This is a genomic window from Streptomyces olivochromogenes, assembly GCF_021538895.1.
Taxonomy (GTDB): Bacteria; Actinomycetota; Actinomycetes; order Streptomycetales; family Streptomycetaceae; genus Streptomyces; species Streptomyces olivochromogenes_A.
In genome coordinates this window covers 1-102,467 of sequence record NZ_JADDRL010000024.1, presented here as the reverse complement: position 1 = coordinate 102,467, position 102,467 = coordinate 1, and the positions used below count along the sequence as shown (strand labels likewise).

Genomic DNA, 102,467 nt, shown 5'->3' with positions numbered 1-102,467 from the left:
GCCCGCGCCCGCACGACACCGCGCGACACCTTCGGCGCGTACGGCCGCTTCGGCGCCCGCCGACCGGTCCGGGCCACCGTCCCGGGCCCGGCGGACGGCACCACACCGCCCCCGGACCGCGCGGGCGCCTCCCCGGCACGGAGCACGGACCTCCTCGACGCCCCGCAGGCACCGGCCCGTGAGCGGCTCGCCGACCCCTTCGCAGCGGCCCGCGAACGCCTCGGCGACCCTCACGCACAGATCCCGGACGACCTCGGCGCCCCCCACGCACAGATCCCGGACGACCTCGCCGAGCCCCACGGCCCGAGCACGGACGACCTCGCCGAGCTCCACGGCCCGGCCCCCGAGGCCGACTGGGCCCGTGCCTTCGACGCGCCCGACCCCCGTACGCCTCCGAACGGCCTCCCCTGGGGCATCGCCGTGCTGGCCGCCGGTCTCGCCGTGGAGGCGTACGCGAGCCGCTCCGCGACCGGTCCGGTCTCCGCGCTCCCGGGCGCCGAGGGTGCCGTCGGCCCCACCGGAGTGCTCGTCGGCTGGCTGCTGACCGCCTTCGGCCTGATCCTGGCCGCCCCCGGCCTCACCCATCTGACCGGCCGCCTCCTCCAGGCCGTACGCCCGGCGGCCCTGCGGCTGCTCGCCGGCCGTGTGCTCATGGCGGAGGCACCGCGCCTCGGCCGCCCGCTCGGTGTGCTCTGCGCGGTCGCGTCCGCCGCGTACGCGATGACCGACCCGTACGCCGACACCACCCCGTCCTACGGCCCGCTCGCCACCCTCGGCGCGGTGCTGGTCGTCGGCTGCGTCCTCGGCACGCTCCTCACGGTGGCCGTGGAGACCCGGCAGTCCCGCGCCGACACCACCGCCGCCCTGCTCCGCCTCGGCGCCCCCGCCACGATGCTGCGCGCCGCCGCGGCCCTGCGCGCGGCCGCCCTGCTCGCCGTGTTCGGCCCGCTCACGCTGGTCATCGCGGACCTTGCCGCACTCCCGCTGTCCGGCTGAACATCTTCCCGAGAAAAAATCTCCGGCCGCCGATGAGTTCTCCGACGGGCTGGGGTCTACCCCACCGAACAGCACGAACCCGAGGGAGAGGCCCGCATGTACCAGCAGATGATCTTCGTGAACCTGGCCACCAACGACGTCGAGGCGTCGAAGAAGTTCTTCACCGAGCTCGGCTACACGATCAACCCCCAGTTCAGCACCGACGAAAACGCCTGCGTCGTGATCAGCGACACCATCGTCGCGATGCTGCTCAGCAAGTCGCGCTACGCCGACTTCACGAAGAAGGAGATCGCCGACTCCACCAGGACGAGCGAGGTCCTGATCTGTCTGAGCGCCGAAAGCCGCGAGAAGGTCGACGAGCTGGTCGACAAGGCGATCGCGGCGGGCGGCACGGCCACCGGCGAGACCCAGGACCAGGGCTTCATGTACGGCCGTGCCTTCGACGACCTCGACGGGCACACCTGGGAGGTCGTGTGGATGGACCCGGCGGCGGTCCAGGGCTGACCCCGAACGGGCTTGCGGCGCTGCCTAGCATGGGCGGGTGCATCCGACACCCGCCCAGCCCAACCGAGCCGCCCACGACCGCGAGATAGAGTCGCTCGCCGAGTTCGACGAGGTCGTCGCCGAGCACGGCTCACTCGCCCGATTCCGTGTCCAGGCCGTCGATCTGACGGACCGTACGCACGTGCTCCTCGACATCGACTCCACCGGTGCCGTCTTCCTCGGCTGCCCCATGGACCCCGAGGCCGCCGCCAAGGTGCGCGCGGCCGGCGCCCTGGTCTTCCCGCCCGTCCCGGGCCTGCCCTTCGACCCCTACCGCGGTTTCGTCTACGGCCCCGACGAGTTGTTCGCCTCGCTCGACGAGGGGTACGAGGCCACCCCGGACGCCCGCGCGTACGCCTGGTTCCAGCAGACCAAGGCCGACGGGGACGTCTTCTCCTCCATGCTCCGCGCGGTCCACGACGACGCCGTCTCCGACGCCCTCGACGAACTCCTCGTCGGCGCACGGGTGGTGGGCGTCATGGGCGGGCACGCCATGGCGCGCGGGACGCAGGAGTACGCCGGTGCCGCGCGCCTCGGCCGCGAACTGGCCCGCGCCGGGCTGACGGTGGCCACCGGCGGCGGTCCGGGGGCCATGGAGGCCGCCAACCTCGGCGCGTACGCGGCCCCGTTCGACGACGGGATGCTGACCGAGGCGCTGCGGCTCCTCGCCAAGGCACCCGGCTTCCGGCCGTCCGTCACCGACTGGGCGCACGCCGCCTTCAAGGTGCGCGAGCGCTGGCCGGACGGCGGCGCGTCGGTGGGCATCCCCACCTGGTTCTACGGCCACGAGCCGCCGAACGCCTTCGCCGCGCACATCGCCAAGTACTTCGCCAACGCCCTGCGCGAGGACGGCCTGTTGGCCCGCTCCACCGCGGGCGTGGTGTTCCTGCCGGGCGCCGCCGGGACCGTACAGGAGATCTTCGACAACGCGACTCCCAACTACTACGAGTCGCGGGGCGAGCCCACGCCGATGGTCCTCGTGGACCGCGAGCACTGGACCCGGCGGCTGCCGGCCTGGCCCCTGCTCCAGTCCCTGGCGCGCGAGCGTTCGATGGAGAACCGAATCGCCCTGGTTGACCGGATCGAGGAGGCTCCCGACGCGTTGAAACGTCTCGGCAGTTAATAAGCGGGCAAAGCCAACGCCCGTGGACCGCATATGCATTGACACTTCTTACGAAGCGCTTATAGACCTGTGAGTCTCCTGGGGGTGGTGAGGCCTCACCTCACCGTTGTCTCATCCGCTCCCCTACCCCCCGCAGTTTGCACTCTGTAAAGGACAAACGTGTCCATAACTCGCCGCAACGCACGCCGTTCCGTGCGCATCCTGGGTGTCGCCTCCGCCTCCGTGGCGCTCGTGCTGGGTGTCACCAACACCGCGCTCGCGTGCAACATCCGTGAGTTCTCCGCCGAAGCCACGTGCGACGGCAGCAAGGGCGCCATCGTCGTCACCGACAAGGACCCCTCCGGTACGCCGGCCACGATCACCGTGTTCCTCGAGAACAACGGCGCCGACGCGAAGCAGGTCGGCGAACCGCAGGAGATCAAGGGCTCCAAGAAGGGCACCACGGTGTCCTTCTCGGAGGACTGGAAGCCGAACGCGACGTACCGGGTCCACGTCAAGGCCGGCAACCAGGTCGACGAGGACATCACCCCGAACGTGACCACGCCGTCCACGGCCTGCAAGACCGAGGACACCCCGACCCCGACCCCGTCGGCCACCCCGTCGCCGTCGAAGCCCGAGTCCACCCCGCCCACGTCCGAGACCCCGACCCCGTCGGGCTCCGAGAGCACCAGCACCGCGCCGGCGGAGACCTCCAGCAACGCGCCGTCCCCGGCGGCCGGTGACTCGAACCTCGCCGAGACCGGTGCGAACTCCAACACCGGTCTGATCGCCGGTGTCGCGGGTGCCCTGGTCGTCGTCGGCGGTGGCGCCGTGTTCTTCGGCATGCGCCGTCGTGGGTCGAAGAGCGGCAGCTGACGCCCCACTTCCGTACACAGTCGTGGCCCGTCCCCGTATCCGGGGGCGGGCCACGGCCGTTCAGCCGAACGACGCCCGCTCCAGCCAGGACTCCAGCACCTTCCGGTCGCCGAGGATCTCCAGCTCCGGGGCGTCCAGCGGAAGGCGGCGGTAGAAGGCGAGCAGGACCGGGGTGAGCGGGCCGCGCAGAGCGACCGTCGCCTTCTCGTGTCCGCGGCGCCAGCCGACGCCGCCCTCACCGAACTCGACGATCCATTCGGCGTTCAGCTCGGGGGCGGTGTCGGTGGCGTGGAGGTGGATGCTGCGGGCGGGCCCGGCCAGCAGCTCCGCCGCCTCTCCCTCGCGCCGCGTGGCCCATTCGGCGATCTCCAGCCACTCGTCGAGCGCGTCGACGGCGACCTCGGCCGCCACCTCGTAGGGCAGCCCGGCGGCGAGGGTGGCGTCCGCGCGGTGGATGGTGATCTCGTGCGCCATACGGCGGGCCCAGAAGCCGGAGCTGAGGTCCCCGAGCCAGCCCCATACCTTCGTGTCCGGCCCGGCCTCCCGCAGCGCGCCGACCACCAGGTCCCCGGTCTCGGCGAGCCAGGCGTCCAGCGCGGCGGGGTCGCCCTGTTCCTCGGGGCCACCGGCGAGCGGGATCTCCTCGTACGGGATGTTCTTCTCCGCACGGCTGCTGACGAGGGCGTGCACCCAGCGCAGGGCTCCACCCTCGTGCCGGACGAGCTGCTCCAGCGACCAGTCCGGACAGGTCGGCACGGTCGCGGTGAGGTCGGCGCCGGAGGTCACCACGTCCCGCAGCTGCCTCACCTGGTGGGCGATTTCGTCGCAGTAACGGTCATGTGCGAGTCGCGTCATGGCCCTCACCCTAGGGCCGAGGTGATCAGCCGAGCACGACGATTTCGGTCGAGTCGAACTCCACTCCGGTCTCCTGCCCGACCTCCGGCGCCGCCCGCAGCGCGCACGCCGCCTCCAGCCGCGGCCCGCCGTCCTCGGGCCTGAGGTGGACGGCGACATGGGTGCCCTTGAAGGTGCGGGCGGTCACCGTGCAGCGCAGGCCCTCGGCGGCCGCCACGAGCCGCACCCCGGCGGGCCGTACGAGCAGCGAGCGCGTCCCCTGCGGCGCGTCCTCGGGCACCGGGAGCTTGCCCCACGGGGTGACCGCGGCCGCTCCCGCGACCGTCGCCGGCACCACGTTGTCGAAGCCGAGGAAGCGGGCCACGAACTCGTCCACGGGGCGCTGCCAGACCTCAAGAGGAGTACCGGACTGGGCGATCCGCCCGTCCCGCATCACCACGACCCGGTCGGCGAGCGCGAACGCCTCGCCCTGGTCGTGCGTCACGGCGAGCACGGTGGTGCCCAACCGGCCGAACAGCTCGCGGAGTTCGACGACGAGCCGCTCGCGCAGCGAGCGGTCGAGCTGGCCGAGCGGCTCGTCCAGCATCAGCAGCCGGGGCCGGGGCGCGAGGGCCCGGGCCAGCGCCACCCGCTGCTGCTCGCCGCCGGAGAGCCCGGCGACGGCCCGACGGGCGGCGCCCGGCAGCCCCACGAGCTCCAGCAACTCCCTTACCTCGACGCCCTGTTCCTTCTTGTCCGCGCCGCGCATGCGCAGCCCGAACGCCACGTTGCCGCCCACGTCCCGCTGCGGGAAGAGTTGATGGTCCTGGAACATCAGCCCGACCCCGCGCCGGTGCGCGGGCACGCCCGCCTGGTCCCGCCCGTCGAGCGCGACGCGCCCGGCGTCGAGGGGCTGGAGCCCCGCCACCGCCCGCAGCAGCGTCGACTTGCCGCTGCCGCTGGGCCCGAGCACACACACGATCTCGTGCTCGGCGACGGCGAGGTCGACGGCGTCGAGCACGGCCCGCCCGCCGAACCGTACGGTCGCGCCCTGAAGGCTCAGCAGCATCAGAACTCCCCGGTCCGGTCGGTGCGCAGCCGCTCGAGGACCAGCAGCGCCACGGCGCACACCACCATCAGAATCGTCGACAGGGCCATCGCCTGCCCGTAGTTGAGATCACCGGGCCGCCCGAGGAGGCGCGCCACCGCGACGGGCAGCGTCGGGCTGTCGGGCCGCGCGATGAACACGGTCGCCCCGAACTCCCCCAGCGACACGGCGAAGGCGAACCCGGCCGCGATCAGCAGCGCCCGCCGCACCAGCGGCAGGTCCACCTCCCGCCACACCCGAAACGGCGACGCCCCGAGCACCGCCGCCGCCTCGCGCAGCCGTACGTCCACCGCGCGCAGCACGGGCAGCATGGTCCGCACCACGAAGGGCACGCCGACCAGCGCCTGCGCGAGAGGGACGAGGATCCAGGACTGCCGCAGGTCCAGCGGGGGTTCGTCGAGCGCGATGAGGAAGCCGAAGCCGACGGTCACCGCGGACACGCCCAGGGGCAGCATCAGCAGCGCGTCGAAGCCGCGCACGAGGCGTCCCGCGTCACGCCGGGCGAGCGCGGCGGCCGCGAGAGCGCCGATCAGTACGGCGATGGCGGTGGCGGCGACGGCGTACTGGAGGGAGTTCCCGATCGCGGCGATCGGCGCCACCAGGAACGTACCGCCGTCCTCGCTGGTCAGTGCCCGGTAGTAGCCGAAGCCCGGGGCGTCGAGCGAGCGCTGCACCAGCACGGCGAGCGGCAGCAGCAGAAGGACGGCGATGGTGGCGAGGACACCCGCCAGCAACGCCCACTGCCCCGGCCCGCGCGGCCGGCGCGCCGTCACCGACGCGTCCACCAGCCGCAGCGCGCTCTCACGGCGCCGTACCGTCCAGGCGTGCACGACGAGGATCACGCCCACCGCGGCGAACTGGACGAGGGTGAGGACCGCGGCCGTGGAGAGGTCGAAGATCTCGGAGGTCTGCCGGTAGATCTCCACTTCGAGGGTGGAGAACGTGGGCCCGCCGAGGATCTGGACCACACCGAAGGAGGTGAAGGTGAACAGGAACACCATCAGCGCGGCAGCGGCCACGGCGGGGGCGAGCGCCGGGAGCGTGACCTTGCGCCAGGCCGCCAGGGACGAGGCGCCCAGCATCCGGGCGGCCTCCTCCTGACGCGGATCGAGCTGCGACCACAGCCCGCCCACCGTCCGTACGACGACCGCGTAGTTGAAGAAGACGTGCGCCAGCAGGATCGCCCACACGGTGGTGTCCAGCCGTACGCCCCACAGGTCGTCGAGCAGCCCGCCGCGGCCGACCAGCGCGAGGAACGCCGTACCGACGACCACGGTCGGCAGCACGAACGGGACGGTGACGACGGCCCGCAGCACGTTCTTGCCCGGGAAGTCGAGGCGGGCGAAGACATACGCGGCGGGCAGCGCGATCAGCAGGGTGAGCGCGGTGGAGGCGAGCGCCTGGCAGGTCGTGAACCACAGCACGTGCCGGATGTCGGACTGCGCGAGTACGTCCGTGATCCGCCCGAACCGCCAGACCCCGTCGACCTTCAGCCCGCGGGCGACGATCGCGGCGACGGGATAGGCGAAGAACAGCGCGAAGAACGCGACCGGCCCGGCCAGCAGCGCGAGCCGTGCCGCGTTCCCCATGCGCCCCTTGCCGGGGACTACTTCAGTACGAGCGAGGTCCACGACTTGACCCACTGGTCGCGGTTGGCGGCGATCTTGTCGGGGGCCATGGTCTCGGGGTCCTTGGCGGCAGCCCCGTACTTCGTGAACTCGGCGGGCGCCTTCGCGCCCCGCACCACCGGGTAGACGTACATGTTGAGCGGCATGTCCTCCTGGAACTCCTTGGAGACCAGGAAGTCGATGAGCGCCTTGCCGCCCTCGGTGTTCTTCGCGTTGCTCAGCAGCCCGGCGAACTCGATCTGCCGGAAGCAGGTGCCGTACGACACTCCGGTCGGGGCCGTGTCGGGCTTCGGCTTCGCGTAGATGACCTCGGCGGGCGGGGAGGAGGCGTACGACACGACGAGCGGCCGGTCGCCGTGCGCCTTCCTGCCTCCGGCCGACCCGGAGAACTCGTCGCTGTACGCCTGCTCCCAGCCGTCAACGACCTTGACGCCGTTGGCCTTCAGCTTCTTCCAGTAGTCCTGCCAGCCGTTGTCGCCGTAGTGCGCGGCGCTGCCGAGCAGGAAGCCGAGGCCGGGCGAGGACGTGGACGCGTTCTCGGTGACGAGGAGGTTCTTGTACTCGGGCTTGACCAGGTCGTCGAGGGACTGCGGCGGGGTCAGCTTGTGCTTGCCGAAGTACGCCTTGTCGTAGTTGACGCAGATGTCGCCGTAGTCGATGGGCGTGACCCGGTGCTTGCCCTTGTCGAGCTGGTACTCGGCACCGACCGTGCCGAGCCCCTTGGCCTCGTACGGCTGGAACAGCCCGTTGTCGAGGGCGCGCGAGAGCAGGGTGTTGTCGACGCCGAAGAAGACGTCGCCCTGCGGGTTGTCCTTGGTCAGGATCGCCTTGTTGACGGCCTGGCCGGCGTCGCCGTCGTTGAGAACCCTGACCTGGTAGCCGGACCGCTTCTCGAAGTCCTTGAGCACGCCTTTCGAGACGGCCCACGAGTTGTGGCTGACGAGGGTGATGGTCTTGGAGTCCGTCGAGGCCTTGCCGTCGGACGAGCCGCACGCGGTCAGCGAGGACAGCGTGAGGAGACCGAGCCCGGCGGCGACGGCCACGAGGGTCTTGTGGTGCACTGGATTTCCTCCTGGGGTTGACCAGGAAGAGACGCGGCCCCGCCCGGGAACCGCGCGGAGGATTCCGCCGGTGCCCGGACAGGGCGCAACAGCTTGAGTAATGACCGAACTTCCTACCCAGAATGACCTGGGCGAGGTTCAGAGGGTCTGCGGCCCGGTTGCCGCACTCTCAGCGCTGTGGCGCTCCCCTGTCGGAATATGAAGATGTACTGACCGGGTCAGATTACCGCTCGGTGGCCGCGAGCTGACCACAGGCACCGTCGATCTCCTGACCACGGGTGTCCCGGACGGTGACCGGCACGCCGTGCGCGGCGATCGCCTCGACGAACGCCTTCTCGTCCTCGGGCCGCGACGCGGTCCACTTGGAGCCCGGCGTCGGGTTCAGCGGGATGAGGTTGACGTGTACGGGCTTGCCCCTGAGCAGCCGGCCGAGCCGGTCGCCGCGCCAGGCCTGGTCGTTGATGTCCCGGATCAGCGCGTACTCGATGGACAGCCGGCGCCCGGACTTGGCGGCGTACTCGAATCCGGCGTCCAGCACCTCGCGCACCTTCCACCGCGTGTTCACGGGGACGAGGGTGTCGCGCAGTTCGTCGTCCGGCGCGTGCAGGGAGATCGCGAGGCGGCACTTGAAGCCCTCGTCGGCGAACCGGTGGATGGCCGGCACGAGCCCGACGGTCGACACGGTGATCCCGCGCTGCGACAGCCCGAGCCCGTCCGGCTCGGGGTCGGTGAGCGCACGGATGGCGCCGACGACGCGCTTGTAGTTGGCGAGCGGCTCGCCCATGCCCATGAACACGATGTTGGACAGCCGGGCCTGGCCGCCGGGGACCTCGCCGTCGCGCAGCGCCCGCATCCCGTCCACGATCTGGTGGACGATCTCGGCGGTGGACAGATTCCGGTCCAGCCCCGCCTGGCCGGTGGCACAGAAGGGACAGTTCATCCCGCATCCGGCCTGCGAGCTGATGCACATCGTCACCCGGTCGGGGTACCGCATCAGCACCGACTCGACGAGCGTCCCGTCGAACAGCCGCCACAGCGTCTTGCGGGTGGTTCCCTGGTCGGTCGACAGATGCCGCACGACCGTCATCAGCTCAGGAAGCAGCGCCTCCTGCAGCTTGGCGCGCGAACCGGCCGGGATGTCGGTCCACTGCGCCGGGTCGTGCGCGTACCGCGCGAAGTAGTGCTGGGACAGCTGCTTGGCACGAAACGGCTTCTCACCGATCGCGGCAACGGCGTCCTTACGCTCCGCGGGCGAGAGATCGGCAAGATGCCGCGGCGGCAACTTGGCACCGCGCGGCGCTACGAAAGTGAGTTCTCCGGGCTTAGGCATGGCTGTACCAGTGTCGCAGATCCAAATGGGTGACCCAGGGCGTCGGCCGTGCGGGGTCGGCTTCACCGAGGGCTGCCGGCGCAGTGCGCGGCCGGGGCCGTGGTGCTCGGTGGCCCACGGATATCTAGAATCGAACATGTGACCGACGAATCGCCGTCCCGGCTGGAGCTGCTGCACTTCGCGCGCCGTGTCGTGATCCAGCAGGCCAAGGCGGCGCTGGCGCAGCTCGACCGGTGGATCGCCGAGGAGCAGAGGCGGGAGGCGGAGCGCCGCCGCGGCGAGGAGATGCGGCCACCTCCGCCGGAGTGGCTGATCGAGCGTGGCCTGGACAAGAAGAACCTGGTCGCGGTGCATGCGGGCGGGTGCTGGCAGGTGACCAGGAGCGGCAGGTGCGTCGGTATCTCACGGACACAGGCGCTCGACGCGCTGCGCCGGCAGGTACCGGCATGCAAACACTGCCGCCCCGACACCGCACTCGGCTTCTTGGAGTAGGCGGCGGCCTTACCAGATCACGGGAAGCGTCTTCGGGCCCCGGATCAGGCCCTGGCGTTGGAATGCGACCTCCGCGGGGGGTACGGCCAGGCGGAGGTCGGGGAAGCGGGTGAGGAGGGCGGAGATCATGACCTCGGCCTCCATGCGGGCCATGATCGCGGCCAGGCAGTGGTGGGGGCCGTGGCCGAAAGCCAGGTGGGCGTTGGTCTCGCGGTCGAAGTCCAGGGCGTCCGGCTCGGCGAAGGCCTCGGGGTCACGGTTGGCGGCGACGTAGGCGTTGTAGACCACGTCACCGGCACGGATCAACCGGCCGCCCACCTCCACGTCCTCGGTGGCGACGCGAGGGATGCCGACGCCGTTGCGGTGGGGGACGTAGCGGAACAGCTCGTCGACGGCCTTCGGCAGGAGTTCCGGTTCGCGCCGCAGGCGGTCCATCTGCTCGGGGTGGGTGAGCAGCGCGTACATCATCGAGCCGCTGTTGTTGCGCACCGCGTGCCCGCCGCTGACCTGGATCGCGGTGGCGAGGGAGATCGCCTCGTCGTCCGTGATCTCGCCGGCCTCCACCGCCTGCGCCAGCACTCCGGCCAGGTCCTCACGGGGCTCTTGGCGGCGGCGCTCCAGGAGCTCGACGATCCGGGCGCGGGTGTTCTGGCTCGCCTCTTTGCCGCGCCCCTGGGCGTCCGAGCCCGCCGACAGCAGCGCCTCACCGGTCTGGGCCCAGCGGTGCCAGTCGCTCTCCTCCACGCCCAGGAAGTCGCGGACCACCGCGATCGGGAAGGGGCCGTGGAGGTGTTCCATGAGGTCCGCCGGTGCCCCGGCCGCCTCCATGACGTCGAGCAGCTCGGCCGCCCGCCCCTCGGCCAGCGGGCGCAGCCGCTGCATGCTCCGGCCCGTGAAGGCCCGCGCGACGACCCGGCGCAGCCGGTTGTGCCGGGGCGGGTCGATGTACTGGAGCCCGGCCGTCTGCGAGGCCACCGGTTCCGGCCGCATGCTGGTCACGGACCGGCCGAGGAGCTGCTCGCGGGAGAAGCGCGGGTCCGCGGTGACGAAGCGGACGTCCTCGTACCGGGTGACGAGCCAGGCGTCCCCGTCCCCGTACGGCAGCTTGATCCGGGTGATCGGCTCCTCGCGCAGCACCTCGTCCAGGAACGGATCGGGGTCGAGGCCGGGCAGGTCGGCGACGGGCCAGAACCGCACCGGCGGCTCAGGCGTGTCGGAGACCGAGGCGGAGGCCGAGTCGTAGGTCATCGCGCACCACTCCCGAAACTGTCGCCCCCTTCGGGAGTGTGCGGCCGGGCCGTGCCGTCCGGCCATTCGTGGTACGGCATCCGGGTTCCGCCGGGTGCGGCGTGTACGTGTCGCCGCGTGCGTCTCGCCGCGTACGTCTCACTGCTCCCCGGCGGCGCCCGTGTGCTCCAGGTGGTCCTTGAGCAGTTGCTCGTTGCGCGGCAGCTCCTTGCGGGCCTGCGGGCGCACGAGCAGGGGCAGCAGGACCTTGCCGAACCCGTGGCCCTCGAAGTCGAGGTCCATCGACACGCGGGCGCGGCGGCCCCCGTCGATGGGCGTGATCTCACCGCGGACGAGCCCCCGGACGGGGCCGTCGATGCCGCGCATGCCCCAGATGTGGGGTGGTTCGTACTCGGTGACCTCCATGGTCATCGGTACCTCGTGGGTGCCGACGTGCCGGATGACGCGGAGCAGGGAGCCGAGGCCGAGGTCCCCCTCGTCGAGCTTTTCCGCGGACACCGTGCCCAGCTGCCATTCCGGCAGGTGGGAGGGGTCGATGACGTAGGCCCAGACGTCCTCGGGAGTGCAGTCGACGGTGATCTCTTCGTGGAAGGCGGACATCACGCCCTCCTCCATCCGCTCAGGGTTTCCCCGCGTGAGGGCTTACTTCCGATCGTCCCACCGGGTCGTGCGCGTCACCATCGCAGCACGCACCCGTTACCCGGGTACGACAAAGGGCCCCAGCCCTGACGGAGCTGCGGCCCATCGCCGTACGCATAAGAAACACGTCGTACTCGAGAAACACGTCGTACTCACGCGGAGCCGACGAAGACCACCATCAGCAGCCAGACCACCGGAGCCGTCGGCAGCAGCGAGTCCAGCCGGTCCATGATGCCCCCGTGACCGGGGAGCAGCGTGCCCATGTCCTTGATGCCCAGATCCCTCTTGATCATGGACTCGCCCAGGTCGCCGAGCGTGGCGCTGGCCGCGACCGCGAGGCCCAGCAGGAGGCCCTGCCACCAGGTGCCGTCGTCGATCAGGAACTGCATGCACAGGGCACCGGCGGCCATGGCGAACGCCACCGCGCCGAGCAGCCCCTCGCGGGTCTTGCCGGGGCTGATGCGCGGAGCGAGCTTGTGCTTGCCGAAGCGCCAGCCGACGGCGTACGCGCCGGTGTCGCTGACGACCGTGAGGAGCAGGAAGGTCAGCACACGCCACGGACCGTCGTCGGCCGTCAGCATCATCGCGACGAAGGTGGCCAGGAAGGGCACGTAGAACGCCGCGAAGACACCCGCCGTGACGTCCTTGAGGTAGCCCTCGGGTGGCTCCGTCATGCGCCACACCAGGACCGCCAGCGCCGTCAGCGCCATGGCCACCCAGGCACCCTCGGCACCCCGCACGTACCCGGCGACGACCATCGCCGCACCGCCGAGCGCCAGCGGGACCAGGGGCGCCTTGATGCCCTTGCGCTCCTGGAGCCGGCTGGTCAGTTCCCACAGTCCCACGACGACGGCGACGGCCACGACGCCGACGAAGACGGCCTTGACGATGAACAAGGACGCCACGATCACGACGCCGAGCCCGACGCCGACGCCTATGGCCGCGCTGAGGTCCCGGCCCGCAGACTTCTTCTGCGGTGCGGGCGCCGGTTGCGTGGCGTCGGGCATGGGCTCCGGATTCTGCGGCGCCACCTGGTAGGGCTGCGCCTGCGGCGTCTCGTCGCGGAACAAGGGGCCGCTCAGCCGAGCGGCCCCCGGGTGGTCATCCTGGTCCGGGCCGTACGCGGGTACGTCGTCGGGGACGATGGGCATGGGGCGAGTCTGCTGGGCGTCATGCGCATCGTACGCGGGACCCGCCGGGGCAGCCCCCTGGACATGTCCCTGGCCAGGGGCCTGCGTGGTGGGCCCCCAGTAGCCGGCCTGCGCCGGCGCGCCCCAGGAAGAATCGTTCATCAGACCTCGAGAAGCTCCGCTTCCTTGTGCTTCAGGAGCTCGTCCACCTGGGCGACGTACTTCGCGGTGGTGTCGTCGAGTTCCTTCTCCGCACGGCGGCCCTCGTCCTCGCCGACCTCGCCGTCCTTGATCAGCTTGTCGATGGCGTCCTTGGCCTTGCGGCGCACGGAGCGGATGGACACACGCGCGTCCTCGGCCTTGCCCTTGGCGACCTTGATGTAGTCGCGGCGGCGCTCCTCGGTGAGCTCGGGGAACACCACGCGGATGATGTTGCCGTCGTTGCTCGGGTTGACGCCCAGGTCGGAGTCGCGGATCGCCTGCTCGATGTTGCGCAGCGCGGTCTTGTCGAACGGGGTCACGACCGCCATGCGCGGCTCCGGCACGGAGAACGAAGCCAGCTGGTTGATCGGCGTCGGCGCGCCGTAGTAGTCGGCCACGATCTTGTTGAACATCGCCGGGTGCGCACGGCCGGTACGGATCGCGGCGAAGTCCTCCTTGGCGACCACGACGGCCTTCTCCATCTTCTCCTCGGCTTCGAGGAGGGTCTCTTCGATCACCACTTGCTCCTGCGTGTCTTGAGTAGGCCCGGCTGCGGTTCCTTGGCGGTGGCGGCGGCCGGCTGCGTCGCGTCTTCTTCCTGCACGGTTCCCGACCGGCAGGACATTGTCCATCCCCCGGTCGGGCACCGGGGGAGCCATGGTCAGTCCCGGCTGTCCTGGTCACCCACCAGCGTGCCGATCTTCTCACCCTTGACGGCTCGCGCGATATTGCCCTCCGCCAGGAGCTCGAACACGAGGATCGGGAGCTTGTTGTCGCGGCACAGCGTGATGGCGGTGGCGTCGGCGACCTTGAGGTCGCGCGTGATGACCTCGCCGTAGCCCAGGGAGTCGAACTTGACGGCGTCCGGGTTCCGCTTGGGGTCGGAGTCGTAGACCCCGTCCACGCCGTTCTTGCCCATCAGCAGCGCCTCGGCGTCGATCTCCAGGGCGCGCTGGGCGGCGGTGGTGTCGGTGGAGAAGTACGGCATGCCCATACCGGCGCCGAAGATGACCACGCGGCCCTTTTCCAGGTGCCGCACGGCGCGCAGCGGGATGTACGGCTCGGCGACCTGCCCCATGGTGATGGCGGTCTGCACCCGGCTGTCGATGCCCTCCTTCTCCAGGAAGTCCTGGAGGGCGAGGCAGTTCATCACGGTGCCGAGCATGCCCATGTAGTCGGAGCGGGCGCGGTCCATGCCGCGCTGCTGGAGTTCGGCGCCGCGGAAGAAGTTGCCGCCGCCGATGACGACCGCGACCTGCGCGCCGTCCCGGACGACGGCCGCGATCTCGCGGGCGATCTTGTGCACCACGTCGGGGTCCACGCCGAGGCCCCCGCCACCGGAGAACGCCTCTCCGGACAGCTTCAGCAGAAACCGGCCGCGTACTTTGCCGTCGTCGCTCTTCTGGGCCTTGGTGGTCATGGAGATCCCGCCTTTGTTACGTGGTGCACATACGAAGAAGGCCATTGCCGGTTGGGGTCGCGATTCGCTCCCATGCGCGGCAATGGCCTCCTCGTCAGATCTGCTGCCGTCCGCCACGTGCCCTGGTGCGGCGGTGTGCCCGGACGACTGCTGTCGACCCTATCGGGGTCGTGCTTCGATCGCGGTACGGACTCAGATGCCGACCTTGATGCGCGCGAAGCGCTTCAGGGTGACACCGGCCTCGTCCAGAATCTTCTGGACCGACTTCTTGTTGTCCAGCGCGTACGGCTGGCCGAGCAGCGTGGCGTCCTTGAAGAAGCCGTTGAGGCGACCCTCGACGATCTTGGCGATCGCGGCCTCGGGCTTGCCCTCGGCGCGGGTGGTCTCCTCGGCGATGCGACGCTCGGACTCGACGACGTCGGCCGGCACGTCCGCCTGGGACAGGTACTTCGGCGCGAAGGCGGCGATGTGCTGGGCGATGCCCTTGGCGACCTCGGCGTTCGGCTTGTCGAGCTCGACCAGGACACCGATCTGCGGGGGCAGGTCGGGCATCGTGCGGTGCATGTAGGCAAGCACGAAGCCGTCGGCGAACTGCGCGAAGCGGTCCAGGACGATCTTCTCGCCCAGGTTGGCGTTGGCCTCGTCCACGAACGCCTGGACCGTCTTGCCGGGCTCGATCTCGGAGGCGAGCAGGGCCTCGATGTCGGCCGGGGAGGTCTTGGTGACGTGCTGGGCGATGGTGTTGGCCACGGCCTGGAACTTCTCGCCCTTGGCGACGAAGTCCGTCTCGCACTTCAGCTCGACAATGACGCCGGAGGAGTTGTCGTCGGCGATGATGGAGACCACGGCGCCGTTCTCGGCGGAGCGGCCCTCGCGCTTGGCGACGCCCTTCTGGCCCTTGATGCGCAGCGCCTCGACGGCCTTCTCGACGTTGCCCTCGGCCTCGTCCAGCGCCTTCTTGCAGTCCATCATGCCGGCGCCGGTGAGCTCACGGAGCTTCTTGACGTCGGCGGCGGTGTAGTTCGCCATGAGTCTGTGAATCTTTCTCGAAGTCTGGAAGATCGAAGATCTACGGAGTCTGCGTACCCCATGTAACGGGCTCCGCGAACGCTCCGCTGACCGACGGGTGAACGGCGGGAGCGGACTTCATGTCACCGCTCCCGCCGTCAACACCGACGCTGACGGTCAGGCCTGCTCGCCCTCGGCGGCCGGAGCCTCGGCGGCGGGGGCCTCAGCAGCCGGAGCCTCAGCAGCCGGAGCCTCGGCAGCCGGGGCCTCAGCGGCGGGGGCCTCAGCGGCAGGAGCCTCGGCGGCCGGGGCGGCCTCCTGCGGCTCGGCCTTCTTCTCGCCCTCCAGCAGGTCGCGCTCCCACTCGGCGAGCGGCTCGCCCGCGGCCTTCTCGCCCTTGCCCTCGGTGGCGACACCGGAGCGGGCGATGAGACCCTCGGCGACCGCGTCGGCGATCACACGGGTGAGCAGGGTGACCGAGCGGATCGCGTCGTCGTTGCCCGGGATCTTGTAGTCGACCTCGTCGGGGTCACAGTTGGTGTCGAGGATCGCGACGACCGGGATGTTGAGCTTCCGGGCCTCGCCGACCGCGATGTGCTCCTTCTTGGTGTCCACGATCCAGACGGCGCTGGGCACCTTCTGCATCTCGCGGATACCACCGAGGGTCTTCTCCAGCTTGGCCTTCTCGCGCGAGAGCACGAGAAGCTCCTTCTTGGTCAGACCGGACGCGGCGACGTCCTCGAAGTCGATCTGCTCAAGCTCCTTGAGGCGCTGCAGACGCTTGTAGACGGTCGAGAAGTTGGTGAGCATGCCGCCCAGCCAGCGCTGGTTGACGTAGGGCATGCCGACGCGGGTGGCCTGCTCGGCGATGGCCTCCTGCGCCTGCTTCTTCGTGCCGACGAACATGACCGTGCCGCCGTGGGCGACGGTCTCCTTGACGAACTCGTAGGCGCGGTCGATGTACGACAGCGACTGGAGCAGGTCGATGATGTAGATGCCGTTGCGCTCGGTGAAGATGAAGCGCTTCATCTTCGGGTTCCAGCGACGGGTCTGGTGACCGAAGTGGACGCCGCTCTCCAGCAGCTCCCGCATCGTGACGACGGCCATGGCCGTTCTCCTTGAGTTTTCTCGGTTGTGCCGCGGGTGCCGGACGGCACCCGCTCCTGACGCCCGCGGTGCGCCGTGCCGCGAAGGACCGAGGGGCGCTGACACGAACGGACCGTCTCCGGTCGCGCGTCGTGTCGGGGCGTGCGAAGTCGACCCGGTGGCCCGGGTCGCCACCAGAAGTGTACGGGACCGGGGAGGCGCTGGGTGACGCCCCTGTCCACAACCGGTGAGTTGTCCCCAGATCGCGATCGTGATCGATCGGTGTGCGGGACGGTTCTCGCATGTCTGTGACACGAGCGGTGCGGTGGGTGGGGGCGGCGTGGGGGTGGCTGCTGCCGGGCCTGGTGGTGGTGCTGATGGGCCTGGTGATGACGGTCCTGGCCCCGTCGGCGGTGGTGGCCCGGGCGACGGTGGCGGCCTGGGCGGTCGGGACCGGCGGGGCGGATCCGCCGGCGCCCGGCCCCGGCGACTCGGGACCACCGGTACCGGCGATCGGCCGCGCCTGGCCGGTGGGGGTACGCCCGGCGGTCCTGCGCGGCTGGGAGCCGCCGGCCACGGTGTACGGCCGCGGCCACCGGGGCGTGGACCTGGGCGCGGCCCCCGGGACTCCGGTACGGGCGGTGGCGGCCGGCCGGGTGTCCTTCGCGGGCCGGGTGGCGGGCCGGGGCGTGGTGTCCGTGGAGCTCGGGGGAACGGATCTGCGAACGACCTACGAACCGGTGACCCCGTCGGTCCACAAGGGCGACGAGGTGGCTGCGGGCGAGACCCTGGGCACCCTGGACCCGACGGGCTCCCACTGCACGACCATATGCCTCCACTGGGGCCTGCGGAGAGGCAAGACGTACCTGAACCCCCTGTCCCTACTGCCCCCATGGCTCCTGAACGGGGGTCCGTCAAGGCTGCTACCGGTGCTGGGAGTGCCGGTGCCCGCGTAGGGCTGGGCTGGCGCTACGGGTGCCCGGCGCACGGCTACCGACCAGCGACCGGGGCCGCGGCCTGGCGTGGCCCAGGGCTGGTGCCGACCTCGACCTGCCATCACCGGCATGAGGTCACCGCTTGGCCGGCGTTCGCCGCACCACTGCCCCCGCAGGGCTGATGCCGGTGTCAGCGCGCCGCTGCCCGCGCAGGCCCGCCGCAGTGCCGGTAGTCGCCATCCCGCTGCCGGGCCCAGGGTTGGTGCCGACGCCGACCTGCCGTCACCCGCGTGAGGCTGCCGCTTGGCCAACGTTCGCCCCGCCGCTGGGCTGGCGCCGTGTCAGCGCACGCCGCTGCCCACGCAGGCCCACCGCAGTGCCGGCATTCGCCATACCGCTGCCTGGCCCAAGGCTGGCGCCGGCACCGATCTGCCGCCGCCGGTGTGAGGCCACTGCTTGGTCGGTGTTCGCCCCTCCGCTGCCCGCCCAGGGCCGGCGCCGGCGCCGCCGACCTGACGCCCGCCCGCGCGGCGCCGCTGGCGGTATTCGCCGCGCCGTTGCTCTGCCCCCGGGCCTCAGCCGCGTACGCCTCGCAGGGCCATCGCCACCGCCGCGGCCGTGATGTCCGTGGGGGACTCCGCCGCGCCGAGTTCGATGCGGCGGACGGCCGCGTCCACGACGCCCTGGAGGAGCATGGCCGCCAGTCGGGGCTGCTCGTGTCCCAGCTCCGCCAGTGCCTCGACGATCATCGCGACGAGTCCGCCGTGGGCGGCGCGGATCTTCTCGCGGGCCCCCGCGTCCAGTTCGCTCGCCGAGATCGCCACGACGGCCCGGTGGCGCCGGTCGCCGACCAGGGCGAGCTGTTGGCGCACATACGCCTCGACCTTGCCCTCGGCCGATTCCGCCCGCTCCATCGCCGCCGAGACCTCAGCCGCCCACACCGGGAAGTCGACCTCGCACAGCTCCTCGACCACGGCGGCCCGTGACCGGAAGTACTCGTACACGGACGACCGCGCCAGCCCTGTCCGCTCGGCGAGGGCCGGGAAGGTCAGCGCCTCCGTCCCGCCCTCGGACAGCAGGGAGCGAGCCGCGTCCAGCAGGGCGGCTCGCTGCATCGACCGGTGCTCGGCCACGGAGGCCGCTCGAATCCTTGGCACGTCAACCACTGTACGGACGTGCCACCCCGGGCGGGAGGCACTCCACACCACGCACGCCGACTTCCGCCCCCGCCGACCGGCCGGCTCAGCGGCCGAAGCCGGCCAGCTTCGCCCGCAGCTGCAGCACCGACTTGGTGTGGATCTGGCTCACCCGGCTCTCGGTGACCCCCAGCACGTTGCCGATCTCGGCGAGCGTGAGCCCCTCGTAGTAGTAGAGCGTGACGACGGTCTTCTCGCGCTCCGGCAGCGTGTTGATGGCCCTCGCCAGGAACCGTCTCAGCTCCCGGTCCTCGGCCACCTCCACCGGATTGTCGGCGGCGGTGTCCTCCAGCGTGTCCATGAAGCTCAGCCCGTCCCCGTCCTCGCCGCCGACGTGCAGCAGCTCCTCCAGGGCGACCACATTGGCCAGCGACAACTGGCTGAAGACCGCGTGGAGTTCGTCCACCTCGATGCCCAGTTCGGCGGCCACCTCGCACTCCGACGGCGTGCGTCTGAGCCGGGCCTCCAGCGTCGCGTACGCCCGCTCCACGTTCCGCGCCTTCTGCCGCACCGAGCGCGGGATCCAGTCCAGCGCCCGCAGCTCGTCGATCATGGCGCCGCGGATCCGGGTGATGGCGTAGGTCTCGAACTTGATCTCCCGCTCGATGTCGAACTTCTCGATCGCGTCGATCAGCCCGAACACCCCCGAGGACACGAAATCGGCCTGCTCCACGTTCGGCGGCAGACCGACGCTCACCCGTCCCGCCACGTATTTCACCAGTGGCGAGTAGTGCAGGATCAGCTGCTCCCGCAACCGCTCGTCCCCCGTCGCCTTGTACGACCGCCACAGCTCGTCGAGCGTCGAGGGAGCGGGCCGCCGCATGCTGCCACCGTCACGGGCGGCTGGGGGGAGCGCCGCCCGGTCGGACCCGGAGGTGTGCTGGGGCATTCGTCGCCTTGTGCCGTTCTGCAGTGAAGTGCCGCGAAGAGGGGTGAAGGAGTGCGATGGGGGGTGAAGGTGTGGGACTGGGTGAGCTGTCGGTCTGGTGTCGAGTTGGCGCGTTCTGCGTCGGGGTCTTCGTGAGCGTAGCGTGACTGGGGAGTCGCGGTGTGCGAACGGCGAGGCACCACCCCTGCGCGGATGCGCCCCCCGGCGCACCCCGACCTCTCCCGGGCGTCGCTGTACGTGACCACCCGGAGGGCCCAACTCCTCGAAATCCCAAGGGCAATCGGGGATTCCCCCGGACGGCCGAACACGCTCGGTCAACATCGACTGCGACCGTCCGGGACCGAGATCATCGCCTGGCGTGTCAACTTCCAGCCATCGCCGTGTCGTTCGACGTATCCAAGTGATCGGAGTTCGTACAGCTTCGCGAGCGCCTCGTCCCGCGTGGTCTGCGCGCCACGGGCGATCTCCCCGGGCGCCACGGGCCGGCCCGCCGGCAGGGCGTCCAGGACCCGACGGGCGGCGGGTCTCAGCAGGTCACGGGGCAGTACGGGGCCGCGCCTGGCCGGAGCGAGCTCGCCCATGTCGCCGACCAGTTCGACGACCTCCGCGGCGTCGGTGACCAGCACCGCCTCGCCGCGCAGCAGCTCGTGCACGCCCGCGGAGAGTCCGCTGGTGGCGGGTCCCGGGACGCCCATGGTGAACCGGCCCAGGCGCTGGGCCGCCCGCGCCGTGACCAGCGAGCCGCTGCGGTAGGCGGCCTCCACGACCACGGTGCCCCTGGTGAGCGCCGCGATCACCCGGTTGCGCAGGATGAAGCGGCTCGGGGTCGGGTGATCGCCGGGTGGCAACTCCCCCACCACCAGGCCCTGTTCCGCGATCCTGGTGATCAGTTCGGTGTGGCCGCGCGGGTAGGGCCGGTCGACCCCGCAGGCCAGGACCGCGACGGTGGCCCCGCCCGCGCCGAGGGCGCCCCGGTGGGCGGCGCCGTCGACGCCGTAGGCGCCGCCGGACACCACGACCCAGCCGCGCTCGGCGAGCCCCGCGGCCAGCGTGGACGCCATGTGGGCGCCGTACTCCGTACAAGCTCTGGCGCCCACGAGGGCGACCGAGCCAATCGCCCACATCCGCAGGCTGGGCCGGCCGCGCACCCACAGTCCCAGGGGGCGGGTGTCGCCGAGGTCGTCGAGTTGACCGGGCCACTCGGTGTCTCCGGGGCCCACGAAGCGCACTCCCGCGGCCCGCGCAACCTCCAGATCCCGCCCGGGCTCGGCCCGCCGGGCCCGGGCCACCAGCCCGGCCCACCGCGTCCCGCTCACCCCGGGCAGCGGCTCCCCACCGTCCCGCAGCCGCCGCGCCACCTGCGCCACGCCCCACTCCCGCACCCAGCGCCCGCCGGTCTCGTCACCGGGTTCGATGACACGGGTGAGGAAGACGCGGGAGAGCAGGTCGGTGTCCGGATCGTCGCCTCCGTTCACGTCAGGGCCCCGATGGCCATGGGCACGCCGCGTGGAACGCCGGTGCGCAACTGCAGGGCCAGGGCGACGTCCGTGGCGTCGGGCCGATCGTGACCGAGGAGATCGGCCACCGTCCAGGCGACCCGCAGGACGCGGTCGAGTCCCCGGGCGGTGAGCACGCCGCGTTCGAGGTTGCGTTCGGCCTCGTCCATGGCGCCGATCGCCGCCTGCCAGCGGCTGCGCAGTTCCCTGCCGGGCACTTCGCTGTTGGTCCGCCACGGGGTTCCGGCCAGGCGCGCGGCCGCCCGCGCCCGCGCCGCCCGGACCCGGTCGGCGACCGTCGCCGTGGACTCGCCCCGGGCGCCGGGCTCGGTGAGCTGGGCCCGGGTGACGGGGTCGACCTCGACGCGCAGGTCGACGCGGTCGAGCAGGGGTCCGGACAGCCGTGCCTGATAGCGGCGGATCGTCGACGGAGGGCACTCGCACAGCGTGTCCAACTGCGAGAAGCGACCGCAGGGGCACGGGTTGGCCGCGAGCATCATCAGGAACCGCGCCGGGAACCGCACCACTCCCGCACTGCGGGCGATCACGACGTGCCCCGACTCCAGGGGCTGCCGCAGGGCGTCGAGGGTCTGGCTGTGGAACTCCGGCGCCTCGTCGAGGAACAGCACCCCCCGGTGGGCGAGCGACACGGCACCGGGGCGGGCGACGCCGGGGCCGCCGCCGACGAGCGACTGCATCGTCGCCGAGTGGTGCGGGGCGCAGTACGGCGCGACGTCGATGAGGGGCTTGCCCGGGGGCAGCAGCCCGGCCACCGAGTGCACCGCCGTGACCTCCAGCGAGTCCTCGCGGCTGAGCCGGGGCAGCACGGCGGGCAGGCGCTCCGCGAGCATGGTCTTGCCCGCGCCGGGCGGGCCTTCCAGGAAGAGGTGATGCCCGCCGGCCGCGGCCACCTCCACGGCCGTCCGTGCCGAGAGCTGGCCGACGACGTCGGCGAGGTCGTGTTCCTGGTCGTGCTGCGCTGCGCCCAGGCTGTGCATGCCGGTGGCGGCTCCGGTGCCGGGCACCCGCAGGCCGGCCAGGAGCGGGTCCGGGCGGCCCTGTGCGTCCGGATCCTCCTCGGGCACCGGCTCGTCCGTCAGGACGGCGATGAGCTGGCGCAGGCTGCGGATGCCGAGCACCGACACCCCCGGCACCAGCGAGGCCTCGGCAGCGGCGCATTCCGGCACCACCACCTGCTCGTATCCGGCGTCGACCGCGGCGAGCACCGCGGGCAGGATGCCCCGGACCGGACGCACCCGGCCGTCCAGGCCCAGCTCGCCGATCATCACGATGTCGGTGAGCACGCGCGGATCGATCCGCTCGGCCGCGCCGAGCACCGCGCAGGCGATGGCCAGATCGAAGCCGGAGCCCGCCTTGGGCACCGACGCGGGGCTGAGACCGACCGTGAGCTTCTTCTGCGGCCATTCGCCGCCCGAGTTCACGACGGCCGCCCGCACTCGGTCACGGCTCTCGGTCAGACTCTTGTCCGGCAACCCGACCAACGTGAACGCCGCGACCCCGGGCTCCAGGTCCGCCTGGACCTCGACCACCACGCCTTCGACGCCGACCAGCGCCACCGAGCACGTACGGGCGAATCCCATGTCAGGCCACCCCCCGCGCGTGCTCGACGACGGGTGCGCCGCGATCGGGGAGCAGGATGCCGATCAGGTCGATGCGGACGCCGCCGGGCGGGGCGCCTCCATGGGCCTGGATCCAGCGTTCGGCCAGGTCGCGCAGCCGGGCCGCCTTCTCCGGGGTCACCGCGGCCATCGGATGCTCGTAGCCACCGTCGCGTCGGGTCTTCACCTCGCAGACGACCAGCGCGTCGCCGTCCCGGGCCACGATGTCGATCTCCCCGGACCGGCCGCAGCGCCAGTTGCGCTCCAGGACCGTCATGCCGGCCCCGGTCAGCCGGCGTGCGGCCAGCTCCTCGCCGTACCTGCCGAGTGCACTGCGTGCGTTCATGTCGGCACCACCTCCGGCGCCAACCGTCCCGCGCCCCGCCAAGAGAAGTGGATCTTGGTGGGTTACTCAGCGGTTGTGGACAACTCCGTCATCCACCCGAGGGTCCGTCGGGTCCGTCACCCGCCCGGGAGCTCCAGGTCGCTCTTGTTCAGCTCCTCGATGTTCACGTCCTTGAACGTCAGGACACGCACCTGCTTCACGAAGCGAGCCGGCCGGTACATGTCCCAGACCCAGGCGTCAGCCATCGAGACCTCGAAGAACACCTCGCCCTGGACCGAATGCACCTGCATCTCGTAGTCGTTGGTGAGGTAGAAGCGCCGCTCGGTCTCGATCACGTATTTGAACAGACCGACGACATCGCGGTACTCCCGGTAGAGCTTGAGCTCCATCTCGGTCTCGTACTTTTCGAGGTCCTCGGCGCTCATGGCATGTTCCCCTTCAGCCGTGCGATCCCACCATTGTGCGCCAGTCTCGCGCGCCCCTAGACGATTTCCGTGTCAAGGGTGACGGGCTTGGCCGGGGGACCTTCGTCGAGCAGCCTGCGCAGCAGCTCGGCGAGTCTGGTCGGATACACCGTCTCATGCGCCCGCGTCAGTTCCTGACACGTCCACCATCGCGCACCCGCGACACTGCGTCGCTCCAGTTCCGTCAGGCCCGCGGCCGCGGGCACCACACTGGGCGTATCGGCCGTCCGGGCCAGGTAGTACCACTCGTCCTGGTCCCAGCGGCGGCCGGCGAACGGGAAGGAGCACCTGCGCCGCCACAGCACCGGACCGAGTTCGACCTCGGTGATGCCGGTCTCCTCGACGAGTTCCCGCAGCGCCGCCTCCTCCCGGGTCTCCTCACCCTCCACACCGCCGCCGGGCGTGAACCACCAGTCGTCGGCCGGGTCGTCCGGTTCGTGGCCGTTGAGGAGCAGGATGCGGTCCTCGGGGTCGAGCAGCACCACCCGGGCGACCTTGCGCGGGCCGCCCTCGGGCTCGCCCGGGGCGGGGCCCGTGGCGGCCGTACCGCCCGCGTCCGTGGCCTCAGCCTGCACTGACGGGCTCCGTCCGCGAACGGGCGCGGGAGCGGCCCATCCGCTTGGCGATCGGGCCGTACGCGCCGCCGCCGAGGACGAGCACGGCGCCGCCGACGACCATCAGGACGATGATGCGCAGCGGGCCGGGCTGGGAGAGGGAACCGAGGGCCTCGAAGCCGGTGGGCCGCTTCAGCATGCCGTTCATCGGCCAGACGACGGCGTCCACGCGGGCGCTCACGGCACCGCGCGCGACGGTGCCACTGGCCGCGTCGGTGAGGTGGGCGGTGGAGTCCAGGGAGCCCTGGCGCTCGTCACCGAGGAGGAAGAGCCGGCCCTGGGGCACCTTGACCGTCGGGAAGTTCTTGATCTCGGCCAGGCTGCCCTTGGGCAGATACGGTTCCTCGATCTGCTTGCCGTTGACGGTCAGCTTGCCCTCGGTGCAGCAGGAGACCGTGTCACCGCCGACCGCGACGACGCGCTTGACCACGTTCGCGTTGGTGACCCAGGACTTGTCACGGAAGACGACGACGTCACCGCGGCGCACCTCGCCGCCGTCGACGCGCTGGGCCAGGACGCGGTCGCCGATGTCGATCGTCGGTGCCATCGAACTGGTGGGCACGGTGTACGGCCGGTAGACCACCGCCGCCCATCCGAACCCCCCGAGGAACAGCACCAGGCCCAGCGCCACGGCCAGACCGGACAGTATGCCGCCCAGATTGGTGTTCGACTTCCCGTTGTCGTGTCCAGCAGCTGCCACGTCCACTCCCATTCCACGGTCCGCGCCGGGAACCATATCGCGCGACGAAAAAAACCGCCGTGACCTCCCCGAGATCTTGGATCACGGGGAGGGCACGGCGGCCTCGGCGTGTGGCAGTCCTGCGGCGGCGGACGCCTACTTGTTCAGACCCTGCTGGTCGAAGGTGTCCGGCACCGGCAGCGTGCCCCAGCGGTTGATCGGCCAGGCCTTCACGATCGCGCGGCCGACGACGTCGTCGACCGGCACCATGCCGTGGTACTTCTGGTCCTGGTTGTACCGCGAGTCGCGCGAGTTCTGCCGGTGGTCGCCCATCACCCAGATGAAGCCCTTGGGCACCTTGACCTTGAACTGACCACCGGTGGTGTCGTCGGTGCACGGCGTGTTGCCGGGGTACACATACGGCTCGTTCAGCGCCTTGCCGTTGACCTTCAGCGGGCCGGTCCCCTTGCACTCGACCGTGTCGCCCCCCACCCCGATCACGCGCTTGATCAGGTCCTTCTCCTCCGCCGAGGGCATCAGACCGATCCAACTGAGCGCCTTCTGCACGGCATTGGGCTCGGGCGTCGGCTCGCCCCTGAGCCAGTTGCCGGGGTCATGGAAGACGACGACCTCGCCGCGCTCGGGCTCGGAGCCGAACCACGGGGTCAGCTTGTCGACCAGGACACGGTCACCCCGCTGCAGGGTGTTCTGCATCGAGTCGGACGGGATCGAGAACGCCTGCACCAGGAAGGTCTTGATCAGCAGCGCCAGCACCAGGGCGATGACGATCAGGATCGGCAGCTCCTTCCAGAAGGAGCGCGGCTTGTTCGGCTTGGACGCCGAGCCGCCGGGGCCCTCGCCGTCGCCGTTCCCGTTCGTCCGGGACGGGCCACCGGACTCCATGGCGTCCCCATCAGCTCCGGAGGCGTTCCCGGAGGTCATGGCGCCGTCCGCCGCTGGGACCTTGTCTTCCGCGGGGTGCCCGCGATGCTCCTCGCCGTCGTGCCCGGATCGAGCGCCAACCGCCACATCCCCCACGCCAACTCCTTACTCTGTGCCGCCGCCTGCCCCATAGTCGGTGCAGGCCCACCACTCCCATAACGAGCGGGAGTTCCGCAGGGGTCGGGAGTTCGGTCATTGCCTTCGGATCGTCAGGGGCAACCCTATGCGACGGCGGAGGGGCCGCAGTCGTCCCCGACACGGAGTCGGCAACGCTTGCGAAGGTTTTAGGTTCCTCAAGGCTCGTCCAGTGCCCGAGGGGCCAGCCGATCCATCTGGCCCGGCCGACCACCGAATCCACGGAGACGGTGCCCTTGTAGGACGTGTTCTGGTGGAAACGGGAGTCCGCGGAGTCACCCCGGTGGTCGCCCATCACCCACAGGCGCCCCTGGGGCACCGTGACGTCGAAGGGGCTCAGGGAGGGGGCGTTCCCGGGATAGAGATAGTCCCCTTCCGTGAGCGGCACGCCGTTGACGGTGACCCGGCCCTGCGCGTCACAGCACTTGACGTGGTCACCGCCGACGCCGATGACCCGCTTGATGAGGTCCTTCTCGTTGTCGGAGGGCAGCAGGCCGATGAAGGTGAGGCCTTCCTTGAACTGCTTGACGACGACGGGATCGTTCTTCTTGGCCGTCTGTTCGTCGTTGAGCCAGCCGCCCGGGTCGTGGAACACGACGACGTCCCCGCGCTGCGGCTTGGAGCCGAACCACGGGGTGAGCTTGTCGACCAGGACGCGGTCGCCGATCCGGATCGTCTGCTCCATGGAGCCCGACGGGATGACGAACGCCTGGACGAGGAAGGTCTTCAGGACGAGCGCTATCAGGACGGCCACACCGACCAGGAGGGGGATCTCCCGGACGGCCGAGTGCCTGCGCTTGCGCTTGACCTTGCGCTGGAGCTTGCGGCGCTCCGCGCGGGTACGGCCGCCGGACGAGGAGGAGGCGCGCCGGACCCCGGTGGGCAGCAGGTTGTCGGCGGCGTTGCCGACCACCCCGCGCGGCTTGCCACGGTTACCCATGCGCACCCTCCACGACGGCTGCGGGCACGTGCGCGTAGGCGGCGGGACGCCGGATGCGCGTCCAGTGGCCGTAGGGCCAGACGATCCAGTCGGCCCGGCCGATCACGTCGCCGACGGGGACCATGCCGCCGCCGGGCGAGCCCAGGTGGTCGCGGGAGTCGCTGGAGTCGCTGCGGTGGTCGCCGAGGAGGAAGAGCCTGCCTTCGGGCACGACGACGTCGAAGGGCACAGTGGACGCGCGGTCCCCGGGATGCAGGAACGCCGTCTCGTCGACCGGCCGGCCGTTCACTTCGATCCTCGCCTTCTTGTCGCAGCACACCACGTGGTCTCCCCCTACACCCACAACGCGCTTGATGTAGTCGGCGTCCCCGAAATACCCGGTGCCGTCGAACACGACGACATCGCCGCGCCGCGGCTCGGCACCGAAACGGTACGCCAACTTATTTACGAGAACGCGGTCCCCGATCCTCAATCCCTGCTCCATGGATCCGCTGGGAATCTGGAACGGCTGCATCACGAAGGTGTTGAGGAGCAGCAGGAACGCCAGGCAGACGAAGACGGTGAGGGTGATCCGTCCGCCCGGCACCAGATCGGCGAGCCGCGGCACCAACGCGAAACGCGACCGTCCCTCCGGACCTCGCGTGGCGGGGTGGGAGGAGCGGTCGCGCTCCGTCGGCTGTGCTTCGGTGTCCATCGGGGCCAGATGCTATCCGGCCCCGCTTCGAACTCCGAGGACCGCTCAGTTCTCGCGCTTCTCCTTGATCTTCGCGGCCTTGCCGCGCAGGTCGCGCAGGTAGTACAGCTTGGCGCGACGCACGTCACCACGGGTGACGAGCTCGATCTTCTCGACGATCGGGGTGTGCACCGGGAAGGTGCGCTCGACGCCGACGGAGAACGAGACCTTGCGGACCGTGAAGGTCTCACGGACACCGGAGCCCTGGCGGCGGATCACAACGCCCTTGAACTGCTGCACACGGGAGCGGTTGCCCTCGATGACGCGGACGTGGACGTTGACGGTGTCACCCGGACGGAAGGCCGGGATGTCGCTGCGCAGCGACGCGGAGTCGACGGAGTCGAGCAGGTGAGACATTTCGTCTGCTTTCTTCGCTGATGCCACAGGTCATCAACGGCAACTAGGTTTCCATGAGGACTGCCGTGCGGGTCGGGGCGGACGTCGTGTCCCCCTGTGGCAGGGGCGCACGCCGGACGGACGCACAGCAGCGGTCTATTCTTCCACGCCCTGTGGCCTGCGCCAAAATCGACCGTACGGCTCGCCGTCCGGGTCGGGGGCCCAGCCCAGGATGGAGAGCATCTCGCGGTCCTTCTTGTCGAAGGCCTTGGGGTCGCAGCGCTCGATGAGGTCGGGCCGGTGGGCGGTCGTACGCCGCAGGGCCTCGTCCCGGCGCCAGCGGGCGATCTTCCCGTGGTGGCCGCTGAGCAGCACGTCCGGGATGTCACGGCCGCGCCAGACGGGCGGCTTGGTGTAGACGGGGCCCTCCAGGAGGCTCGCCATCGCGCCGGGCGCGAAGGAGTCGTCCCGGTGGGACTCGGCGTTGCCGAGGACGCCGGGCAGCAGCCTGGCCACGGCCTCCGTGATCACCAGGACGGCCGCCTCGCCGCCGGCCAGGACGTAGTCGCCGATGGACACCTCGTACACCGGCATCCGGGTGGCGTACTCGTCCATGACGCGCCGGTCGATGCCCTCGTAGCGGGCCGGCGTGAAGATCAGCCAGGGGCGCTCGGAGAGCTCCACGGCCAGCTCCTGGGTGAAGGGGCGGCCGCTGGGGGTCGGGACGATCAGCGCGGGCGCGTGGGAGCCCGTCTCGTAGCCGTCGGCCAGGACGGAGTCCAGGGCGTCGCCCCAGGGGTCGGTCTTCATGACCATGCCGGGGCCGCCGCCGTACGGCGTGTCGTCGACGGTGTTGTGCCGGTCGTACGTCCACCTGCGCAGGTCGTGCACGTGCACGTCCAGCTGTCCACGCGCGCGTGCCTTGCCGACCAGGGAGACGTTCAGCGGTTCCAGGTACTCGGGGAAGATCGTGACGACGTCGAGGCGCATCAGGCCTCGTCCCGCGAGGACGCGATCTCGGCCCGCTCGTCGATCAGGCCGGGCGGAGGCGTGATGACCGCCTTCTGCTCCTCCAGGTCGATCTCGGTGACGATCTCCTCCACGAAGGGGATCATCACCTCGCTGCCGTCGGGCCGCTCCACGATGAACAGGTCCTGGGAGGGCAGGTGCGAGATCTCCGTGATCCGGCCCACCTCCGTGCCGTCCTCGGTGACCACGTCGAGGTCGATGAGCTGATGGTCGTAGTACTCGTCCTCATCCTCCGGCAGCACCTCCGGATCGATCTCGGCGATCAGGAGGGTGTTGCGCAGGGTCTCGGCGGCGCTGCGGTCGCCGAAGCCCTCGAAGCGCAGGAGGAGGCGGCCGCTGTGGACGCGGCCGGTCTCGATGGTGAGCGGGCCCGCGGATGCGGGATCGGTGGCCAGTACGGCGCCGGGTGCGAGCCTGAGCTCGGGCTCGTCGGTACGTACCTCCACGGTGACCTCGCCCTTGATGCCGTGGGCGCGGCCGATCCGTGCGACTACGAGCTGCACTGTGCTTGATCTCCTGTCATACGACTGCGGGCCGGGGACGGCCCAGTGGCCCTCCCCGGCCCGAGCCGGTGCTGCGAAACGTCAGCGGACGTGGTCCACGTCGACGAGGTCGACGCGGACGCCGCGGCCGCCGATGGCGCCCACGACGGTGCGCAGGGCACGCGCGGTGCGGCCGTTGCGGCCGATCACCTTGCCGAGGTCCTCGGGGTGAACCCGAACCTCCAGCACGCGCCCGCGGCGCAGGTTGCGCGAGGCGACCTGCACATCGTCCGGGTTGTCGACGATGCCCTTCACGAGGTGCTCAAGCGCCTCTTCGAGCATGCTGCTCAGGCCTCGGTCGACTCGGACTCAGCCGCGGCCTCGTCCTTCTTCTCAGCCTTCTTCTTCTGGGTGATCGCCTCACCCTTGCCCTCGTCTTCACCCGCGAGGGCCTCGAACGACGGACGCGCGGCCTTCGGAGCGGCGACGAGCAGCGGCGCCGGGGCGGGCTCGCCCTTGAACTTCTGCCAGTCGCCGGTCTTCTTCAGGATGGCGAGGACGGGCTCGGTCGGCTGCGCGCCGACACCCAGCCAGTACGCCACGCGCTCGGCGTCCACCTCGATGACCGACGGGTTGTAGGTCGGGTGGTACTTGCCGATCTCCTCGATCGCACGGCCGTCACGGCGGGTGCGGGAGTCGGCGACGACGATGCGGTAGTGAGGCGAACGGATCTTGCCCAGACGCTTCAGCTTGATCTTGACTGCCACGGGAGTGGATTCTCCTGGATTTGACGTGGTTGGGCACGGCGAGAATGCCGCGTGGGGATGCGGTACCCGAGTGCCCGATGGACGCGTCAGCCGGAGGAGAGAGGGGTCCTGTGCGGCTGTCGAGTACAGCTAGCCATTGTGCCATACCCGGCGGGTGGCTCTCGGCCGAGGGTCCGCCGAGTGCGTCCGGGCATGCCGGTGAGGCACCCGGCGTGGAGGTGAGGTCACGTCGGGTGCGTTGCCCGGCACCGGCACGTTGCGGGCCAGTGGACCGCGGCTGCCACGAGCAGTCGCGGTCTCAGCTCGCTGCGGCCCCCACGATCTCCGGGATGCGGAACGGCTTGCCGCAGCCGCCGCACACGATCGGGGCCTGGGCCAGGACCGACGGGACCACCCGGACGTTGCGGCCGCAGTCGCAGACCGCCTTGACGCGGACGCCGCCGCCGGAGGAGCCGTGTCGGGCGGCCGGGCCGCGGAAGGAGCGGGTGGTGTCGGCGGACGTGGCCACCACATGGGCCTTCAGGGCGCGCTGCAGCCGTTCCATGGTCGGCCGGTAGCGCCGTTTCGCCTCGGGGTTGAGCGTGACCAGCGAGAAGCCGCTGCTGGGGTGCGGCTCGTCGGGGTGGTCCAGGCCCAGTTCCTCGGCGATCGCGAGGAATCTGCGGTTGTGGTAGCGGCCGGCCCGGGAGGTGTCACGGATCCCCCGGGCGGCGGCGATGCCGTGGACTGCCTCATGGAGCAGTCGTTCGAAGGAGAGTTCGTGACCGCACGCGGACGACGACTCCCCGATCAGGGATTCTGGCGCGGCAAGGTCCGGCAGCTCGGGGTGGTACCGCTGAATGTCGGCCCACGCCTGTGCCAGCTCTGCGGCGAGAACAGGTGGTGTCTGTGTCGTGCTCACGTAATGACAACGAGCGTGAGTGCCCCCGTGTTCCTATTCCGGGGCATCCCAAATAATTTGCACTTACCCGTCAGTTGCCGCTGATGCGTCCTGACGAGGGCGGGTGCGCTGATCTGCGGAGAAGCCTCACAGCTCATACCAAGCCGGTGCGTAGAGTGACGTACGCCCTCCCGTCTCCCGCCACCACCCTCAACGGAGACCCTTCGGGTCACCCCTCTGGCCCGGCGCGTAGCGTTGATCCGCGCGCCGGGACAGCTGTGGTCGGCGAGTGCGCAAGAGGTGTTTCGGTCGCTCTCGTGACGCGGACGCTACTTCAGTAAGCGCGCGCGACGACCGCGACGTTACCCGGGGCGTCCCCGTCGTCCGGAACGGACCCGTCCGCGGCGACCAGACACCGTACGGTCACCGCGTGCTCGGCCAGCTCGGCCTCGCCCCGCTCGCCGAGGACGGCCCACGGGATGCGCGCCCAGCCGCCGGCGGTGACGGCCTCGACGGCCTCCCCGATCGTCGCCACGTCCGTCGTACGGGACTCGCGACGCTCGCGGGACTGCCGCAGCAGCAGCGCCTGGTCCTCTTCCAGGATCGCCGGGAGGAGGTCCGCGAGCGCGTCGAGGGCCACCGGCTCCTTGCCTCCCCCAGAGCTGAACGCCTGGGAGGTACCCCCAGGGATGCGGCGGGCCAGCATCGCCGTGCCGTTCTCCAGGTCGCGCGGGCCGATCTCGATGCGCACCGGGATGCCCTTGAGCTCCCAGTCGACCGAGCGCCGCCCGAACGGCGTGTCGGTGCGGTCGTCGACCCGGACACGGATCCCGGCCGCCTTCAGCCGGTCGCCGATCTCGCGGACCTTGGCCAGAACCGCCTCGTCGTCCTTGATGGCGAGGACGACGGCCTGGATCTGCGCCAGACGCGGCGGCACGCGCAGGCCGTCGTCGTCCCCGTGCGTCATCACCAGGGCGCCGATCATGCGGGTGGTCGAGCCCCAGGAGGTCTGCCAGACGTACTCCTGCGTGCTGTCCTTCGACAGATAGCGGGTGTTGAACGCCTTCGCGAAGTTCTGGCCCAGTTCATGGCTGGTGACCATCTGCAGGGCCTTGCCGTCGCCCATCATGCTTTCGAGCGTGAGGGTGTTGACGGCCCCCGCGAAGCGCTCCTTGACCGTCTTGCGGCCGGAGACGAAGTCCATCGCGAGGACGTTCTCCAGGAAGTCGCCGTAGACCTCGCGCTGGACGAGCGCGGCGAATTCGCGCGCCTCCTCGTACGTGGCGTGCGCGGTGTGCCCCTCCTGCCACAGGAACTCGGAGGTGCGCAGGAAGAGTCGGGGACGCAGCTCCCACCGCACCACGTTCGCCCACTGGTTGATGAGCAGGGGCAGGTCGCGGTAGCTCTGCACCCACTTGGAGAAGTAGTCGTTGATGATGGTCTCGGAGGTCGGGCGGACGACCGCGGGCTCCTCCAGCTCCTTGCCGCCGCCGTGCGTGACCACCGCCAGTTCGGGCGCGAACCCCTCGACGTGGTCGGCCTCCTTGGTGAGGTACGACTGCGGGATCAGCAGCGGGAAGTAGGCGTTCTGCGTCCCCGTCTCCTTGATCCTGGCGTCCATCTCGGCCTGCATCCGCTCCCACAGCCCGTACCCGTACGGTCGGATCACCATGGTGCCGCGCACCGGTCCGTTGTCGGCCAACTCGGCCTTGGCGGTCAGATCCTGGTACCAGCGCGGGAAGTCGTCCGCACGGGGCGTGAGAATGGGTGCCTTCGCCATGGCGTGATGGTACGGGCTCGTATTGCGGGGATGTGAATTCTCGCCACAGGCACCGGCAACCCCGATCCAGGGACCTACGACCCCTGGACGCCGTCGCGAGCCGGGAGTTACCTGGCATACGTGGGGAGTGCGAGCGCACGGCACGGGGGCCACTGAACCGGGCACACCACCAACTCTTGGCGGATTGGGGCGCTTACCTATGACACCTACGCTCGTGCGGGACCACCTGTCTCATGCGGGATCCGCACCCCGCGTGAGCCTGGACTCACGCGCGCGTGACTGGTCGGAGATCCAGGAGCGGATGCTTGTCCCGCTCTATGAGGCCGTCTACGAGCGACTTGACGTCGGCCCCGGCACACGGTTGCTGGGCCTCGGCTGCGGTTCCGGGCTCGCCCTGCTGATGGCGGCCTCCAGAGGGGTCGCGGTCACCGGCGTCGAGTCCGACCATCCCGAGCGGTTGGCCCTCGCGCGGGAGCGGCTGCTGCCCAACGCCTGGCGGACACGCGCGCGTGCGGGCACCCGGATCGTCGAGGGTCCACCCCGGGACGCGGCCGGCGCTGAGACGCCCGCGTACACCCTGGTGACCGCCTTCGAGCCCATCGGGTGCCTGGCCGGCGACTCCGAGGGGCTCGGTGCGCAGCTGGCCGCCGCCACCCCGCTCGCCGAGCGCGGCACGCCGGTGGTGCTGGCCGGCTGGGGGCCGCCGGAGCGCTGCGCGACCTCGGCCGTGCTGCGGGTGGCGTCCCGGCTCGCGGATCCGGAGCGCGCGGCGCACGGCTGGCGCACCGCCCTGCGCGACGACCTGGAGGAGGTCGCCCAGCGGGCCGGGCTGCGGCCGGACGGCTCGGGGCGGGTGGCCTGCCCGTTCGGGTACGCCGACCTCGCCAGCGCCGTACGCGGCCTGTTGTCGACGGGACTGTTCGACGCGGCGATCGCGGCCACGGACCAGGAGCAGGTGGACAAGGAACTGACCGAGGCCCTGCACCCGCACCAGCGGCGGGACGGGACGGTGTGGATGCCGAACGTGTTCCGCTACCTGATCGCCCGGACGCCCTAGGCGTCCGCGTTCTTCGTGAGGCGGGTGATGCCCGCGATCCGGTACGCGTCCGCCTCCTCCAGCGTCTCGTTCTCCAGCAGCGCCTCGGCCAGGGCGTCCAGCTTGCCCCGGTGCTCGCGGAGCTTGTCGCAGGCCTCCTCGTAGCACTCGTCGACGATCCGGCGCATCTCCGAGTCGATCACGTCGAGCGTCTGCGGGGCGGCGGCGAGGCCGTACGCCTGCTGGGCGTCGCTGGGCAGGGCGGAGAGTCGGCCGACGCGTTCGCTCATGCCCCAGCGGGCCACCATCCCGCGCGCGATGTTGGTGACCTGTTCGAGGTCGTTCTCCGCGCCGGTGGTGACGACTCCGTAGACCACCTGCTCCGCCGCCATGCCGCCCAGCGCGCCGATGATGCGGCCGCGCAGGTACCCCTCGGAGTGCGCGTACCGCTCGACCTCGGGGGTCGACATCGTCACGCCGAGCGCCCGGCCGCGCGGCACGATGGTGACCTTACGGACGGGGTCGGCGCCGGGCTCCAGCATGCCGAGCAGGGCATGCCCGCTCTCGTGGTACGCGGTGCGGCGGCGGTCCTCCTCGGGCATGACGAGGGTGCGTTCGGCGCCCAGTTGCACCTTCTCCAGGGCCTCGGACAGGTCCGAGCGGGTCACCTCGTCCTGCTTGCGCTTGACGGCGAGCAGCGCGGCCTCGTTGGCGAGATTGGCCAGATCCGCACCTGTCATGCCGGGGGTCGTACGGGCCAGGTGGGCCAGGTCGACGTCACCGGAGAGCGGGATCTCGCGGGTGTGGATCCGCAGGATCGCCTCGCGGCCGCCGCGGTCCGGTGGGGCGACGTTGACCACGCGGTCGAAGCGGCCGGGCCGGGTCAGCGCGGGGTCGAGGATGTCGGCGCGGTTGGTCGCCGCGATGACGATCACGCCCTCCGAGCCGGAGAAGCCGTCCATCTCCGTGAGGATCTGGTTCAGCGTCTGCTCGCGCTCGTCGTGCCCGCTCACCGAGGGGCCGCCGCCGCGCTGCCGGCCGATCGTGTCGATCTCGTCGATGAAGATGATCGACGGAGCCACCTTGCGGGCCTCGGCGAACAGTTCGCGTACCCGGGACGCGCCGACACCGACGATCATCTCGATGAACTCGGAGGCGGAGGCGGAGAAGAACGGCACACCCGCCTCGCCCGCGACGGCCCGGGCCAGCAGGGTCTTGCCGGTGCCCGGCGGACCCGCGAGCAGCACGCCTCTCGGCATCTTCGCGCCCATCTTGCGATAGGCGTCGGGGTGCTCCAGGAAGTCGACGACGTCGTCCAGTTCGCCCTTGACCTCGTCGATGCCGGCCACGTCCGCGAACGTCGTGCGCTCAGTGCCGGGCCGCAGCTCGACCGGCTTGGGCGGCTCCTTGCGGCCGAACATGCCGCCCGCACCGCCCAGTCCGGCGCCGATCCGCCGGGCGAAGAAGACCCACACGCCGACCAGCAGCACGATCGGCACCAGCGAGAGCAGCAGGTTGGACAGCAGGCTGCGCTCCTGCACGACCGGCTGTGCGGTCACCTGGACGCCGTGGCCGGTCAGGCTCTTCCACAGGTTGTCGGACGCGAAGGCCGGGCGCTGCGTATGGAACTTGGTGTACTCGCCGCCGCCCTCGGGATTGCTCCGGGCGGTCTTGAGCTGGCCCTGGATCGCGTCGCCCTTGGAGTAGATCTTGGCGACGTTGCCGGCGTCGACCTGCCGGCTGAACTCCGTGTACGAGATCGTCGGCTCGTTGCCCTGGCCGAGGTAGTTGAGCCCCACGTAGGCGAGCACGAACACCACGAGCGCGGCGAAGACCAGGCCCCACCACTTGCCGCGCAGCCGTCTGCCCCCGGGCCGCCGGGGCGACTCGTCCGGGGTGCCCTCGGAGCGCCACGGCTGGTCAGGTGCCTTGCGGGGTGGCACGGCATTGCTCATATCTGGACGTTACGGCACATGGCGGACCTCGGCACGCGCTGAGGGCGCCCCTCCCGGAAGAAGGGCGCCCTCAGTGCCGTACGCATGTCAGCCCATGAACTTCTTGAACTCGTCCGGCAGCTCGAACTCCTCAGCGCCCTGCTGCGGCAGCCCGAAGGCGCCGCCCTGGGCGGCCGCCTCGCGGCGCTGGGCCTCCTCCAGCTCCTGCTGCTTGCGCTTCATCGGGTTGCCGGAGCGCTGCTTGCCCTTGGCCTTCTTCGGCTGCTTCTTGGCGCGGCCGGGGCCGCCGCCCATGCCCGGGATCCCCGGCATGCCGGGCATGCCGCCGCCCTGGGCCATGCGGGACATCATCTTGCGGGCCTCGAAGAACCGCTCGACCAGGCCCTTGACCGCACTGACCTCGACGCCGGAACCCTTGGCGATACGGGCGCGGCGCGAACCGTTGATGATCGTCGGGTCCTGGCGCTCGCCCGGGGTCATCGACTTGATGATCGCGCCCACGCGGTCGACTTCGCGCTCGTCCAGGTTGTTGATCTGGTCCTTGATCTGGCCCATGCCCGGGAGCATGCCGAGCAGCTTGCTGATGCTGCCCATCTTCCTGACCTGCTCCATCTGGGACAGGAAGTCGTCCAGGGTGAAGTCCTGGCCCTTCTTGGACGCCAGCTTGGAGGCCATCTTGGCGGCCTCTTCCTGGCTGAACGTCTTCTCCGCCTGCTCGATCAGGGTGAGCAGGTCACCCAGGTCGAGGATGCGGGAGGCCATCCGGTCCGGGTGGAACGCGTCGAAGTCCTCCAGCTTCTCGCCGTTCGACGCGAACATGATCGGCTTGCCGGTGACCTGGCGGATCGACAGGGCGGCACCACCGCGGGCGTCACCGTCGAGCTTGGAGAGCACCACGCCGTCGAAGCCGACGCCGTCGCGGAAGGCCTCGGCGGTGTTGACCGCGTCCTGACCGATCATCGCGTCGACGACGAAGAGGATCTCGTCCGGCGAGACCGCGTCCCGGATGTCCGCGGCCTGCTGCATCATCTCCTGGTCGATGCCCAGGCGGCCGGCGGTGTCCACGATCACGATGTCGTGGACCTTGGTCCTCGCGTGCTCGATGGAGTCCTTGGCGACCTTGACCGGGTCGCCGACGCCGTTGCCCGGCTCGGGGGCGAAGACCGCGACGCCGGCGCGCTCGGCGACGACGCTCAGCTGGTTGACGGCGTTCGGGCGCTGGAGGTCGGCGGCGACGAGCAGCGGCGAGTGGCCCTGCTCCTTCAGCCACCAGCCGAGCTTGCCCGCGAGGGTGGTCTTACCGGCACCCTGCAGACCCGCCAGCATGATCACGGTGGGGGGCTGCTTGGCGAAGCGCAGCCGCCGGGTCTCGCCGCCGAGGATGGTGACCAGCTCGTCATTGACGATCTTGAGCACCTGCTGGGCGGGGTTCAGCGCCTTGGAGACCTCGGCGCCCAGGGCGCGCTCCTTGACGTTCTTGATGAACGTCCGCACGACCGGCAGGGCCACGTCCGCTTCGAGGAGCGCGATGCGAATCTCGCGGGCCGTGGCGTCGATGTCCGCCTCGGACAACCGCCCCTTGCCGCGCAGGCTCTTGAAAGTCGCTGAGAGGCGATCGGAGAGAGTATCGAACACGGCGGCGTCGGTCCTCGGGGTCGGGGTCGGCTTAAGGAATCGCCCTCCAGGGTATCCCGGCCCGGCTGAAGCGGGTCACTGTCATCCCCGGAAGGCCACTTCCGGGGGCGCTGTCACCCCCGCAGGGCCTCCTCCAGCTTCCGCGCCACCGTCGCCGCCTCGTCGCCGGGCAGCGGCGAGCCGTCGGTACCGGTCACGTAGAAGGCGTCCACGGCGTTGGCGCCGAGGGTCGAGACATGGGCGCTCCGCACCCGCACCCGCGCGTCCTCCAGCGCCTGCCCGATCCGGAACAGCAGACCCGGGGCGTCCTGGGCGCGGACCTCGATCACCGTCGCGTGCCGGGAGGCCGCGGAGGCCACCGTGACGCGGGCGGGCGGCGCGATCCAGCCACGGCGGCGGGGGTAGGCGGCGTCGCGTTCGGCGAGGCGGCCCGCGACGTCCAGGGAGCCGTCGAGGGCGCGGACCAGGTCGGCGCGCAGCCGGGCCGCCTGGGGCAGGGAGCCGTACTCCGCCGCCACGCGCCAGTCGAGCAGCAGCACGGAGCCGTCGTCGACGTCGTCCGGCAGGCTCAGGGTACGCAGTTCCGCGGTGCGCACGGTCAGGCGGTGCACGGCCAGCACACCGGCGACCGCGGGCAGCACACCGGGCTGGTCCGGTACGGCGATGAGGAGCTCCACGCCGAGGGGCTCGGGCTCCGCGGACGGCTCCTCCTCGGCCGGCGGCTCGGCCTGGGCGCGCAGCGCGAGGACCGGCCCGCGCGTGCGGAACGCCTCGATGGCGAGCCGCTCCTGCTCGGCGGTGGGCGCGGCGGGCTCGGGCTCCTCGGGGGCGTCCCCCGCGAGCACGGCCGAGACCCGTTTCACCAGGTCGGCGACGAGGGAGCCGCGCCAGGACGACCAGGCGGCGGGCCCCGTGGCCATCGCGTCCGCCTCCGTGAGCGCGTGCAGCAGTTCCAGGGTGCCCTGTGTGCCGACCGCCTGGGCGACCGAGCGGACGGTGGCCGGATCGTCCAGGTCGCGCCGGGTGGCCGTCTCGATGAGGAGGAGGTGGTGGCGTACGAGCGTCGCCAGGACGCCCACGTCCGCGCGGTCGAAGCCGATCCGCGCCGCCACGTCCTTGGCGATGATCTCGCCGGCCACGGAGTGGTCACCGGGCCAGCCCTTGCCGATGTCGTGCAGCAGCGCCGAGACGAGGAGGAGGTCGGGGCGGCTGACGCGACGGGTGAGCTCGGAGGCGCGGACGGCCGTTTCGATGAGGTGCCGGTCGACGGTCCAGATGTGGACGGCGTTGCGCTGGGGGCGGCAGCGGACCCGCTCCCAGTCCGGCAGCAGGCGTGTGATCAGTCCTTCCGCCTCCAGTGCCTCCCAGACCTCGACGGTGGGACGGCCGGAGCCGAGCAGGGTGACGAGCTGCTCGCGGGCCTCGGCGGGCCAGGGCGTGGGCAGGGGGCGGGCGGTGGCCGCCATGCGCCGCACGGCGTGCAGGGAGAGCGGGAGGCCGGCCTGTGCGGCGGCGGCCGCGGCGCGCAGCGGGAGCACGGGGTCGCGTTCGGGGCGTGCGGCGCGGGCGAGGACCGCCTCGCCGTCCTGCTCCACCACGCCCTCGGCCAGTGGCGAGCGCTCGGTGACCGGCTTGGAGCCCCCGAGCATGGCGCGCAGCCGGGGCCGCACGGCACGCGAGCGCAGCACGCGCCCCACCTCACGCCAGGTGACGTCACTGGCGTACGAGATGACCCGCGCCGCCTCGTACACCTGCCGCAGCAGGGTGTCGGCGTCGAGGAGGCCGAGCTCGGCGGCGACCTGGTCCTGTTCCTGCAGGGCCAGCCGGTCGGTGGCGCGCCCGGTGGTCAGATGCAGCGCGTCGCGTACGTCGAGCAGGCTCCGCCGGGCGTCGGCGAGGCCCTCGCGCGGGGCGTCGGCCAGCCAGGAGGCGGCGACGGCGCGCAGGGCGGTGGCGTCGCGCAGGCCGCCCCGGGCCTCCTTGAGGTCCGGTTCCAGCAGGTACTGCAGCTCGCCCTGGCGCTCGGCGCGCTCGGCGCACAGCTCCTGGAGTTCGGGCAGGCGCTTGGGCGCCTGGTTGCGCCAGTCGGCGAGCACCGCCGTGCGCAGTCCGGCCGTGAGGCCGAGGTCGCCGGCGAGGTGCCGGGCGTCGAGCAGGCCGAGCTGGACCTTGAGGTCCTCGGCGGCCGTCCGGCGGGCCTCCGACGGCGTCCGCACGGAGTGGTCGAGGGCCAGGCCGAGGTCCCAGACGGGGTACCAGAGGCGGTCGGCGAGGGCGGCGACCGCCTTGCTGTCGCCGCCGTCGTGCAGCAGGAGGAGGTCGAGGTCGCTGCGCGGGGACAGCTCGCCGCGTCCGTAGCCGCCGACGGCCACCAGCGAGACGCCCTTGAGCCCCTCGGCGGCCGCGGTGAACAGCCGCGTCAGCCAGTCGTCCGTCAGCTCGGCGAGGGCCGCACGGCGCGGCGGCCCGGACTGCGCCCCCTCGGTGAGGAGGCGCAGCCGGGCCGCCGCGTAGCCGCTGGGTCCCGAGTCCTCCGCGTCCTTCGGAACATCCGTACTCGTCACCCAGCGACTCCTGTCCTTCTTCCGTGGTGAGCGGGCCCGCCGTCCGTGGTGGCGGATCCGCTCCGAGCGGGTCGGCTCAGAGCGCGTCCGGGCCGCGCTCGCCGGTCCGGACCCGGACGGCCGTCTCGACCGGCAGGGACCAGACCTTGCCGTCACCGATCTTGCCCGTACGGGCCGCCTTGACGACGACCTCGATCAGCTGCTCGGCGTCGTCGTCCTCGGCCAGCACCTCGATACGGATCTTGGGGACCAGGTCGACCGTGTACTCGGCACCGCGGTAGACCTCGGTGTGTCCCCTCTGACGACCGTAGCCGCTGGCCTCGGTGACCGTCAGTCCGTGGACGCCGAAGGCCTGAAGGGCCTCCTTGATCTCGTCGAGCCGGTGGGGCTTCACGACGGCGGTGATGAGCTTCATGCGTCCACCTTCTTGCTGTGCGTGGCGGCCAGGGCGGGCGCGGCGACGGTCCCGAGGACACCGCCACCCGCTCCGCTGAAGTCGTACGCGGTCTCGGCGTGCTCGGCCTGGTCGATACCGGAGACCTCCTCGTCCTCGGTGACCCGCATACCGATGGTCTTGTCGAGAAGGAAGGCGAGGATCGCCGAGACGACCAGCGAGTAACCGAGGACCGCGAAGACGCCCGCGCACTGCTTCCACAGCTGGTCGAAGGAGTGGTTGCCGTAGAAGACGCCCGTCGCGGCCGACTGGCCCTTGCCGCTGGCGAAGAAGCCGATCAGCAGGGAGCCGATGACACCGCCGACCAGGTGGACGCCGACGACGTCCAGGGAGTCGTCGTAGCCGAACTTGTACTTCAGGCCGACGGCCATGGCGCACAGGACACCGGCGATGGCGCCGACGGCGATCGCGCCGAGCGGGGTGACACAGCCACCGGACGGGGTGATGGCGACCAGACCGGCGACGGCACCGGAGGCGGCGCCCAGCGTGGTGAACGCGCCGTGCCGGATCTTCTCGTAGGCGAGCCAGGCGAGCATGGCGGCGGCGGTGGCGACCTGCGTGTTGACGAACATCAGCGCGCCGACGCCGTCGTCGTTGCCGAGCCAGGAGCCGGCGTTGAAGCCGAACCAGCCGAACCACAGCAGACCGGCGCCGAGCATGACCAGCGGGAGGCTGTGCGGACGCATCGGGTCCTTCTTGAAGCCGACGCGCTTGCCGATGACGAGGATCACGCCGAGCGCCGCGGCACCCGCGTTGATGTGGACCGCCGTACCACCGGCGAAGTCGATCACACCCAGCTCGAAGGCCCAGCCGCCCGCGCCCCAGACCCAGTGGGCCACGGGGAAGTAGACGAGGGTGGCCCACAGGGTGATGAACAGCGCCCAGGCCGAGAACTTCACCCGGTCCGCGAGGGCGCCGCTTATCAGCGCGGGCGTGATGATCGCGAACATCAGCTGGAAGACCATGAAGACGAAGATCGGGATGGTGTAGCCGTCCCACAGATCCGTCAGGCCGATGTTGCTGAGGCCGAGCCAGTCGGAATTCCAGCCGATGACGCTGCCGGAGTCCGTTCCGAAGGCGAGCGAGAAGCCGTACAGAACCCACAGGATGGTGACGATCCCGAGGCTGATGAAGCTCATCATCAGCATGTTCAGGGTGCTCTTGACGCGGACCATGCCTCCGTAGAAGAAGGCCAGGCCCGGGGTCATGAGCATCACCAGGGCGGAACAGATGAGCATGAAGCCTGTGTTCGCGGAGGACAGCTTGGGTGCCTCCGCGGCAAGCGTGATGGCTGGTGCCATCGGCGTCTCCTCGTCAATTGGTACGGCCCCGTGCGGGCGAAGCCTGAGAGCGGTCCGGTCAAGTGAGGGGTGGGCCGGTTATGCGCCATGAGATTGGCGCAGCGCGGTTTCGGTCGAAGCCCCTCGTTGTTTCGCCGGAGTGACGAAGGCGCCCTGCGTGTTACGCCTCGATGAATTGCGGGATGTCCGTCCCGGGCATCGTTATCGTGGCGCAACCTTTTGCGGAGGAAAGAAACCGGCCGCGGTCGGCCTTCCGATGACCTGGCATGGGGGGAGCCGAGTCGGGCAGTTCGGGAGGGCCGGCCGCGGCCGGGGCTCGGGGGTCGGGCGGTGGTCAGACCGCCTCGGCGGTCTCGGGAAGGTCCACGGCGAGCTGGTCGGTGAGGTCGACCACCTCGGTCAGGTCGCCGAAGTCGCGCACGGCCGAGTCGACGGTCTTTCGGATACGGGTGTTCACCCGCTCGGAGCGGACCTTCTTGGCGACCCGCATGGCCTGCGCGGCCAGCACCGTGCTCTGCTCGGGTTCGCGGCGCAGCAGGTGCACCGTGGCCATGCCGATCAGGTTCAGTGCGTACGACCGCTGGTGCTCGGAGTCCTTGGCGAACAGCTCCACGGCCCGCTGCATCAGGGGCTCGGCCAGGGAGGCGTAGGTGGGGCTGCGGCCGGCGACATAGGCGAGGTCGCGGAACGAGTGGGAGTTCTCGCCGTACAGCTCGGCCTCGGAGAAGAAGCGGATCCAGTCGGGGTCCGGCTCGTCCCACTCGTCGGCCTCGGAGAAGGTGTCCTCGGCCATCCGGACCGCCCGCTTGCACTTGCCGGGCTGGCCCATGTTGGCGTAGGCGCGGGCCTCCATCGCATACAGCATCGCCTGGGTGCGCGGGCTCGCGCAGTCCCGGCTGCCGTACTGCGCGAGGTGGATCAGCTCCAGGGCGTCCTCGGGCCGGCCCAGGTGGATCATCTGGCGGCTCATGCTGGACAGGACGTACGATCCGAGCGGCTTGTCGCCGGCCTCCTTGGCGGCGTGCAGGGCGAGGACGAAGTACTTCTGCGCGGTGGGCTGGAGCCCGATGTCGTAGCTCATCCAGCCGGCCAGTTCGGCGAGTTCGGCGGCGACCTTGAACAACTTCCTGGTGGTGGCTTCCGGCTGGGGCTCCTGGAGCAGGTCGGTGACCTCGTGCAGCTGGCCGACGACCGCCTTGCGGCGCAGCCCGCCGCCGCACTGGGCGTCCCACTGACGGAACATCACCGTGGTGGACTCCAGCAGGTCCAGCTCGGGCTTGGAGAGGCGGCCGGGGCGGCGCGACTCGTACGGCTCGGGTTCGGGCGGCGCGATCGGGCCGCCCGGCGAGGGGACGAGCCAGCGCTGCATCGGCTCGATGAGGGACGGGCCCGCGGACAGGGCCAGCGAGGTCCCGAGGAAGCCGCGCCGCGCCAGCATGAGGTCGCTGCGCGAGAACTCGCTGAGCAGAGCCACCGTCTGCGGGCCCGTCCAGGGCAGGTCGACGCCGGACACGGAGGGTGACTGGCGGGCGGCCCGCAGACCGAGGTCCTCGACCGAGACCACGCAGCCGAACCGCTCGGAGAACAGCTCGGACAGGATCCGGGGGATCGGCTCGCGCGGGTTCTCCCCGTCGAGCCAGCGGCGCACCCGCGAGGTGTCCGTGGAGATGTGGTTGGCGCCCAACTGGCGTGCCCGGCGGTTCACTTGCCGGGCCAGCTCGCCCTTGGACCAGCCGCTGCGCACGAACCACGAGCCGAGCAGCTCATTGGGGCGCTTGTCAGCGTTCATCCCGCTACCGCCGTTGCCGCCCACTGGAACGCCCCCATCCCTGAGACCACTTGTCGCCGACTGCGCCAAGCCCTATCAGAATGCCGGTAAATACGGCCGCCCGTCCGGTACTTCTCACCCTTCGAACGGGATGCCGAGTTGCCTCCGGCATACCCACGAGTGCATGTGCCCCCAGGACTCGTGCACTCAAAGTAATCCTACGATCACGCGCCCAGCCATGGCGATCCCGGAAACGCCACCATTCGCCACCCCTTCGAATGAACTCACGGTCGCCCAGGCGCGATTCACTTGACATAGGACGGCCAGGAGTAGGTGGAGCGGTGCACTCAGGGGCGCACACCGCCGGGCGCACCACCACGGGCACTTCAGGGCGCCACCCGACCCCTCGGGGCGGGTCCGCCGCGACGTTGAGTCACTTTCTGCTTCCGTTCCGTTCCATGGCGTAACCACCGGCGCGCTGAACCCGTTGGAGGGGGCATGGGCTTCACGATCGGCGGCATTCGGGAGATCCGCTCCGGCACGCGGCGGCGCGGGCGTTCGTCGGAGTGCACGGCCGTTGCCGAGTTCACCGGACTGTGGGGCTGGGACGTGGTACCGGGCGCCCGGGCCGCGGCGGGCGCCTGTTCCTGCGGCCGGGCGGATTGCCGCGCACCGGGCGCGCATCCGCTGGTGTTCGCGCCCCAGGTCTCCGCCGGGGCCACGCTCGACGACGTCACCAAGGCCTGGGGCGAGTTCCCCGGCGCCGCGGTGATGCTGCCCGTCGGGCGCGCGTTCGACGTCATCGAGGTCGCCGAACCCGCCGGGCGTCGCGCGCTGGTCCGTCTCGAACGCATGGGCCTCCCCCTCGGTCCGGTGATCGCGACCCCGGACCACCGCGCCCACTTCCTGGTCGCCCCCGGCGCCGCCGCGGCACTTCCCGCGCTGCTCTACCGCATGGGCTGGGACGACCCGTCCTCCCTCGACCTGCGCGGCCTCGGCCCCGGCGCCCACATCACGGCGCCGCCGTCCGACCGGGGCGGCCTCGGCCCGGTGCGCTGGCTGCGGCCGCCGGCGCTGGACTCGGTGTCGAGGCCCCCGGCGGCCCGGCTGCTCCTGGGGACGCTGGCGTACGTGGCACACCGGTCGAGGGCGTGACCCTGCGGCCGCGACCGTGCCGTCGTGGCCGAACGCCGCAACCGGACTCCGAAAGCGAACACCCCTACAAGGCGAAGCGCCCGTCCCCCACGGTGTCGTGGGGCGGGCGCCTCATCGTTTCTCCTGATTGCGGGAGAAGATCTCTTTCCGTTTCCGGGGAGTGATCACTCTCCGATGAGGGCGTCGACGAACGCCTCCGGCTCGAACGGCGCGAGGTCGTCGGCGCCCTCGCCGAGACCGACCAGCTTCACCGGCACGCCCAGCTCGCGCTGGACCGCGACGACGATGCCGCCCTTGGCGGTGCCGTCCAGCTTGGTCAGCACGATGCCGGTGATGTCGACGACCTCGGCGAAGACGCGGGCCTGGACGAGGCCGTTCTGCCCGGTGGTGGCGTCGAGCACGAGGAGCACCTCGTCCAGCGGCGCGTGCTTCTCGACGACGCGCTTGACCTTGCCGAGCTCGTCCATGAGGCCGGTCTTGGTGTGCAGCCGCCCGGCGGTGTCGATGAGCACCACGTCGACGCCCATCTCCTTGCCCTCCTTCACCGCGTCGAACGCGACGGAGGCGGGGTCGCCGGCCTCGGGGCCGCGCACGGTGTAGGCGCCGACGCGCTCGCCCCAGGTCTGCAGCTGGTCGGCGGCGGCGGCACGGAAGGTGTCGGCGGCGCCGAGGACGACGGTACGGCCGTCGGCCACGAGCACGCGCGCGAGCTTGCCGGTGGTGGTGGTCTTGCCGGTGCCGTTGACGCCGACGACCATCACGATGCCCGGCTTGCGGTCCTCGGGCTCGGTCTTGACCGTGCGGTCGAAGTCGGTGCCGACGAGGGTGAGCAGCTCCTCGCGCAGGAGCCCGCGCAGCTCCGCGGGCGTGCGGGTGCCGAGCACCTTCACGCGCTCGCGCAGCCGCTCGACGAGCTCCTGGGTGGGCTGCACGCCGACGTCGGCGGTCAGCAGGGTGTCCTCGACCTCCTCCCAGGTCTCCTCGTCGAGGTGCTCGCGGGACAGCAGGGTGAGCAGGCCCTTGCCGAGGGCGTTCTGCGAGCGGGACAGGCGGGCGCGCAGGCGGACCAGCCGGCCTGCGGTGGGCTCCGGGACCTCGATCTCGGGTACCGGCAGCTCTTCGACGGCGGGCGGCTCCTCGACGGCGACCGGGGCGGAGCCCCCGGGGAGGTCCACCTCCTCGATCGTCCGGCGCGGTTCGTCGCGGGGCGTCTCGGCCTCGTCGCCGACGTGCGGCTCGGCCGGTGGGGCGGTGATGTCGGGCGCGGCGGGCGGCGGCGGGGGCAGCGACTTCTTCCGTCGGCTGCCGACGATGAGCCCGCCGAGCGCGCCGAGCACGACCACGGCGATGACTACAGCAAGGATGACGGTTTCCATAACGCGTCCAGTATCAGCTATGGGTCCCGGCGCAACCCAGTTTGTGGGTTCCTCCAAGCGTCAAGGTCCGTTATGGCTGCTTTGTCGGATTAACGTACGATGGTGCGCCATGAGCACCACCGGCCCGCGCGATGGCGCCCTGGAACAGCTCGAAGAGACCCTGGAGTGCCACGGCCTCGAAACGCGGGGGCTGGAACCCGTCCCCCGCGCCGAGCGCACCGCGCGGACCCGCGGACTCCTCTCCACCTGGATCGCCGCCAACATCACCGTCCTGCTGCTGACCATGGGCGCGAGCCTGGGAGTGTCGTACGGGCTGAACTTCTGGCAGGCCCTGGTGGTCGGCGTCGCGGCGCCGGTCGTCTCGTTCGGTCTGGTCGGCCTGACGGGAATCGCCGGGAAGCGCGGCGGCGCGCCCGGCATGGCCCTGTCCCGCGCGGTCTTCGGCCAGCGCGGCAATCTGCTCCCCGGCTCACTGATCTGGATCGCGCGCTGGGGCTGGGAGACGATCAACGCGGTGATCGGCGCGTACGCGCTGCTGACCGTCCTGCACATCCTCTTCGGCATCAGGAGCAACACTCCCCTGATCATCGCCACCCTGTTGCTCTTCGTGATCGCCACGTTCGCGATCTCGGGCATGGGCATCCACGCGGTGCGGCGCTGCAACAGATGGGCGACCTGGCTGTTCGGCGCCTTCTCCGTGCTGGTCCTCGGCCACCTGGTCGCGAGCACGGACTGGGGCGGGGTCTTCCGCGAGCCCGCCGGGCCCACGGCCGCGATGGTCACCGGGATCGGACTGATCGCCGCCGGGGGCATCAGCTGGGCGCCGACCTCGCCGGACTTCACGCGCTACCTGCCGCACCGGGCGTCCTCGACGGCGATCGTGCGCAACACCGTCGGCGGCGCGGTCGTCGTCGTACTCCCGATGATCCTCATGGGCACGGTGATGGCCAGGGCCACCCCGGACCTCGCCTCGACGGCCGATCCTGTCTCCTTCCTCGGCGAGATCCTCCCGCTGTGGCTCGCCGTCCCCTACCTCCTCACGGCCCTGGCCGGCATGCTGCTGATCAACGCGATGTCGATGTACTCGGCCGGCTTCACCGCGCAGACCCTCGGCCTCCGGATCCCGCGCCCCTGGGCGGTCTCCGTCAACGCGGTGATCTCGCTGGTCCTCGGCGGCGTCCTGATGCTGGTGGCGAGGAGCTTCATGGGCTCCTTCATCGCCTTCCTGTCGCTGCTCGCGGTGGCCTTCTCGGCCTGGGTCGGCGTCTTCGGCGCGGACATGCTGCGCCGCACCGCGTACGACGCGCGGGCCCTGCTCGACACCACCCGCAGCAGCGCCTACTGGTACCGGGGCGGCTTCTGCCCCGCCGCCGTCACGGCCTGGGCGGTCGGCCTCGGCACGGGACTGCTGTTCACCAGGTCCGACTGGTTCCGCGGCCCGCTCGCCGCGAACAACCCGGTGGGCCAGTACGGCCTCGGCTGGGTGGCGACGGTCCTCGCCGCGGGCCTGCTGTACGCGCTCCTGCCGAAGCCGGCGGCGACGACCGCGCAGTCGGAGCCGACCGAGGACTGCGGCCGGGTCACGGCCTGAGCGCGACCGGCCCCGCCACACCCATGGCCATCTGACGTACCGTCAGCTAACGTCCTCCGCACCGAACCCCACCGACCCGGTGACAGGGGGACCAGCCATGCCCGTGACGGTCGTCCGTTTCAACCTCGTCGAGCCCGGCGCCGAGCCCGCCTCCCTCGCCGCCCGCTACCGGGCCGCCGTGGACATGGCTGCCTACGCCGACGAGCACGGCATCAGCACCGTGCAGACCGAGGAGCACCACGGAGTCCCGAACAACTGGCTGCCCTCCCCCTTCGCCTTCGCGGGCGCGGTGTTCGGGGCGACCCGGCGGATCACGGTCACCGTCTCCGCGGTCATCGGCCCCCTGCACGACCCACTGCGGCTGGCCGAGGACATCGCCGTACTGGACCTGCTGAGCGGCGGCCGACTGATCACCGTCGCCGGGATCGGGTACCGGCCCGAGGAGTACGCCCTGTTCGACGTGGAGTGGAGGCGGCGCGGCCGGCTGCAGGACGAGCTGCTGGAGACCCTGCTCAAGGCCTGGACCGGCGAGGAGTTCGAGTACCGGGGCCGTACGGTACGGGTCACCCCGCGCCCGTTCACCGATCCGCACCCCCTCCTCCTGGTCGGCGGCTCCTCGAAGGCCGCCGCCCGCCGGGCCGCCCGGCTCGGCCTGCCGTTCTTCCCCAGCGCGCGCCTTCCCGAGCTGAAGACGTACTACAAGGAGCGGCTCGTCGAGTACGGCACGGAGGGCTGGACGATGATGCCCGCCGCCGAGACCCCGCTCCTGCACATCGCCGAGGACCCGGACCGGGCGTGGGCCGAGTACGGAGGGCACTTCCTGCACGAGGCGCGGACGTACGCCTCCTGGCAGTCCGAGGACATCCACTCGGCGGTGCGTTCGGCGGCCACCACGGTGAACGAGCTGCGCGCGGAGGGCGTGTACCGGATCCTGACGCCGCAGGAATGCGTGGCCCAGGGGCTGGACAACCTCGTCCTGCATCCGCTGGCGGGCGGGATGCCGGTGGCCGAGGGCTGGCGGAGCCTCAGGCTGTTCGCGGAGCGGGTGCTCCCGGCGCTGGGCGGCTGACCCGCGGGCCGTCCGGTGTGCCCGGACCTGACACCGCCGCCCCCGCCCGGGCAGTGGCCGGGCGGGGGCGGCGGAGGTACGAGGAGAGGGGCAGCGGGGACTTGGCCCTTCCCCCCGAGTACCGAGGGGGCGGGTCGTCAGCCCATCTCCTCCAGCGACTTGCCCTTCGTCTCCTTGACGAACTTCAGGACGAACGGGATGGAGAGCGCGGCGAAGACCGTGTAGATCACGTACGTCGCGGAGAGGTTCCAGTCGGCCAGCGACGGGAAGCTCGCGGTGATGGCCCAGTTGGCGATCCACTGCGCGGCGGCGGCCACACCCAGGGCGGCGGCGCGGATCCGGTTCGGGAACATCTCGCCGAGCATGACCCAGACGACCACACCCCAGGACAGGGCGAAGAAGAGGACGAAGACATGGGCCGCTACCAGGGCGGTCCAGCCCTGGGCGCTGGGCAGCCTGCCGTCGACCAGGTCGTAGGAGAAGGCCCAGGCCTCCAGGGCGAGGCCGACGGCCATGCCGACCGAGCCGATGATCGCCAGCGGGCGGCGGCCGACGCGGTCCACGAAGATCATCGCGATCACGGTGCCGACGATGTTGATGATCGACGTCGTGAAGGAGTAGAAGAACGAGTCCGCCGGGTCGACGCCGACCGACTGCCACAGCGTCGAGGAGTAGTAGAACGCGACGTTGATGCCGACGAACTGCTGGAAGACCGACAGGCCGATGCCGACCCAGACGATCGGCTTGAAGAAGAAGCCGCCGCCGAGCAGGTCCTTGAAGGAGGACGTGTGCTCGCTCTTCATGGCGTGCTCGATCTCGGCGACGCGGGCGTCCAGGTCGGTGCCGGTGCCCTCGACCTCGGCGAGGATCTCCCTGGCCCGGTCGCGCTTGCCGACCGAGAGCAGGAAGCGGGGGGACTCGGGGATCGCGAAGGAGAGCAGACCGTACAGGGCGGCCGGGACGACCATGACGCCGAGCATGACCTGCCAGGCCTCCAGGCCCATCAGCTTGCCGCGCTGGTCGCCGTCGGCGGCGTTGAGCAGACCCCAGTTGACCAGCTGCGAGATGGCGATGCCGACGACGATCGCGGCCTGCTGGAAGGAGCCGAGGCGGCCGCGGTACGCGGGCGGGGCGACCTCGGCGATGTAGGCGGGGCCGATGACGGAGGCCATGCCGATGGCGAAGCCGCCGACGACGCGCCAGAGGGCGAAGTCCCACAGGGAGAAGGGCAGCGCGGAGCCGACGGCGCTGACGACGAAGAGCGCCGCGGCGATCTGCATGACCCGGATGCGCCCGATGCGGTCGGCTATCCGGCCGGCCGTCGCGGCGCCGATGGCACAGCCGATCAGGGCGACGGCGATGACCTGGGCCAGCGCGGCGGAGCCGATGTCGTACCGGTCCCGGATGGCCTCGACGGCGCCGTTGATCACGGAGCTGTCGTAGCCGAAGAGGAAGCCGCCCATCGCGGCCGCCGCCGCGATGAAGATGACATGCCCGAGATGCTCGGGCTGAGCCGACCTGGCTCCTGACGCGGGTGCCTGCGCTGTGCTGGTCACGTGGAAACTCCTGGGGCCACCGGCAACGTCGCCGGGGTGGGGGTGAGCCCTTCAACCTGAAGGTAAAAGCAACGTTGCAGAGACTATGCCTTCAAGTTTCGAAGTCAATACTTGATGTCATGTGACCTTTAAGCAGCCCACGGGGGTCCTGAGTTCAAGAAGTGAAGAAATCAAGAAGAGGTGAGGATAGGTGTAGCCCGCACGGGTCTAGCGGAGGCGCTGGGAGATGACCTTCGACACACCGTCGCCCTGCATGGAGACGCCGTACAGCGCGTCGGCGACCTCCATGGTCCGCTTCTGGTGCGTGATCACGATCAGCTGCGAGGCCTCCTGCAGCTCCTGCATGATGCGGATCAGCCGCTGCAGGTTGGTGTCGTCGAGCGCGGCCTCGACCTCGTCCATCACATAGAACGGGCTCGGCCGGGCCTTGAAGATGGACACCAGCATCGCGACGGCGGTCAGCGACCGCTCACCGCCGGAGAGCAGCGAGAGCCGCTTCACCTTCTTGCCCGGCGGCCGGGCCTCCACGTCCACGCCCGTGGTGAGCATGTTGTCGGGATCGGTCAGGATCAACCGGCCCTCACCGCCCGGGAACAGCCGGCTGAAGACGCCCTCGAACTCCCGGGCCGTGTCCCGGTAGGCCTCGGTGAAGACCTGCTCGACGCGCTCGTCGACCTCCTTCACCACCTGAAGCAGGTCGGCGCGGGTCTTCTTCAGGTCCTCCAGCTGCTCGCTGAGGAACTTGTGCCGCTCCTCCAGGGCCGCGAACTCCTCCAGCGCGAGCGGGTTCACCTTGCCGAGCTGCTGGTACGCCCGCTCGGCGGCCTTCAGCCGCTTCTCCTGCTCGGCCCGCCCGAACGGCCTCGGCTGGTTGCGCGGGTGCTCCGGGTCCTCCGGCAGCACCTCGCCCTCGGCGGGCGGGGACGGCGGTACGAGCTGGTGGGGGCCGTAGTCGGACACGAGCCCGGCCGGCTCCACGCCCAGCTCCTCCAGCGCCTTGGCCTCCAACTGCTCGATCCGCATCCGCTTCTCGGCGCCGAGCACCTCGCCCCGGTGCACCGAGTCGGTCAGCTTGTCGAGCTCGGACTTCAGATCGCGTCCGGTGCTCCGGGCCGCGGTCAGTTCCTGTTCCCTGCGGGCCTTGGCGGCCTCGGCGGCGGTGCGCTCCTCGGCGGCGCGGCCCAGCGAGACCTCGACGTGTGCGAGCAGCTGCCGGGCGCCCGCGGCGACGGCCTCCGCGACGGCCGCCTCGTGCCGCAGCCGCGCCCGCCGCTGCTCGGCACGCGCGCGTGCCTCGCGCTCCGCGCGGGCGCCCCGGTCGAGCGCGTCCGCCCGTCCGGCGAGCCCCTTGACCCGTTCCTCGTGCGTACGGACCTGGAGGCGGGCCTCCATCTCGGTCTGCCGGGCGTTGGCGCCGTCGGCGGCGAGCCGGTCGCGTACGAAGGTGTCCGGCTCCTCCTCGAACGGCAGTTCCTCGGCGACGGCCAGCCGCTCGGCGAGTTCCTCGACCTCCATGACGGCCTTGTCGAGCGCGTCCTGGGCCCGCGCCGCGGCCGCCGTGGAGCGCTCGGCCTCGCCGGCGGCACCGCGCGCCTGACCCGCGAGGCGCCCGAGCTGCTGGGCCACGGCCGACTTCTCCCGGTCGGCCGCCCGCCGCCGCTCCCCCAGTTCCTCGACCAGCGCGGCACACTCCTTGCGCCGCTCGACGGCCGCCTGCTGCGCCTCGGTGAGCTCCTCGCAGCGCACCGCCAGCTCCTCCAGCTCGGCGGCCGCCTCGTCCACGGAGGCCTGCACCTCCAGCAGACTGGGCGCCCCGGCCGACCCGCCGTGCGCGAAGTGCGCCCCCAGCAGGTCGCCTTCGGCGGTGACGGCGGTGAGATCGGGGCGGGCGTAGACGAGATCCTCGGCGTCTTCGAGCGTGCCCACGACGACGATCCCCCGCAGCAGCCGCCGCACGGCGGGCATCAGCTCGACGGGACCGCGGACCAGGTCGGCGGCGAAGGGGGGAGCGGCGGTGGCCGAAGGCCCGGCCCCGTTCACCTCTTGCGGCGAACCGATTCCGCCCGAGGTGCCGCTCGGGGCGCCCGTGCCGGAGCCGCCGTCCGGGGCCGTGGTCCGGGCGAGGTCCTCCGGTGCGCCCGCCAGCAGCAGGGAGGCCCGGCCGGCGTCCTGCTTGCGGAGCAGTCGGATCGCCTCCGCCGCCGATGCCGGGGTCGTCACCGCGATGGCGTCGGCAGCCGCTCCGAAGGCCGCGGCGAGGGCAACCTCGTGGCCCGGTGTCACGGTCAGCAGTTCCGCCGCCGGTCCGAGCAGCCCGGCGAGCCGGTCCCGTGCGCCGAGCAGCGCCCCGGTGCCGTCCTTGCGGCGCAGGCCCAGCGCCAGCGCCTCGTGGCGGGCCTGGGTCGCGGCGCGCCTGCGCTCCGCCGCGGTGGCCGCCTCGCGGGCGGCACCGAGCGCGGCCTCCGCCTCCGCGAGCCGCTGCTTCGCCGCCTCGTGCCCGTCGGCGAGTTCGACGTCACCGGCGTCGAGGCCGTCGACCTCCGCCTGGAGCGCCTCGTACTCCTCCTGGGCCCGCACCGCTCGCTCCTGGGCCTCGTCCCGCGCGGCGGCCAGGCGGTCGATCTCGGCCTGGGCCGAGGCCGCACGCGAACGGGCCGCGTTGACCTGCCCGTTCAGCCGGGCGAGCCCCTCACGGCGGTCGGCGATGGCGCGGGCGACGTCCTTCAGGCGGCGTTCTTCGAGGGCGAGTTCGCGTTCCAGCTCGGCACGGTGCGCGACGGTGTCGTCGAGCGCCCGCTGCGCCGCCTCCAGGGCCGCCTCCAGCTCGGCCTCCTGCTCGCGGATCCGGGCGGCCTCGCGCTCCATGTCCTCGGGATCGCGGCCGCGCCGCTCCTCGGGGGGCACGGAGGTCGCGCTCTTCACCCGGGCGTCGGCCAGCGAGATCGTGCCGCGGACGCGCTCGGCGAGCTGGGAGAGCTCGTACCAGGTCTGCTGGGCGCGCTGGAGGCGCGGCGTGAGCTGCCGTACCTCGTCCTCCAGGAGCGCCTCGCGCTGGAGCGCCTTCTTCAGCTCCTGCTCGGCGGCCTCCTTGCGCTCCTTGAGCGCGGCCTCGTCGGCGACCTCGGTCCTCAGCGCCTCACGCAGCCGTACGAGATCGTCGGCGAGGAGGCGCAGGCGCGCGTCGCGCAGGTCCGCCTGGATCACGGCCGCGCGCCGGGCGACCGCCGCCTGCCGCCCGAGCGGCTTGAGCTGGCGGCGCAGTTCGTCCGTCAGGTCCTGCACGCGCGCGAGGTTGGCCTGCATCGCGTCCAGTTTTCTGAGCGCCTTCTCCTTGCGCTTGCGGTGCTTGAGGACGCCGGCGGCCTCCTCGATGAAGGCGCGGCGGCCCATGGGGTCGGCGTGCAGGACGGAGTCGAGCTGGCCCTGACCGACGATGACGTGCATCTCGCGGCCGATGCCGGAGTCGGAGAGGAGGTCCTGGATGTCGAGGAGGCGACACGTGTCGCCGTTGATCTGGTACTCGCTGCCGCCGTTGCGGAACATGATCCGCGTGATGGTGACCTCGGAGTACTCGATGGGGAGGGCCCCGTCGGAGTTGTCGATGGTCAGGGACACCTCGGCCCGGCCGAGCGGCGGGCGGCCGGTGGTGCCGGCGAAGATGACGTCCTCCATCTTGCCGCCGCGCAGCGACTTGGCACCCTGCTCGCCCATGACCCAGCTGAGCGCGTCCACGACATTGGACTTGCCCGAGCCGTTCGGTCCGACGACACACGTGATGCCCGGCTCGAACCGGAGTGTGGTCGCCGAGGCGAACGACTTGAACCCGCGAAGGGTCAGGGCCTTGAGGTGCACGCCGCTGGACTCTACCTGCCGCCGCTATCTCACTCCACGAACCCTCGCAACCCCGCGGTTTCACGCATGAACATGCAGGGCACACCAGACGTTAAAGAGAGTGAAAGGATGCACGGGGGAAAGAAAGAAGGGACGCCGAAGCGTCCCTTGCAACTCTGATTGCTTAGCGGTTGATACGGGCAGCCCAACCACTGCGTGTGCTTTTGTGGAGCGATGCAGCGATCAGGTGAGCACAGGCTCCGCCTGGTGTGCGTCGACGCTCTCCATGAGACTGTCGTGAGAAGCGGCAGCCGTCAGCGCGTCGTTCTCCGCCTGGATTCGTACGAGCTCGGATTCCAGGTCCTGTACGCGCTGCTGGAGCCGTCGCATCTCGGCGAGGAGTCGAGGGTCGGAGCCGCCGACGTAACCGAGAAGCGCCTTTGCCATGATGGATGGTCCTCCACACTGAGTGACCGACCGAAGCGGTGTGGGTCGTGAGGGATTCGCACCCGCGGTGCTTGACACTTGAATGTTGCTCTGCCGTTGCTACATGCCAAACAGCTAAGGTGCGCGGGGCTTTCAGCGTCTCACCAAAAAGTTTGACGGTCAACACGATCACGCCCTGTATTGGCGGGCGAACCCGGGCGCGCGCGGCCTGGGGCGGCGGCGCTGCGACTCCTGCGGGGCCCTCAGGGCGTGGCGATGATCTGTAACTGCGGAGCCTGCCACGACAAGCGCTTCTTGGCAACCACCAGGTCGTTCCTGCTCGGGGCACCTGCCGGTGGCATCCCCCTCCGCTTCCGCCTGCGGACTTTGCCGAACGGACTCACCGGATGGCGAAGCCGTCGTAGCCCCCGCGGGGTGTGTCCCAGATCTCGGTGACACCGTCCACATGCCCGGGCGTGTCGTCGCCCTGGAGCCAGTCGAGGAGTCCCTCGCAGCCCTCGCGTCTGCCCTCGGCGACCACCTGTACGCGTCCGTCGCCCAAATTGAGAGCAAAACCACTCAGACCGCCGATCTCCAACGCCTTGGCACGCGTGAACCAGCGAAAACCCACACCTTGGACGCGTCCACGCACCCAGGCGACCAGTCGAACATCCTCGCTCATGGCTGCAACCTAACCGGCCAATGTCACTCGGGACACTTCCTCCCCGGGCGTCATGCGGTACCGTCCCCACCCAATGAATCTCATCTGAAACTCACTCGATCGTGTGAGTTGGGTTGACCAAGGGGACCAACGGTCGACCGCGAGACGAGGAAGAAGGCAAGGACATGGGACGCCACCGACGCTCAGCCGCCGGCCGCGCCGCCACGGGCCGCGCCACGGGGGTCACGGAGACGCACGGCTCGTACACGGGCAGCCACGACCCGCACCACTCGTACCCGGACGACCGACCCACGATGGGGATCGCTCCCTATCTGAACCCCGAGGCGTACACCGACGCCAGCACTCGGGTCGACGAGTACCTGTACGCGACCGACGACGAGTACGCCCGGGTCACGAACACGGTCGTCTTCCCGGCGGACGGATTCACCCCGGCGGGTGAGGCCTCCCGGGCCCGCGGGCACCGGCGCAAGAAGAAGGCCGTGACGCCCGTGCGCACCGGTCTGCTCGGCGTCTCCGCCGCCGTCGCCATCGGCACGGTCGCGGTGGCCACGGGTGTGGTGCCCGGCCTCGACAACTACCGCCTCGGTGGCGGCACCACCACCACCGGCGGCGACACGGTGCAGGCCGCGGGCGCGCCCAGCAACAGCAACAGCGAGCAGGGCGGCACCTCCGGCAGCGCCGACACCGGGCGGGACAACGGTTCCTCGACCAGCCGCAACAGCGGCGGCCGCCCGGTCACACCGGCGCCGTCCGCCTCGGCGCCCTCGGCCTCCACCTTGCCGGGGCACTCGAAGACGCAGCCGAAGAAGCCGGCCCCCAAGACGACGCCTTCGAAGAACGCCAAGACGCCGAAGACGCATCCGGCGAAGAAGACCCCGAAGACCCCGCCGAAGGCCTCCGCGCCGGTGAAGGTCTCGGCGTCGGCCGCCGCCGAGGCCGAGGTGCTGAAGCTGGTCAACGCGGAGCGGGCGAAGGTGGGCTGCAGCCCGGTCTCCGCGAACAGCTCGCTGACCGAGCTCGCCGAGTCCTTCAGCAAGGACATGGCCCTGCGGGACTTCTTCGACCACACCGACCCGGACGGCTCGACCCCGTGGGACCGGGCGGCCAAGGCCGGCATAACCGGCCTCGGGGGCGAGAACATAGCCCGGGGCCAGGCCGACGCCGCGGCGGTCATGGAGGCCTGGATGAACAGCCCGGGCCACCGCGCGAACATACTGAACTGCGACTTCAAGACGCTGGGCGTCGGCGTGCACCTCGACGCCGGCGGCCCGTGGTGGACGCAGGACTTCGGCTACTGAGAAAAACGCAGGTCGCAGGCCCGGGAACCCGTCCCGGGCACAGGGGCCCGAACACCGTGGGTGACGACGAGGCCGTGTCGGCGTACCTGGAGCACACCCGCCGCCTCGCCGGCCGGCTCGTACGCGCGGACGATCCCTATGACATCGCGCTGCACCTCATGGGCGCCACGCTGGACGTCTTCAGTACGTACGAGCACGCGGGCGGGATCTATCGCCTGTGGGATGACCTGACCGACCGGGTCGAGCTCAGGCCGCACGAGGAAACACCCTGGGGCAGATGGTGACGGCCGCGCGGGAATGGCTCCTGCTCGACCCTCATGACGGCGACGCCGTGCGCCGCTACGTCCAGCACTGGCTGTACGACGTCCTCGGCCACGAGCAAGAGTAGCGGCGTCACGCACCCGGCCCAGGGCGACGAGGGCGACGGCGGCCGACGGTCCCGCGCTCGAGCCGGTCTCCCGCCGGAGGTTCAGGCGGCCGTCGCGCGCCCCTGGAGGAACACCCTCGCCGTCTGGGCCACGCGGCGCCCGAGGTGCTCCGCCGTTGCCACGTCGGCCTTGTGGACGGCGTCCGGGCCCTGGTCGACGTTGGTCTGGGCGGCCGCGCCCGCGAAGACGCCGAGGCGGTTGAGGTCGTGCTCGGAGCCCTCGCTGTTGTTCCAGCCCGGGTGCAGTCCGAGGTTGATCCAGTTCATGCCGTGCTGGGCGGCGAGGATCTGGAAGAACTGCAGCGTGTGCAGCTTGTCGCCGCTCTTGGAGCCGGAGTTGGTGAAGCCGGCGGCCAGCTTGTCCTTCCAGTCCTGTCCGAACCAGCGCTTCGAGGACGCCTCGGCGAACACGTGGAAGGCACCGGACGCGGTGCCCATGTAGGTGGGCGAACCGAAGACGATCGCGTCGGAGGCGTCGAGCGCCGCCCACTGCTCGTCGGTGATCTCGTCGACCTTGATCAGGTGCACCTCGGCACCGGCCTCGACGGCACCCGCGCGGACGGCCTCGGCGAGGACGGCGGTGTGGCCGTAGCCGGAGTGGTAGGCGATGGAGACAACAGGCGTGGTCACAGCAAGTACTCCTCAGGGGGACGTGAAAGACGGCCGGGGCGAATGACCAGCTCACCGGCACTGACAGAAGGAAAGCACTAACTATTGGATAGTGCAACCCGCCGGTTAGCGCTGCGTTCGAGTACGCTCTCGGTATGACGACCACCCTGGCGTGCCCCGAGGAGCAGGACCTCCCGTACAACGTGTTCGCCAAGGCCTGCCCCTCCCGCGGCACCCTGGAGCACGTCACCGGCCGCTGGGGCGGTCTCACGCTCGGCGCGCTGTACGAGGGCTCGATGCGCTTCAACGAGCTGCGCCGCCGCGTCGACGGCGTGAGCGAGAAGATGCTGTCCCAGACCCTGCACGCACTGGAGCGCGACGGTCTGGTGCACCGCGAGGCGCAGCCGACCAACCCGCCGCGCGTGGACTACGAACTGACTGCCCTGGGCCGCGAGGTCGCGGCACGCCTGCTGGACCTCATCCACTTCGTGGAAGGCCGCATGGACGACGTACTGGCGTCCCGCGACCGTTACGACGACACGCGCGGCGCCCGCTGACACGTCGGGCAGAAGTAGCTGGACCGGTTCATCCAGGGGCGGCGGCGCATGGGCGTGCCGCACCTCTTGCACGGCAGGCCCTCCCGGCCGTACGCGTCCAGTGAGCGGTCGAAGTAGCCGGACTCGCCGTTGACGTTGACGTACAGGCTGTCGAAGCTGGTGCCGCCGACGGCGAGGGCCGCGTTCATCACGTCCCGCACATGGCCGAGGAGTTCGGCGGTGCGCGGGCGGGTGAAGCCGGCGGTCGGGCGCTCGTAGTGCACGCGGGCGCGCCAAAGGGCCTCGTCCGCGTAGATGTTGCCGACGCCGCTGATCAACGACTGGTCCAGCAGCGCCCGTTTGATGGTGGTCCGCTTGCGGCGCAGCGCCTGGTGGAAGGCCTCGTCGTCGAAGAGCGGGTCGAGGGGGTCGCGGGCGATGTGCGCGATGACGTCGGGCAGTCCGTCGAGGGTGTTGTCGTGCAGCGACAGGCCGCCGAAGGTGCGCTGGTCGACGAAGCGCAGCTCGGTGCCGAGGCCGTCCGCGAAGCGGACCCGGATGCGCAGGTGCTTCTCGTCGGGGGCGGAGGCCGGCTGGACCAGTAGCTGGCCGCTCATCCCGAGGTGGGCCAGGACGGACTGGTTCGTGTCCTCCAGGGGCAGCCACAGGTACTTGCCGCGGCGGCGGGGAACGCCGACCCGATGGCCCTTGAGACGGTGCGTGAAGTCGTCCGCGCCCGCCTCGTGACGGCGTACGGCACGCGGGTGCAGGACCTCGGCGTCGGCGACGGCACGGTGGGCGACCCACCGCTCCAGACCGCGACGTACGACCTCGACCTCGGGCAACTCCGGCATCGGGACCCCCGTGACTACCGTGTACGAGCCGAGCGCCCGCCCCGGGGCCGGGGTGGGCGCTCGGTGCGCTGTTCTTCCGTTTCGCTCAGGCGGAGGCGGAGGAGGGACCGTCGTCCTCGGCGGCCTCCTTGGCCGCCTTGGCGCGCTCGTCCGCCGCGGCCCGGATGGACCGCCATGCGGACTCGGCGGCCTGTTGCTCCGCCTCCTTCTTGCTGCGGCCGGTGCCGGTGCCGTACGAGACGCCTCCGACGCGGGCGGCAGCAGTGAAGGTCTTCTCGTGGTCGGGGCCGGTCTCCGTGACCAGGTACTCGGGCACGCCGAGCCCCTCGGTCGCGGTGAGCTCCTGGAGACTGGTCTTCCAGTCCAGGCCGGCTCCGAGGTTCGAGGACTTCTCGATCAGCGGGTCGAAGAGCCGGTGCACCAGCTCGGACGCCGAGTCGAGGCCCTGATCGAGATAGACCGCGCCGATCACCGCTTCCAGGGTGTCGGCGAGGATGGACGCCTTGTCCCGGCCGCCCGTGCCCTCTTCACCGCGGCCCAGCCGGATGAAGGAGCCCAGGTCGAGCCCGCGGCCGACCTCCGCCAGCGCACGCGAGTTCACCACTGCTGCCCGCAGCTTGGCCAGCTGGCCCTCGGGCAGGTCCGGGTGGGTGCGGTACAGCGTGTCCGTGACGACGAGGCCGAGGACGGAGTCCCCGAGGAACTCCAGCCGCTCGTTCGTCGGCAGACCGCCGTTCTCGTACGCGTAGGAACGGTGGGTCAGTGCTCGCACCAGAAGGGCGGACTCGACCTGGTAGCCGAGCCGCCCTTCCAGAAGCGTGTGGGACGAGGCCGTGTTGTCCGCCTTCTTCTTGGCGGGTGCGTCCGCCATGGCGTCTTCCGCCTTCTTGGGACTGGACACAGTGCCTCTCACCAGCCCGCTCAGACTTCGAGGACCTGGCGCTTGTTGTAGGTGCCGCAAGACGGGCACGCGATGTGCTGCAGCTTGGGCTCGTGGCAGCGCTCGCACGCAACCAGGGTGGGGACCGCAGCCTTCCACTGCGACCGGCGGTGGCGCGTGTTGCTGCGCGACATCTTCCGCTTCGGAACAGCCACGGCTACTTCTCCTGCTTCTCGGCGGCGCGCGCGGATTCAGGCCCGTCGCCGCTCATCTCGTCCTTCTCGCCGTCCGACATGGTGCCGGCGAGTCCCTGCAATGCCGCCCAACGGATGTCGACGGCGTCGTGGTGGTGGTCCGGGTCGTCAGCCAGCCGCGCTCCGCATTCGGAGCACAGGCCCGGGCAGTCTTCCTGGCACACCGGCTGCATCGGCAGTGCGAGCACCACCGCGTCCCGCAGCACGGGTTCGAGGTCGAACAGGCCGTCCTCGAGAAGGAGCCTGTCCTCGTCTTCCTCGGCGTCGTCGACCGGTTCCGCCTTCACGCGGCCCCGGTCGTCGGCGTCAGGGTACGAGAACATCTCCTGGAAGTCCGCTTCGACGTCGAGCTGAAGCGGCTCCAGACACCTTACGCACTCCCCCTCGGCCTGTGCACGGGCGGTGCCTGTGACGAGCACACCTTCCATGACCGACTCAAGGCGGAGGTCGAGCTCCACCGGGGCGCCTTCCGGCACTTCGATGACTCCCTGGAGACCGAAGTCCCTGGGGGCGTCGACCGTGCGGGTCAGCCGCTGCAGCGCACCAGGACGCCTCCCCAGCTCGTGTGTGTCGAACACGAAGGGGTTTCGGTGGTCGAGGCGGGCGTTGGAGGCCATTCCTGCTTTCGATCTTCTGAGCTCTGCGGGACACTGCCCTGCGGTGTCCCGGGGCAGCGCTGATCGCGGACGTACACGCGACCGAAGAGCCAGGATACTGGACCTTTCGCTCTCGGCCCAATCCGGTACGTCGTCGCAGGCCGCACCGGTGTCCTGACTACAGGCCGCGGCCCTGTTCGTAGGCCCGCAGCTGCTCCGCACTGATCATGCTCGTGTCGAAGAGGCTGGTCTCGTCGAGGGCGTAGCCCTGCTGCTGGGCGGCCTGCTGGGGCTGCTGCGGGACCTGGTTCGGGTCGTAGGCGGCCTGCTGGGCGTCGTAGCCCTGGAAGGGGGCACCTCCCGCCGGAGCGTAGCCGGAGGTGGGGGAATAGGGATCGGCGTGCTGGTAGCCGTACGGGTCCTGCTGGGCGTACCCCTGCTGCTGCGGGAAGCCGGCGTACGGGTCCTGCTGCTGGTAGCCGTAGGCGGGCTGCTGGTCGTACTGGGCGGCGGCCGGCTGCGGCTCGGCGGGCTGGGGGTCGACGGGCCGCTCGGCCGGGGTGTCCGCGAGGGCGGCGAGGTCGGCCAGGTAGTCGGCGTCGCTGGAGTGCTGGAAGGTCGACGTGTCGTCGGCGAGGGCGCCGAGGTCGTCCGTGGCGATGCGGCCGTGCAGTTTCTGCCGGCCGCGGCCGACGGCCTCCAGCGTCTTGGCGAGGACCGCCTCGAAGGCGCCCAGCTTGGCGTCCACGTAGGCGTCGGCGTCGCGGCGCAGGGTCTCCGGGTCGTGGCTGCGCTCGGGGGCGTCGTCTTCCTCAGGGTCCACGTAGCCCTGCTCGTCCAGGCCGGGGCCGGTGCCGAGGAGCTTCTCGCGGCCGCGGCCGACGGAGCCGAGGGTCTTGGTGAGGACGACCTCGAAGTTGGCCAGCTTGGAGTCGACGTAGTCGTCGGCCTCGGCGCGGACGTCCTCGGCCTCCTGGCGGGCCTCGGCGAGGATCCGGTCGCCCTCGGCCTGCGAGCGGCGGGCGACCTCGGTGTCGGAGATCAGCGAGCCGCGCTCGGCGTGCGCCTGCCCGATGATCCGCTCGGCCTCCTGGCGGGCCTGCTCGACCATCTGCTCACGGTCGCCGATCAGCTCCTGCGCCTGTGCGAGGGAGCCGGGCAGCGCCTGGCGCACCTCTTCGAGCAGGGCGAGCAGGTCGGCGCGGTTGACCACGCACGACGCCGACATGGGCATGCCCCGGGCACCGGAGACCGCGTCCACGATCTCGTCGAGCTTCTTCTGCACGTCCACCTGTGCTCGCCACTCTCTACAGCTGTGTTGGAGACGGACGGGACGACTGTACGTCCATGGGGTGGCCGTCCGACACCGGGTGACGGGGCGTCAGCCGGTCAGTCCCTGCCGAGGCGCTTGGTGAGCGCTTCGAGCACCACCGGCGGGACCAGGTGGGAGACGTCGCCGCCCCAGGTCGCGACCTCCTTGACCAGCGAGGAGGACAGGAAGCTGTAGGTGGGGTTGGTCGGCACGAAGAGCGTCTCGACACCCGACAGGCCGTTGTTCATCTGGGCCATCTGCAGCTCGTAGTCGAAGTCGCTGACGGCGCGCAGGCCCTTGACGATGGCGGGGATGTCGCGCTGCTTGCAGAAGTCGACGAGGAGGCCGTGGAAGGCCTCGACCCGGACGTTCTCGAACTCGGCGGTGACCTGGCGGATCAGGTCGATCCGCTCGTCGACCTCGAACAGGCCCCGCTTGGCCTTGTTGATCATCACCGCGACGTAGACCTCGTCGTAGAGGCGGGAGGCGCGGGAGATGATGTCGAGGTGTCCGTTGGTGATGGGGTCGAACGACCCGGGACATACGGCGCGGCGCACTTGTGATCCCTCGCTCTCCGGTCCGGTCATCGTGCGTCTTCGCACGTAGAGGCGGCGCGACCGTACCAAAACGTTCCCTCGCCGTAACGGCGGGCCCGGAGCCCTTCGAAGCCGTCGGGCCAGTGGAATTCGCCACCTCTGGTGCTGCGCTCCACGGTGACGAGCGCTTCCTCCGCGAGCCAGCCCTCCGTGTGGAGTGTGAGCAGAATCTCGCGAAGATCGTCGTCGGTGACGGCGTACGGCGGGTCGAGGAAGACGATGTCGTACGGTTCGGCGGGCGCCGGTGTCCGAATGATCTGTTCCGCCTTGCCCGCCCTGACCTCGGCACCGGGAAGGCCGATGCTGCGTACGTTGTCCCGGACCGTGCGGGCGGCACGGGCGTCGGCCTCGACGAGCAGGGTGTGGCCGGCGCCGCGGGACAGGGCCTCCAGGCCGACGGCGCCCGAGCCGGCGTACAGGTCGAGGACGCGTTCACCGTCCAGCGGGCCGCCCAGCAGGGACTGCCAGGTGGAGAAGAGGCCTTCGCGCGCGCGGTCGGAGGTCGGACGCGTACCGGTTCCCGGCGGGACGGCCAGGCGGCGTCCGCCGGCCGTGCCGGCGATCACGCGGGTCATGTGGGGTCCTTGGTCGTGGGGCGGTGACAGGTCCAGTCTGGCAGGCGAAAGTGGGGGGTGCCGCGCGTCGTACGGCCGTCATGGCTCACCCCTTTTCCAGGTACTGCTCCCGCTCCTCGTCCAACAGGGCGTCCAGAGCCGTACGCAGGCCCGGCAGCCGGGTCAGCTCCGGATCGGCCGCCACCACCGCCGCCGCCTCCTCGCGGGCCTCGGCGATGACCTCCTCGTCGTCGATGACGGCGAGCACCCGCAGGCTGGAGCGGGCGCCGGACTGGGCCTGGCCGAGGACGTCGCCCTCGCGGCGCTGTTCGAGGTCGATGCGGGAGAGCTCGAAGCCGTCCAGGGTGGAGGCGACCGCGGTGAGCCGCTGGCGGGCCGCGCTCGCCTCCGGCATCTCGGTGACCAGGAGGCAGAGACCGGCGGCGGAACCACGGCCGACGCGGCCGCGCAGCTGGTGGAGCTGGGAGACGCCGAAGCGGTCGGCGTCCATGATCACCATCGCGGTGGCGTTCGGGACGTTCACGCCGACCTCGATCACGGTCGTGGCGACCAGGACGTCACTCTCCCCGGCCGCGAAGCGGCGCATGACGGCGTCCTTGTCGTCCGGGTGCATACGGCCGTGCAGCACCTCCACCTTCAGGCCGGCGAGCGGGCCCTTGGCCAACTGGTCGGCCACGTCGAGGACGGCGAGCGGGGGACGCTTCTCGGCCTCGTCCTCGGGCGACTTCTTCTTCGGGTCCACCTCCTCGTCCCCGATCCGGGGGCAGACGACGTACCCCTGGTGCCCGTTCTCCACCTCCTCGCGCACCCGCTCCCAGGCGCGGGCCAGGAAGTGGGGCTTGTCGGCGGCCGGGACGACATGGCTGGCGATCGGTGAACGGCCGGCCGGGAGCTGGTCCAGGACGGAGGTCTCCAGGTCGCCGAAGACGGTCATGGCGACCGTGCGCGGGATCGGCGTGGCGGTCATGACGAGCAGGTGCGGCGGCTGCTTGCCCTTGCCGCGCAGGGCGTCGCGCTGCTCCACCCCGAACCGGTGCTGCTCGTCGACCACGACCAGCCCCAGGTCGTGGAACTGCACCTTGTCCTCGATCAGCGCGTGCGTGCCGATCACGATCCCGGCCTCGCCGGTGACGAGATCGAGCAGCGCCTGCCGTCGTGCGGCCGCCCCCATCGACCCGGTGAGCAGCACCACCTTGGTGGCCCGCTCGGCGCCGCCCAGCATCCCTCCCTCGGCGAGCTCGCCCATCATCTCGACGACCGACCGGTGGTGCTGCTGGGCGAGTACCTCGGTGGGCGCGAGCATGGCGGCCTGCCCACCGGCGTCCACAACGGCGAGCATGGCGCGCAGCGCCACCATCGTGTTGTGGGTCACCGTGAAGTGGTCGGTGACGTAGGCATGGCTGGGGTGGGCGACGCTAATGCACTGGACGGGCTTCCGTCCCACATACTCAACCGCGCGAATTCCGCGCCGGAACGTGCTGTATTTCGACCTGGGCCGTACGCGATCGGCCTTGCGGGTCAGCCTGAACGGAGCGTACTCGCCAGGCATGGCCACCGAGACGTCGAAGGCTGCCTTCTTCGGCAGAACGCGCGCTCGACCGCCCAGTGACCGCACAAGCCAAGCGACATCGTCCGCGAGCCTGCGCGAGGCTGAGCAGAACGAGATGCTCATGCCATCCGGCTGGACTGTGCCGTCGGTGTCCATGAGCCCTTGGAGCAGAGCCAGACGGTTCTTGATCGAGGTGTTCTTGAACTCGTCGGGGACGAATTTCTCGTGCGACGTCACACCCCACAGATTCAGATCACGCAGGATTTGAATCACAGGATTGCGCGCGCCTCCGGCACGTTCCACAAGCTGGATCGTGTAGTCACAAGGGGACCCCTTGACCGGGATCAGGCGACACTCGGGTGCCACCGCTGTCGCCACAGCGACACGGATCTCGTCATCGATGGTGGCCAGACGCAGGTTGTGGCGAAATGAACCGTCTCCCAACAGGAGACCGAACAGATACGGATCGAGGGGCAGTCCACAATCGTCTCCCAGGTCGACCGGAGTGGCCACCGGGAGATACCACTTCGAATCTCCGTTCGCCTTGAACGTGTCGAGACGAATCTCCCGGGTCGTCATGATCTTGGGTGCCTGAGAACGGTGCCACCCACAGCTCGTACCCACGATCCAGAGATGCTCGTCGTCGCACTCGACAGAACTTCCGTCGGAAAGAACCAGGCGCCAGACATCGCGCTCTCCTTGCGGAAAGACTCCGTCGATCCGTGCGATCCCGCCGTCCGGCACGACGACTTCGTCCCCCTCCCGCACATCCCCCATACGCCGGAAGCCCACGGGTGTCAGCACGAGCGAGTCGAGAGGCTGAGCCTTTCCGGAACCCACCTCCCCCTGCAGCAGCCGGTGCATCGGATGGGCGGTGGCCAGGTCGTCGAAGATCTCCGTGGAGACCTTTCGCTGGCCGTCGGTGAGGGTGAAGGGGAGGCGGTCGTCGAACGCCGTGAGCAGACCGTCCGGGCTGGGCTTCCGCGGCACCGCCGGGAGCTGGGCGTCGGTGTGGCGTCGGCGGGCGAGGGCGACCTGGAGGACGAAGGCCTCGTCCCACTTGAGGCGGGCACGGGCGTCCTCGATGTCCGCCTTGGTGTGCGGGCGGTGGATCTTGAGGAGGGCCTCGGGCAGGGAGACCAGGCCGCGGCCCTCGCGCAGGGACTCGGGCAGCGGGTCGACGGCCTCCTGGGCGCTGGGCAGGACGGTCTGGACCGCCTTGCCGATCTTCCAGGACTCCAGCTTGGCGGTCGCCGGGTAGAGCGGGATGAGGGCGCCGGCCCAGGTCTCCACCGTCTCGTCGCTGTCGCCGCGCAGCAACTCGTAGGCCGGGTGTGCCAGTTGCAGGCGGCGGTTGAACACGGAGACCTTGCCCGCGAACATCGCACGTGTGCCCGGCAGGAGCTCCTTGTGGGGCTTGTGAACGCCGCTGCCGAAGAAGACCAGTTGGAGGCGGCCGCTGCCGTCCGTGATGGTCACCTCGAGGCGCTGGCCCTTGCCCCGGGGCGCCTTGGAGGAGGCGAACGAGTGCAGGCGGGCGTCGGCGACCTGGGCGACCACCGTGACGTGCTCGTCCATGGGCAGGTCGGCCAGGTGCGTGAGCTGCCCGCGCTCCTCGTACCTGCGCGGGTAGTGGTGCAGGAGGTCGCCGACGGTGTGCAGGCCGAGGTGCTCGGCCATCACCTTCGCGGTGGCGGGGCCGAGCACTGACTTCAGTGGTTGTTTCAGTGGTTCTTCCAGTGCGGGCACGAGATCCATTGCACACCACGCCACTGACATTGCCGTATACATATCGGGAAACCCCTGGTCAGACGGGCTGTTCGGGCTCTAGGATGGCGCGCTCCGGCCATCCCCCGCGGTCACCGCCTCACACGGGACCGCCCGACCCCGCGCCGTCGCGACATCCCCCCACCGGCGCTGCGACGATGGACTCCCAGACCTCACAGTCATCCCAGGCATCCCAGTCACCTCACACGTTCCAGGTCGACCTGCGCGGTCTGGTGGACCTGCTGTCCCATCACCTGTACTCCAGTCCCAAGGTCTATCTGCGCGAGCTGCTGCAGAACGCGGTGGACGCCATCACGGCCCGGCGCGCCGAACAGCCGGACGCCCCGGCGCGGGTGCGGCTCTTCGCCGACGGCGGTGCGCTGCGGGTGGAGGACACCGGCGTCGGACTCACCGAGTCGGACGTGCACAGTCTGCTGGCGACCATCGGCCGCAGCTCCAAGCGTGCCGAGGGGCTGCAGCAGGCCCGCTCCGACTTCCTCGGCCAGTTCGGCATCGGGCTGCTGGCCTGTTTCGTGGTCGCCGAGCGGATCCGGGTCGTCAGCCGCAGCGCCCGTACGCCCGATGCCCCGCCCGTGGAGTGGACGGCCCGCGACGACGGCTCGTACACCGTGCGGACGCTGCCCGCCGAGGCGCGCCCCGAGCCGGGCACCACCGTGCACCTGGAGGCGCGCGCCGGGTCGGCCGAGTGGCTCTCGCCCGAGCGCGTGCTCGCCCTGGCCCGGGACTTCGGCTCGCTGCTGCCCTACGACGTCCGCGTCGGCGACGAGGCGGTCACCGACCTGCCCGCGCCCTGGGACCGCGCGTACCCCTCCCCCGCCACCCGCCGGGTGGCGCTGGCCCGGCACTGTCGCGAGCTGTTCGGGTTCACTCCGCTGGACTCGATCGAGCTGAACGTGCCGCTGGCCGGGATCCGCGGGGTGGCGTACGTGCTGCCCGCGGCGGTCAGCCCGGCCCAGCGGGCGACCCACCGGGTGCACCTGAAGGGCATGCTGCTGACCGAGCGGGCCGAACAGCTGCTGCCGGACTGGGCGTTCTTCGTGCGCTGCGTCCTGGACACGGACAGCCTGCGGCCCACGGCCTCGCGCGAGTCGCTGTACGAGGACGAGACCCTCGCCGCCGTACGGGAGGCGCTCGGCGAAAGGATTCGGTCCTGGCTGACCGCACTGGCGGCCGGCGACCCCGACCGGCTGGCCGCGTTCCTGGCGGTGCACCACCTAGGGGTGAAGTCCCTCGCCCGGCACGATCCGGAGATGCTGCGCACGATGCTGCCGTGGCTGCCCTTCGAGACGACCGACGGACGGCTGTCCCTGGAGGAGTTCGCGCAGCGGCACCCGGTGGTGCACTTCACCCGGACCGTCGAGGAGTACCGGCAGGTCGCGCCGATCGCCTCCGCGCAGGGCGTCGGGGTGATCAACGGCGGTTACACGTACGACAGCGAGCTGGTCGAGGCGCTGCCGTCGGTGCGCCCGGGGACGGTGGTCGCCGAGCTGGACGCGGACACCGTGACCGCGCACCTGGACGCGGTCGACCCGGCCGAGGAGCTGGCGCTGTCCGGTTTCCTGGCGGCCGCGCGGGCCAAGCTCGACCCCCTGGGCTGTGACGTCGTCCTGCGCGCCTTCCACCCGCTGTCCGTGCCCGCGCTGCACCTGGACGACCGGGGCGCCCGGCACGAGCAGGCCCGCGCGGAGGCCGAGGAGCAGGCCGACGACCTGTGGGCGGGCATCCTCGGCTCGCTGCGCGGCAGCGCCCCGCGCGCGCGTCTGGTGCTCAACCACCTCAATCCGCTGATCCGGCGGATCAGCTCCCTGAAGGACCCGGAGCTGATCGGCACCGCCACGGAGTCGCTGTACGGGCAGGCGCTGCTGATGGCCCAGCGGCCGCTGCGGCCCGCCGACTCGGCGCTGCTCAACCGCGCGTTCATCGGCCTCCTGGAATGGGCCACTCACGGGGAGGACGGTCGCCGATGACCGAAGACAGCGGGATCACCGACTTCGACGCGCTGCGCCGGGCGATGGCGGAGAACGGCGAGCAGCCGGAGGGCCCGGCCCGCAACGCGCGCGCGGAGCAACTGCTCGCCGACGCCGAGCGGCTGACCATCCCGCTCGCCGTGATCGAGGCGCTCGGACACCAGCTGAAGGTCTACAACTACAGCTCCGAGAAGGACAAGATGTTCGTCCCGTTCGCGCGGCTGCTGCGCATGTGGGACGAACGCCCGGAGGACTTCGACGAGTACGAGACCCATTCGCTGCACTGGGTCTTCAAGTGGATGTCCTCGGGCATGCTGGACCAGCCGCACATCCCGCTCGCCTCGATCGAGAAGTGGCTCGGCGAGATGGAGCACCGCTACCGGCTGGCCGGGCACTCCGAACGGGCCGTGCGCAGCGCCGAGTTCAACGTGGCCGCGCACATCGGGGACCTGGACCGCGCGGAGCGGGCGTACGGCGCCTGGCTGGCCGCCGACCGGGACCGGATGGCCGACTGCCACGCCTGCGAGCTGCACGGGCAGGGCATCTGGCAGGTGACCCGGGGCCGGGACGCCGAGGCGCTGGAGCTGTGGCGGCCGGTCCTGGAGGGCGAGTACACCTGCGCCCACGAGCCGCACAGCGTGCTCGCCTCCTCCCTGACGCCGCTGCTGCGGCTGGGCCGCACGGACGAGGCGCGCGCGCACCACCTGCGCGGCCTGCGGCTGGTGCGGCCCATGGAGAGCATGCGCGGCGCGTACGCGGACCACGTGGAGTTCTGCGCGCTGACCGGCAACGAGGCGCGCGGTCTGGAGCTGCTCGCGGAGCGGCCGGCCTACTTCACGGACGCGGGACAGCCGCGCAGCCGGCTGGACTTCATGACCGTCGTGACCCTGCTGATGGACCGCCTGACCGCCCTGGGGCTGGGCGGGCAGCAGGTGCCCGGTCCCGCGGGGCGGGCGTGGACCGCGGCGGAACTCGCCGCCCACGCGCGCGCCGAGGCCCTGGACCTGGCCGGGCAGTTCGACCGGCGCAACGGCACCCCGTACATCGGCGAGCGGGCCCGCGCGCGCATGGAGCAGCGTCCGCCGGTGGAGCGGCTGCCGCTGGGCGTGCGGACGGCCACCGTGCGCACCCCCGCGACCACCGCGGCGCCCCCGGCCGCCGCGGTCGCCGTCCCGGAAGAGGAACCGGACCTGCCGGCGCTGATCGCCGAGGCCCGGCGGCTGTCGGACACCCTCCGGCCGAACGCCATCGAGGCGTGGGCGGCGGTCGCCCGGGCCGCCGAGGGGATCGAACTGGACGCGCTCGACCGCGCGGAGATCGCCGACCACGAGGCCATGGACCGCGGACCCGACGGCATCGGCCTGTTCGAGCGGGCGGCCGGGCTCTACGCGGAGGGGGGCGACCCCGGGGAGGCACTGGCGGCACGCACGCGTGCGGCCTACGTACGCGCCCTGTCGGGTCACGTCGACGAGGCGCTCGCGGCGGTCGCCGAGCCCTACGACCAGGCCCTCGCGCTGTACGCGGAGGACGGCACCGGCGTACGGCAGACGGCGTCCGTGCTGATGGGGCGGGCCCGGATCCTGATGCGGCGGGCGCACGAGCACGGGGAGCACACCCTGCCGGACGCCGAGCGGGCCGTACGGGAGCTTTTGGCGCTGGTCCACGGGCACACCGGCGGCGACGTGCGGCTGGCGTCCCGGGCCGCCGAGGGGCAGGCGATGCTCGCGGAGCTGGCGGAGCTCACCGGGGACGCAGAGGCCGCGGCGGGGCTGTTCCGGCGGGCCGCGCGGGAGTTCGTGGAAGGCGGGCTGCCATGGTTCGCGGTGGAGTACGAGGTGCGGGTGGCCGCTCTCTCCCATCAGCTCGGCGACATGGCGGAGGCGGAGCGGGCGCTGCGCGCGTCCCTGGAGCACGGCGGGCCGTTCCTGGAGGCGACGGGGCGGGCCCAGCTGCACCTCCGGCTCGCCGAGGTCGTCGGGGGCCTGGGCGAGGTGCGGGAGGCGGCGGAGCACGCCCTGGAGGCGGCGCACTGGGCCGACGAGGCGGGCGAGAGCGCGACCCTGGGCTCCTGGGCGCGGCACCAGCTGGGCGGCTTCCTGCTGCGGCAGGGGCGCTACCCGGAGGCCGCCGAGGTGCTGGAGTCGGCGCTGCCCGACCTGAGCGCCGAGACGCACGGCGACGGCGCGATCGTGCAGACGCAGTGGTGGCTCGGCGACTGTCTCAGTGAGCTCGGCGAGCACCGCGCGGCGGCCGAACGCCGGCTCCAGGCGGCCGAGCTCGCCCGGAACTGGCCCGAGCAGCAGGACCACGCCACGCTGGCCCACCTCGCCGCCGAGTCCCTCGGCCAGGCGGGGCTGCCCGCCGAGGCGGACCAGGCCTACGCGCGCGCGGGCGACCTGTGGCGCTCCCTCGGCAACGTCCACGGCCTGGTCCGCAGCCTGCGGGCCCGCGCGTGGCTGGCACTGCGCTCGGGGGCCGGGCTCGACCGGGCCCGGAGCCTGATGGCGGACGCGGCCGGCGAGTGCGAGGCGGCCCTGGAGACGGTGGACGACGTGGAGGCGCGCGAGTCGCTCACCGCCGAACTGGGTCACACCCATCGCCAGTTCGCCGACCTGGTGGCCCGCTCGGTGTCCGAGGAGGCCGAGGACACCGCGATCCGGGCCGCGTTCGAGGAGGCGCTGGCCCAGGCGGTACGGGCGAGCGCCGTGTTCGGCTCGCTGGGCGAGGAGGGCCTGCACAGCCGCACGGGTGCCGAGCTCGCCGCCGGCTGGCTGGAGGCCGACCTGGGCCGCCCGGCCGACGCGGCCGCACGCGCGCGTGCGGTGCTCGCGGCCTACGAGGGCGCCGACGGCACGGACGAGGCGGTGCGGGCGCGACGGGCCGAGGCGCACCAGATGCTGGACCTGCCCGACCTCCCGGAGGCCCGCCGGGGGTGAGGGACGGGCGCCGGGTGCCCCCTCCTGCGGGAGGGGGTCACTCCACGCCGATGAGCAGCAGTGCTCCCTGTCGTCCGCCCCGGTAGACGACGGTGTCGACGGCGAGGTAGGACTCCCGGACGCGTGTCTCCAGGCGGCCGGCGATCTCTTCCGGCGCCTCGTCGCCGAGGACGAGGGTGACCAGTTCGCCGCCGGCCTGGAGCATCCGGTCCAGGACGGTCTCGGCGGTGGCCGTGACGTCCGAGCCGATCACGGCCACGTCGCCGTCGATGAGGCCGAGGACGTCGCCGGCCTGGCAGATGCCGGCCATGGTCCAGGACTGGCGTTCGGCGACGACGACCTCCGCGTGGCGGGTGGCGCCCGCCGCGGAGGTCATCTGGACGACGTCCTCGTCGAAGCGGCGCTCCGGCGCGTGCACGGCGAGCGCGGCGATCCCCTGGACCGCCGAGCGGGTCGGGATGAGGGCGACGCGGATGCCCTCCGCGCGTGCCTGCTCCGCGGCCGCGGCCGCCGTGTGGCGCAGCTCCGCGTCGTTGGGCAGCAGCACCACCTCGCGCGCGTGGGCGCGCCGTACGGCCTGGACGAGCTCCCCGCTGGCGGGCGGCTCCCCGGGGCGCGCGAGCACGGTGGTGGCGCCGGCCTCGGTGTACAGCCCGGCCAGGCCCTCGCCGGGTACGACCGCCACGACGGCGCGCTGGGCCCGCTCGCGGGGCGGCCGCTCGCGGCCGGTGTGCGCGTCGCCGAGCCCGAAGTGCGTGATCCTGATCCGGTACGGGCGCCCGGCCTCGACGCCCGCCTCCACGGCGGCGCCCGCGTCGTCGACGTGCACATGGACGTTCCACAGTCCGTCGCCGCCGACCACGACCAGGGAGTCGCCGAGGCCGTCGAGCCGCTCGCGCAGCCGTGCCACGGCGGAGTCCTCGGCCTCCAGCAGATAGATGACCTCGAAGGCGGGCCCGCCTTCCGCCGGCCCGTCGTCGCACCCGGCCGCCTCCGGGGCGGCGGCCGCCCCGCGCGCGTGGGCCTCCGCGAGGGCCTCCGGGTGCGCCTCGTACGCGGGCGCCGTCGACCGCACCCCCGTCGGCGCCTCACCCGTGAACGTCTCCACCAGGGCCGCCAGCACCGCCACCAGGCCCCGCCCGCCGGCGTCGACCACTCCGGCCCGCTCCAGGACGGCCAGCTGCCCCGGAGTCGCCGCGAGCGCCGTGCGCGCACCTTCGTAGGCCGCGCGCGCGACCGTTCCGCAGTCCCCCTCGGCGCCCTCGGCCGCCTCGGCGGCGGCCGAGGCGACGGACAGCACCGTGCCCTCGACGGGGTGGGCCACGGCCTGGCGGGCGGAGTCGGCCGCGTGCCGCAGGGCCAGCCGCAGTCCCGGTCCGTCGGTGTGGGCGGTCGTGCCGTCGGCAGTGAGTACCTGGGTCATGCCGCGCAGCAGCTGGGCGAGGATGGTGCCGGAGTTGCCGCGTGCCCCGATGAGGGCCCCGTGGGCCATGGCGTGCACGGCGTCGGCCAGGGACGGTCCCGTGCCCTGCGCGGGACCCGCCTCGTACCCGGCGAACACGGCCTCGACCGCCGCCACGGCGGACTCCAGGGTCAGATAGAGGTTCGTGCCGGTGTCGCCGTCGGCCACCGGGTACACGTTGATCGCGTCGATCTCCTCGCGCGCCTGTCCCAGCGCCCGGAGTGCGAGACCGCACCAGGTGCGCACCGCGAGAGCATCGAAGAATGTCTGCGGCACCTGCGCCACCTGCGCCTCCCTGAGCTGCTGGACGTGGGACGCAGCGTAGACCCCGGGTCGGTGTGCGCCGGAGGAGGGCCTGGGGCGGGGGCCTGAGCTGCCATGGTAGTTTCGTTGTACGGACGCAGTCGTTGTATGCTGCTCCGGTTGCCCGATCCCGATCGGGCCATTCCCCCTGGCAACGCCACTCAAGATCTCAGATCCTAGGATCTCGATCCCGGCATGCCGGGATCAACCGTAAGTGCATCTGAAGTCTTTGGAGTGACCCGTGGCTGCCAACTGCGACGTCTGCGGCAAGGGGCCGGGCTTCGGCAACAACATCTCGTTTTCGCACCGCCGTACGTCCCGCCGCTGGAACCCGAACATCCAGCGTGTGCGTACCGTGGTCGGCGGGACGCCGAAGCGCGTGAACGCTTGCACCTCGTGCATCAAGGCCGGCAAGGTCTCGCGCTGACGCAAACGCTGAGCGCGCGGCCACTGCTGGTTCGCTGCATGGAGCCGGTCCACCTGAGGGTGGGCCGGCTTTTTGCCGTCCCCGCTCCTGATGCTCTCGCGTCGGCCGTCCTCGCCTTCGCCGTACCCGCGGATCAGGCCCGCAGCCGCCACGCGTGATCCACCGGTCCGATCCCGCCGCCCAGCGCGAAGCCGGCCGCGATGGCCCCGGTGACGTACTCCTTGGCCGCCCCCACCGCCTGCGGCACCGTCCGGCCCTTCGCCAGCCCGGCCGCGATCGCGGAGGCGAGCGTGCAGCCCGTGCCGTGCGTGTGCCGGTTGTCGTGCCGGGGTGACCGCAGCCAGTGCTCCTCGGAGCCGTCGGTCAGCAGGTCGACGGCGTCCCCGGGCAGATGCCCGCCCTTGATCAACACCCACCGCGGGCCGTACTCCAGGACGGCCGCGGCCGCCTCCCGCAGCCCCTCCTCCGACTCGACCCGCAGGCCCGTGAGTTGGGTCACCTCGTCGAGGTTCGGGGTGGCCACGGTCGCCGCCGGCAGCAGTTTCGTGCGCACCGAGTCCAGCGCCGAGGCGGCCAGCAGCGAGTCGCCGTGCTTGGAGATGCCCACCGGGTCCACGACCGCCGGGGCATGTGTGCCGGTGATCAATTCGGCCACCGCCTCGACGAGTTCCGCAGAGGCCAGCATGCCGGTCTTCACGGCCTGGACGCCGATGTCGTCCACGACGCTGCGGTACTGGGCCCGCACCGCCTCCACCGGCAACTCCCAGGCGCCCTGCACACCGACCGAGTTCTGCGCGGTCACCGCCGTGATCACGCTCATGCCGTGCACGCCGAGCGCCAGCATCGTCTTCAGGTCGGCCTGGATGCCCGCGCCGCCCCCGGAGTCGGAGCCGGCCACGGTGAGGACCCTGGGCGGGGCGCTCACGACTCGATGTCCCCGAAGTGGTCCCAGCCGCCCTTGCTGGTCCACGGGGCCCCGTCGACCGTCACCTGGGGCAGCGCCGAGGGGTTGAGGACCTCGCCGATGACCTTCCAGCGGGCCGGCAGCTTCACGTCCGGCGGGAAGGTCGCCACGATCGCGTGGTCCTCTCCCCCGGTCAGCACCCACTGGATGGGGTCGACGCCGACGGCCTGGCCGATGTCGTTCATCTGCGACGGGATGTCGATCGCCCCGGAGCGGATGTCGATACGGACCTTGCTGGCCTCGGCGATGTGCCCGAGGTCGGCGATCAGTCCGTCGCTCACGTCGCACATCGCGGTCGCGCCGAGCCCGGCGGCGGCCGGACCCGCGTGGTACGGCGGTTCGGGGCGCCGGTGGGCCTCGACGAACGCGCGCGGCGAGCGGAAGCCCCGGGACAGCACCGCGTATCCGGCCGCGGACCAGCCCAGCCAGCCCGTCACCGCGACGAGGTCGCCGGGCTGCGCGCCGGCCCGGGTCACGGGCTCCTGGTTGCGCAGATCGCCGAGCGCGGTGATCGACACCATGATCGTGTCGCCCCGTACGACGTCCCCGCCGACCACCGAGGCGCCCGCCACCTGGCACTCGTCGCGCAGGCCGTCCATCAGCTCGGTGGGCCAGGTGACCGGGAGTTCGGCGGGGACGACCAGGCCGAGCAGCAGCGCGGTCGGTACGGCGCCCATGGCGGCGATGTCCGCGAGGTTCTGCGCGGCCGCCTTGCGCCCCACGTCGTACGCCGTGGACCAGTCGCGGCGGAAGTGCCGCCCCTCCAGCAGGATGTCGGTGCTCGCCACCACCCGGCGGTCGGGCGCGGCGACCACCGCGGCGTCGTCGCCGGGGCCGACCCGGACCGCCGGGGTGGTGGTGAGACGGGAGGTGAGCTCCCTGATGAGCCCGAATTCCCCTAGCTCACCAACAGTGCCCTTCATCGCCCTATCGCCCCTTCGTCGCCTGTCCGTACCCGCTCGCGCGCCATTCTCGCCCCCATTACGGTCGAGATGACCGTCAACTTCTGTCGTACCCGCACCCCGGCGCGCAAGCCTCGGTCTCCGCAGGTCTCCCCGCGGCGAGCGGCGACGCGATACCGTGGCGTTCCTTTTCCCCACATGATCCTCGTGGCCGCCCTGGAGGTTCCGTGGTACAGGCGTACATCCTGATCCAGACGGAGGTCGGCAAAGCGTCGACCGTCGCTGAGACGATCAGCAAGATCCCTGGAGTCATCCAGGCCGAGGACGTGACAGGACCGTATGACGTCATCGTGCGCGCGCAAGCCGACACCGTCGACGACCTCGGCCGCCTGGTGGTGGCCAAGGTCCAGCAAGTGGACGGCATCACCCGCACCCTGACCTGCCCGGTCGTCCATCTGTAGCCCCCGTCTACCCTTGGCCGGTGAACATCTTCCGTCACCGGCCGATCCGCCTGCCCGCGCTCGCCCTGCTGATCGGCGTCGCGGGCTGCTCATCAGCAGACGACAGTGCCACCGTCGCGGTTCCCAGCCCCGACGCGAAGACGGCCGCGCAGTGCCGGGCCCTGCACGAGGTGCTGCCGCGGACGGTGGACGGACGCAAGCGCGACGACCCCGAGCCCCGGTCCGCCTTCACGGCGGGCTGGGGAAGCCCGGCGATCATACTGCGCTGCGGAATCACCCGGCCGCCGAAGATGATCGACCCCGAAGTCGCCCGTGGCGAAGACCCCGACGCGATGGGCGGCGGGGTCAACGGCGTGGACTGGCTGATGGAGAAGCAGGACGACGGGACGTGGCGGTTCACCACGGCCGAGCGCGAGACGTATGTGCAGGTGAGCCTGCCGGACGGGATGTCGCAACAGGACGACGGCGCCCAGGTGCTCATCGACCTGGCGGCGGCTGTGAAGAAGGCGATCCCCAAGGGGATCGCCTCCATGACCTGACGGCCGCCCGCGCGGCGCCCGGGGCCGGTGGCCACGGGCCCGGCGGCCAAGCAGGTCGGGTTCGAAGTCCACTGCAGTTCGGCAGCGCCCTGAAGGGGTGCGGGGAACTGCGCGACCAGCCACGACGTTGCCGCAGACGAGGGACGGAATGTCGCGGCACTTCCAGCGGAGCGCTCAGCGAAGACCCGTCGACCTGCGCAGGGCCGCCTGCACCAGGCGGTCCACCAGTTCCGGGTATCTGATCCCGGTCGCCTGCCACATCTGCGGGTACATCGAGATCGGCGTGAAGCCGGGCATCGTGTTGATCTCGTTGATCACGAACTCGCCGTCCTCGGTGAGGAAGAAGTCCGCGCGGACCAGGCCCTCGCAGGAGGCCGCGTCGAAGGCGTCCACCGCGAGCCGGCGCACCTCGGCGGTCTCCTCGTCGGTGAGCGGGGCCGGGACGATGCCGGGCGTGGAGTCGATGTACTTCGCCTCGAAGTCGTAGTACGCGTGCGCGTCCGGCGGCGGGATCTCCGCGGGCACCGAGGCGCGCGGGCCGTCCTCGAACTCCAGGACGCCGCACTCGATCTCGCGGCCGCGCACCGCGGCCTCCACCAGGATCTTCGGGTCGTGCCGCTGGGCCTCCGCGATCGCCTCGTCGAGGCCCGAGAGGTCGTCGACCTTGGTGATGCCGATCGACGAGCCCGCGCGCGCGGGCTTCACGAACAGCGGCCAGCCGTGCTCGCCGGCGAAGTCGACGATCTTCTTGCGGGCGGCCGGCTCGTCCTGCTGCCACTCACGGGGCCGGATCACCACGTACGGGCCCACCTTGAGCCCGAAGGAGGTGAACACCCGCTTCATGTACTCCTTGTCCTGGCCCACGGCCGAGGCGAGCACGCCCGCGCCCACGTACGGGACACCGGAGAGCTCCAGGAGGCCCTGGAGGGTGCCGTCCTCGCCGTACGGGCCGTGCAGCACCGGGAAGACCACGTCGACCTCGCCGAGGGCCTTGGGCACGGAGCCGGGCTCGCTGTAGACGACCTCGCGGTTGGCGGGGTCGACGGGGAGCACCACGCCGCCCTCGGCCGACTCCGCGAGCTCGTCGACGCTCGGCGTGCGGCGGTCGGTGATGGCCATGCGGTCCGGCTCGTCCGCGGTGAGCGCCCAACGGCCGTCCCGGGTGATGCCGATCGGCAGGACGTCGTACTTGGTCCGGTCGATGGCGCGCAGTACGGCGCCCGCGGTGACCACGGAGATCCCGTGTTCGGAGCTGCGGCCGCCGAACACGACGGCCACGCGCGGCTTGCGAGACTGCTGCTCAGGGCTCTGGGGGAGGTTCTCGGTGCTCATATCGCGTTGAGAGTACCCGGTGGTAGTGCCCCGAGACAGCGTTGGAACGGCGGGGGCGCCCGGCGTCGCTCAGCGTCGTTCGGGTTTCGCGCTGCGCGACATCAGCTCCTTGAGGGCGACCACCGGCGGCTTGCCCTCGTGCACGATGTCCACCACCGTCTCGGTGATCGGCATGTCGACGCCGTGCCTGCGGGCCAGATCCGCCACGGACTCGCACGACTTGACGCCCTCGGCGGTCTGCCGGGTGACCGCGATGGTCTCCTCCAGGGTCATGCCCTTGCCGAGGTTGGTGCCGAAGGTGTGGTTGCGGGACAGCGGCGAGGAGCAGGTGGCCACCAGGTCGCCCAGGCCCGCGAGTCCGGAGAAGGTCAGCGGGTCGGCGCCGAGCGCCAGACCGAGCCGGGTGGTCTCGGCGAGACCGCGCGTGATCAGCGAGCCCTTGGCGTTGTCGCCGAGGCCCATGCCGTCGGCGATGCCGACCGCGAGCCCGATCACGTTCTTGACCGCGCCGCCGAGTTCGCAGCCGACGACGTCGGTGTTGGTGTACGGGCGGAAGTACGCGGTGTGGCAGGCGGCCTGGAGCCGCTGGGCGACCGCCTCGTCGGTGCAGGCCACCACGGCGGCGGCGGGCATGCGGGCGGCGATCTCCCGGGCCAGGTTGGGCCCGGTGACGACCGCGACGCGGTCCCGGCCGACCTTGGCGACGTCCTCGATGACCTCGCTCATCCGCATCGTGGAGCCCAGTTCGACGCCCTTCATGAGGGAGACGAGGACGGTGTCGGGCGCGAGCAGCGGACTCCATTCCGCGAGGTTGGCGCGCAGGGTCTGGGAAGGCACCGAGAGGACCGTGAAGTCGGCGCCGGCGGCGGCCTCGGCCGGGTCGGTGGTGGCCCGCAGGTTCGCCGGGAGCTCGACGCCCGGCAGGTAGTCGGGGTTCGTCCGGGTGGAGTTGATCGCCTCCACGACCTCCGCGCGGCGGCCCCACAGGGTGACGTCGCACCCCGCGTCGGCGAGCACCATGCCGAACGCCGTGCCCCACGAACCGGCGCTGAAGACCGCCGCCTTGACCGGCTTGCTCACTTGCCCCGTCCCTGCCCTTCTGCCTGCCTGCCCTGCGACTGCGTCTGTGCCTCGGTCCGGCGCCGCTGCTCGATCCGCTCGCGGCGCGGGTCGTACGGCGTCTCGGGCGCCTTCTCGCCGCGGATCTCCTCCAGCAGGCGGGTGATGGCGGCCATGATGACCTCGGTGGCCTCCTTGAGGAGCTCCGGGGTCATCTCCTGGTCGTAGAAGCGCGACAGGTCGACGGGCGGGCCGGCCAGGACGTGGTGCGTCTTGCGCGGAAAGAGGTCCGGCTTCTTGGCGTACGCCGGCAGGAGCGCGTTGGCGCCCCACTGCGCGACCGGGACGACCGGGCACTTCGTCTGCAGGGCCACGCGCGCGGCACCGGTCTTGGCGGTCATGGGCCAGCCGTTCGGGTCGCGGGTGAGGGTGCCCTCGGGGTAGAAGGCGACGCACTCACCGCGTTCCACGGCGTCGATCGCGGCCCGGAACGCGCTGAGCGCGTCGGTGCTCTCGCGGTACACGGGGATCTGCCCGGTGCCGCGCATCGCGGCACCGACGAATCCCTTCTTGAAAAGCCCGCTCTTCGCCAGGAATCGCGGAACGCGTCCGGTGTTGTACTGATAGTGCGCGTACGCGAAGGGGTCGACGTGGGAATTGTGGTTCACCGCGGTGATAAATCCACCCTCGGCCGGAATGTGCTCCATTCCACGCCAGTCCCGCTTGATCAGAATCACCAGCGGCGGTTTGCACAGGACCGCTGCGAAGCGGTACCAGAAGCCGATTCTGCGGCGGGACACTCGGACACCTTCCTCTAGGACTGCCCCCGGGGCCGGGGGGCCGCACAAGTGTCGCCCCAGGCCGCCGGTCTGTCGAGAACACCGTACGCCCCGCCGCCCGGGCCGCCAGAGGACCCGGGTGACAATGACCGCAACCAGTAAGGGACGGTACGCCGGTGCAGTGGACCTTGGTCATCCCCGTGAAGCCCTTGGCGCGGGCCAAGAGCAGGCTCTCGGACACCGCCGCCGACGGGCTGCGCCCGGGGCTGGCCCTCGCGTTCGCGCAGGACACGGTGGCCGCGGCGCTGGCTTGTCCGCAGGTCGGGGATGTGGCGGTCGTCACGGGCGACGCGCTCGCGGGCCGCGAGCTCGCGGCGCTGGGGGCCCGCATCGTGGCGGACGAGCCCGGTGGCGGCCTGAACGCCGCCCTGGCGCACGGGGCGAGGGTCATACGGTCCCGGCGCGCCGAAACCCCGGTGGCGGCCCTGAACGCCGATCTGCCCGCCCTGCGCCCCGCGGAATTGTCCCGGGTCCTGGCCGCGGCGGCTCAATTCCCGCGGGCTTTTCTCCCCGATGCGGCCGCAATCGGCACCACCCTGCTGACGGCGGCCGGCGGCCGGGAATTGCACCCGGCATTCGGCGTCGATTCCCGGGCCCGGCACCGGGCGTCGGGGGCGGTGGAACTCGGGCTGGACGCGGTGGATTCGGTACGCCAGGACGTGGACACCGGCGAGGACCTGCGGGCGGCGCTGGCGCTGGGGGTGGGTCCGCGGACGGCGGCGGCGACGGCCCGGCTGCTGATTCCCGGGCAGTAGCGGCACAGTAGGCTTCCGCCATGCAGGCGACCGCATACACGTACGACCCCGAGACCCGCAGCGGGCAGGTACTGCTCGACGACGGGACGCCGGTGCCCTTCGACGCTCCGGCGTTCGACGCGGGAGGGCTGCGGCTGCTGCGGCCGGGACAGCGCGTACGGATCGAGACGGAGGGTGCCGAAGACGGCCTCCGCATCACGCTCGTGACCCTGCAGACGTTCTGAGCGTCCCCCCGGACGCGCCGCGGGCCGGGCTCCCCACGGGAGTCCGGCCCGGCGTGTGAGTGCCCTGTGCCTCGCCTCTAGCGGGCGGTGGCCTTCTTGGCGGTGGTCTTGCGGGCCGTCGACTTCTTGGCCGGGGCCTTCTTGGCGGTGACCTTCTTCGCAGGGGCCTTCTTGGCGGTGGTCTTCTTGGCCGCGGCCTTGGCCGTGGTCGTCTTCTTGGCGGCCGCCGTGGTCTTCTTCGCGGTCGTCTTCTTCGCCACGACCTTCTTGGCGGTGACGGCCTTCTTCACGGGCGCCGCCTTCTTCGCCGTGACCTTCTTCGCGGCCGCCTTGGTGGCCTTCTTCGCCGCGGCCTTCTTGACCGTGGCGGCGGCTCCGCCGGTCAGGCTGCCCTTGGGCGCCTTCTTGACCGCGACCTCACCGCCGCGCGGCAGCTTCTTCGAGCCGCTCACCAGGTCCTTGAAGCCCTGACCGGCGCGGAAGCGCGGCACGGAGGTCTTCTTGACCCGAACCCTCTCGCCCGTCTGGGGGTTACGGGCGTAGCGGGCGGGGCGGTCCACCTTCTCGAAGGACCCGAAGCCGGTGACCGAGACCCGCTCGCCCGCGACGACCGCGCGGACGATGGCGTCCAGAACATGATCGACAGCATCGGCGGCCTGCTGGCGGCCACCCATCTTGTCGGCAATCGCTTCAACGAGCTGCGCCTTGTTCACGTCTTCCCCTTCGGAGACATCGCCAGAACGAAAGTGTTCAAGCTTTTTCGCACGTTAGGCAGATATATACCGCAAATCAAACACGAAACGGGCTTATCACCCTTGTGCCGCAACCGACTCGGTTGTCTCGGGCGGTTCAGCGTTCCTCGTCAGGGATTCGACCCTCGTCCAGGTCCGCCGTGAACCGCTCCAGACGCCTTGCCGCATCGGCGAGATCGTGCTTGGCCGCGGCCGTAATGACCAGCAGCTTCCGGGTCAGCGCCATCCGTACGCCCTCCGGGACTTGCAGTGCGCGCACTCTTGCGTGCGCTTCCTTCAGTTGGGCCGCGACCGCCGTATAGAGCGTGAGTTGGCCGTCGCTGTCCATGCACAGATTGTGCCATCTGGGGCGAGTTGTCGCCTGCGCAGGGTGCAACTGCCGCCTCGAATGGCCTTCCGGGCACTTGCCAAGCCCGCAATCACAGCACTCACTTACCCAGGCAACCGCCGCACTAACGTGGGAAGTTGAGCGGACCTGCGGGAACGCCCAGGGCCGTTCGGGTGCAGACATGGCTGTACCCCCAATCGTGGCGATCGGGGGTACAGAGGGGGTGTTGTGGTGGCCGAATCTCGACCCGTTCGGGACTTGGTTCAGACCTGGAGCGTCCGCGGCTTGTAGGAGGGCCGCTTGGCCTCGTAGGCGGCGATGTCGGCCTCGTTCTGGAGGGTGATGGAGATGTCGTCCAGCCCGTTCAGCAGCCGCCAGCGGGAGTTCTCGTCCAGCTCGAAGGAGGCGGTGATGCCCTCGGCGCGCACCTCACGGGCCTCGAGGTCCACCGTGATCTCGGCCTGCGGGTCCTTCTCCGTGAGCTCCCACAGCGCATCCACGGTCTGCTGCTCCAGAACCACCGTGAGCAGGCCGTTCTTCAGCGAGTTACCGCGGAAGATGTCGGCGTAGCGGGAGGAGACGACCGCCTTGAAGCCGTAGTTCTGCAGCGCCCAGACGGCGTGCTCACGGGAGGAGCCGGTGCCGAAGTCGGGGCCCGCGACCAGGACGGTGGCGCCCTGCCGCTCGGGGCGGTTGAGCACGAACTCCGGGTCCTTGCGCCAGGCCTCGAACAGCCCGTCCTCGAACCCGTCCCGGGTCACCTTCTTGAGCCAGTGAGCAGGGATGATCTGGTCGGTGTCGACGTTGCTGCGGCGCAGCGGGACGGCCCGGCCGGTGTGGGTGGTGAATGCTTCCATGACTCTCAGACTCCAGCGGGGGCGGCGGTTGCGTCGGCCAGGTCGGCCGGGGAGGCCAGGTGGCCCAGGACGGCGGTCGCGGCCGCGACCTGCGGCGACACCAGGTGCGTACGCCCGCCCTTGCCCTGCCGGCCCTCGAAGTTGCGGTTGGAGGTGGACGCGGAGCGCTCACCCGGGGCCAGCTGGTCCGGGTTCATGCCCAGGCACATCGAACAGCCCGCGTGCCGCCACTCGGCGCCGGCCTCCTTGAAGACCACGTCCAAGCCCTCGGAGACGGCCTGCAGACCGACCCGCGCGGAGCCCGGGACGACCAGCATCCGTACGCCGTCGGCGACTTTACGCTCCCGCAGGATGTCGGCGGCGGCACGCAGGTCCTCGATGCGGCCGTTGGTGCAGGAACCTACGAAGACGGTGTCCACGTTGATGGAGCGCAGCGCCTGACCGGCCTCCAACCCCATGTATTCCAGGGCCTTTTCGGCGGCCAGGCGCTCCGAAGCGTCTTCGTACGAAGCCGGGTCGGGGACCTGCGCCGAAAGCGGCGCGCCCTGGCCGGGGTTGGTGCCCCAGGTGACGAACGGCGACAGCTCGTCGGCGTGGATGACGACCTCGGCGTCGAAGACCGCGTCCTCGTCCGTCCTCAGGGTCTTCCAGTACGCCACGGCGGCGTCCCAGTCCTCGCCCTCGGGGGCGTGGGCACGGCCCTTGATGTACGCGAAGGTCGTCTCGTCGGGGGCGATCATGCCCGCGCGGGCACCGGCCTCGATCGACATGTTGCAGATGGTCATCCGGGCCTCCATCGAGAGCTTCTCGACGGCGGAGCCGCGGTACTCCAGGATGTAGCCCTGGCCGCCGCCCGTACCGATCTTGGCGATGATCGCCAGGATCAGGTCCTTGGCGGTCACGCCCTCGGGCAGCTCGCCCTCGACGGTGATGGCCATGGTCTTGGGGCGGGCCAGCGGCAGCGTCTGGGTGGCCAGCACGTGCTCCACCTGGGAGGTGCCGATGCCGAACGCCAGCGCGCCGAAGGCGCCGTGCGTGGAGGTGTGCGAGTCGCCGCAGACGACGGTGGTGCCGGGCTGGGTCAGGCCCAGCTGCGGGCCCACGACGTGGACGACGCCCTGCTCGACGTCGCCCAGCGGGTGCAGCCGGACGCCGAAGTCGGCGCAGTTCTTGCGCAGCGTCTCCAGCTGGGCGCGGGAGACCGGGTCCGCGATGGGCTTGTCGATGTCGAGGGTCGGGGTGTTGTGGTCCTCGGTCGCGATGGTGAGGTCGAGGCGGCGCACCTGGCGGCCGTTCTGGCGGAGCCCGTCGAAGGCCTGCGGGCTGGTCACCTCGTGCAGCAGGTGCAGATCGATGAAGAGGAGGTCGGGCTCGCCCTCGGCGCGCCGGACGACGTGGTCGTCCCAGACCTTCTCCGCGAGTGTCCTACCCATCGCTTTCCCTTCGGCCGGCCATGGTGCGCCGGCCCAACTAGAGATCTTGAGGAGGCAGCGCCCGCGCCCCTGTTCACGGGCACTCGCCGCCCGGCCCGTTCGGTGCTCGGGCCGTTGTGCTTACAAGGGTTGCGCGTCTCACCGAAAATTGAACTTGCGTTTCACAGAGTGAGACGTGAGTATCGTTGCATGGACAACAGTAGCGGCGTCGGCGTTCTGGACAAGGCGGCCCTCGTCCTGAGCGCTCTGGAGTCCGGCCCGGCCACCCTCGCGGGACTGGTCGGGGCCACCGGACTGGCAAGACCCACGGCACACCGCCTTGCCGTGGCTTTGGAACACCACCGCATGGTGGCTCGCGACATGCAGGGCCGTTTCATTCTCGGCCCGCGGCTCGCCGAGCTGGCCGCGGCGGCGGGCGAGGACCGCCTGCTGGCCACGGCGGGCCCCGTGCTCACGCACCTGCGTGACGTCACCGGCGAGAGCGCGCAGCTCTACCGACGCCAGGGTGACATGCGCATCTGCGTGGCCGCGGCGGAACGCCTGTCCGGCCTGCGGGACACCGTCCCGGTCGGTTCGACCCTCACGATGAAGGCGGGCTCGTCCGCGCAGATCCTGATGGCCTGGGAGGAGCCGGAGCGCCTGCACCGGGGCCTGCAGGGCGCCCGTTTCACGGCGACGGCCCTGTCGGGTGTACGGCGGCGCGGCTGGGCCCAGTCCATCGGCGAGCGGGAGCCGGGCGTCGCGTCCGTCTCCGCGCCGGTGCGCGGCCCCTCCAACCGCGTGGTGGCCGCCGTGTCCGTCTCCGGTCCGATCGAGCGCCTGACCCGCCACCCGGGCCGTATGCACGCGCAGGCGGTCATCGACGCCGCCGCGCGCCTGTCCGAGGCCCTGCGCCGCTCCGGCTGACCACCGGATCAGGGACGCTCCCGGGGAAGGCCGGCCTCAACGCCGCGGCAGGCCCTCCCCGGTCCCCCGTCCCCCTCGCCGGTCGGGCTCGCCGACCGGCATGCCGGCCCGGCCCGTCAACGCGTCTCCTCGCTGGCCCCGGCCGAGCGGTGCGCGAAGCGGTCCTTGGCATAGCGCCCCCGCGCCTCGACCGGGACCTGGCCGTGCGCCGCCGCGAGGCCGAAGGCCGGCATGTCGGCGTAGATCGACTCGTGCGACCCCTCGGGCACGACATACGTCTCGTGCCACAGCCCGACGTGCCCGCGCATCTTCCCCGCCCGCTCCTTGCGGTTGATGATCGCCCACGCCCGGTGGTGGAACATGTCGGGCGAGTGCGCGTACGCGTAGAGCTTCTCCTTGGACTCCCAGTACTGGACGACGTAGTACGTCCGCGGCGAGGCCGTCAGCAGTACGTGCCCCAGCAGCCCCCGCTCGGCGTCCCGTCCGAGCTCCTTCAGCATGCGGAGCATCGACACCATGACCGGCACCCACTGGTGCACCGCCCAGAAGTGGTTGACGCGCATGCCGATCAGGAGCACCACGGCGTCCCCGTCCACCGCGGCGGTGGTGCGCCCGGGCACCGGCTTCACGACCATCACGAGCCTCCGGATCCCCTATCGGATAGCGGCACTATCCTTCTCGGCGGTGCTTGGATAGTGGCACTTACCAAGGAAGGGCGCAAGACATGCGGCTTGGCGAGCTGAGTCGGCGCAGCGGTGTGTCCACCGCGACGATCAAGTACTACCTGCGCGAAGGGCTGTTGCCGGCGGGCCGCCAGGTCAACACCACGACGGCCGAGTACGACGAGGAGCACCTGCGCCGGCTGCGCCTGGTGCGGGCGATGATCCAGGTCGGCCGGGTGCCAGTGGCCACGGTGCGCGAGGTGCTGAAGCACGTCGACGACGAGTCGCTCGGCCGGACGATCCGGATGGGGGCCGCCCTGTGGGCACTGCCCCAGGTGAGCGAGCCGGACGAGGAGGACGAGTACGTCCGGGCCGCGCACCAAGAAGTGGGCGAACTGCTGCGGACGCTGGGCTGGGCGAACGCGCAGGCTCTGGTCACCCTCTCCCCCGCGTACCGCTCGCTGGTGGTGGCGGTGGCCGCGCTCCGGCGGCTCGGCTACGACTGGGAGTCCGAACGGCTGGTCGCGTACGCGCAGTTGATGCACCGGGCGGCCGTGCTCGACCTGGACTTCGTGGAGACGCATCCGTCGGAGGCCGAGAAGGTGGAGACGGCCGTCCTCGGGGCGATCCTCGCCGAACCGCTGCTCCAGGCACTGCACCGGCTGGCCCAGGAGGAGGAGTCGGCACGGCGCTACGGCTTCGAGTAGCCCCCGGCCTCCGGTCCCCGGACACGCCGAAGGCCCTCCGCCGAAGCGAAGGGCCTTCGTTCTGTACCCCCGACCGGATTCGAACCGGCGCTACCGCCTTGAGAGGGCGGCGTGCTAGGCCGCTACACAACGGGGGCGAGGATCACACGTTTCCGCGGATCCGAGCTGGTCTACCTGGACTCGAACCAAGACTAACTGAACCAGAATCAGTCGTGCTGCCAATTACACCATAGACCAATGTGGTTTAGACCAGCAGTACCCCCGACCGGATTCGAACCGGCGCTACCGCCTTGAGAGGGCGGCGTGCTAGGCCGCTACACAACGGGGGCCCTAGCGATCCTGCATCGAGGTCAGCGGGAGCTACCCTGACTGTCCTCGCGGGAAGGATCTGTACCCCCGACCGGATTCGAACCGGCGCTACTGCCTTGAGAGGGCAGCGTGCTAGGCCGCTACACAACGGGGGCTTGCGGATGTGATCCGCTGGTTGCAGATGAGCTCTGCGAGCTGGCCTACCTGGACTCGAACCAAGACTAACTGAACCAGAATCAGTCGTGCTGCCAATTACACCATAGGCCACTGGAACGCAAGCCCCTGAGGGGATCTTGTTCTAGTTTGCTCCCCCGGTTTCCGGCCTCTCGGCCCGCTCCCCGGCGGCGCAGGAAGAACATTACCTGAAGGTGGACGGGGCTCCAAAACGGGTATCCGCGCCAAGGATCGCGGGGAGTTCGGCGAGCGAGGCGATCCGGTGCCGGCCGGTGGGCGCATCACCGCTGGTGTACGCGCCGTCACGGTCGATCCAGACCGACAGCAGACCCGCCTCTGCGGCGCCGCGCCCGTCGATCTCCGGATGGTCGCCGACGTACGCCACCTGGTGCGGGGCGAGCTTCAGGGCGTCGCAGGCGGCGAGGAACGCCTCGGCCTCGGGCTTGGAGACGCCCAGTTCGGCCGCGCACAGGATGGCCTCGAAGCGGCTGTGCACGCCGAGGACGCGCAGCTTGCGGTCCTGGACGGTGAGGCTGGAGTTGGACAGCACCGCGTGCCGGTGGCTGCGGGCGAGGAGGTCGAGGACGGGCAGGACGTCCGGGAACAGGGCCCAGGCCGCCTCGTAGTGACCGATGTATCGCCCGAACCAGGCGTCGGCCTCGTCGTCGGTGAGCTCCGCGCCCAGGAACACCCGTACGCGGTCGCGCCGCTGGCCCTCGAACGTCGCCTCCCCCGCCGAGAACCGGGCCCACTGCTGATCGGTGATCTCCCGCCACCGCAGAAGGGCCTGCTCCGGGGTGTCGTACCCGTGGAGCAGGCCCTCGGCCGCCAGATGGGAGCGCATGCCCTCGCGGTCCGCGGTCGTGTAGTCGAAGAGGGTGTCGTCCACGTCCCAGACCACGGCATGAATGCTCATGCTCCGACCGTACCCTCCTCGACGCGCGGTCAGCCCAGGGTCGTCGAGCCGGACAGTGTCAGCGCCGGCCCGACAGGGTCAGGGTCCAGGTCGACGGCTTGTTCGACTGCCACACGGGCGCCCAGGGGTCGGCCCCGCTGATCGCGGAGGGCGAGTAGACCTGCGTCTCCATCTGGGCCAGCGGCGAGGCCGGGTGACGGGTCGGTGGATGCGCGAAGGGCGGCGCCCGAACCGGACGCCGCCCTCCTGTGTGAGCGCTATGCGGCGAGCTTCGCCAGCGCCGCGTCGATGCGGGCCAGCGTCTTCTCCTTGCCCAGGATCTCCAGGGACTCGAAGAGGGGCAGGCCGACCGTGCGGCCGGTGACGGCCACCCGGACCGGGGCCTGGGCCTTGCCGAGCTTGAGGCCGTGCGCCTCGCCGGCGGCCAGGACGGCCTCCTTCAGGGACTCGGCGGAGTTCCAGTCGGCCGCGTCCAGCTGCTCGCGGGCCGTGCGCAGCAGGGCGTCCGAGCCCTCCTTCATGGCCTTCGTCCAGCTCGCCTCGTCGAAGACCGGCTCGGCCAGGAACAGGAAGTCGACGTTCTCGGTGATCTCGGAGAGGACCTTGAGGCGGGTCTGCGCGTGCGGGGCGACGGCCTGCCACTTCGTCTCGTCGAAGGCCTCCGGCGCCCAGGAGGCGAACGGGGCCGTCAGCCACGGCCGGCAGCGCTCCGTGAAGTCCTTCACGTCGAGCAGGCGGATGTGGTCGGCGTTGATCGCCTCGGCCTTCTTCAGGTCGAAGCGGGCCGGGTTGGGGTTCACGTCGGTGACGTCGAAGGCCGCGACCATCTCGTCGATCGAGAAGATGTCCTGGTCGGCCGAGAGCGACCAGCCGAGGAGCGACAGGTAGTTGAGCAGGCCCTCCGGAAGGAAGCCGCGCTCGCGGTAGAGGTTCAGCGACGACTGCGGGTCGCGCTTGGACAGCTTCTTGTTGCCCTCGCCCATCACGTACGGCAGGTGCCCGAAGGCCGGGATCCGCTGGGCGATGCCGAGCTCGATCAGCGCCTTGTACAGGGCGATCTGTCGCGGGGTGGAGGAGAGCAGGTCCTCGCCGCGCAGGACGTGGGTGATCTCCATCAGCGCGTCGTCGACCGGGTTCACCAGCGTGTACAGCGGGGCGCCGTTCGCGCGGACGATGCCGTAGTCCGGCACGTTCTCCGGGGTGAAGGTCAGCTCGCCGCGGACCAGGTCGGTGAAGGTGATCGTCTCGTCGGGCATCCGGAAGCGGACGATCGGGGTGCGGCCCTGGGCCTCGTACTGAGCGACCTGCTCGGCGCCCAGGTCGCGGCAGTGGCCGTCGTAGCCGGAGGGCTTGCCGACGGCGCGGGCGGCCTCGCGGCGGGTGTCCAGCTCGTCCTGGGAGCAGTAGCAGCGGTAGGCGTGGCCGGCGTCGAGCAGCTTCTGGGCGACCTCCTTGTAGAGGTCCATGCGCTGCGACTGCCGGTACGGCGCGTGCGGGCCGCCGACCTCGGGGCCCTCGTCCCAGTCGAAGCCCAGCCAGCGCATCGCGTCGAGCAGCTGGTTGTACGACTCCTCGGAGTCGCGGGCCGCGTCGGTGTCCTCGATACGGAAGACCAGAGTGCCCTGGTGGTGCCGGGCGAACGCCCAGTTGAACAGGGCGGTGCGGACCAGGCCCACATGGGGGTTACCGGTGGGCGAGGGGCAGAAACGTACGCGTACGGGGGATGGGGGTCCCCCCTGCCCGAGCGGAGCCGAGAGCTTGGGGGAGGATGCGCTAGCCACGCTTGACAACCTTGTTGGTGAGAGTGCCGATGCCTTCGATGGTGACGGCGACCTCGTCGCCGACGTGCAGGGGGCCGACCCCAGCCGGGGTGCCGGTGAGGATCACGTCGCCGGGGAGCAGCGTCATGGCCTCGGAGATGTTGACGATCAGGTCCTCGATGGAGTGGATCATCTCGCTCGTCCGGCCCAGCTGGCGCTGCTCGCCGTTGACCGTGAGCTGGATGGTCAGGTCGGACGCGGCGGCGAGGTCCAGGTCGGTCTCGACCCAGGGGCCGAGCGGGCAGGCGGTGTCGAAGCCCTTGGCCCGCGCCCACTGCTTCTCGCGTCGCTGCACGTCGCGGGCGGTGACGTCGTTGGCGCAGGTGTAGCCGAAGATCACGTCCTTGACGCGGTCCCGGGGGACCTCACGGCACAGCCGGCCGATGACGACGGCCAGCTCGGCCTCGTGGTGCAGCTCCTCGGAGAAGGAGGGGTACTGGATCTCGTCGCCGGAGCCGATCACCGAGGTGGACGGCTTGAAGAAGGCGAAGGGGGCGTCCGGGACCTCGTTGCCCAGCTCCTTCGCGTGCTCCGCGTAGTTGCGGCCGAAGGCCACGACCTTGTTGGGAAGCACCGGCGGGAGCAGCCTGACCTTGCTCAGCGGCACCTTCGTACCGGAGAGCTCGAAGTCGGCGAACGGAATGCCCTTGATGATGTCGAGGACGAGTTCGTCCTGCTTCTCGCCCTCGACCGCGCCGAAGGCGACGTTCCCGTCGATGGAGAACCTGGCGATGCGCACGGGATCCTTGCGCCCCTTACCTGAGAAACCGAGCCGGCTGGAGTCTGACGCTCCAGGCTAACGCGGCAAAGGGGCCGGGCCCCGCCCATATTCCCCGGGCCACGGGCGCGGACGCCGAAAGGGCGCCCCTCCTGCGGGGGCGCCCCGGACTTCGGTCGCGGCCGCCTTGAGCATTCGGCGGCCGGCGGCCGTACTACTGCGCGACGGCGGCGGTCACCGGGACCTCCTCCAGGATGGTGCGCCTGGGGTTCGCGGTCTGGGCGGGCAGGTCGACGGAGTGCTCCGGCTGCTCCGGGGTCTGCAGGTCGTCGGCGCCGTCGAGGTGCGCCAGAGTCGTGCGACGCGGGTTGGCTATGGTGCGGAACATCATCGTCGTCTTCACGGTTGTCCTGGGCCCTGTCCTGTGTGGGTGCTGATTTACAAAGGCACGCGTCTTGTCAAGCGCCAGGCTAAACATTCAATTCGCCGCCGAAGACGCGAAGTGGCCGTGGTTGGCGTGTGAGTTTGCTCACGACCTCGCGGGCAAACCGGTCAATTCCGGCCCGCAACTCATGACAACGAAACGGACATTGCCCCCCTGAAGCCATCATTCCGCTCCTGATCATGGCGACTGGGACACCCGGCCAACTCCAGTAATTCACAGGGATATGCCCGCTATGTACGAGATCAATTTCCACGTCTCGTAACGCATCACTCACTCCGTGTCACTCAGGTCACAGCTCGGTCCACGGCCCTTGTTGGAGATCCGGCACTGTGCTGGAATTCCACGGACCGCCGCAGGATCGAGCCGGCGCACAGGGCGCTACCAGCGCCGGGTGGCGGCGAGGCAGGGGGAGTCCAGCGCCGGTCACTCACGACCACCCGGGGGGCGCATTCAGGGCGTCCCCCACAACGCCGACACCGTGTCCTTCCGTTCGCGCGGAGGGGTGCCTGGTCCAGAGGTTGCGACGCTAGTGCAGGGACGTTTCAAGAGGGATGGCAGTGCTTCGGCGGAGCCGGAGCCGCATGGCGGGACCGACCGCGGTTCCTCGCCCCAGCACGCCCAGAACCCGGGCCCGACCCAGTCCGGTGACGGCGGTGGGCGCCCCGGCGCCCCGACGCCGTCGGGCGCCCCGAAATCCATACCGCCGGCAAAGTCCACCAAGGGACCGACCGGCCCCGGACCGCGCATAGCCCTGCGCAACTGGCGCATCTCCACGCGTCTGGTGTCGCTGCTCGCGCTCCCCGTGGTCGCGGCCACCTCGCTGGGTGCGCTGCGCATCAGCGACTCCATGGACGACATCCAGCAGCTCGACAACATGAAGCTGCTGACGGACATGACCAAGCAGGCCACCGAACTGGCCGCCGCGCTCCAGGAGGAGCGCGACCAGTCCGCCGGTCCGCTGGCGCACGGCCTGAAGGCGACCGACTACACAGTCAAGGGCTACCAGGACAAGACGGACCGCGCGAAGGAGAACTTCCTCAACGCGTCCGAGGAGATCGACGCGGCGAGCAAGGCGGGCCAGCTCCAGGGCGTCCGTGACAGCCTCGTCGGTCTGGCCGGACAGCTGGACCAGCTGGCCAAGATCCGCCGGTCGGCCTACCAGTCCAAGAACAACTCGACGCAGACGGTCGAGGCCTACCACCGCCTGATCACCCAGCTGGTCGACCTCTCGCAGGACATGGCGGAGGCGTCCAGCAACCCGGAGATGATCCAGCGCACCCGCGCCCTGGCGGCGTTCTCCACCGCCAAGGAGTACGCGTCCGTGCAGCGCGCCGTCGTCGCCGCGGCCCTGCCCGACAACAACACCGAGGCCGGCCACATCTCGGAGAACGACCGGCTCTACGCCCAGTCGGCGCTGTCCAGCGAGAACTCCGAAGTCACCATCTTCCGGAAGATCTACTCCGGCAACGCCGCCGAGCTCCTCAAGCCGATCGACGAGGGCAACCCGACGATCGAGTCCGCGGACACCTACGCCAAGCGTGCGCTCGGCGGCTCGGAGGGCCTCAAGGACCAGCCCAAGCGCTCCTACCGCGACTGGGTGGACGACAGCTCGACCAAGATCGAGCAGATGAAGAAGATCGAGCACACGCTGCTCGAGGACATGGAGCAGAAGGCCCGCGAGCTGCGTAACGCCACCGAGCGCGACGCGATCATCTCCGGTGTCCTGATCCTCATCGTCCTCGGCGTGTCGCTCGTCGGCGCCTTCGTCGTGGCCCGCTCCATGATCCGCTCGCTGCGCCGCCTGCAGGAGACCGCCACCAAGGTCGCCCAGGACCGCCTGCCCGAGCTGGTCAAGCAGCTCTCCGAGTCCGACCCGCAGGACGTCGACACGTCCGTGGAGTCGGTCGGTGTGCACTCCCGGGACGAGATCGGCCAGGTGGCCGCGGCCTTCGACGACGTGCACCGCGAGGCGGTCCGCCTCGCCGCCGAGCAGGCCCTTCTGCGGGGCAACGTCAACGCGATGTTCACGAACCTCTCGCGCCGCTCCCAGGGTCTTATCCAGCGCCAGCTCTCGCTCATCTCCGAGCTGGAGTCCCGCGAGGCCGACCCGGACCAGCTGTCCTCGCTGTTCAAGCTCGACCACCTCGCGACCCGCATGCGCCGTAACGGCGAAAACCTCCTCGTTCTCGCCGGTGAAGAGCCCGGTCGCCGCTGGACCCGTCCGGTCCCGCTGGTCGACGTGCTCCGCGCCGCCGCGTCCGAGGTGGAGCAGTACGAGCGCATCGAGCTGGCCTCCGTGCCGACCACCGAAGTGGCCGGCCGCGTGGTCAACGACCTCGTGCACCTCCTCGCCGAGCTGCTGGAGAACGCGACCTCGTTCTCCTCGCCGCAGACCAAGGTCAAGGTCACCGGTCACGCGCTGCCCGACGGCCGCGTGCTGATCGAGATCCACGACACGGGCATCGGCCTCTCCCCCGAGGACCTCGCGGCGATCAACGAGCGGCTCGCCTCGCCGCCCACCGTGGACGTCTCGGTGTCCCGCCGAATGGGTCTGTTCGTGGTCGGTCGTCTGTCGCAGCGTCACGGCATCCGCATCCAGCTGCGCCCGTCCGACTCCGGTGGTACGACCGCGCTGGTCATGCTGCCCGTCGACGTCGCCCAGGGCGGCAAGAAGCCGGCCGCGGGCAAGCCCGGCGCCCCCGCGCCCACCGGCGGTCCGGCCGTCGCGCAGGCAGCGGCCGGTGCGGCCGCGGCCCGTCGGGGCGGCGGCCAGGGCGGCGGCGTGCTCGGCGCGGGTGCCCCGGGCGGGGCTCTCGGTGCCGGTGCGGGCGGCGGACGTCCGGGCCTCGGCTCGAACCCGCGTGGCCAGGTCGGCTCCGCCCAGGGCGCGCGTGCCGCGCTTCCGGGCGCCGGCCAGAACGGCCGTCCGGGTGCCCCGGGCGCGGCCCGTGGCCCGCAGGGTCCGTCGGCCCCCCAGCAGAACCGCTCGACTCCGCCCGGTGCCGGCGCCGGTACCTTCGGCGGTCAGACGCCGGGTGCCGCGCAGAACCCGCAGCAGGACATGTTCGGCGGCCGCGGCGCGGCGCCGCAGCGTCCGGGCAACGCCGCGGACCAGGGCCGTCAGCTGCCGCCGCGCGGCGGTGCGCGGGCCGAGCTGCCCGGCGCGGGCGCGTCGGCCGCGGGCTGGGGCAACGAGACCGGACAGCTCTCCCACGCCTCGCTGGACACCCCGCGCGGCCACGACGAGCAGGACCCCTCGCAGACCGCGCGCATGCCGCGCGTGGACGACCGCCAGGGCCCCGGCTCGACGTCCGAGATCCCCCGGATAGACGCCGCCCAGGGTCCCTCCGCCACCGGCGAGTTCCCCCGCCCGGACTTCAACGGCGGTGCCCAGAACACCGGTCAGTACCCCGCGGCACCGTCGTACGACCCCGGTTCCACCGGCCAGTACGCCCGTCCCGGCGCGAACGGCCAGCAGGGCAACAACGCGTACGTCCGCTCCGACATCTTCGGTGCGCCGGGCGGGCAGCAGGACGGCTCCTCCACGGGCCAGTTCGCGGCCCCGCAGGCGTACGACTCCGGCTCCACCGGGCAGCACTCCTTGCCCGGACGTCACAACCCCGCGCCGAACAACGCCCAGAACACGGGTCAGTTCGAGCGGCCGCAGGTGGGCGGTGGACAGGGCGGCGACTTCGGCGCCCAGCGTCCGCAGGCCCCGCAGCAGCGTCCGGCCCGCCACGAGCCGGAGGCCCTGCCGCCGGCCAGCAGTCCCGGTGACGGCCGTACGCCGCTGTACGACACCCTGGAGACCAACTGGTTCCGCGGCGGCCAGGGGCAGCAGCAGAGCAACGGCTCGGCTCCCGCCCCGGCCCCGCAGCAGCCGCAGGCTCCCGCACCCGCCGCCGCTTCCGCGGCCCCCCAGCGTCCCGTGACCAGCTCCTGGCGCAGCTCGCCGAACGACGAACTCGTCCGGCAGGCAGAGCGCGTACGGCAGCCGGCCGCGGGCGGCGTCACCACCTCCGGCCTGCCGCGCCGGGTGCCCAGGGCGAACCTCGTCCCGGGTACGGCTCAGCAGCAACAGCACCAAACCGGTCCGCAGGTCTCGCGTGCGCCCGATGACGTACGCGGCCGGCTGACCAATCTCCGTCGGGGAATCGCGCAGGGTCGGCAGGCCAATCCCGGCCAGACCGGCAGCTACCCGAACCCCACTCACCAGCAGGAGCGTTAGTTGAGCCAGATGAGCCAGGCGGCACAGAATCTCAACTGGTTGATCACCAACTTCGTGGACAACACCCCCGGGGTGTCCCACACCGTCGTCGTGTCCGCCGACGGTCTCCTTCTGGCGATGTCGGAAGGCTTCCCGCGCGACCGCGCCGACCAGCTCGCGGCGGTCGCGTCCGGGCTCACCTCGCTGACGGCCGGGGCCTCCCGGATCTTCGAGGGCGGCAACGTGGCGCAGACGGTCGTCGAGATGGAACGAGGGTTTCTCTTCCTCATGTCCGTCTCGGACGGCTCGTCGCTGGCCGTCCTGGCCCACCCGGAGTGCGACATCGGCCTCGTCGGCTACGAGATGGCGCTGCTGGTCGACCGCGCGGGCGCGGTACTCACGCCCGACCTGCGCGCCGAGCTCCAAGGAAGTCTGCTTCACTGATCGGCCCCGGCACCACCCACCTCACCAAATCACCGTCCGGCCGACACAATCCCCCCACCGGCCCCGACAGACGGCCCGACTGACCGAGCACTTGCTGTCCCGCCCGGAGGATTCATGACCCCGCCCACCGCCTCTCATGATCCGTACGCGGAGCCGTACGGGGATGAGGGCGACCAGCCGCTGGTACGTCCGTATGCGATGACCGGTGGCCGGACCCGGCCGCGCTACCAGCTCGCCATCGAGGCACTGATCAGCACCACGGCCGACCCGGCAGCGCTCATGGGACTGCTCCCGGAGCACCAGCGCATCTGCCACCTGTGCCGCGAGGTGAAGTCCGTGGCCGAGGTGTCGGCGCTGCTCGCCATGCCGCTCGGTGTGGCCCGGATCCTGGTTGCCGACCTCGCAGAGGCCGGCCTGGTCGCCATCCACCAGCCGGGTGGCGACGAGAACAACGGCGGCGCTCCGGACGTGACGCTGCTCGAAAGGGTGCTCAGTGGACTTCGCAAGCTCTGACGGAGGCCGGGCCACCACCTCCGCGAAGATCGTGGTGGCGGGCGGCTTCGGTGTCGGCAAGACCACGTTCGTCGGCGCCGTCTCCGAGATCAACCCGCTGCGCACGGAGGCCGTGATGACGTCCGCGAGCGCGGGCATCGACGACCTCACCCACACCGGGGACAAGACGACCACCACGGTCGCCATGGACTTCGGCCGTATCACCCTGGACCAGGACCTGATCCTGTACCTCTTCGGTACGCCCGGTCAGGACCGGTTCTGGTTCATGTGGGACGACCTGGTGCGCGGTGCCATCGGCGCGGTGGTGCTCGTGGACACCCGGCGCCTGGCCGACTGCTTCCCGGCGGTCGACTACTTCGAGAACTCGGGCCTGCCGTTCGTGGTCGCGCTCAACGGCTTCGACGGGCAGCAGCCCTACCAGCCGGAAGAGGTGCGTGAGGCGCTGCAGATCGGGCCGGACACCCCGATCATCACGACGGACGCCCGCCACCGCTCCGATGCCAAGAGCGCGCTGATCACGCTGGTCGAGCACGCCCTCATGGCACGGCTGAGGTAGCACTCAAGTCGGGAGTGCCGTACGGCAGTTGTCGTAACAACACCGGAGCCGGCTGTGGCCTTTGACACGGTCGGCTCCGGTGTTCATAACGTTTCGGCAGAGGAATCCGGTGGTATCGCCACGCGTCGCGGTCAAGCGGTATCGCTGCGTCCACAAACGCCCCGTCTTTTGACGGGGCTCGCTCTTTATGACCGATTTATCTAGGGCTTACATCACAGGGAATCGACCCTTTCCACTGTTTGGAAGTGCGCAGGTCCACGTGCTGGAATGCCTGAACTGCCCAATAGTCAAAGACGTACTCATCAGTGGTCTGTGACACACCGGGCTCTGAGAGACTGCGGCACGACGTAGGTGCCCGCCGCCGAGAGGTTGTTGGTCGAGTGAGGCGAAGCAAGAACGGTCCCGAGCCGTCGGCGCGGGGCAACTTCACCCCGCCGCCGCGCGCTGCGGCGCCCACCCCTGTGCCCGGCTCGGAGCCGGTGGCCGCTCCCCCGAAGAGCGGCGGCCGCTTCTCCCCCCGCAACTGGCGGGTGCCGACCAGGCTGAACGCGATCCTGCTCATACCCGTGATGGTCGGCCTCGTCATGGGCGGCTTCCAGGTGAAGAGCTCGATCGACACCTGGCAGGAGGCCCAGGACGCGGAGAACACCGCGCGCCTGGTGCGTGCCGCCCTCGGATACGCAGACGCGCTCTACGTCGAGCGTGACGTCAGCGCCGCCCCGCTGCTGCAGGGCAAGGGCCAGGACGACGCGACCGTCGTCGCGATCCGCAAGAAGACCGACGAGGCCGCCGACGCCTTCGACCAGGCCGCGCAGAACATGCCGCAGAAGGCGGGCCTGCAGCGCCGCCTGAAGCAGTTCCGGGAGAGCGAGCCGAAGCTCCAGGACCTGCGCGCGATCGCCTACGGCAAGAAGGTGACCGGCGTCCAGACCGAAGAGGGCTACGTCGACATCGCCCACCCCCTGATGGAGTTTGCCAACGAACTCGGACTGGGCACCGGCAACATCACCTCCTACGGCCGTACCGTCTACGCCATCTCGCTGACCAAGGCCGCCCTGTCCCTGGAGCGCTCGATCGGCATGCACCTGCTGATCAAGCCCGGCCCGGACGCCCCGAACCTGGCGACCCAGCGGGTCTCCCTCTCCTCGTACGCCTACCTGGAGCGGATCGCCGTCGAGGAGTACAAGGGCGGTGGCACCGACGCCGACACGGTGAAGCTGAACACGGCCGAGACGAAGGTCAGGTCCGACGGCGCGGCGATGGTCGAGGCGGCCAAGGGCAAGGACCCGAACTACGTGCCGCCGCCGGCCGACCCGACCAAGATGATCTCGGCGCTTGCGACCCTGAGCGACACCAGCACCACCACCCGCGCCGGGCTCGCCACCAAGGGCATCACCGCGCAGAACTGGTGGGCGTTCAACACGCTCAAGTTCAACGCCTACCACCAGATCGAGTTCGATCTCGCGGACAAGGCCGTGAACGAGGCCTCCGACATCGCCGACAACGCCAAGACCTCCGCGTTCATCACCGGTGCCGTGGTCGTGGTCGCCCTGCTCGCCGCGTTCATCCTGGCCGGCCTGGTGGCCCGCCAGATGAGCCGCTCGATGCGCCAGCTGCGCAACGCCGCCTTCGGCATCGCCGAGCAGCGCCTGCCGATGCTGGTCGACCAGCTCTCGCGCACCGACCCCGGCCGCGTCGACACCCGCGTGGCGCCCATCCCGATCACCTCCACGGACGAGATCGGCGAGGTCGCCCGGGCCTTCGACCAGGTCCACCGCGAGGCCGTCCGGCTCGCCGCCGAGCAGGCCCTGCTGCGGGGCAACATCAACGCGATCTTCACCAACCTCTCGCGCCGCAACCAGTCGCTGATCGAGGGCCAGCTGACCCTGATCACCGACCTGGAGAACAACGAGGCCGACCCGGACCAGCTGGAGAACCTCTTCCGCCTGGACCACCTCGCGACCCGTATGCGCCGCAACGGCGAGAACCTCCTCGTCCTCGCGGGCGAGGAGCCCGGCCGCCGCTGGGACCAGCCGGTCCCGCTGGTCGACGTCCTGCGCGCCGCCTCCTCCGAGGTGGAGCAGTACGAGCGCATCGAGCTGTCCGGCGTCCCGGAGGCCGAGATCCACGGCCGCGCGGTCACCGACCTCGTGCACCTGCTGGCCGAGCTGCTGGAGAACGCCACGACGTTCTCCTCCCCGCAGACCAAGGTTCGCGTCACCGCCACCCGTCTCCCCGACGGTCGGGTCATGATCGAGATCCACGACAAGGGCATCGGCCTGACCGCCGAGGACTTCGCGGACATCAACCACAAGCTGGCCAACCCGCCGACGGTGGACGCCGCGATCTCCCAGCGCATGGGCCTGTTCGTGGTCGGCCGGCTGTCCGACCGGCACGGCATCCGCGTCCAGCTCCGCCCCTCGGGCGAGCAGGCCGGCACGACCTCCCTGGTCATGCTGCCGGACGCGATCACGCACGGTGGCGGTGGCGAACAGTCGCTGAACCGCGAGGAGTTCACGGTCTCCCAGATCATCCCGGAGCAGCAGTTCCAGGGTGAGAGCTTCAACCAGCTCCCGCAGGCGCCGATGCGCACGGCGGCCGAGCTCGGCTTCGACGACAGCCGTTACACCGAGGTTCCCGACGACATCCGCGATCTGGACCCGGTGGGCCGCTCGCTGATGCGTGAGGAGCGCCGCGCGGCGCTGGAGGCCCAGTCGCACGGCCAGCAGCCCGGCCTGGAGGGCGGCGAGGCTCCTGCCTACGCCGACGACTTCGACGCCCCGCAGGGGTACGACACAAGCGGTACGGGCTACCAGGAGCAGCCGACGGGCTACGCACCGCAGCCGGCGTACGAGGAGCAGCTGCAGACGTCGTACGACGAGCGGCAGCAGCCCGCGTACGACGAGCAGTACTTCGCGCCGAACGGCGGCCTGCCGCAGCGCGACGCCTACGCCCCGAACGGCGGCTACCCCGAGCCCGGGTATGCGGAGTCGGCCCAGGAGGAGTCCGCGGCCGCCCGCGGCACCGCGGCCGACGGCTTCCCGGCGTACGAGGAGCCGTCCTACCAGGACGACTGGCCGCAGCAGGGTGGCTACCAGAACGGCTACCCGGGCCAGTACGCTCCGGAAGCGGAATCGGCGCAGGCCGGTGACGTGAATGAGCAGGACCGCGTAGGCTTCGACCGTCCGGGACCGGCCTCCAACGCCGCTCACCAGCTGACCGACGCCGGGCTGCCCCGCCGCGGATCCATCGCGGGCGGCACGAACGGGTCGAACGGCTCGAACGGCGCGGCGCGGGTGCGCCAGGACGTGCCGGCCCCCGCACCGCAGAACAACGGTGACAACGGCTGGCGTTCGGCGAACGACGAGCGGTGGCAGCAGGCCTCGCAGCTCCGGAAGCCGAAGGCCGGCGGGGTCACCTCCTCCGGTCTGCCGCGGCGGGTACCCAAGGCCAACCTGGTCGAGGGAGCCGCCGAGACCACCCCCCAGGGAGGCCCCCAGGTCTCCCGCGCCCCGGAGGACGTCCGGGGCAGGCTGAGCAACCTGCGTCGAGGTGTCCAGCGCGGACGCAACGCAGGCAGTGAAACGAACGGCCAGGGCTTCGGTCCTGACAGCACCTACAACCAGGAGCGTTAGTGTGAGCCCGATGAGCCAGGCGGCACAGAACCTGAACTGGTTGATCACCAACTTCGTGGACAACACCCCGGGGGTGTCCCACACGGTGGTGGTCTCCGCCGACGGACTCCTTCTGGCGATGTCCGAAGGCTTCCCCCGCGACCGCGCCGACCAGCTCGCGGCCGTCGCCTCCGGTCTGACGTCTCTGACGGCAGGCGCCTCCCGGATCTTCGAGGGTGGCAGCGTGAATCAGACGGTTGTGGAGATGGAGCGGGGATTCCTGTTCCTCATGTCCATTTCCGATGGTTCGTCGCTGGCCGTCCTGGCCCACCCCGAGGCGGACATCGGCCTCATCGGGTACGAAATGGCACTCCTGGTCGACCGCGCAGGCACGGTTCTTACCCCGGACCTGCGCGCCGAACTCCAGGGAAGCCTTCTCAACTGACAATCAGACGGTGCGTTTTCGCGTCCCGGGGCCGTAAGGTTTCGGGACGCGGCTCCACAGAGATGGGTGCCCGGCACGGTCGGAGGAGGAGAGAAAGTGGCAACACCCCCAGGCGGTTCTCATACGGGCAACTGGTCGTACGGCCCTGCCCAGGGCCGGAACGACGGTTCCGCGAACCGGTACAACTTCCCCTCCGCCCCGAGCCACCGGCAGCCGTACGCGCCGCAGGGTCCCGGCCCGTCGCCGTACGACCAGCCGCCGGCACCGCGCATTCAGCCGGTGCAGCCGCAGCGTCGTCCCGAGCCGGCGCCCGCCGGGGCGTCGAACAACCCCTTGGTGCGTCCGTACGCCATGACCGGCGGCCGGACCCGCCCGCGGTACCAGCTCGCCATCGAGGCGCTGGTGCACACCACCGCGCAGCCGCACCAGATGCAGGGCCAACTGCCCGAGCATCAGCGGATCTGCAACCTCTGCCGGGAGATCAAGTCTGTGGCCGAAGTCTCGGCCCTGCTGTCGATCCCACTCGGCGTGGCCAGGATCCTCGTCGCCGACTTGGCGGAGGCGGGCCTGGTCGCCATCCATCAGCCCGGCGGCGACGAGAACGCCGGCGGCCAGCCAGACGTGACACTGCTCGAAAGGGTGCTCAGTGGACTTCGCAAGCTCTAGCGGCGGTCCTTCCCGCTCCACCACCTCCGCGAAGATCGTGGTGGCGGGCGGCTTCGGCGTGGGCAAGACCACGTTCGTCGGCGCCGTCTCGGAGATCAACCCGCTGCGCACAGAGGCCGTCATGACGTCCGCGTCGGCCGGTATCGACGACCTCACCCACACCGGGGACAAGACGACCACCACGGTCGCCATGGACTTCGGCCGTATCACCCTGGACCAGGACCTGATCCTGTACCTCTTCGGTACGCCCGGTCAGGACCGGTTCTGGTTCATGTGGGACGACCTGGTGCGCGGTGCCATCGGCGCCATCGTCCTGGTCGACACCCGCCGTCTCGCCGACTGCTTCCCGGCGGTCGACTACTTCGAGAACAGCGGGCTGCCGTTCGTCATCGCCCTCAACGGCTTCGACGGCAACCAGCCGTACCAGCCGGACGAGGTGCGCGAGGCCCTGCAGATCGGCCCCGACACCCCGATCATCACGACGGACGCCCGCCACCGCGCGGACGCCAAGTCGGCGCTCATCACGCTCGTGGAGCACGCGCTCATGGCGCGCCTGCGGTAGCGGGACCCGTACGCACGGAAAGGGGCGCTCTCCTCAGGAGGGCGCCCCTTTCCGCGTCCCGCGGGCATTGCACGTCGGGCAGCGCATGCGGAAGGGCCCCTCTCTTCCCGAGAGGGGCCCTTCTTCGTCGTACGGGCTCAGTGCCAGCTGTGCGGAGCGCGGAAGCCCGGCTCACGCTCCAGGCGGCGCCAGCCGGCCTTGGCGCGGCCACGGTGCGTCGCCGTGGGCGCGGAGCCGCGGGCGGCGGCACGGGCCAGGAGGATCGCGGTGATGGCGGCGACCTCCTCGGGCTCGGCGTGGCCCTTCTCGACGCGGATGTCAGCGTTGTCCATGGGTGTCAGTCTCCGTGAGAGAGGTTTCCGCAGGGTTACTGCGGGGGGTTGCCGTGCTTGCGGGACGGCAGGTCTGCGTGCTTGGTGTGCAGCATCGCCAGGGACTTGACGAGCACCTCGCGGGTTTCGGCCGGGTCGATGACGTCGTCGACCAGACCGCGCTCCGCCGCGTAGTACGGGTGCATGAGCTCGGCCTTGTACTCCTTGACCATCCTGTGCCGCATCGCCTCGGGGTCCTCGGCATCGGCGATCTGGCGGCGGAAGATGACGTTGGCCGCGCCCTCGGCGCCCATC

At 70.9% G+C, this 102,467-nt stretch carries 96 protein-coding genes, 5 tRNA genes and 1 pseudogene; 30 read left to right on the top strand and 72 right to left on the bottom strand.

Annotation, left to right across the window (positions count from 1 at the left end; translation table 11 throughout):
- The 4 genes and pseudogenes from IPZ69_RS15125 to IPZ69_RS15110 all read left to right on the top strand — a co-directional run.
- A pseudogene (locus IPZ69_RS15125) lies at nucleotides 1-996 on the top strand (hypothetical protein); the annotation flags it as partial.
- 96 nt (nucleotides 997-1,092) lie between these two features.
- A complete protein-coding gene (locus IPZ69_RS15120; RefSeq protein WP_235454634.1) occupies nucleotides 1,093-1,500 on the top strand; it encodes a VOC family protein in 408 nt (135 codons plus the stop codon).
- Between the two features lie 37 nt (nucleotides 1,501-1,537).
- On the top strand, nucleotides 1,538-2,662 hold the full coding sequence (locus IPZ69_RS15115; protein WP_235454633.1) for an LOG family protein: 1,125 nt from the start codon (nucleotides 1,538-1,540) through the stop codon (nucleotides 2,660-2,662).
- A gap of 159 nt (nucleotides 2,663-2,821) precedes the next feature.
- Nucleotides 2,822-3,517 (top strand): LAETG motif-containing sortase-dependent surface protein, encoded by a 696-nt coding sequence (locus IPZ69_RS15110; protein WP_235454632.1) that lies wholly within the window; start codon nucleotides 2,822-2,824, stop codon nucleotides 3,515-3,517.
- Nucleotides 3,518-3,577: 60 nt separating this feature from the next.
- On the opposite strand, the gene IPZ69_RS15105 is transcribed toward IPZ69_RS15110, so the two are convergent.
- From IPZ69_RS15105 to rlmN, 5 genes are all read right to left on the bottom strand, one after another.
- Nucleotides 3,578-4,372 (bottom strand): maleylpyruvate isomerase family mycothiol-dependent enzyme, encoded by a 795-nt coding sequence (locus IPZ69_RS15105; protein WP_235454631.1) that lies wholly within the window; start codon nucleotides 4,370-4,372, stop codon nucleotides 3,578-3,580.
- A gap of 25 nt (nucleotides 4,373-4,397) precedes the next feature.
- Nucleotides 4,398-5,420, bottom strand: coding sequence for an ABC transporter ATP-binding protein (locus IPZ69_RS15100; protein ID WP_235454630.1), 1,023 nt, complete (start codon nucleotides 5,418-5,420; stop codon nucleotides 4,398-4,400).
- Nucleotides 5,420-7,048 (bottom strand): ABC transporter permease, encoded by a 1,629-nt coding sequence (locus IPZ69_RS15095; RefSeq protein ID WP_235454629.1) that lies wholly within the window; start codon nucleotides 7,046-7,048, stop codon nucleotides 5,420-5,422. The genes IPZ69_RS15100 and IPZ69_RS15095 overlap by 1 nt, the downstream gene beginning before the upstream one ends.
- Before the next feature lie 17 nt (nucleotides 7,049-7,065).
- A complete protein-coding gene (locus tag IPZ69_RS15090; RefSeq protein ID WP_235454628.1) occupies nucleotides 7,066-8,148 on the bottom strand; it encodes a thiamine ABC transporter substrate-binding protein in 1,083 nt (360 codons plus the stop codon).
- 223 nt (nucleotides 8,149-8,371) lie between these two features.
- On the bottom strand, nucleotides 8,372-9,478 hold the full coding sequence (rlmN, locus tag IPZ69_RS15085) for a 23S rRNA (adenine(2503)-C(2))-methyltransferase RlmN (protein ID WP_235454627.1): 1,107 nt from the start codon (nucleotides 9,476-9,478) through the stop codon (nucleotides 8,372-8,374).
- 138 nt (nucleotides 9,479-9,616) lie between these two features.
- On the opposite strand from rlmN, the gene IPZ69_RS15080 reads away from it, so the two are divergent.
- Nucleotides 9,617-9,970: a DUF6233 domain-containing protein gene (locus IPZ69_RS15080; protein ID WP_235454626.1), complete on the top strand. Its 354-nt coding sequence runs from the start codon at nucleotides 9,617-9,619 to the stop codon at nucleotides 9,968-9,970.
- 9 nt (nucleotides 9,971-9,979) lie between these two features.
- Here IPZ69_RS15080 and IPZ69_RS15075 read toward each other — a convergent pair whose 3' ends face one another.
- The 7 genes from IPZ69_RS15075 to rpsB form a co-directional block, all read right to left on the bottom strand.
- Complete coding sequence (locus IPZ69_RS15075; RefSeq protein WP_235454625.1) at nucleotides 9,980-11,218, bottom strand: cytochrome P450; 1,239 nt, start codon at nucleotides 11,216-11,218, stop codon at nucleotides 9,980-9,982.
- Between the two features lie 138 nt (nucleotides 11,219-11,356).
- Nucleotides 11,357-11,818 carry an SRPBCC family protein gene (locus IPZ69_RS15070; RefSeq protein ID WP_235454624.1) on the bottom strand — a complete coding sequence of 154 codons (462 nt, stop codon included), beginning with the start codon at nucleotides 11,816-11,818 and terminating at the stop codon, nucleotides 11,357-11,359.
- A gap of 191 nt (nucleotides 11,819-12,009) precedes the next feature.
- Entirely contained in the window at nucleotides 12,010-13,149 is a 1,140-nt protein-coding gene (locus IPZ69_RS15065; protein ID WP_235454623.1) for a phosphatidate cytidylyltransferase, read from the bottom strand.
- The gene (frr, locus tag IPZ69_RS15060) at nucleotides 13,149-13,706 is read right to left on the bottom strand and encodes a ribosome recycling factor (RefSeq protein ID WP_069783545.1); all 558 of its coding nucleotides are present in this window, start codon (nucleotides 13,704-13,706) and stop codon (nucleotides 13,149-13,151) included. Before frr ends, IPZ69_RS15065 begins: the two co-directional genes overlap by 1 nt.
- A 143-nt stretch (nucleotides 13,707-13,849) precedes the next feature.
- A complete protein-coding gene (pyrH, locus tag IPZ69_RS15055; RefSeq protein WP_235454622.1) occupies nucleotides 13,850-14,608 on the bottom strand; it encodes a UMP kinase in 759 nt (252 codons plus the stop codon).
- 192 nt (nucleotides 14,609-14,800) lie between these two features.
- Nucleotides 14,801-15,637, bottom strand: coding sequence for a translation elongation factor Ts (gene tsf, locus IPZ69_RS15050; RefSeq protein WP_235454621.1), 837 nt, complete (start codon nucleotides 15,635-15,637; stop codon nucleotides 14,801-14,803).
- A gap of 156 nt (nucleotides 15,638-15,793) precedes the next feature.
- A complete protein-coding gene (rpsB, locus tag IPZ69_RS15045) occupies nucleotides 15,794-16,723 on the bottom strand; it encodes a 30S ribosomal protein S2 (RefSeq protein ID WP_235454620.1) in 930 nt (309 codons plus the stop codon).
- 281 nt (nucleotides 16,724-17,004) lie between these two features.
- Between rpsB and IPZ69_RS15040 the strand changes: the two genes are divergently transcribed.
- A complete protein-coding gene (locus IPZ69_RS15040; RefSeq protein ID WP_235454619.1) occupies nucleotides 17,005-17,658 on the top strand; it encodes a murein hydrolase activator EnvC family protein in 654 nt (217 codons plus the stop codon).
- Nucleotides 17,659-18,212: 554 nt separating this feature from the next.
- Here IPZ69_RS15040 and IPZ69_RS15035 read toward each other — a convergent pair.
- The 18 genes from IPZ69_RS15035 to proS all read right to left on the bottom strand — a co-directional run bounded on the left by IPZ69_RS15035 (nucleotide 18,213) and on the right by proS (nucleotide 32,964).
- On the bottom strand, nucleotides 18,213-18,770 hold the full coding sequence (locus IPZ69_RS15035; RefSeq protein ID WP_235454637.1) for a TetR/AcrR family transcriptional regulator: 558 nt from the start codon (nucleotides 18,768-18,770) through the stop codon (nucleotides 18,213-18,215).
- Between the two features lie 109 nt (nucleotides 18,771-18,879).
- Nucleotides 18,880-19,722, bottom strand: a complete 843-nt coding sequence (gene whiG / locus IPZ69_RS15030; protein WP_235454618.1) for an RNA polymerase sigma factor WhiG — start codon at nucleotides 19,720-19,722, stop codon at nucleotides 18,880-18,882.
- A gap of 314 nt (nucleotides 19,723-20,036) precedes the next feature.
- The gene (gene dprA / locus IPZ69_RS15025) at nucleotides 20,037-21,197 is read right to left on the bottom strand and encodes a DNA-processing protein DprA (protein ID WP_235454617.1); all 1,161 of its coding nucleotides are present in this window, start codon (nucleotides 21,195-21,197) and stop codon (nucleotides 20,037-20,039) included.
- A complete protein-coding gene (locus IPZ69_RS15020) occupies nucleotides 21,194-22,819 on the bottom strand; it encodes a YifB family Mg chelatase-like AAA ATPase (RefSeq protein ID WP_235454616.1) in 1,626 nt (541 codons plus the stop codon). The genes dprA and IPZ69_RS15020 overlap by 4 nt, the downstream gene beginning before the upstream one ends.
- A 1-nt stretch (nucleotide 22,820) precedes the next feature.
- Nucleotides 22,821-23,183 (bottom strand): YraN family protein, encoded by a 363-nt coding sequence (locus tag IPZ69_RS15015; protein ID WP_235454615.1) that lies wholly within the window; start codon nucleotides 23,181-23,183, stop codon nucleotides 22,821-22,823.
- A gap of 116 nt (nucleotides 23,184-23,299) precedes the next feature.
- Nucleotides 23,300-23,608 carry a DUF2469 domain-containing protein gene (locus IPZ69_RS15010; protein WP_003965949.1) on the bottom strand — a complete coding sequence of 103 codons (309 nt, stop codon included), beginning with the start codon at nucleotides 23,606-23,608 and terminating at the stop codon, nucleotides 23,300-23,302.
- A 56-nt stretch (nucleotides 23,609-23,664) separates the two neighbouring features.
- Nucleotides 23,665-24,222, bottom strand: coding sequence for an NUDIX hydrolase (locus IPZ69_RS15005; RefSeq protein ID WP_308407466.1), 558 nt, complete (start codon nucleotides 24,220-24,222; stop codon nucleotides 23,665-23,667).
- The gene (lepB, locus tag IPZ69_RS15000; protein WP_374293274.1) at nucleotides 24,212-24,973 is read right to left on the bottom strand and encodes a signal peptidase I; all 762 of its coding nucleotides are present in this window, start codon (nucleotides 24,971-24,973) and stop codon (nucleotides 24,212-24,214) included. Before lepB (IPZ69_RS15000) ends, IPZ69_RS15005 begins: the two co-directional genes overlap by 11 nt.
- Nucleotides 24,974-25,096: 123 nt before the next feature.
- Nucleotides 25,097-25,843: a signal peptidase I gene (lepB, locus tag IPZ69_RS14995; RefSeq protein ID WP_374293273.1), complete on the bottom strand. Its 747-nt coding sequence runs from the start codon at nucleotides 25,841-25,843 to the stop codon at nucleotides 25,097-25,099.
- 10 nt (nucleotides 25,844-25,853) lie between these two features.
- A complete protein-coding gene (gene lepB, locus IPZ69_RS14990) occupies nucleotides 25,854-26,957 on the bottom strand; it encodes a signal peptidase I (protein ID WP_235454613.1) in 1,104 nt (367 codons plus the stop codon).
- The gene (gene lepB / locus IPZ69_RS14985) at nucleotides 26,950-27,651 is read right to left on the bottom strand and encodes a signal peptidase I (protein ID WP_235454612.1); all 702 of its coding nucleotides are present in this window, start codon (nucleotides 27,649-27,651) and stop codon (nucleotides 26,950-26,952) included. The genes lepB (IPZ69_RS14990) and lepB (IPZ69_RS14985) overlap by 8 nt, the downstream gene beginning before the upstream one ends.
- A gap of 45 nt (nucleotides 27,652-27,696) precedes the next feature.
- Complete coding sequence (gene rplS, locus IPZ69_RS14980) at nucleotides 27,697-28,047, bottom strand: 50S ribosomal protein L19 (RefSeq protein ID WP_030346458.1); 351 nt, start codon at nucleotides 28,045-28,047, stop codon at nucleotides 27,697-27,699.
- Nucleotides 28,048-28,182: 135 nt separating this feature from the next.
- Entirely contained in the window at nucleotides 28,183-29,016 is an 834-nt protein-coding gene (trmD, locus tag IPZ69_RS14975) for a tRNA (guanosine(37)-N1)-methyltransferase TrmD (RefSeq protein WP_235454611.1), read from the bottom strand.
- Nucleotides 29,016-29,558, bottom strand: a complete 543-nt coding sequence (rimM, locus tag IPZ69_RS14970; RefSeq protein WP_235454610.1) for a ribosome maturation factor RimM — start codon at nucleotides 29,556-29,558, stop codon at nucleotides 29,016-29,018. The genes trmD and rimM overlap by 1 nt, the downstream gene beginning before the upstream one ends.
- 81 nt (nucleotides 29,559-29,639) lie before the next feature.
- Entirely contained in the window at nucleotides 29,640-29,879 is a 240-nt protein-coding gene (locus IPZ69_RS14965) for an RNA-binding protein (RefSeq protein ID WP_009190870.1), read from the bottom strand.
- Nucleotides 29,880-29,884: 5 nt separating this feature from the next.
- Nucleotides 29,885-30,304 carry a 30S ribosomal protein S16 gene (gene rpsP / locus IPZ69_RS14960; RefSeq protein WP_235454609.1) on the bottom strand — a complete coding sequence of 140 codons (420 nt, stop codon included), beginning with the start codon at nucleotides 30,302-30,304 and terminating at the stop codon, nucleotides 29,885-29,887.
- A 298-nt stretch (nucleotides 30,305-30,602) separates the two neighbouring features.
- On the bottom strand, nucleotides 30,603-31,205 hold the full coding sequence (locus IPZ69_RS14955; protein WP_235454608.1) for a hypothetical protein: 603 nt from the start codon (nucleotides 31,203-31,205) through the stop codon (nucleotides 30,603-30,605).
- Between the two features lie 313 nt (nucleotides 31,206-31,518).
- Nucleotides 31,519-32,964, bottom strand: a complete 1,446-nt coding sequence (gene proS, locus IPZ69_RS14950; protein WP_235454607.1) for a proline--tRNA ligase — start codon at nucleotides 32,962-32,964, stop codon at nucleotides 31,519-31,521.
- 199 nt (nucleotides 32,965-33,163) lie between these two features.
- Between proS and IPZ69_RS14945 the strand changes: the two genes are divergently transcribed.
- On the top strand, nucleotides 33,164-34,021 hold the full coding sequence (locus IPZ69_RS14945; protein ID WP_235454606.1) for an SAM-dependent methyltransferase: 858 nt from the start codon (nucleotides 33,164-33,166) through the stop codon (nucleotides 34,019-34,021).
- On the opposite strand, the gene ftsH is transcribed toward IPZ69_RS14945, so the two are convergent.
- The 6 genes from ftsH to nsdA all read right to left on the bottom strand — a co-directional run bounded on the left by ftsH (nucleotide 34,018) and on the right by nsdA (nucleotide 43,722).
- Nucleotides 34,018-35,955 carry an ATP-dependent zinc metalloprotease FtsH gene (gene ftsH / locus IPZ69_RS14940; RefSeq protein ID WP_235454605.1) on the bottom strand — a complete coding sequence of 646 codons (1,938 nt, stop codon included), beginning with the start codon at nucleotides 35,953-35,955 and terminating at the stop codon, nucleotides 34,018-34,020. The genes IPZ69_RS14945 and ftsH overlap by 4 nt on opposite strands.
- 87 nt (nucleotides 35,956-36,042) lie before the next feature.
- On the bottom strand, nucleotides 36,043-37,590 hold the full coding sequence (ffh, locus tag IPZ69_RS14935) for a signal recognition particle protein (RefSeq protein WP_235454604.1): 1,548 nt from the start codon (nucleotides 37,588-37,590) through the stop codon (nucleotides 36,043-36,045).
- 113 nt (nucleotides 37,591-37,703) lie between these two features.
- Nucleotides 37,704-40,154, bottom strand: a complete 2,451-nt coding sequence (locus IPZ69_RS14930) for a [protein-PII] uridylyltransferase (RefSeq protein ID WP_235454603.1) — start codon at nucleotides 40,152-40,154, stop codon at nucleotides 37,704-37,706.
- A 76-nt stretch (nucleotides 40,155-40,230) separates the two neighbouring features.
- Nucleotides 40,231-40,569, bottom strand: a complete 339-nt coding sequence (locus IPZ69_RS14925) for a P-II family nitrogen regulator (RefSeq protein WP_039656487.1) — start codon at nucleotides 40,567-40,569, stop codon at nucleotides 40,231-40,233.
- On the bottom strand, nucleotides 40,566-41,909 hold the full coding sequence (locus IPZ69_RS14920) for an ammonium transporter (protein ID WP_235454602.1): 1,344 nt from the start codon (nucleotides 41,907-41,909) through the stop codon (nucleotides 40,566-40,568). Before IPZ69_RS14920 ends, IPZ69_RS14925 begins: the two co-directional genes overlap by 4 nt.
- 334 nt (nucleotides 41,910-42,243) lie before the next feature.
- The gene (nsdA, locus tag IPZ69_RS14915) at nucleotides 42,244-43,722 is read right to left on the bottom strand and encodes a transcriptional repressor NsdA (protein ID WP_235454601.1); all 1,479 of its coding nucleotides are present in this window, start codon (nucleotides 43,720-43,722) and stop codon (nucleotides 42,244-42,246) included.
- Nucleotides 43,723-44,175: 453 nt separating this feature from the next.
- Here nsdA and IPZ69_RS14910 point away from each other — a divergent pair, with 453 nt between their 5' ends.
- Nucleotides 44,176-44,832, top strand: coding sequence for a bifunctional DNA primase/polymerase (locus IPZ69_RS14910; protein WP_235454600.1), 657 nt, complete (start codon nucleotides 44,176-44,178; stop codon nucleotides 44,830-44,832).
- Between the two features lie 164 nt (nucleotides 44,833-44,996).
- Here IPZ69_RS14910 and ftsY read toward each other — a convergent pair whose 3' ends face one another.
- On the bottom strand, nucleotides 44,997-46,208 hold the full coding sequence (ftsY, locus tag IPZ69_RS14905) for a signal recognition particle-docking protein FtsY (RefSeq protein ID WP_235454599.1): 1,212 nt from the start codon (nucleotides 46,206-46,208) through the stop codon (nucleotides 44,997-44,999).
- A gap of 109 nt (nucleotides 46,209-46,317) precedes the next feature.
- Between ftsY and IPZ69_RS14900 the strand changes: the two genes are divergently transcribed.
- Nucleotides 46,318-47,799, top strand: coding sequence for a cytosine permease (locus IPZ69_RS14900; protein WP_235454598.1), 1,482 nt, complete (start codon nucleotides 46,318-46,320; stop codon nucleotides 47,797-47,799).
- A gap of 97 nt (nucleotides 47,800-47,896) precedes the next feature.
- Complete coding sequence (locus tag IPZ69_RS14895) at nucleotides 47,897-48,868, top strand: LLM class flavin-dependent oxidoreductase (RefSeq protein ID WP_235454597.1); 972 nt, start codon at nucleotides 47,897-47,899, stop codon at nucleotides 48,866-48,868.
- Between the two features lie 137 nt (nucleotides 48,869-49,005).
- Here the strand turns inward: IPZ69_RS14895 and IPZ69_RS14890 are convergent, their stop codons facing one another.
- From IPZ69_RS14890 to IPZ69_RS14875, 4 genes are all read right to left on the bottom strand, one after another.
- Nucleotides 49,006-50,424: a sugar porter family MFS transporter gene (locus IPZ69_RS14890; protein WP_235454596.1), complete on the bottom strand. Its 1,419-nt coding sequence runs from the start codon at nucleotides 50,422-50,424 to the stop codon at nucleotides 49,006-49,008.
- Nucleotides 50,425-50,631: 207 nt separating this feature from the next.
- Entirely contained in the window at nucleotides 50,632-54,276 is a 3,645-nt protein-coding gene (locus tag IPZ69_RS14885) for an AAA family ATPase (RefSeq protein WP_235454595.1), read from the bottom strand.
- Between the two features lie 222 nt (nucleotides 54,277-54,498).
- A complete protein-coding gene (locus tag IPZ69_RS14880) occupies nucleotides 54,499-54,702 on the bottom strand; it encodes a hypothetical protein (RefSeq protein WP_235454594.1) in 204 nt (67 codons plus the stop codon).
- A 379-nt stretch (nucleotides 54,703-55,081) separates the two neighbouring features.
- Nucleotides 55,082-55,363, bottom strand: coding sequence for an acylphosphatase (locus tag IPZ69_RS14875; protein ID WP_235454593.1), 282 nt, complete (start codon nucleotides 55,361-55,363; stop codon nucleotides 55,082-55,084).
- 164 nt (nucleotides 55,364-55,527) lie between these two features.
- Between IPZ69_RS14875 and IPZ69_RS14870 the strand changes: the two genes are divergently transcribed.
- Both IPZ69_RS14870 and IPZ69_RS14865 read left to right on the top strand, forming a co-directional pair.
- Complete coding sequence (locus IPZ69_RS14870) at nucleotides 55,528-56,661, top strand: CAP domain-containing protein (protein WP_235454592.1); 1,134 nt, start codon at nucleotides 55,528-55,530, stop codon at nucleotides 56,659-56,661.
- 56 nt (nucleotides 56,662-56,717) lie between these two features.
- Nucleotides 56,718-56,945 (top strand): hypothetical protein, encoded by a 228-nt coding sequence (locus IPZ69_RS14865; protein ID WP_235454591.1) that lies wholly within the window; start codon nucleotides 56,718-56,720, stop codon nucleotides 56,943-56,945.
- A 185-nt stretch (nucleotides 56,946-57,130) separates the two neighbouring features.
- On the opposite strand, the gene IPZ69_RS14860 is transcribed toward IPZ69_RS14865, so the two are convergent.
- A complete protein-coding gene (locus IPZ69_RS14860) occupies nucleotides 57,131-57,718 on the bottom strand; it encodes a flavodoxin family protein (protein WP_235454590.1) in 588 nt (195 codons plus the stop codon).
- Between the two features lie 134 nt (nucleotides 57,719-57,852).
- Between IPZ69_RS14860 and IPZ69_RS14855 the strand changes: the two genes are divergently transcribed.
- Entirely contained in the window at nucleotides 57,853-58,254 is a 402-nt protein-coding gene (locus tag IPZ69_RS14855; RefSeq protein WP_235454589.1) for a winged helix-turn-helix transcriptional regulator, read from the top strand.
- On the opposite strand, the gene mutM is transcribed toward IPZ69_RS14855, so the two are convergent.
- From mutM to IPZ69_RS14815, 8 genes are all read right to left on the bottom strand, one after another.
- Nucleotides 58,227-59,087 (bottom strand): bifunctional DNA-formamidopyrimidine glycosylase/DNA-(apurinic or apyrimidinic site) lyase, encoded by an 861-nt coding sequence (mutM, locus tag IPZ69_RS14850; protein WP_235454588.1) that lies wholly within the window; start codon nucleotides 59,085-59,087, stop codon nucleotides 58,227-58,229. The two genes, IPZ69_RS14855 and mutM, sit on opposite strands and share 28 nt — an antisense overlap.
- Nucleotides 59,088-59,172: 85 nt before the next feature.
- Complete coding sequence (gene rnc / locus IPZ69_RS14845; RefSeq protein WP_235454587.1) at nucleotides 59,173-60,000, bottom strand: ribonuclease III; 828 nt, start codon at nucleotides 59,998-60,000, stop codon at nucleotides 59,173-59,175.
- An 8-nt stretch (nucleotides 60,001-60,008) separates the two neighbouring features.
- The gene (gene rpmF, locus IPZ69_RS14840) at nucleotides 60,009-60,182 is read right to left on the bottom strand and encodes a 50S ribosomal protein L32 (RefSeq protein WP_007493396.1); all 174 of its coding nucleotides are present in this window, start codon (nucleotides 60,180-60,182) and stop codon (nucleotides 60,009-60,011) included.
- Nucleotides 60,183-60,184: 2 nt separating this feature from the next.
- The gene (locus IPZ69_RS14835) at nucleotides 60,185-60,838 is read right to left on the bottom strand and encodes a YceD family protein (protein WP_235454586.1); all 654 of its coding nucleotides are present in this window, start codon (nucleotides 60,836-60,838) and stop codon (nucleotides 60,185-60,187) included.
- Between the two features lie 157 nt (nucleotides 60,839-60,995).
- Complete coding sequence (locus tag IPZ69_RS14830) at nucleotides 60,996-62,108, bottom strand: cell division initiation protein (protein WP_235454585.1); 1,113 nt, start codon at nucleotides 62,106-62,108, stop codon at nucleotides 60,996-60,998.
- A 98-nt stretch (nucleotides 62,109-62,206) separates the two neighbouring features.
- A complete protein-coding gene (coaD, locus tag IPZ69_RS14825) occupies nucleotides 62,207-62,716 on the bottom strand; it encodes a pantetheine-phosphate adenylyltransferase (RefSeq protein WP_235454584.1) in 510 nt (169 codons plus the stop codon).
- Nucleotides 62,713-63,300: a 16S rRNA (guanine(966)-N(2))-methyltransferase RsmD gene (rsmD, locus tag IPZ69_RS14820; RefSeq protein WP_235454583.1), complete on the bottom strand. Its 588-nt coding sequence runs from the start codon at nucleotides 63,298-63,300 to the stop codon at nucleotides 62,713-62,715. The genes coaD and rsmD overlap by 4 nt, the downstream gene beginning before the upstream one ends.
- Before the next feature lie 85 nt (nucleotides 63,301-63,385).
- Nucleotides 63,386-66,607, bottom strand: coding sequence for a helicase-related protein (locus IPZ69_RS14815; protein ID WP_235454582.1), 3,222 nt, complete (start codon nucleotides 66,605-66,607; stop codon nucleotides 63,386-63,388).
- A 167-nt stretch (nucleotides 66,608-66,774) separates the two neighbouring features.
- Between IPZ69_RS14815 and IPZ69_RS14810 the strand changes: the two genes are divergently transcribed.
- Nucleotides 66,775-68,604, top strand: a complete 1,830-nt coding sequence (locus IPZ69_RS14810; protein WP_235454581.1) for an HSP90 family protein — start codon at nucleotides 66,775-66,777, stop codon at nucleotides 68,602-68,604.
- Nucleotides 68,601-71,540 (top strand): tetratricopeptide repeat protein, encoded by a 2,940-nt coding sequence (locus IPZ69_RS14805; RefSeq protein ID WP_235454580.1) that lies wholly within the window; start codon nucleotides 68,601-68,603, stop codon nucleotides 71,538-71,540. The genes IPZ69_RS14810 and IPZ69_RS14805 overlap by 4 nt, the downstream gene beginning before the upstream one ends.
- A 37-nt stretch (nucleotides 71,541-71,577) precedes the next feature.
- On the opposite strand, the gene IPZ69_RS14800 is transcribed toward IPZ69_RS14805, so the two are convergent.
- Entirely contained in the window at nucleotides 71,578-73,287 is a 1,710-nt protein-coding gene (locus IPZ69_RS14800) for a DAK2 domain-containing protein (RefSeq protein WP_235454579.1), read from the bottom strand.
- Between the two features lie 259 nt (nucleotides 73,288-73,546).
- Between IPZ69_RS14800 and rpmB the strand changes: the two genes are divergently transcribed.
- Entirely contained in the window at nucleotides 73,547-73,732 is a 186-nt protein-coding gene (gene rpmB / locus IPZ69_RS14795; RefSeq protein WP_009190838.1) for a 50S ribosomal protein L28, read from the top strand.
- Nucleotides 73,733-73,865: 133 nt separating this feature from the next.
- Here rpmB and thiD read toward each other — a convergent pair whose 3' ends face one another.
- Both thiD and IPZ69_RS14785 read right to left on the bottom strand, forming a co-directional pair.
- A complete protein-coding gene (thiD, locus tag IPZ69_RS14790; protein ID WP_235454578.1) occupies nucleotides 73,866-74,657 on the bottom strand; it encodes a bifunctional hydroxymethylpyrimidine kinase/phosphomethylpyrimidine kinase in 792 nt (263 codons plus the stop codon).
- Nucleotides 74,654-75,619: a thiamine-phosphate kinase gene (locus tag IPZ69_RS14785; RefSeq protein ID WP_235454577.1), complete on the bottom strand. Its 966-nt coding sequence runs from the start codon at nucleotides 75,617-75,619 to the stop codon at nucleotides 74,654-74,656. The genes thiD and IPZ69_RS14785 overlap by 4 nt, the downstream gene beginning before the upstream one ends.
- A 206-nt stretch (nucleotides 75,620-75,825) precedes the next feature.
- On the opposite strand from IPZ69_RS14785, the gene IPZ69_RS14780 reads away from it, so the two are divergent.
- Nucleotides 75,826-76,059, top strand: a complete 234-nt coding sequence (locus IPZ69_RS14780) for an Lrp/AsnC family transcriptional regulator (RefSeq protein WP_020121007.1) — start codon at nucleotides 75,826-75,828, stop codon at nucleotides 76,057-76,059.
- 20 nt (nucleotides 76,060-76,079) lie between these two features.
- On the top strand, nucleotides 76,080-76,598 hold the full coding sequence (locus tag IPZ69_RS14775) for a DUF3515 domain-containing protein (protein WP_235454576.1): 519 nt from the start codon (nucleotides 76,080-76,082) through the stop codon (nucleotides 76,596-76,598).
- A 174-nt stretch (nucleotides 76,599-76,772) separates the two neighbouring features.
- On the opposite strand, the gene IPZ69_RS14770 is transcribed toward IPZ69_RS14775, so the two are convergent.
- The 3 genes from IPZ69_RS14770 to IPZ69_RS14760 form a co-directional block, all read right to left on the bottom strand.
- On the bottom strand, nucleotides 76,773-77,930 hold the full coding sequence (locus IPZ69_RS14770) for a D-alanine--D-alanine ligase family protein (RefSeq protein ID WP_235454575.1): 1,158 nt from the start codon (nucleotides 77,928-77,930) through the stop codon (nucleotides 76,773-76,775).
- Nucleotides 77,931-77,999: 69 nt separating this feature from the next.
- Entirely contained in the window at nucleotides 78,000-79,010 is a 1,011-nt protein-coding gene (locus IPZ69_RS14765) for an NAD(P)H-dependent glycerol-3-phosphate dehydrogenase (protein ID WP_235454574.1), read from the bottom strand.
- Nucleotides 79,007-79,789, bottom strand: coding sequence for a lysophospholipid acyltransferase family protein (locus IPZ69_RS14760; protein ID WP_235454573.1), 783 nt, complete (start codon nucleotides 79,787-79,789; stop codon nucleotides 79,007-79,009). Before IPZ69_RS14760 ends, IPZ69_RS14765 begins: the two co-directional genes overlap by 4 nt.
- A gap of 155 nt (nucleotides 79,790-79,944) precedes the next feature.
- Here IPZ69_RS14760 and cofC point away from each other — a divergent pair, with 155 nt between their 5' ends.
- Nucleotides 79,945-80,583, top strand: coding sequence for a 2-phospho-L-lactate guanylyltransferase (cofC, locus tag IPZ69_RS14755; protein ID WP_235454572.1), 639 nt, complete (start codon nucleotides 79,945-79,947; stop codon nucleotides 80,581-80,583).
- A gap of 20 nt (nucleotides 80,584-80,603) precedes the next feature.
- Nucleotides 80,604-80,807 (top strand): hypothetical protein, encoded by a 204-nt coding sequence (locus IPZ69_RS14750; RefSeq protein ID WP_235454571.1) that lies wholly within the window; start codon nucleotides 80,604-80,606, stop codon nucleotides 80,805-80,807.
- 77 nt (nucleotides 80,808-80,884) lie between these two features.
- Here the strand turns inward: IPZ69_RS14750 and IPZ69_RS14745 are convergent, their stop codons facing one another.
- From IPZ69_RS14745 to leuC, 4 genes are all read right to left on the bottom strand, one after another.
- Nucleotides 80,885-81,520 (bottom strand): HU family DNA-binding protein, encoded by a 636-nt coding sequence (locus IPZ69_RS14745; protein WP_235454570.1) that lies wholly within the window; start codon nucleotides 81,518-81,520, stop codon nucleotides 80,885-80,887.
- Nucleotides 81,521-81,656: 136 nt separating this feature from the next.
- Nucleotides 81,657-81,887: a hypothetical protein gene (locus IPZ69_RS14740; protein WP_235454569.1), complete on the bottom strand. Its 231-nt coding sequence runs from the start codon at nucleotides 81,885-81,887 to the stop codon at nucleotides 81,657-81,659.
- Nucleotides 81,888-82,150: 263 nt separating this feature from the next.
- Nucleotides 82,151-82,744, bottom strand: a complete 594-nt coding sequence (gene leuD / locus IPZ69_RS14735; RefSeq protein WP_235454568.1) for a 3-isopropylmalate dehydratase small subunit — start codon at nucleotides 82,742-82,744, stop codon at nucleotides 82,151-82,153.
- Between the two features lie 5 nt (nucleotides 82,745-82,749).
- Nucleotides 82,750-84,177, bottom strand: a complete 1,428-nt coding sequence (gene leuC, locus IPZ69_RS14730) for a 3-isopropylmalate dehydratase large subunit (RefSeq protein WP_235454567.1) — start codon at nucleotides 84,175-84,177, stop codon at nucleotides 82,750-82,752.
- Nucleotides 84,178-84,366: 189 nt separating this feature from the next.
- Between leuC and ndgR the strand changes: the two genes are divergently transcribed.
- Nucleotides 84,367-85,083: an IclR family transcriptional regulator NdgR gene (ndgR, locus tag IPZ69_RS14725; RefSeq protein ID WP_009320373.1), complete on the top strand. Its 717-nt coding sequence runs from the start codon at nucleotides 84,367-84,369 to the stop codon at nucleotides 85,081-85,083.
- Between the two features lie 116 nt (nucleotides 85,084-85,199).
- Here ndgR and IPZ69_RS14720 read toward each other — a convergent pair whose 3' ends face one another.
- Nucleotides 85,200-85,718 carry a DUF4188 domain-containing protein gene (locus IPZ69_RS14720; RefSeq protein WP_235454566.1) on the bottom strand — a complete coding sequence of 173 codons (519 nt, stop codon included), beginning with the start codon at nucleotides 85,716-85,718 and terminating at the stop codon, nucleotides 85,200-85,202.
- Nucleotides 85,719-85,807: 89 nt separating this feature from the next.
- Between IPZ69_RS14720 and IPZ69_RS14715 the strand changes: the two genes are divergently transcribed.
- A complete protein-coding gene (locus tag IPZ69_RS14715; protein WP_235454565.1) occupies nucleotides 85,808-86,452 on the top strand; it encodes a MerR family transcriptional regulator in 645 nt (214 codons plus the stop codon).
- 64 nt (nucleotides 86,453-86,516) lie between these two features.
- Here IPZ69_RS14715 and IPZ69_RS14710 read toward each other — a convergent pair.
- From IPZ69_RS14710 to IPZ69_RS14670, 9 genes are all read right to left on the bottom strand, one after another.
- A tRNA-Glu gene (locus IPZ69_RS14710) sits at nucleotides 86,517-86,589 on the bottom strand.
- 28 nt (nucleotides 86,590-86,617) lie between these two features.
- Nucleotides 86,618-86,689 (bottom strand) — tRNA-Gln (locus IPZ69_RS14705).
- Between the two features lie 19 nt (nucleotides 86,690-86,708).
- A tRNA-Glu gene (locus IPZ69_RS14700) sits at nucleotides 86,709-86,781 on the bottom strand.
- Nucleotides 86,782-86,843: 62 nt separating this feature from the next.
- Nucleotides 86,844-86,916, bottom strand: a tRNA-Glu gene (locus tag IPZ69_RS14695).
- Between the two features lie 40 nt (nucleotides 86,917-86,956).
- Nucleotides 86,957-87,028 (bottom strand) — tRNA-Gln (locus IPZ69_RS14690).
- A gap of 91 nt (nucleotides 87,029-87,119) precedes the next feature.
- The gene (locus IPZ69_RS14685; protein ID WP_235454564.1) at nucleotides 87,120-87,851 is read right to left on the bottom strand and encodes an HAD family hydrolase; all 732 of its coding nucleotides are present in this window, start codon (nucleotides 87,849-87,851) and stop codon (nucleotides 87,120-87,122) included.
- A 257-nt stretch (nucleotides 87,852-88,108) separates the two neighbouring features.
- Nucleotides 88,109-89,632, bottom strand: a complete 1,524-nt coding sequence (gltX, locus tag IPZ69_RS14680; protein WP_235454563.1) for a glutamate--tRNA ligase — start codon at nucleotides 89,630-89,632, stop codon at nucleotides 88,109-88,111.
- A complete protein-coding gene (locus IPZ69_RS14675) occupies nucleotides 89,625-90,410 on the bottom strand; it encodes a fumarylacetoacetate hydrolase family protein (protein WP_235454562.1) in 786 nt (261 codons plus the stop codon). The genes gltX and IPZ69_RS14675 overlap by 8 nt, the downstream gene beginning before the upstream one ends.
- A gap of 193 nt (nucleotides 90,411-90,603) precedes the next feature.
- The gene (locus tag IPZ69_RS14670) at nucleotides 90,604-90,792 is read right to left on the bottom strand and encodes a hypothetical protein (protein WP_235454561.1); all 189 of its coding nucleotides are present in this window, start codon (nucleotides 90,790-90,792) and stop codon (nucleotides 90,604-90,606) included.
- A 571-nt stretch (nucleotides 90,793-91,363) separates the two neighbouring features.
- On the opposite strand from IPZ69_RS14670, the gene IPZ69_RS14665 reads away from it, so the two are divergent.
- The 8 genes from IPZ69_RS14665 to IPZ69_RS14630 all read left to right on the top strand — a co-directional run bounded on the left by IPZ69_RS14665 (nucleotide 91,364) and on the right by IPZ69_RS14630 (nucleotide 101,841).
- On the top strand, nucleotides 91,364-95,062 hold the full coding sequence (locus tag IPZ69_RS14665; protein ID WP_235454560.1) for a sensor histidine kinase: 3,699 nt from the start codon (nucleotides 91,364-91,366) through the stop codon (nucleotides 95,060-95,062).
- Between the two features lie 9 nt (nucleotides 95,063-95,071).
- Entirely contained in the window at nucleotides 95,072-95,485 is a 414-nt protein-coding gene (locus IPZ69_RS14660; protein ID WP_003973453.1) for a roadblock/LC7 domain-containing protein, read from the top strand.
- Nucleotides 95,486-95,599: 114 nt separating this feature from the next.
- Nucleotides 95,600-95,998, top strand: coding sequence for a DUF742 domain-containing protein (locus IPZ69_RS14655; RefSeq protein ID WP_019058642.1), 399 nt, complete (start codon nucleotides 95,600-95,602; stop codon nucleotides 95,996-95,998).
- Entirely contained in the window at nucleotides 95,979-96,554 is a 576-nt protein-coding gene (locus IPZ69_RS14650) for a GTP-binding protein (RefSeq protein ID WP_030793795.1), read from the top strand. Before IPZ69_RS14655 ends, IPZ69_RS14650 begins: the two co-directional genes overlap by 20 nt.
- A gap of 380 nt (nucleotides 96,555-96,934) precedes the next feature.
- A complete protein-coding gene (locus IPZ69_RS14645) occupies nucleotides 96,935-100,189 on the top strand; it encodes a nitrate- and nitrite sensing domain-containing protein (protein ID WP_235454559.1) in 3,255 nt (1,084 codons plus the stop codon).
- Between the two features lie 10 nt (nucleotides 100,190-100,199).
- Nucleotides 100,200-100,613 (top strand): roadblock/LC7 domain-containing protein, encoded by a 414-nt coding sequence (locus tag IPZ69_RS14640; RefSeq protein WP_030948713.1) that lies wholly within the window; start codon nucleotides 100,200-100,202, stop codon nucleotides 100,611-100,613.
- A gap of 96 nt (nucleotides 100,614-100,709) precedes the next feature.
- The gene (locus IPZ69_RS14635; RefSeq protein WP_235454558.1) at nucleotides 100,710-101,279 is read left to right on the top strand and encodes a DUF742 domain-containing protein; all 570 of its coding nucleotides are present in this window, start codon (nucleotides 100,710-100,712) and stop codon (nucleotides 101,277-101,279) included.
- Nucleotides 101,260-101,841 carry a GTP-binding protein gene (locus IPZ69_RS14630; protein ID WP_071369867.1) on the top strand — a complete coding sequence of 194 codons (582 nt, stop codon included), beginning with the start codon at nucleotides 101,260-101,262 and terminating at the stop codon, nucleotides 101,839-101,841. Before IPZ69_RS14635 ends, IPZ69_RS14630 begins: the two co-directional genes overlap by 20 nt.
- Before the next feature lie 137 nt (nucleotides 101,842-101,978).
- On the opposite strand, the gene IPZ69_RS14625 is transcribed toward IPZ69_RS14630, so the two are convergent.
- Together IPZ69_RS14625 and IPZ69_RS14620 are read right to left on the bottom strand one after the other, a co-directional pair.
- Complete coding sequence (locus IPZ69_RS14625; protein ID WP_235454557.1) at nucleotides 101,979-102,173, bottom strand: acyl-CoA carboxylase subunit epsilon; 195 nt, start codon at nucleotides 102,171-102,173, stop codon at nucleotides 101,979-101,981.
- A 35-nt stretch (nucleotides 102,174-102,208) separates the two neighbouring features.
- Nucleotides 102,209-102,467: carboxyl transferase domain-containing protein (locus IPZ69_RS14620; protein WP_308407464.1), on the bottom strand; the 259-nt coding region annotated here is incomplete at its 5' end.

What these genes read in the sequence shown, in the direction of transcription:
- IPZ69_RS15120 (WP_235454634.1), top strand. Translation starts at nt 1,093, where the DNA reads ATGTACCAGCAGATGATCTTCGTGAACCTGGCCACCAACGACGTCGAG.
- IPZ69_RS15105 (WP_235454631.1), bottom strand. Translation starts at nt 4,372, where the DNA reads ATGACGCGACTCGCACATGACCGTTACTGCGACGAAATCGCCCACCAG.
- IPZ69_RS15100 (WP_235454630.1), bottom strand. Translation starts at nt 5,420, where the DNA reads ATGCTGCTGAGCCTTCAGGGCGCGACCGTACGGTTCGGCGGGCGGGCC.
- IPZ69_RS15095 (WP_235454629.1), bottom strand. Translation starts at nt 7,048, where the DNA reads ATGGGGAACGCGGCACGGCTCGCGCTGCTGGCCGGGCCGGTCGCGTTC.
- rlmN (WP_235454627.1), bottom strand. Translation starts at nt 9,478, where the DNA reads ATGCCTAAGCCCGGAGAACTCACTTTCGTAGCGCCGCGCGGTGCCAAG.
- IPZ69_RS15075 (WP_235454625.1), bottom strand. Translation starts at nt 11,218, where the DNA reads ATGACCTACGACTCGGCCTCCGCCTCGGTCTCCGACACGCCTGAGCCG.
- IPZ69_RS15070 (WP_235454624.1), bottom strand. Translation starts at nt 11,818, where the DNA reads ATGTCCGCCTTCCACGAAGAGATCACCGTCGACTGCACTCCCGAGGAC.
- IPZ69_RS15065 (WP_235454623.1), bottom strand. Translation starts at nt 13,149, where the DNA reads ATGAACGATTCTTCCTGGGGCGCGCCGGCGCAGGCCGGCTACTGGGGG.
- pyrH (WP_235454622.1), bottom strand. Translation starts at nt 14,608, where the DNA reads ATGACCACCAAGGCCCAGAAGAGCGACGACGGCAAAGTACGCGGCCGG.
- tsf (WP_235454621.1), bottom strand. Translation starts at nt 15,637, where the DNA reads ATGGCGAACTACACCGCCGCCGACGTCAAGAAGCTCCGTGAGCTCACC.
- rpsB (WP_235454620.1), bottom strand. Translation starts at nt 16,723, where the DNA reads ATGGCCGTCGTCACGATGCGGGAGCTGCTGGAGAGCGGCGTCCACTTC.
- IPZ69_RS15040 (WP_235454619.1), top strand. Translation starts at nt 17,005, where the DNA reads ATGTCTGTGACACGAGCGGTGCGGTGGGTGGGGGCGGCGTGGGGGTGG.
- whiG (WP_235454618.1), bottom strand. Translation starts at nt 19,722, where the DNA reads ATGCCCCAGCACACCTCCGGGTCCGACCGGGCGGCGCTCCCCCCAGCC.
- IPZ69_RS15020 (WP_235454616.1), bottom strand. Translation starts at nt 22,819, where the DNA reads ATGGGATTCGCCCGTACGTGCTCGGTGGCGCTGGTCGGCGTCGAAGGC.
- IPZ69_RS15015 (WP_235454615.1), bottom strand. Translation starts at nt 23,183, where the DNA reads ATGAACGCACGCAGTGCACTCGGCAGGTACGGCGAGGAGCTGGCCGCA.
- IPZ69_RS15010 (WP_003965949.1), bottom strand. Translation starts at nt 23,608, where the DNA reads ATGAGCGCCGAGGACCTCGAAAAGTACGAGACCGAGATGGAGCTCAAG.
- lepB (WP_374293274.1), bottom strand. Translation starts at nt 24,973, where the DNA reads ATGGGAGTGGACGTGGCAGCTGCTGGACACGACAACGGGAAGTCGAAC.
- lepB (WP_374293273.1), bottom strand. Translation starts at nt 25,843, where the DNA reads ATGGAGTCCGGTGGCCCGTCCCGGACGAACGGGAACGGCGACGGCGAG.
- lepB (WP_235454613.1), bottom strand. Translation starts at nt 26,957, where the DNA reads ATGGGTAACCGTGGCAAGCCGCGCGGGGTGGTCGGCAACGCCGCCGAC.
- lepB (WP_235454612.1), bottom strand. Translation starts at nt 27,651, where the DNA reads ATGGACACCGAAGCACAGCCGACGGAGCGCGACCGCTCCTCCCACCCC.
- rplS (WP_030346458.1), bottom strand. Translation starts at nt 28,047, where the DNA reads ATGTCTCACCTGCTCGACTCCGTCGACTCCGCGTCGCTGCGCAGCGAC.
- trmD (WP_235454611.1), bottom strand. Translation starts at nt 29,016, where the DNA reads ATGCGCCTCGACGTCGTCACGATCTTCCCCGAGTACCTGGAACCGCTG.
- IPZ69_RS14965 (WP_009190870.1), bottom strand. Translation starts at nt 29,879, where the DNA reads ATGCTCGAAGAGGCGCTTGAGCACCTCGTGAAGGGCATCGTCGACAAC.
- proS (WP_235454607.1), bottom strand. Translation starts at nt 32,964, where the DNA reads ATGGCGAAGGCACCCATTCTCACGCCCCGTGCGGACGACTTCCCGCGC.
- IPZ69_RS14945 (WP_235454606.1), top strand. Translation starts at nt 33,164, where the DNA reads ATGACACCTACGCTCGTGCGGGACCACCTGTCTCATGCGGGATCCGCA.
- ftsH (WP_235454605.1), bottom strand. Translation starts at nt 35,955, where the DNA reads ATGAGCAATGCCGTGCCACCCCGCAAGGCACCTGACCAGCCGTGGCGC.
- IPZ69_RS14925 (WP_039656487.1), bottom strand. Translation starts at nt 40,569, where the DNA reads ATGAAGCTCATCACCGCCGTCGTGAAGCCCCACCGGCTCGACGAGATC.
- IPZ69_RS14920 (WP_235454602.1), bottom strand. Translation starts at nt 41,909, where the DNA reads ATGGCACCAGCCATCACGCTTGCCGCGGAGGCACCCAAGCTGTCCTCC.
- IPZ69_RS14910 (WP_235454600.1), top strand. Translation starts at nt 44,176, where the DNA reads ATGGGCTTCACGATCGGCGGCATTCGGGAGATCCGCTCCGGCACGCGG.
- ftsY (WP_235454599.1), bottom strand. Translation starts at nt 46,208, where the DNA reads ATGGAAACCGTCATCCTTGCTGTAGTCATCGCCGTGGTCGTGCTCGGC.
- IPZ69_RS14900 (WP_235454598.1), top strand. Translation starts at nt 46,318, where the DNA reads ATGAGCACCACCGGCCCGCGCGATGGCGCCCTGGAACAGCTCGAAGAG.
- IPZ69_RS14895 (WP_235454597.1), top strand. Translation starts at nt 47,897, where the DNA reads ATGCCCGTGACGGTCGTCCGTTTCAACCTCGTCGAGCCCGGCGCCGAG.
- IPZ69_RS14880 (WP_235454594.1), bottom strand. Translation starts at nt 54,702, where the DNA reads ATGGCAAAGGCGCTTCTCGGTTACGTCGGCGGCTCCGACCCTCGACTC.
- IPZ69_RS14875 (WP_235454593.1), bottom strand. Translation starts at nt 55,363, where the DNA reads ATGAGCGAGGATGTTCGACTGGTCGCCTGGGTGCGTGGACGCGTCCAA.
- IPZ69_RS14870 (WP_235454592.1), top strand. Translation starts at nt 55,528, where the DNA reads ATGGGACGCCACCGACGCTCAGCCGCCGGCCGCGCCGCCACGGGCCGC.
- IPZ69_RS14855 (WP_235454589.1), top strand. Translation starts at nt 57,853, where the DNA reads ATGACGACCACCCTGGCGTGCCCCGAGGAGCAGGACCTCCCGTACAAC.
- mutM (WP_235454588.1), bottom strand. Translation starts at nt 59,087, where the DNA reads ATGCCGGAGTTGCCCGAGGTCGAGGTCGTACGTCGCGGTCTGGAGCGG.
- IPZ69_RS14835 (WP_235454586.1), bottom strand. Translation starts at nt 60,838, where the DNA reads ATGGCCTCCAACGCCCGCCTCGACCACCGAAACCCCTTCGTGTTCGAC.
- coaD (WP_235454584.1), bottom strand. Translation starts at nt 62,716, where the DNA reads ATGACCGGACCGGAGAGCGAGGGATCACAAGTGCGCCGCGCCGTATGT.
- rsmD (WP_235454583.1), bottom strand. Translation starts at nt 63,300, where the DNA reads ATGACCCGCGTGATCGCCGGCACGGCCGGCGGACGCCGCCTGGCCGTC.
- IPZ69_RS14815 (WP_235454582.1), bottom strand. Translation starts at nt 66,607, where the DNA reads ATGGATCTCGTGCCCGCACTGGAAGAACCACTGAAACAACCACTGAAG.
- IPZ69_RS14810 (WP_235454581.1), top strand. Translation starts at nt 66,775, where the DNA reads ATGGACTCCCAGACCTCACAGTCATCCCAGGCATCCCAGTCACCTCAC.
- IPZ69_RS14805 (WP_235454580.1), top strand. Translation starts at nt 68,601, where the DNA reads ATGACCGAAGACAGCGGGATCACCGACTTCGACGCGCTGCGCCGGGCG.
- IPZ69_RS14785 (WP_235454577.1), bottom strand. Translation starts at nt 75,619, where the DNA reads ATGAAGGGCACTGTTGGTGAGCTAGGGGAATTCGGGCTCATCAGGGAG.
- IPZ69_RS14770 (WP_235454575.1), bottom strand. Translation starts at nt 77,930, where the DNA reads ATGAGCACCGAGAACCTCCCCCAGAGCCCTGAGCAGCAGTCTCGCAAG.
- IPZ69_RS14750 (WP_235454571.1), top strand. Translation starts at nt 80,604, where the DNA reads ATGCAGGCGACCGCATACACGTACGACCCCGAGACCCGCAGCGGGCAG.
- IPZ69_RS14740 (WP_235454569.1), bottom strand. Translation starts at nt 81,887, where the DNA reads ATGGACAGCGACGGCCAACTCACGCTCTATACGGCGGTCGCGGCCCAA.
- leuD (WP_235454568.1), bottom strand. Translation starts at nt 82,744, where the DNA reads ATGGAAGCATTCACCACCCACACCGGCCGGGCCGTCCCGCTGCGCCGC.
- leuC (WP_235454567.1), bottom strand. Translation starts at nt 84,177, where the DNA reads ATGGGTAGGACACTCGCGGAGAAGGTCTGGGACGACCACGTCGTCCGG.
- ndgR (WP_009320373.1), top strand. Translation starts at nt 84,367, where the DNA reads ATGGACAACAGTAGCGGCGTCGGCGTTCTGGACAAGGCGGCCCTCGTC.
- IPZ69_RS14720 (WP_235454566.1), bottom strand. Translation starts at nt 85,718, where the DNA reads ATGGTCGTGAAGCCGGTGCCCGGGCGCACCACCGCCGCGGTGGACGGG.
- IPZ69_RS14715 (WP_235454565.1), top strand. Translation starts at nt 85,808, where the DNA reads ATGCGGCTTGGCGAGCTGAGTCGGCGCAGCGGTGTGTCCACCGCGACG.
- IPZ69_RS14685 (WP_235454564.1), bottom strand. Translation starts at nt 87,851, where the DNA reads ATGAGCATTCATGCCGTGGTCTGGGACGTGGACGACACCCTCTTCGAC.
- IPZ69_RS14660 (WP_003973453.1), top strand. Translation starts at nt 95,072, where the DNA reads ATGAGCCAGGCGGCACAGAATCTCAACTGGTTGATCACCAACTTCGTG.
- IPZ69_RS14655 (WP_019058642.1), top strand. Translation starts at nt 95,600, where the DNA reads ATGACCCCGCCCACCGCCTCTCATGATCCGTACGCGGAGCCGTACGGG.
- IPZ69_RS14640 (WP_030948713.1), top strand. Translation starts at nt 100,200, where the DNA reads ATGAGCCAGGCGGCACAGAACCTGAACTGGTTGATCACCAACTTCGTG.
- IPZ69_RS14625 (WP_235454557.1), bottom strand. Translation starts at nt 102,173, where the DNA reads ATGGACAACGCTGACATCCGCGTCGAGAAGGGCCACGCCGAGCCCGAG.